A 115343-nucleotide genomic window follows, 5' to 3' on the forward strand; every position below is an offset into this window, starting at 1 on the left:
AGCTCACCCAGCGCAGGCTCGACAGCTACAACAAGCTGGCGCGCGAGAACGAGTGGATGCGGGCGCGCACCGACAAGCGGCTGCGAGCCGAACGTGAAAGGGCCTGGCGAGACGTCACCAAGCAGCACCGCAAGATGTTCCGGGAGCGGAACTCGCGACGCTGACCGAGCGGGGGGCACGGTAGGGTGCCCCTCGCATCGTTCGCTATCTGGGAGGGATAGATGAGTCATCCCGGCGGGTATCCGCCACACGGCCAGCAGCCCGGTTCATGGCCCGGGCAGCCGGCGTTCGGTCAGCAACCGCCCGTCGGTCAGTACCCGCCGCAGGCGCCCGCGCAGTACGCGCCGCCTCCGGGGCAGCATCCGAGCCAACCGCATCTCGCCCAGCCGCAGGCGGGGCAGCCGCAGGGTGGTCAGCCGCCGTACGGGCAGCCGCAATTCGGCCAGCCCGCACCGCAATACGGGCAGCCACAGCCATATGGGCAGCCGCAGCAGTTCGGGCAGCCGCAACCGTACGGGCAGCCGCAGCAGTTCGCCCCGCAGCAGGGTTACGGCCAACCCGCCGACCCGCCGGGCATCACCATCGATGCCTCGTACTCGATCTGGACGTTCCTGCTCGCGCTGACCAAGCCGAAGATCCTGGTCAACGGCCAGCGGGTGCCCAACACCCGATGGGGCGCGAACCACATCCCGGTCGGGCCGGGCCAGTACCACGTCCGGGTCACCACCCCGTGGTTGTTCGACATGGGTCCGGCGAATGTCACCGTGCCGATCGCCGAGGGACAGGCCGCGCGGTTCTACTACAAGCCGCCGGTTGTGATCTTCCTCAACGGCGCGATCGGACCGGTTCCGCAGAAGGCGCCGGGCATGCTGTTCCTCTACATCGTCTGGGCCCTGGTCGGACTGATGTTCCTGCTGAACATCGTGCTCATCGCCACGATCTGAGCCGCGGCCGGAGGGCGCCGGCACGCCGGCGCCCTCTCTTCGCACACCCTATGCAACTGGTTGCATAAGGCCGAGGTTTACGCTTAGTCTGCAAGCGCGTACAGCCGCGGGCCGGTGCTCGCGGCGGAAACGAAGGAGCAGGTCAGATGACGGAATCGGGATCAAAGCCGCTAGCGGGCCGCACGATGATCATGTCCGGCGGCAGCCGCGGCATCGGGCTCGAGATCGCCAAGCGGGCCGCGGCGGACGGCGCCAACATCACCCTGATCGCGAAGACCGATCAGCCGCATCCGAAACTGCCCGGCACGATCCACACCGCCGCCGCGGAACTCGAGGCGGCGGGCGGGCAGGTACTGCCGTTCGTGGGCGACGTCCGCATCGACGAGTCGGTGGCCGAGGCGGTGCGCCGGACGGTCGAGCGCTTCGGCGGCATCGACATCGTGGTGAACAACGCCTCGGCGATCGACCTGTCCCCCACGGACGCGCTGCCGATGAAGAAGTACGACCTGATGCAGGACATCAACTGCCGGGGCAGCTTCCTGCTGTCCAAGCTGAGCATCCCGCATCTGCGCGAATCGGCGAAGGCCGGGCGCAACCCGCACATCCTCACCCTGTCGCCGCCGCTGAACCTCGACCCGAAATGGGCGGGCGCGTCGCTGGGCTACACCATCGCCAAGTACGGCATGTCGCTGACCACGCTGGGCCTGGCCGAGGAACTCAAGGGCGACGGCATCGGCGTCAACTCGCTGTGGCCGCGCACCACCATCGCGACGGCCGCGGTGAAGAACCTGCTCGGCGGCGAGGAGATGGTCTCCACCTCGCGCACCCCCGACATCTACGCCGACGCCGCCTACCTGGTGCTCACCTCGCCCGGCAAGGAGACCAGCGGCAACTTCTTCATCGATGACGAAGTCCTGGCCGCGCACGGCATCACCGATCTGGACAAGTATCGCGTCACCCCGGGCGACGGCGAACTCACCACAGATCTCTTTCTCTGACTCGCCGACTGCCGCGACGAGAACGCTCGCGCGGCAACCGGTTTCGTAAAGATCGCCGGGCACCCCCGAGGCCGTTCGCGGCTTCGGGGGCGCCCGATCCCGGCCTACGTGCGAGGAGTGGCGGGCCCCTCGATCCCGTACAGCCGCTCCCAATTCTCCCGGCTGGTCAGTTCCGGCATGGCGGCGCGGTACTGCGCCTGCAACGCGGGCAGCTCCCGGCGCAGGCGACGCAGCACACGCACCATGCGGCGCAGCAACTGAAGCGCGCGGGCCTTGTCGCGCCTGCGCACCCGGACGCCGGACTGCGAGGCGTCGGTGACCACTACGTGGTCGAACAGCGAGACATGCCACCAGTAGGCGTCTTCCCTGGTGACGCCGATGATGCCGTGCTGGGTACGGCCGAGCCACTGATTGATCGCGCGCTTGATCAGCACCAGCAGCACTCGACTGGGTTCGCCACCCGCACGGCGCAATTGGATGTCGGCCGAGCGGACCGGCGGCGTCGCGGCCGGGTGCTTGATCGTCTCGGCGTAATCCGCCCGGCTCGTGCGCGCGGCGGCCAGCGCTTCGATACCGCCGTCCCGCAGCACCTTCGGGCCCTTCAGGAAGTCCTCGATGCCCTGCAAGGTGGTGTGCACCAGGCCGTACTGCATCGCGACCAGCTGCTCGGACATCTCCCGGAACAGCTTGCGGCTGATCTCCTTACCGTCCAGCTCCGTGTGCATCGAGCCGACGATCAGCGAGTTGCGGGTACTGAAGTAGCGCGCCCAGTCGTCGTAGTCCTTCCAGTAGAAGTCCGCGTGCCAGACCGCGGCATTGGGCAGCGTGACGGTGACGAAACCGTGCTCGCGCGCCCGGACGCCGTATTCCACGTCGTCCCACTGGAAGAAGATCGGGATCGGCAGTCCGATCTTCGCGACCACCTCGGCCGGGATCAGGCAGGTCCACCAGGCGTTGTAGCCCGCGTCGACGCGGCGCTCCTGGTTCTTCTTCAACATGCTGGTGTTGCGCAGCGCCTTCGGCACCTTCTGGCCGTGCCGTAGCCGGTTCAGGTGCACCTCCTCCGCGCCGACGTTGAGGTAGTCGGGGTTGAGCAGGAACAGCATCTGCGCGCCGACCAGGGTCGGCTCGACCGTCAGGTTGGCGAACGCGTTCAGCCGCAGCACCGTCTCCGGCTCGCACAGGATGTCGTCGTCCATCAGGATGACGTCGGCGTGCTCGTTGACCGCCGACACCTCGTAGAGCCCGCGGGTGAAGCCGCCGGCGCCGCCGAGGTTCGGCTGGCGCAGGTAGCGCAGCTTCTCGCCGAGGACCGGTGCGACCTCCTGGTAGCGCGGCCGGTTCTCGACCAGATCGGTGCCCTGGTCGACCACGTACACCGCGTCGATCGCGGCGATCACGGTCGGGTCGGAGGCGAGCGCCGCGACCGTCTCGGCGCAGTCGGCCGCGCGGTTGAAGGTGCAGATCGCGATGGCGACCGGGCGGACACGCTCCGGCGCGACGGCGGTCCAGCTCAGCTCCGCGATGCCGAGCGCGCCGCCGATGGCGTCGAACTCCAGCCACAGCGCGCCGCCGTCGACGTACTGGTCGAGCGGGGCGGTCAGCGTGACCGAACCGCTCGCGTCGACCCGCGCGGTGTCGATGATCCGGCGATGCCCCGCGATGTCGGAGGCCACCAGCCGAATCCTCGCCTTCGCGACCACCTCGAGCACCATGGTCGCCCGCACTTCGGTGACCGTGGTCCAGCGCTGCCAGTAGCTGGCGGCGAACCGGCCGAAATAGGTGTTCGTGTGCGCGGTCGCGCCCTTGTCCAACCGCAGGGTCTGGCGTTCCCGGTGCGCGCCGCCTTTCACGACGGCATACAGCTCGTCGCTCACCTTCGCCGACGGACCGGTGAAGATGCCGCGCTGGAGCACTAGCCGGTCCGGCGCCCGATGGTCGGCGCGCAGCGCGGCAGGCGCCTCAGCGGCCGTCGAGCGATCGTTTGTTTCGGTAACGGCCTCGATAGCCGACTGATCCATGAAATCCTCGAAATTTCTCATTGTGCCGGACGGGACAGACACGCCCCTCGATGCCTCACGGCGGGGGTGAGGATATCAACCGCCCTGTGCGCTTGCCCGCCGTACAGCCATGCCGACGTGTGCTCGAACCATTGCTAAACGTTCGCCGATTCGTTGTCGGTAGCGCCGCTCGTGCCCGCCCGCGCCCCGGTGAAGACGAATTTGTCGTAAGCCCAGAACCGGAACACCACGGCCACGATCTGCCCGATCAACGTACCGGAGATGTTGTCCGACAGCGGGCTGGACAGGTCCAGCACGTAGCGGGAGAAGCCGAGACAGCCCAGTTGCAGGCCGATCGCGACGACGTTGAACACGGCGTACAGGAGGTACTCGCGTCCGGGGTTGTCGGTTTGCTTGTGCGCGAAAGTCCACCATTTGTTGCCGAAATAGGTCACCACCGTCGCCACCGCGATCGCGATGATCTTGGCCGGAAGCGGGTAGTGATACAGCACGCCCTCGCCACCCCAGAAGACCAGGAGGTTGTACGTGCCCGCGTCCACCAGGAAGCCGATCGCGCCGACCACGAGGAACGCCCCGCCTCTGCGCAGCGCGGTGAGCACCTTGCGCACGACCGATGCGGTCTCCGGCGTCACTGGCTGGCCCGCGGGTGCGGTGGACTCACTGGATGGCACGGCCCGACGGTACCGCAGCCTCGGGCAACCGCCCGCGAGGGGAAAATCGGCTCCCGCGCACGGTGAGGTCGGCCACGCACAAGCTGTGAGTTCCCTGTACCCTCCCCGTGTTCCCACATTCACCACCGATCGCGAGGATTGACCCGGGTGGACTCCACCGAGCTCCGTATTGCCGCCGTGGTTCCGTGTCACAACGAAGAGGCCTCGGTCGCCAAGGTCGTGGCCGATCTGCAGGCCGCCGTGCCGGGGATCGTCGTCTACGTCTACGACAATCTGAGTACGGACGCCACCGCCGAGCGCGCCCGGGAGGCCGGAGCGATCGTGCGGCACGAGCACACCAAGGGCAAGGGCAATGTGGTGCGCCGCGCCTTCGCCGATATCGAAGCCGACGTGTACCTGATGGTCGACGGCGACGACACCTACGAGGCGTCTGCCGCGCCGCTGATGATCAAGACGCTGCTGGACGGCCCCTACGATCACGTGCTCGGCGTGCGCAAGCAGGACGAGGGCGCCTCCGCCTACCGCGCGGGCCACGAGACCGGCAACCGGGTGCTCAACGGCGTGGTCGGGAAGGTGTTCGGGGAGAACGTCGAGGACATGCTCTCCGGCTTCCGGGTGTTCTCCCGCCGTTTCGTGAAGAGCTTCCCCGCGGTGTCCCGGGAGTTCGAGATCGAGACCGAACTCACCGTGCATTCGCTGCACCTGCGGGTGCCGCAGACAGCGGTGCCGGTCGGCTTCCGCGATCGTCCGGCGGGCAGCGAGAGCAAGCTGCGCACCTATCACGACGGGTTCAAGATCCTCGCCCTGATCATCGGGCTGGCCCGGCACGAGCGGCCGGTGGCGTTCTACGGCCTGTTCGGCACGTTGAGCTGGCTGGTCTCGATCATCCTGACCATTCCGATAATCGTCGAGTTCTACAACACCCACACGGTGCCCCGGTTCCCGACGCTGTTCCTCGCCTTCACCCTGCTGCTGCTGGGCAGCCTCGCCTGGACGGCGGGCCTCATCCTCGATGGCATCCGCCGCTCCCGCCACGAGGCCGCGCGCCTGGTCTACCTGCGCTACACCGCGGTGGGCGCGGACGACCCGCGGATCACCGGCGCAGGCGCTGCCGCCCGTGACGCCGGAGCCGAGCGTTGACAACCAAGGCGGATCCCACCGCGACGCCGGACAAGGATCTGGACGAGCCGACCGACACCGCACCACTACCCGCGACCGACACCGCACCGCTACCGGCCGTCGACGCCGAGGCGGAGACTGCTCCCGGCACGGACCGGGGCCCGCAAGGCTTCGCGCGCCGCATGGTGACCCGGCTGGGCGGAGCGACGATCGCCTTCACCCTGCTGGCGACGATCTTCGGCGCGCTGTTCACCGTCCTCACCCCGCCGTTCTGGGGTCATGACGAGATCACCCAGTTCGGCCGCGCCTACCAGGTCGCGCACGGCGGTTTCCTGCCTCAGCAGATCCACGACGATCGCGGCGTCGCCTACGGCGGCGACATCCCGTCCAGCATCACCGTGCTGATGGGCTACGCGTTGCAGGACTACACCACCAACCCGGACGAGCCGGATCCGATGGTGGGCGATCCGGCCCGCTATGACCGGTTGACGAGCGCCGCGGTGTCGGATGCCACCGAACCGGTCTGGTTCACCAACACCGCCGCATACTCGCCGGTCCCCTACATTCCCGCCGCCATCGGTATCCGCCTCGGCGAGCTCTTCGGGCTCGACGTGGGCGGCCTGCTGCTGCTCACCCGCCTGGCCGGGCTGGTGGCCTACCTCGCGGTGGTCGGGTTCGGCCTGTACGCCTTGCGCGCGCACCGGGTGCAGTGGCTGGCGTTCACCGTCGCCGTGCTGCCGATCGCGGTGTTCCAGGCGGGCACGGTCACCGCCGACACCATGACCAACGCGCTGGCCATCCTGGTCTCCGCGCTGCTGGTGAAGGCCCTTTTCCTCGGCGAGCGACTGGGCCGGGTGGAGATCGGCGCGCTGCTGGCCGCGACGGTCCTGCTGCCGGTGAGCAAGCCCACCTATGTGCTGCTGGCGTTGCTGGTCGCCTTGGTGCCCGCCGAGCGGTTCGGTTTCAGCGGCCCGCGGCGCGGGATCCCGTGGATCTTCGCCGCGCTCGGCGCGCTCGCCTTCGCGGTGTGGATGAAGATCGCGGCGCCGACCGGGGACGGGATGGGCCTGATGCGGCCGCCGCACCAGTGGCATTCGGTGCGTCCCGGCGATCAGCTCAGCGGCATCCTGCGCGACCCACCGGAATTCGCGCACGTGTTCGGCGAGAGCATCGCGCTGCGCGACCAGCGCTGGTTCAGCCAGTTCTTCGGCGAACTCGGCTTCGCCTACGTCGACGTGCCCGCCCTGTCGATGCTGGCCTGTCTGCTGGCGTTCGCGGTGAGTCTCGGCATCGCGGAACGGATGACCGCCCCGGCCTTCCGCCGCACCCTGATCGTCGCGCTCACCATGGCCGCCAGTGTCGCGATGATCTACGTGACGCTGTACATGTCGTTCACGCCGGTCGGCTACTACATCATCGATGGCGTGCAGGGCCGCTACTTCGTGCCGCTGGCGATCGTGACGCTCGCGGTGCTGCTGCGCTGGATGCCGCTGCGGCTCACCGATTCGACGGGCAAGACTCCGTCGGTGGGCCCGGCCGTCACCGTGCTGGTGGCGTCCAGTGTGGCGCTGATCGCCGCGGCGGCGAAGTACTACACCATCGTCTGGGGCTGAGCGTCGATCACGGCGCCTCGGGGCTGGTCCGCGGGGCGCCGTTGTCGTTTCAGTCGCCCGTCGCGCTGAGCGTCCGCTCCCCCGCCGCGGTGTAGGCCTGCTCGGTGGCCGCCTTGTATGGGCGCCACCAGGATTCGTTGTCCCGATACCACCGGATGGTCGCCGCGAGGCCGGCGCGGAAGTCCGCGTAGCGGGGGCGCCAACCGAGTTCGGAACGCAGCAACGTCGCGTCGATCGCGTAGCGCTGGTCGTGGCCGGGCCGGTCGGTGACGTGATCGAAATCGTCGGGATCGCGGTCGAACTCGGCGAGGATCATCCGCACCACGGACTTGTTGTCGAGTTGGCCGTCGGCGCCGATCAGGTAGGTCTGCCCGATCCGGCCGTGGCGCAGGATCTCCCACACGGCGCGGTTGTGGTCCTCGACGTGAATCCAGTCGCGCACCTGGTGCCCCGCTCCGTAGAGCCGGGGACGCACCCCATCGATCAAGTTGGTGATCTGGCGCGGGATGAATTTCTCCACGTGCTGGTAGGGCCCGTAGTTGTTACTGCAGTTGGAGATCGTGGCGCGCACACCGAACGAACGGGTCCACGCGCGAACCAGCAGATCGCTGGAGGCCTTGGTGGCGGAGTAGGGGCTCGACGGGTTGTACGGGGTGGTCTCGGTGAAGGCCGGGTCGTCGGGGGCCAGGTCGCCGTAGACCTCGTCGGTCGACACGTGGTGGTAGCGCACGTCGTGCCTGCGCACGGCCTGCAGCAGGGCATAGGTGCCGACGATATTCGTCTGCACGAACGGCCAAGGCTCGGCGAGAGAGTTGTCGTTGTGCGACTCCGCGGCGAAGTGCACCACCGCGTCGACGCCACCGACCAGTTCATCGACCAGGTCGAGGTCGGCGATGTCACCGTGCACGAAGCGGATGCGGTCGGCCACCGGGTCCAGCGAGGCCCGGTTCCCGGCGTAGGTCAAGGCGTCGAGGACGACGACGGTCGTATCCGGGTGGTCGGACACGGTCTGCTGGACGAAGTTCGCGCCGATGAACCCGGCGCCGCCGGTGACGAGCAATCGCACCCCATGACTCTACGTGGAGCCGCGCCGAACCGGCGAAGGACTCGAAACCCGGTGCGGCCGAGCGCCACTCCATTTCGAACTGTGACGTTCGTCTCATTGACTTCCCAGCGAATAGAATTCTCGGATTGTTTTGTTCTGGAAAACCCCGGTCAGCGCCCACATTTCCGAGACCCCACCGAGCCGTGGGTCTCGATGGTGAACAAAATTTGAATAAACAGTCACAAGCGGTTCACCACGCGTTAGCTGGTCTAGATTTTGCTCGTCTAGTCCCCTCCGAACGTTCCAATCGAGGTTCGAAACAAAATGCTGATGAGGAAATTCGCCGCGACGTCGGCACTGCTGATCGCCGCTCTCGGCGTCACCGCCGGCACCGTGAACGCGGCTCCGGCCCCCGAGGCCGATGGCGCGGTGAACTTCACCGCCCACGCGACCGACACCCAGTCCATCATCACGACCGATGCCGGTTCCATGGTCGTCGAGGATGGCACCTTCAAGGTCAAGGCCGCCAACGGCGACGTGCTGACCGGCATGCCGCTGACCTTCCGGGTCGACGACTTCGAGTTCCCGATCGCTGCCGAGATCGCGGACCACACCGCCACCCTTACCCCCCAGTTCGACATGGCGCACGCGACCTACAAGCCGGTCGCCCTCCCCTTCGAGGACAAGGCGCCGTGGAAGACCGAGTACGACCGTGAGACGGCCGCCTTCAACCGCATGAAGGACACCATCTCGACCGGCGCCACCATCGGCACCCTGGTCGGCGGCCTCAGCGGCGCCGCAGTCGGCTGTGTGCTCGGCGGCATCGCCGGCGCCACCGTCGCCACGGCGGCCATCGTCGGCCTGTTCGGCGCGTTCATCCCGGCCGCCGCCATCGGCTGCCTCGGCGGCATCATCGCCGTCGGCGCCCTCGGCACCCTCGCTGGCCAGCTGCTGGTCACCGCCCCGGTCGCAATCGGTGCTGCGATCCAGTACTTCAGCACCATCAACCAGCCGTTCAACGCGCCGAAGTAACTCGCGAACGAACGTACAACTGAAAATCAGCGAAGCCCCGCCCGCGTGATCGCGTGGACGGGGCTTCGCTTTTTCCGAGGGAGCGCCCGGCGCCGCGCAGGACTCCGGACAGGACGCGAGCCCCGTCCCGCCTGAAACGCGGGGCGAGGCTCGCCTCGAAAGGCCGGGCGGTCAAGCCGTCCGTGCCTGCTGGTCGTCCTCGATGCGGGCCCGTACGAACCGGGAGACCCGCGCCAGCGCCGCCCTGCTCTCCGGCAGGCCCGGCGCGATGCTCATGAAGGCGTGGACCTGGCCACGCCACAGTTCCAGCGCGTTCGGCACACCCGCCGCGGTGAGCCGCTGTGCCATCAATTCGGAGTCGAAGCGCAGCACCTCGTCCTCGGCGGCGATCAGCAGCACGGGTGGCAGCGCGGACAGCACCGCGTTGACTGGCGACAGACTCGGATCGAGCGCCCCGTCGATCTCGGCGCCGATGCGCACCACCGCTTCCAGCGCCGACAGCGGGATATACGGATCACGCGTGACATTCACATAGTCGCGCTTCGCCCCGTAGTCCAAGTCGAGCAGCGGGCTCAAGCCGACCAACCCGGCGGGCGCGGGCAGACCCGACTCCAGGGCCAGCAGCGCGGTCGCGAAGGTGAGGTATCCGCCCGCCGAGTCGCCCGCGAAGATGATCCGCCCCGGATCGGCGCCGTGCCGCAGCAGCCAGCGATACGCGGCCAGGCAGTCGCGCACCGAGTCGGTGATCCGCGTGCCGGGCAGTTGGCGGTAATCGACGTTGATCACGGGCAGACCGGTACGGCGGGCCAGGCTGGCCGCGACCGGGCGGTGGCTGCGGGTACTGCAGATCGCGAAGCCGCCGCCGTGCATATAGAGCACCGCGCCGTGGCGCAGCGCACGCGACGCACCGGCCGGGCGGATGATCTCCAGGCGGATACCGTGCAGCGACACCTGCTCCCGATCGATGCCGTGCGGCCGAGGACGCAACCGCGCCAGTCCATCCACCGTGGCGGCGCCGAGAGGAATGGTCGTCCTGGTGACCGGGAAGGTTCGCAGCACCGGCCGGACCACGCCCATACAGGTGGCCAGCAGCAGCCGCGATTGCGCGCTGGGGCCCTTCGGGTTCATCACCACGCCGGGCTCGCCGTCTCTGGTCGCCATCGCGCACCTACCTCACAACTGGTGCGCCGAATCACGACCGGACCGAGGTCGCCCAGGCGAGCTGTCGGCGCTGACATCTCACGCGGTGTCTTTTCAGAACACCATGCGCATCGTGACCTACGCAACAGAATCGCTCGATCCGCGCCGCGGCGAAACAACCGTGACCGAATCGAGGACTACTCGGAACCTCACCGAATCCCGGCGTCGTGAAACTGGCAGACTCCATGCATGCGCGGAATCATCTTGGCGGGCGGCACCGGCTCCCGGTTGCACCCGATCACGCGCGGGGTGAGCAAGCAGCTGGTCCCGGTCTACGACAAACCCATGGTCTACTACCCCCTTTCCACGCTCATGCTCGCGGGGATCAGGGACATCCTGGTGATCACGACACCCGATGACGCCGCGGCGTTCCGGCGGCTGCTCGGCGACGGCACGCAGTTCGGCCTGTCGCTCAGCTACGTGGTCCAGCCCGAGCCGGATGGCCTGGCCAGGGCCTTCGTCCTCGGCGCCGACCATATCGGCGCGGATTGCGCCGCACTGGTGCTCGGCGACAACATCTTTCACGGCCCCGGCCTCGGCACCAGCCTGAATCGCTTCCACGGGATCGATGGCGGCGCGGTGTTCGCCTACTGGGTCTCCGATCCCACCGCCTACGGCGTGGTGGAGTTCACCGAGGGGCGGGCGGTGTCCATCGAGGAGAAGCCCAAGACGCCGCGGTCGAACTACGCCATTCCTGGCCTGTACTTCTACGACAACGACGTGGTGGAGATCGCCCGGTCGCTGCGACCCTCCGCGCGCGGCGAATACGAGATCACCGACATCAATCGCGCCTACCTGGAACAGGATCGCCTGAGCGTGGACGTACTCGCCCGCGGCACCGCATGGCTGGACACCGGCACTTTCGACTCCCTGCTGGACGCGGCCAATTACGTGCGCACCATCGAAGAGCGGCAGGGCCTCAAGATCGGCGTCCCCGAAGAGGTGGCCTGGCGGATGGGTTTCATCGACGACGAGCAGCTGTGCGGACTGGCCGAACCGATGATCCGCTCCGGCTACGGCCGCTACCTGCTCGACCTGCTCGAACGCGGACGGGACTGGTGAGCATGGAGTTCCGGGAGCTCGCCGTGCCGGGCGCGTGGGTGGTCACCCCTCGCCAGCACGGCGACGATCGCGGCATGTTCCTCGAGGGCTTCAAGGCCTCGGAGTTCGAGAAGGCGACCGGTCGGCCGTTCGACCTGCGGCAGGTGAACTGCTCGGTGTCGGCGGCCGGGGTGCTGCGCGGCATCCACTACACCGAGGACCCGCCGGGCCAGGCCAAGTACGTGACCTGCGTGCGCGGCGCGTTCCTCGACGTGGTGGTCGATCTGCGCCCCGGCTCGCCGACCTACGGTCGCTGGGACAGCGTGCTGCTCGACGACGTCGACCGGCGCTCGGTGTTCCTGTCCGAAGGACTCGGCCACGCGATCCTGTCGCTGGAGGACGGATCGACCGTCACCTATCTGTGCTCACTGGAGTACCAGCCGGAGTTCGACCACGACATGGATGCGTTCGATCCGACGCTGGGCATCGAATGGCCGCGCGTGGGGCGGGACGGCAGCGAACTCACCTTCGTCCGTTCGGCGAAAGATACTGCGGCCCCGCCGTTCTCCTGATCCGCACGAAGGAGCAACGGGACCGAGCGGCGAGGGGCAGCCACACCGAACGCGGTCCGACGTAGTCCCCCGACCCGCGCGGCCGAGCCACGCTCAGCGGCCACGCCAAGTGCACAACCGGGGACGAACCGTCCTGCACCGATGCAGCCGAGCCAGGCGAGACAAGCTCGGCAAGGCGAGGCCTGCCATGACCACGCGCCGGACCGAGCGGGGCAGGAGAGCCGCACGACGAGCGCGGGGCGACGCGGGCTCCGAGGCTCGAGAGTCGGGCCCATGGAAAAGTCCACCCCCGCAACGCCGAGCGCCGCCACCCGGTGCGGGTGACGGCGCGATGCGGCCGGTAAAGCGGTCAGGCCACGAGTTCCAGTTCCTTCGACTCGTCCACCACCCGCTCGCGGCTCCGGAATCGCGGCGCGAAGGCGAGCAGGGCGACGAGCGCGCCGACGATGGACACGCCCGCGGCGAACTCCAGACCGGGACGGTAGGTGTCGAGCATCCCGGCGGCCGAGATGTCGGCGTGTGCGCCGGAGGAGATGATCGCGGTGGTCACCGCGAGCACGATGGCCGCGCCGACCTGCATGGAGGTTTGCAGCACGCCGGCCGCGAGACCCTGCTCCTCGTCCTCGATGCCGTTGGTGGCCTGGATGTTGATGGCGGGGAAGCCCACCCACCCGATGCCGATGAGCAGCACCGCGGGCAGCAGCATCGTCAGGTAGGAGGGGGCGGTGTCCAGCCGCAGGAACAGCAGGTAACCGACGGCCATCACGACCATGGTCACCGCGATCACCGGCCCGGTGCCGAAACGATCCACGAGCTTGTCGGAGAAGAACGCCGACAGCACCACCAGCAGACCGACCGGCAGCAGCGCCATCGCCAGCTTCAGCGGGGACCAGTCGAGGGTGTCCTGCATGTACAGGGTCACGATGAACTGCCAGCTGAAGTAGGAGCCCGCCACCGCGACGATCGCGAGACTGGCGCGGACCAGCGAGGACTTGCGCAGGATGCCGAGGCGGACCAGCGGGTAGCGCACTCGCTTCTCCACCGCGACGAACCCGGCGAACAGCGCGACGACCGCGAGGAACGAGCCGATGGTGCGCGCCGACGCCCAGCCGGCTTCCGGCGCGGCCACCACGGTGTAGACCAGCAACAGCATGGCGGTGGTGGACAGCAGCGCACCCAGCAGGTCGTGTCCGCCTTCCTCGGCGGGCTTGTCCTTGGGCACCAGCACGTACGCCGAGACCAGCGCGGCGAGCGCGATCGGCACCGGCAGCAGGAAGGTCCAGCGCCAGCCGACGCCGGTCATCAGGCCGCCGAACAGCAGGCCCATGGAGTAGCCGCCCGCGCCGAACACCGTGTAGATGGACAGCGCCTTGTTCCGGGCGGGACCCTCGGCGAAGTTCGTGGTGATGATGGACAAGCCGGTCGGCGCGGTGAACGCGGCGGCGAGGCCCTTGACGAAGCGGGTGAGGATCAGCAGCGGACCCGAACTGACCAGACCGCCGGCCAGCGACGCGACGGCGAAGACCGCGAGGGCGATCAGGAAGACCTTGCGGCGCCCGAGCAGGTCGGCGGTGCGGCCGCCGAGCAGCAGCAGCCCGCCGTAGCCGAGCACGTAGCCGCTGACCAGCCATTGCAGGGTCGAGGTGGACAGATCGAGTTCCGCGCCGATGGACGGCAGGGCGACACCGATCATCGAAACGTCGAGGCCGTCGAGGAACAACACGATGCACAGCGTGATCAGCATGCCCCAGAGCCGGGCTGACCATCTGGCCGGATCGGTCGCCTGAGCGGCCGAGAGCGTCGCTGGTGAAGTCATGCGGGGAACATTACATGCGTGTGCATTAAATGCCAACACATTTAATGTTGTTGCATACACTTGTCGCGCCCACTAAGATGGGGCCATGTCGAAGCCGACCACCGTGAGCACAGCCCGGCGCGCTCTCGCGCCGGCCGGGCTGGTTGCAGAGTGGCGCGAGCTGCTCGACCGGCACGCGGCAGTGAGTTGCGCACTCGAGAAGGCGCTGCAGAACGGGCATCACATCGGGCTCAGCGAATTCGAGACGCTGGACCGGCTGGTGGACGCGAACTGCGGCGACTACCGCATGAGCGACCTGGCCAACGACATCTACCTCAGTCAGAGCGCGCTCTCGCGGGCCGTGGCCCGGCTGGAGCGCGACGGTCTCGTCCAGCGCACCATGTGCGCGCAAGACCGCCGCGCCGTGTTCGTATGCCTCACCGAGAAGGGCCGCGAGGTCTACGAGCAGGCCCTGCCCACCCACCGGGAGGTTTTGAGCGACACCTGGGACCCGCCGGGGCCGCCGAAGTGCTGATCAGCGCCGGATAGGCCTGGTCAGAGCGATTTCCGGGCGTCTTCGATGCGTGCTCGCGCGTCGACCGCCGCCGCCTCGATGCTCGCGAAGGCCGCCCGGAAGCGCGCGATCTCGTGTTCCTTGTCCACGTAGACCGACCCGGTGAACGCCTCCAGGTAGACCACCGGCGGTTCGGACGGCTCGCCGGAGCGCACCTCGGGGAACTCCAGCACCACGAACCGGCCCGACGTCATGCCGTCGTGGTAACCGCACTCGGTGGGCACCACCCGGAGCCGGACGTTCGGCAGTTCGGTCACGCGCAGCAGGTGGTCGAGCTGCCCCGCGGTTACCTCCGGGTCGCCGATGCGCCGTCGCAGGACGGCCTCATCGATCAGCGCGTCCAGCCGCAGCGGCGCGTCGGCGCGGGTGACCAGCGCCTGCCTGGCCTGGCGCAACCGCACCCTGCGGTCGATCTGGCCGGCGGACAACTCCGGGCGCGCGGCCGTGAACACCGCGCGGGTGTAGCCCTCGGTCTGCAGCAGTCCGGGGACGAGCTCGTTCTCGTAGGTGAACAGCCGGGTGGCCGCCTCTTCCAGCCCGATGTAGACGTCGAAGCCATCCGGGATCACGTCGCCATAGGCGGTCCACCAGCCTTTGGCCTTCGTGTCGCGCGCCAGCGTGCGCAGCGGTTCGAGCAGGTCGGGCGGCGCGCCGTAGACCTTGCACATCGCCTCGACATCGAGACCACGCAGCGAGGTCTGGCCGGTCTCGATTCGCCAGATCTTCGCCTCCGACCACTCCAGCTGCTGCGCGGCCACCCGCGTGGTCATCCCGGCACGGGTGCGCAGATCGCGCAAGTGCCTGCCGAGCTGCCGTCGCGGCATCGTCGATCCGGTCGTTCCCTGTGGTAATGCCATGCTTCCCCCCTGTCCAGCCGCACACCGCCCGCACCGTGCGTTCGCGCGGTCCGCGGCGCGGCGCGCCCTCTCCGGAAACCCGTGGTGGATGTGCCGGGTATCCGAACAGCATTGTTCACAGTGAAACTCACAGCGGTCACGGCACGCGTCTCAGCCAGGCCGATGGCTTCCGCGGGTCAAACCACTTCCGCACGTCGCGCTTTCGTCCCTACCTGCGCGGGTTGCGCTTGCGGAAGCGCCAGAACTGCACTGCTCGAACGTCTTCGGACAACTGGTTGACCGGCTCGGCCACGTCCGACAACGCCTGGAACAGGTCGTCGGCCAGCTCGCTGATGTGCTCCACCCTCGTCGCCAGGCGCGCGGCGTTCACCAGGAACTCGAGCATCAGGCGGACGGCGGCCGCGATGGTCAGGCCGAGCGGGACACCCAGCAGCGCGGCGAGCACGCCGAGCGCCGCGGACACCCGCCACGCCGCCACCGTCAGCGTGATCGGCACGGCGAAGGCGAACACCAGCCCCAGGATGTAGGCCAGCGGCAAGAGCGTGCGGGTGGCCGGGCGGTGGAACTGCACATCGAGCAGGGCGCGCGCTGCGGCGGCGCTCCACTGCGCGAACGCGCGGGGGCTGCGGAACGGCTCGGCGGGTTCCTCTTCGTCGGCGGCGGCCCCGGTGAGCCGCTTGGCCGCCGACTCCTTCCAGGTGAGCCAGCGCGACTCGGCCTCGTACTCCTCGACGTCCGCGGTTTCGCGGTCCGCGGGCGCTGCGGCGCCGTGGGGTTCGTCACTCATGCCGAGAATCCTCCTTGCCCGGGGCGCTCCGATCCAGCCGGAAACGCACGCCACCGGTATGTTTTCGCACCCGCGACCCCCAGGGGGCCATCCACAGCGACCTCACAGCTCCGGCGCAGCGAGTGGCCAGGTCCGGGATCGAAAGTAGCTGCGTGGCAACCCTGGCGAGCCACCTCGGGATGCCCGGCGAGACACGTACGAACCTCTCGGAAATGAGACGTAGGCGACACTCCGGAAATTTTCTCGGAGAACGCGTAACGCCCGTGGCGGCCCCCGCCGATACGACCCATGAATGCAGGACCCAAAGATCTACCGGGGAATGGAGAAGACAGTGCGCACCACGTTTCCGACTTCCGTCACGGCGGCCGAACTGACCGCCGCTGCGCAGGACTACAACCAGCGCGGGTGGACGGTCGCCGAAACGGCCAACGGTCTGAGCCTGATCACCGACGACGACCTGTCCGGCATCGAGGTCACCGGCGAACTGGCCGGCGAGGTCCGCCGCTTCCTGCGCGCGAACAACCTGTCCGGCGCGGTGATCGAGATCCCGGGCCCGGAGCGTCGCGAGATCCACCTGGTCACCGGCGTCCGCAAGGCCGCGATGGCGTTGCAGGCGCTGCGCGAGGCCGGGGCCACCGTGTACACCGACGGCGCCGGCATCCCGCTGCCGCCCACCCAGCTCTCGGCCGGCTCGGCCTGCTGGGGCGTCGCGCCCGCCGAGGCGCGCTGGGTGCCGCCGGTCGTCGCCCTCGCCGCAGCCGTGCGCGCCGCCACCTCCGCGCGCCGCACCAAGCTGACCATCGCCTGCTGACCATCGCCTGCTGAGCAACGCCTCCCTGATCGGATGAACCTGCTGATCGCGGGCCGGGGCCGCGCTACCCGGCCTGTTTGCGACCGGTATCCGTCCTGACGCTCCGGATCCCCACCCCGGAGCGCCACCGGGTACCGGTCGTTTGGCGTTGCCGATATCGAGCGTTCTCTTTTCAGTTCCACCGCCGGACGACAAGATGGGGTATGGCCCCGATCACGCAAGCGCGCAATCTGCTGCGGACCTGCCCACTCTGTGAGGCGGTCTGCGGCTTGGACATCACCCTGGACGCCGACGACCACGTGACCTCGGTCCGCGGCGACCGCAGCGATCCCTTCAGCAAGGGCTTCATCTGCCCCAAGGGAGCCAGCTTCGGCCATCTCGACGAGGACCCGGACCGGGTGACCGAACCGCTGATCCGCGACCGCGCGACCGGCGCCTGGCGCGCCGCGACCTGGGACGAAGCTTTCGATTACATCGCCGCGCGGTTCCCCGCCGTCGTGGCCGAGCACGGGAACCAGTCGGCCGCGGCCTACTTGGGCAATCCGAACGCCCACACCGTGGCCGGCACGCTGTACGTGCCGATGCTGCTGCGCGCGCTGGGCACCAAGAACATCTACTCGGCCAGCACCGCCGACCAGATGCCCAAGCAGGTGGCCAGTGGGCTGATGTTCGGCGACCCGCTGACCGTGCCGGTGCCCGACCTGGACCGCACCGATTATCTGCTGATGCTGGGCGCCAATCCGCTGGAATCGAACGGTTCGCTGTGCACCGCACCGGATTTCCCGGGCAGGCTGAAGGCCCTGCGCGCCAGGGGCGGCCGCTTCGTGGTGGTCGACCCTCGGGTGACCCGCACCGCGAAACTCGCCGACGAGCACCTGTTCATCCGGCCGGGCAGCGATGCCTACCTGCTGTTCGGCATCGTGCACACGCTCTTCGCCGAGCAATTGACCGATCTGCGCGTGGACGTCACCGGGGTGGACGAATTGCGCGCGACCGCCGCGGCGTTCGACCCGGACACGGTCGCGGCCCGCACCGGCGTGCCCGCGTCCACGATCGTGCGGCTCGCCCGCGAGCTCGCGGCGGCGCCGACCGCCGCGGTGTACGCCCGCATCGGCACCTGCACCGCCGAATTCGGCACGATCACGCAATGGCTGGTCGACGCGATCAACGCGCTGACCGGCAACCTCGACTCCCCCGGCGGAGCGATGTTCGCCACCGCTGCCGCCGGCGGCATACCCCGGACCAAGCCGTTCCGTGCCGGGCGCTGGACCAGCCGGGTCCGCGAGCTACCCGAGGCGATGGGCGAGCTGCCCGTCGCGACGCTCGCCGACGAGATCACCACGCCCGGCGAGGGGCAGATCCGCGCCCTGGTGACGGTCGCGGGCAATCCCGTGCTGTCCGCGCCGAGCGGCGCCCGCCTGGACGAGGCATTCGCCCAGCTCGACTTCATGGTGAGCGTGGACCGCTACGTGAACGAGACCACCAGGCACGCCGATGTGATCCTGCCTCCCCCGCGACCCACCCAATCCCCGCACTACGATTTCGCGCTGCTGCAATTCGCCGTGCGCAATTACACCCGCTACTCGCGCCCGCTGGTGCCGCTGGGTGACCGGCCCTCCGAGCCCGCCGTCCTGGCACGTCTGGCCGCCGCGCTCACCGGCAGGCCGCACAACGGCTCCGACGGGATGGATCCGCTCACCGCCATGGACGAACTCGTCATCGCGGGCCTGCTGCACAAGGCCGGGCTTGCGGAGCGGCGCGGCGACCTGATCGGCGAGAACAGCACCGAGCAGCGTATCGACCTGATGCTGCGCCTCGGGCCGTACGGCGAATGGAACGGCGGCACGCTCAATCTGCAAGCGCTGCTGGACAACCCGCACGGCATCGACCTCGGCCCGTTGCGGCCGCGCCTGCCGGGCGTCCTGCGCACGGCGAGCGGCCGCGTGGACCTGGCCCCGCAGCCCCTGCTCGACGACGTGGCGCGGATGCGGGCGCGCCTGGCCGACGAGGCGCCGGAGATCGTGCTGATCGGGCGGCGGCAGCTGCGGTCCAACAACAGCTGGATGCACAACATCGCGCCGCTGGTGAGCGGGTCGAATCGCTGCACACTGCATATCAATCCGGCCGACGTGGCACGGCTCGGGCTCGGCGATCAAGCGGTGGTCAAGTCGGCCGCCGGGACCCTTACGGTTCCACTGGAGCCGACCGAGGCCATCATGCCCGGCGTGGTGAGCCTGCCGCACGGGTGGGGCCACGCCGACAGCGGCCAGACCGTGGCCCGCGCGCACGCGGGTGTCAACGCCAATGTGCTCACCGATGATTCGGTGGTCGACGTGCCCTCCGGCAATGCCGTGTTCAACGGGGTTCCGGTCACGCTGACCCCGGCCTGACACACCGCGAACCACTCCCGCAAATGCCGACCGGCCGGAAACAGTTCCGGCCGGTCGGCTTTTAGCTAATCGCCCGAAATGCTTGGGGCGTACGAAAATCGGCAGGATTTTCGATGCCGATTTCCGCGTTTTACCTAGCGATCCTCATCTAAAATCGACACGATCTCGGTACGACCGCGGTTCAATGTCGAGCCTGGTGGACCCCGGATTCCGGCGACCAGAGGGGGCGGCGATGCCCGGCATGCACGGTGGCAGCAGCGGCGAGCGTGAGCTGCAGGAACAGTACGGAACACAAGATCGAGCACAGCGGTTCTACGACGATCAGATGCTCGATCGGCTCAACCCGACGATGATCGATTTCATCGGCCGGATGGATATGGCGTTCATCGCCACGGCGGACAAAAGCGGCGAATGCGACTCGAGTTTCCGAGCCGGACCGCCCGGTTTTCTGCACGTCATCGATGAACATACGATCGCCTATCCGGAATACCGTGGCAACGGCGTCATGGCCAGCCTCGGCAATATCCTGGAGAACGCGCACGTCGGGATACTGCTTCTCGATTTCGTGCGCGACCTCATCGGACTGCACATCAACGGTTCGGCACACATCGTCTCCGACCACGCCCTGCGCAACGTCGTCTCCGACCTGCCGGTCAACCACAAGGGCCGCGTCGCCGAACACTGGGTCGTGGTCCGCGTGGAAGAGGCCTATATCCACTGCCGTAAGCACATCCCGCACCTGGTACCCGCCCCACGCGAACAGCGTGAGTGGGGCACCGACAACGTGCGGGCCAAGGGCGGCGACTACTTCGGAGCGAAGGCGGAGAAGAACGAACTGGCCGAGTCGCTCGTCAGCGGGCCCTGAGGGTAGGTACGCGGCCCAGCGCGCCCAGCATCAGTCGCTCCTCGACTGATCGCGGGCGCGGTGCGGGACCGTAAGGCCACCAGTCGCCGAGTTCGACCAGACCGGGGTCGACAAGCTCCAGCCCGCCGAAGTAGGTGGCGATCTGTTCGCGGGTGCGAAACCAGCCTGAACCCAAGCCGTGGACGAAGCGGTGCTCGAGTTCGCGGGCGAGCCGGTGGGCAGCGGGATCGTCCGCGGGATCGAGGTAGTGACTGATCGCGAGGTACGAACCCGGCGGCAGGAACTCGGTGTACGCGCGGACGATCGCCGCGGGGTCGAGTTCATCGGGCACGTGATGCAGGACGCCGGACAGAATGACTGTGAGCGGGCGACCGGGCACGATGTGGTCGGCGATTTCCGGCAGCAGGGTTCGCGGTTCCGTCAGATCACCCTGCACGTAACGGACGCCCGCATGCCGCTCGAGCAGGGCGCGGCCGTGAGTGCAGCAGAGCGGATCGTTGTCCACGTAGACCACCCGCGCTCCCCTGTTGTACTGGTGCGCGATCTCGTGAATGTTCGTAGCGGCGGGCAGCCCGGCCCCGAGGTCGAGGATCTGGTCGATACCGACCTCGCCTACGAGGTGGCGGACGACGCGATCCAGCCAAAGTCGCGTTATCGAAGCCACTTTTCGCATGTTCGGGGCGAGCTGGAGGATGTCATGGAAGAAGCGCCGGTCGACTTCGTAGTTGTCTTTGCCTCCGAGGCTGTAATCGTGTACCCGAGCGATGCTGGGGCGCGTCGGGTCCGGCCCGACCGGTGCACGCGCACCGGTTCCGTGCGGGGGTTCCCCCGGCATACGGGCGTTCACGCCGATGCCCGGTTCGCGGCGACCAGCGGGCGGGTGGTCGGCAGCGTTTGTGCCCGCATCCATGCCACGGTGCCTGTGACCGGCGCCGGAAGAGGTTCGTAGCGCGGAACTTCGCACCCGACGCGGCGTTCCAGAACCGCCATCGCGACCAGGAAGTTCGCCACGAACCACAGCACGACACCAGCGATGACTATCGCGACCATCACCCGTGTACCTCGGCGATATCGAATGGCCGATCACCATCGCGCGTCCGACGGCGGGGAATTTGATCGGCCCAAGCGCGGATCGCCTCTACCACGGCGACGCCGGACGGCCGAAAAGCATTGGCAGGCGGTTCGATCCACTGACGAATCGCCCCCGCCGACGCGGTGGGCGACGGCAGCGCGATCGCCGCCCCGGCACGAGCGACGGACACATCCAGCCGAAACAGCTCTGCGAACAGCCGCATGCCATCGACCTCCCCGAGATCGGGCCGAATCAAGAACGTCCACCTGCCGGAGCGTGGATGGCCGATGATCGGCCCGGCCGAATTCCCCTGTCCGTGCAGATGCGCCCGCACCGCCTGCCCCAACCGCGCGGGCATCGTGATCCCCCACACGCTGCCCGCATGCACGACGATCCGCCCCAATCCGGGCGGATCGATGACAGCGGGTAGACCGCATGCGCGGCGGTAGAACTGGCACCGCGAGACCGGTGTGTCCTCGAACGGCTCATGGTCCATCTCGAAAGCCCCCTACTCGGATCGAAGGTCGTGCGAAGGGCGCCCGGCTCTTGGCCCTTGCTGCGGAGTTGCGGAAGATCCTCAGGCCTCCCACCGAGCGCGTGCGCCAAGTTCAGCATCGGCAAACCGCCAGATCACCACTTACTCTGAATATCCATCGCAGATTTTCTGAAGTCCCAGCGGCCGATTCAGCCTGGATGCGAGGATTCTCCGAGGTGGAGGATGCGAGCTGAGAGGGGTGGACATGGAAGGCTCTACGGTTCCGCGCAGGCAGCTGGGTCGCCATCTGCGTGAGCTGCGAACGGCGATCGGACTTACGATCGCGAACGCGGCCGAACTCATGCAGTGGAGTCCCACGATGTTGCAGCGAGTTGAGAAGGGGCAGGTAGACAAGGTCCGTGACGCCGACGTCAAAGAGCTGTGCCGGATCTACGAGGCGGATGCGGAGCAAGTCGACGCACTAGTCGGCTTGGCCCGGCAAGCCAACGCGCCCGAGTGGTGGCATGCCTACGGTGACCTGATTCCGGAAAACTTCGATGTCTATGTAGGTTTGGAGAACTCCGCAAAGCGGCTGACGGTGTACCAGTCCGAACTCGTCCCGGGCCTACTTCAGGTGCCTCGATACATGCAGGCACTCATTACTGCCAGACGGCCCGACGAGCGTGCGACAGAGATCGAGCGACGCGTCCAGCTGCGAATCAAACGACAGTCTCTGATCACGCGGCCAGTTAGTCCGGTCGAGATGGACGCGGTTATCCACGAGTCGGTACTACGCCAGATAATCGGTTCGAAAAGGACAATGACAGAGCAGACGCGCGCCTTGATCGACTCCAGTCGTCGCGCAAACATCACGCTCCGGGTTCTACCGTCCAACGCGGGCTACCCCACCGGTGATCAGATCAGCCCATTCACGATCCTGGAGTTCGGCACGGACACCAAGAACCGTCCGATCGAGCCGCCTGTCGTGTACATGGAAGGCTTCACGGGCGCGCTCTATGTGGATAAACCCGGCACTGTGCAGCGGTATGGTGACGCGTACGAGGTGCTCCGGAGCGCGGCCATGGATGTCCAGGCGAGCCGCAGGCTTCTCCGGGAGCTAGAGAAGGAGTATGGGCGTGAGCAGTGACCTATCCGGAGCACGGTGGTTCAAGAGCAGCCGCAGCGGAGCTAGCCAAGACTGCGTCGAAGTCGCGTTCCTCGCCGAAGGACACATCGGCGTACGCGACTCGAAGAACCCGACCGGCCCCGCGCTGGTATTCACCCCCGGCGAATGGGACGCCTTCACCGCAGGCGTGACGGATGGCGAATTCCACCGCCACTGACCATATCGACCGACACGGCCCGGCCCACTGACTCGAAACGTCAGGAGCCGGGCCGATTCCGTATCAGTCGGCGCAGGGGTGGGCGGATGCGGACCGGCAGCGGCCAGTAGCCGGGGGCGAGTTCGGCCGCGCACGCGAACACCCGCGCCACACCGCCGGAGTCCGTCGGCCTCGAGTTCCTCGACCGGTGAGGTTGTGCTCGCGGCATCGATTCCCGACATCCGCCGTGCTTTATCTTGTCTCGCCGCCCGCGACCTCAGTCGATGGCGAAGACGAACGAATACCAGTGTCCGGACAGCTTTTCGAACCGACGGGCGCCGCTCCCCACCGGCTCGGTGCTCGGCGAGTAGACCCAGCCGTGGACGGTCGAGCCGACGAACCCATCGGCGTCGTAGAAGTAGACCGAACCATCGGACCGGCGCTGCGCCGAACTGATCTCGAGCGCACCGAAGTTCAGATCTCGGCGGGTACTCGGCCCGGTCTCGCGCAGCATCTCGACCGCGACTTCTTCCATCTCCGGACGCGCGGCGTCGAAGCCATCGGGCCGAAAGACCAACCCCGCGACCAGCCCTGCGAGCACAACCACCGGCGCCGCGGCGACCTTCCAGGACCACCGATGCTCTCTGCCGACCAGATACAGCGTCTTGATCGCCCACACCAGCAGGGAAAGCCCCAGCAGCATCCCGCCGACCACCGAACCGACGAGCCCATCCGGTCCGGTCGGGTCACCGATAAACGGCGCCCAGTCGAGATGGACGCACAAGAGAACCGCGACACCGAAGACTGTTCCCGCCAAGACCGCGCCCCCCGGCGCGGTGGCGGCGCCCTGCCCACCCTCGGTATGCCCATCAAGCGCACGGGATGTCTCGATCGGAGCCTCCTCGTCTCGACGACCGTCCCAACGCCCGATCCGCGCTCGGCGATGCCTCATCCGAACTCTACCGGCGTCCGGCCCTCGGTACCGAGGGCCGGACGTGAGCGGCAATAACTCGGCGGCGACCGTCGTGGTCATCGGGCTGCAGATACGCGTTCAGTCGGCCGCATGACGTCCGCCGGCCGAGGGATCGCTCTGCCGTTCCTGGAAGGTGAATCGTGGCGCTGTGTGCACGCGCCCTCGGAGCGGGCCGGCTGGTAGAACACCGTATCCGATGACGTTCGCTCAGCGCGGTCGTACTTCCTGCGGAGTCACCCCGAACCGCGCCTTGAACGCGGCGCCGAAGGCGCTGAGCGAGCGGAAACCGCTGGCGTACGCGATGTCGGCGACGGTGCGGTCGCGTGGGGCTTCGCGGAGCAGGCGGTGCGCGCGGTCCAGGCGTTCGGCCCGGATCAGGTCGCTCGGTGTCGTACCGGTGTGGTGCAAGGCCAGTTGGATCTGGCGCAGTGACCAGCCGAGGCTTCGCGCGATCGAGGTGGGCGTCAGGCTCGGGTCGTCGGCGTGGCGGCGGACGTGATCGCGGACCGCGGCGTCCACCGTGGCCAGCACGGTGGGTACCGCGTCGCGGCGGCGCAGGCAGAGGCCGAGTAGATCGACGATCGTGTCACAGGCGGAAGCGAACTCGGGACCGTCGACGGCCGCGCGCTGCTTGCCGAGTTCGGTGATCATGCCTGTGACCACCGATCCCAGTCCTTCCCGCAGGTCGATCAGTGCGGGTCCCGCGCCGAACTCGAGGGGCAGCGCGCCCGCCGGGACGTTCAACACCCAGCCGCGCGCGGCCATGGGCTGGCGGAATTCCACGGGACGCGTCTTGGTGACCACCGCGCCGTGCCCCGGGACTACCTGGGCGGCGATGTCGTCCTGCCGAAGATGCAATGCGCCCGCGACCGGGATCATCATCCGCAGGCTCTCATCGCCGTCGTGCCGGATGTCCGCACGGGTTCTGGCGTAGACGATGCTGTCGGACCGGAAATCGATCAGCTGATAGCCCGCGTATCGCTGCACGGCCGTCGCGCCACGGAACGACGCCGAACTGGCGAAGCGGCACTGCAACGTGCCCTGGTTACGGCAGACGTGCTCGGCCCAGAAGTCGGCCGACTCGCGGGGCGGGACCGCGCCGGTATCGACTCGTTCCACGCGATATGGCTCGGTGATCGACACGAGCATCCTCCAGACCGGCGTGCGCGCTTCCGTCGGACCCGTGCACGGATCAGGTCGAGCGCGCATGGGCCCACGCCTAACGTGAGAGTCCGATCGTACAGATCACAGCCCAGAACATCGGCGCGTCGCGACCGGCGGCGGGACCCGTTCGACGTAGCGGGAAGACGACCCGGCCGGGCACCGGCCCGCCGCGCGACGCGAGGAATGAGCACTGTCATGGACCGCAGGCATATCCACATACAGACTCGGCTCGGGTTGCTGCACGTCGTGCTGACCGGCAGCGGCCATCCGATCGTGATGTGGCCGAGCCTTTTGATGGACGCCGCCCTCTGGGACGCGCAGGTCGCTCACTTCGCACGGAATTTCCTGACCATCGCGGTGGACCCGCCCGGCCACGGCGGGTCCAGTCGTCTCGAGCGGCCCTTCACCTTCGACGAGTGCGCGGGCTGTGTGGTCGACATCCTCGATCAGCTCGGCTTGCCTCGGACGCATTTCATCGGGAACTCCTGGGGGGCGATGATCGGCGGCACCTTCGCCGCCGAATTCCCTGATCGCGTCGAGTCCGCGGTCCTGATGAACGGCACGGCGTCATCGGCACCGCTCGGTCAGCGGCTGCAGTACCGGACGCTGCTGATGGTGATCCGGATGCTCGGCGGGATTCGCCCACCGCTCACCAGATCGGTGGTTCGCGCGTTTCTCGGCCCGACAACCGAACGCACCCGCCCGCGGGTGGTCCGGCAGGTCGTCGACGTGGCGCGTCGCAATGATCCGGCATCGGTCGCTCACGCCGTGCGATCGGTGGTGATCGACCGCCCGGACCAACGAGGCCGCTTCGCCTCGATCGCCTGTCCGACACTGATCGTCGGAGGCCGCGAGGATCGCACGTTCCCCGTGCCCGAGCTCGAGATCATGGCGGAGTCCATCCCCGGCGCGGAACTCGTGGTCGTCGACGGCGCCGCACACCTCGCGGCAGCGGAGATCCCCGACGAAGTCAACCGATTGGTCGAGACCTTTCTGACCCACCGCGCCGCGACGAGCGAATAGTCAGCGGATCTTGAAGATCACCAAGCGCTGGACGACGAAGTTGATGACGGTGGCGGTGCCCTGGGCGATGACGAAGGCCAGCGGCTGGCGCCACCACTCGCCTGGGAGGGTGAAGTAGAACAGGTTGTTGATGCCGACCTGCACCGCGAAGGTCACCGCGTAGAGCGCGACCACCGCGAGGAAGCGGACGCGGCTGGGCGGGGCCTGGAAGGTCCAGCGGCGATTGATCAGGTAGGCGGTTGTGGTGCCCGCCACAAAACTGATCGACTTCGCGACGATGACCGGCAGGCCCACCAGGTTGAGCAGCAGGCTGTAGAGCCCGTAGTCGACGACGGCCGAGAACCCGCCGGTGAGGGTGAACCGGGTGATCTGCGTCTTGAGGTCGACATCGCTGCCGCCGGGCTCGTCGACCAGCGGCAACTCCGCCGGAAGCGGCAGGTGGGGTTCGGCTTGCACGCCGACGAGCGTAGCGTCGAACCGGCGATGACCGGGATTCGGCGTTGATCCGACGTGTACGCCACTACCCATGGGTAGAGCGACCCCGTTCCCATCTGGCGTCATACCTGTAGCCTCTATGCCGATGTCCACGAAAGCTCCGACCGCCACCAAGACAACCGGGAACGACAAGGGCGCCGGCGTCACGAACGACGGCCCGGCCGCGGGGAACGCGTTCGACCTTCCGACGCGCACCCGTACGTTGACCGGGTGGGGTCGCACCGCACCCACCTCTTCCGAAGTGCTCTCGACCAGCGATCCCGAACTGATCGCCAAGGCAGTCGCCATGGTCGCCGAGGACAACGACGGCAAGCCCGCCCACCTGCGGCGCGGCGTGATCGCCCGCGGCCTCGGCCGCTCCTACGGCGACCACGCGCAGAACGCGGGCGGCCTGGTCGTCGACATGACCGCGCTGAACAACATCCATCGGATCGACCGCGACACCCGCATCGTGGACGTGGACGGCGGCGTGAGCCTGGACCAGCTCATGAAGGCGGCGCTGCCGTTCGGCCTCTGGGTGCCGGTGCTGCCCGGCACCCGCCAGGTGACGATCGGAGGCGCGATCGCCTCCGACATCCACGGCAAGAACCACCACAGCGAGGGCAGCTTCGGCAATCACGTGCGCTCGATCGATCTGCTCACCGCCGACGGGCAGGTGCAGCACATCACGCCGAAGCGCAACGCCAAGCTGTTCTGGGCGACCGTCGGCGGCAACGGGCTCACCGGCATCATCCTGCGCGCGACCATCGAGATGGTGCCCACGGAGACCGCCTACTTCCTCAACGACGGCGTGAAGACCACGACCCTCGACGAGACCATCGCCGCGCACAGCGACGGCAGCGAGGCGAACTACACCTACTCGAGCGCCTGGTTCGACGTGATCAGCCCGCTGCCCAAGCTGGGCCGCGCCACGATCACCCGGGGCAGGCTGGCCAAGCTCGACGAGCTGCCCAAGCGGCTGCGCAGCAAGCCGCTGAAGTTCGACGCGCCGCAGCTGATGACCGTCCCGGACATCTTCCCGAACTGGACGATGAACAAGGTCACGCTGATGTCCATCGGCGAGGCGTACTACCGGATGGGCGGCAACTACACCGGCAAGGTGCAGAACCTGACGCAGTTCTATCACCCGCTGGACATGATCGCGGAGTGGAACCGCGGCTACGGCTCCAACGGCTTCCTCCAGTACCAGTTCGTGGTGCCCACCGAGGCGGTCGAGGAGTTCAAGCGGATCATCATCGACATCCAGGCGTCCGGGCACTACTCGGCGCTCAATGTGTTCAAGCTGTTCGGCCCGGGCAACCAGGCCCCGCTGAGCTTCCCGATGCCGGGCTGGAACATCTGCGTCGACTTCCCGATCAAGCCGGGCCTCAACGAGCTGGTCGGCGAACTGGACCGGCGGGTGCTCGAGTTCGGCGGGCGGCTGTACACCGCTAAGGACTCGCGGACCACCGCCGAGACCTTCCACAAGATGTATCCCCGGATCGACGAGTGGATCAAGATCCGCCGCAGCGTCGACCCCACAGGCGTGTTCATGTCCGATATGGCGAGAAGGCTGGAGCTGCAGTGATCAATGCCGTTGGCAACCCGCAGTCGATTCTGCTGCTGGGTGGCACCTCGGAGATCGGCTTGGCAATCTGCGCGGAGTACCTGAAGAAGGGGCCCGCGCGCATCACCCTCGCGGCGCTGCCCGGTGATCCGCTGCGGGAGGGCGCGGTCGCCCAGATGAAGGCCGCGGGCGCGAGCCAGGTCGACGTCATCGACTTCGACGCGCTCGACACCGAGAGCCACCCCAAGGTGATCGACGCCGCGTGGGACGCGGGTGACGTGGACGTCGCGATCGTCGCCTTCGCCCTCGACGGAGATCCCGAGGAGCTGTGGCAGAACCAGAGCAAGGCCGTGCGGGTCGCCCAGATCAACTACACCGCCTCGGTCTCCGTCGGCGTGCTGGTGGGCGAGAAGATGAAGGCGCAGGGCTTCGGCCGGATCATCGCGATGTCGTCGGTCGCCGGTGAGCGGGTGCGGCGCTCGAACTTCGTCTACGGGTCGACCAAAGCCGGCCTGGACGGCTTCTACCTCGGGCTCGGCGAAGCGCTGCGGCCGCACGGCCCGCGCGTGCTGGTGATCCGGCCCGGCATGGTGCGCACCAAGTTCTCGGCGCACGTCAAAGAGGCTCCGCTCACCGTCGACAAGGAAGATGTCGCGGCGCTGGCGGTCGCGGCCTCGCAGCGGGGGAAGGAACTGGTCTGGGCGCCGGGCGGCTTCCGCTACGTGATGATGGTGCTGCGGCACGTCCCGCGCGCGATCTTCCGCAGACTGCCGATCTGATCCTCGGCGAACGAACTCGGTGCCCGCGTGATCGGTGATCGCGCGGGCACCTATCGTCTGACGGAGTGGATCCTGTGAACCCGGAGGCGCCATGCGAGTAATCCAGTGCGACGAGTGCGGAGCGGTCCGTTGAGCACGGTGACCGCGACGGACGAAGCGCCGCCGCGGCCCGCCGATCCGGCCCCGGCGCCGGGGCGGAGGTCGCTCGCGACGCGGCAGATCGCCTCGGGCGTCGGTGAGGCCGCGCTCGCGGCGATCGTCGCCGCGGTGGTGGCCGCCGTCGGGCTCGTCGCGTTCTCGCTGGTGCAGTGGCCCGCGTTCAACGCCTCGAACGTGACGCGGGCGCTGACCACGGTCGGGCAGGTCGCCGCCGCGGTCATGCTCGCGGTCGCGATCGCGCTGCTGCGGCTGCGCAAGTGGCCCTGGGTAGCGAAACCGCTGTCCTGGATCGGTCTTTCGACTTTCGTCACGTTCACGCTCGGCATGCCGCTGGCGGCGACGAAGCTGTATCTGTTCGGCGTCTCGGTGGATCAGGAGTTCCGCACCGAGTTCCTCACGCGGCTCACCGATTCCGCCGCGCTGCGCGATATGACGTACGCGGATCTGCCGTCCTTCTACCCCGCGGGCTGGTTCTGGATCGGCGGGCGGGTCGCGAATCTGCTCGGGATGGACGGCTGGGAGGTGTTCAAGCCGTACGCGATCGGCTTCCTCGCGGTGGCCGCCGTCGTCGCGCTGGTGCTGTGGTCGAAGCTGATCCGCGCGGATTGGGCGGTGGGCGTCGCTGCGGCGAGCACTGCGGTCACCTTGGCCTACGCCGCGCCCGAGGCGTACAGCGCCGTCATCGTGCTGCTGCTTCCGCCCGCGCTCGTGCTCGCTTGGGGGGCGCTGTATCGCCCCTTCGAGGACGTGAAGGCGGACGACGCCGAGCAGCGCACCGCCGGCGGGTGGGGCGCGGTCGTCGGTACCGGATTGTTCCTGGGCTGGGCGGCCACGTTCTACACCCTCTATTTCCTCGTGGCCGCCTTCGCGGTCGCTCTGATGGGGCTGCTGGCGGCCTTTCTGGCGGTGCGCGCGCGGCGCGCCGCCGACCAGCCGCGTCGCGCGCGCGTGGCGACGGCCTCGGCGCGCCGCCCTTGGCGCGCGGCGGTGCCGCCGCTGACGCGGCTGGCGGTGATCGCGGCGATCGCCGGACTGATCGCGCTCGTCGTGTGGGCCCCGTACCTGGCGAAGGCGCTGCGCGGCACCACCGCGAGCTCCGGAACCGCCCTGCACTACCTGCCGGAGGCGGGCGCCGAGCTGCCCCTGCCGATGTTCCAGTTCTCGCTGCTCGGAGCGCTGTGCCTGATCGGCACCATCTGGCTCGTGCTGCGCGGGGCGTCGTCGCGCAGGGCGCAGGCGCTGGGTATCGGGGTGGCGGCGATCTACCTCTGGACGCTGCTGTCCATGGTGGCGACCGCCGCGGGCACCACGCTGCTGTCGTTCCGGCTGGAGCCGGTGCTGCTGGTGTTGCTGTCGGTCGCAGGCGCTTTCGGATTCGTGGAGGGCGCGCGGGCGATCTACCAGGCGTTGAACGAGCCCGCCCGGTTCCGGCTGGTGGCGATCGTCGTCGCGACGATCGCCGCACTGGCCTTCGCTCAGGACATCCCGCATGTGCTGACCGCCGAGATCACCACCGCCTACACCGACACCGACGGTGACGGAAACCGGGCCGACCAGCGCGCCGCCTCAGCGGTCGCGCACTACCGCAAGGTGGACCAGGCGCTCACCGCGCAGACCGGGCGACCCCGATCGGACACGGTGGTGCTCACCGCCGACACCAGCTTCCTTTCCTTCTACCCCTACTTCGGCTTCCAGGCGCTCACCTCGCACTACGCCAATCCGCTCGCCGATTTCGCCGAGCGCGCAGCCACCATCAAGCGCTGGAGTGAACTGAAGACGTCGCAGGAGTTGCTCGACGCGATGGCGGCGAGCCCGTGGCGTGCGCCGGACGCGTTCCTGTTCCGGCGCAGCGGCGACAGCTACACCTTGCGGCTGGCCGAGGACGTCTACCCGAACGACCCGAACGTCGCGCGCTACTCGGTGAGCTTCCCCAAGGAACTATTCGCCGACTCGCGTTTCACCAGCACGGACATCGGGCCGTTCACGCTGGTCACCGTTCACCGCTGACCGATGCGGCGAATTCGCCACGGTTGAACTCGCGCGAAGTGGATACCCCTCCCGTTTGTCGGTCCACGCTCAGCGTGGTTGGTACGGAGGGCGCTGTCGAGGAGTGATGCGCAGGTGACACGTGCACAAGACGTCGAGACCGGCGCGGAGACGGGATCGGCGGAGGTCGCGGTCGCGACGGAAGCGACAGCGGCCGGAGTGCTCACCCGTCCCGCGCGAACCCGGCTCCCCCGCCTCCGGGCCGGTTGCGCCGATCTGCTCGTCGGTCTCGGCTACCTGGCACTGGCCGCGGCGGTGCTGTCGGGTCAGTGGCGCGACACCGACAGCGGATACCTGATCAAGAGCGGTCAGGACCAGACGATGTGGGAGTGGTTCTTCGCCGTCACCGCGCACGCGGTTGCCGACTTGCAGAACCCGCTCGGCACCGACCTGCAGAACTTTCCGGCCGGGGTGAACATGATGGCCAACACGGCCATGTTCGGCGTCGGCGTGCCGCTGACGCCGGTCACCTTGCTCTTCGGACCTACCGTCACGTTCGTGCTCGTGCTCACCATCGGCCTGGCCGGTACGGCGTTCGCCTGGTATCATCTGTTCTCCCGCGAACTCGTCCGAGCCCGGGGCGCCGCGGTGATCGGCGGCCTGTTCTGCGGGTTCGCGCCCGGGATGATCTCGCACGCCAACGCGCACCCGAATTTCGTCGTGCTCCTGCTGCTTCCGACCATCGCGGGCCTGCTGATCCGGATGACGCGGCGAGCAGCGCAGCCGCGCCGGCGGGTGCGCGATGCCGTCATCCTCGGCCTTCTGGTCGCGATGCAGATCGCGCTCGGTGAGGAACCGCTGCTGATCTTCGCACTCGCGTTCGGCCTGTTCGCGCTCGTCTACTACCTGCATGCGCCACGCGCCGGGCTGCGCGTGGCGCGGACGATCGCCCCCACCCTCGTGCTGGGCGCGGTGATCACGCTGGCGCTCGCCGAGATCCCGCTGTGGTGGCAGTTCTTCGGCCCGCAGAGCTATCGCTCGATCGACCACGGCCCGATGGGCAACGATCTCGAAGCGCTGGTGCAGTTCCCGTCCGAGTCGCTGGGTGGCGTGTTCGCTCCCGGCCAGAACGTGGCGATCAACCCGACCGAGCAGAACGCGTACTTCGGCTGGCCGCTGCTGCTCCTCGTGGTGTCCACCGTGGGGCTGCTGTGGCGCGACCGGGTGGTGCGGGCCGCGGCCGTGGTGATCGCGGTGTTCGGAGTGCTGTCGCTGGGCGCGGTCGCCACGATCGGCAAGCGGCCTACCGGCATCGCGCTGCCGTGGCGCTGGGCCGAACAGGTCCCGCTGCTGAACACGGTGCTGGAGAGCAGGCTCAGCATGGCCGCGATCCCGGCCATCGCGGTCGTGCTCGCGCTGGCCAGCGATCGGGCGGTGCGGACCTGGACGCTATCGGCGGTGGACTGGAAGCCGCTCGCGTGGTTCGGCGCTCTCGCCTGCGCGCTGCTGCCGTTGATCCCGACAATCCTGCCGGTAGTCGAACGGACGCCGACGCCGGATTTCTTCGCCGACGGCACCGTACGCCGCTACGTCGGCGACGGATCGGTGGTTCTGGTACCCCCGCCCCGGCCGCCCGACGCGCGGGGGCTGCGCTGGCAGGCCGACGCCGAGTTCAGCTTCCCGCTCGCTGGGGGTTACTTCGTCGGCCCGACCGGTACGACCAAGAAAGGGATCTACGGCCCCGAGGCCCGTCCGACCACCGCTCTGCTGGTGCAGGCGCAGGACACCGGGGTGGTGCCGCGGATCGACGCCGAGGTGCGCGCCCGCGCGCTGGATGATCTGCGGTTCTGGCGCGCCGACGTCCTGGTGCTGCCCGCGACGAGGAACGGCGAGGTACTGCGCGAGACGGTCACGCAGCTGCTCGGATTCACGCCGACGCGGGTCGAGGACGTCTGGCTGTGGGACGTTCATACGCTGCGTGCGTCGGGGGCAGTCGGAATCACACCGGACGGTAGCTAGCATCAACCACCGTGCGACCGGACCGATCTTCTCGAGCGTTCACCCGTATCCGCTTGATCGCCCTCCTCTCCGGGCTTCTCGGATTCCTGCTGGCGTTGCTGACCCCGATCCTGCCGGTGCGGCAGGATCGGGCGAGCGTGGACTGGCCCGAGCCGGGCGCCGCGAGCGTGGCGGCGCCGCTGGTGTCCTACGAACCGCTGCGGTTGCGCGCGACGCTGCCCTGCTCGCTGGTGAGCGAGCTCGGAGCGGGCGGCACCGTGCTGTCCACCGTCCCGGTGGCCTCCGGCCAGGCGGCGACCAAAGGTCTGGTGGTCTCGGTCGCCGACGGCGTCCTCTCGGCGGTGCTGCGGGACATCCCGCTGCTGTCCGCGCCGCTGGCGGAGGTGGGGTCCTGTGCGACGATCGGCATCGAGTCGAACGCCGCCGCGACGACCCTCGAACTCAGCGGCGTCACCCGCCAGGACGGCACGCCGTTCCGGACCACGATCGGCCGGGACGTGCGGCCGCAGCTGGTCGGCATGTTCACCGACCTGGATGCCGGTCGGCTCGCCGGAGCGCAGGTGCACGCGGACATCGACTCGCGTTTCTCCTCCACACCGACGCCGCTGAAGCTGGCCGCCATGCTCGCCGCCGCTGTGTTCACGCTGATCGCACTCGTCGCACTGCATCTGCTGGACACCACCGACGGGCGCAAAGCGCGGCGGTTCCTGCCCGCCCACTGGTGGCGCGTCACCCCGGCGGACGGCGTCGTGCTGGGCATCCTGGCGCTGTGGCACGTCATCGGGGCGAACACCTCCGACGACGGCTACATCCTGAACATGGCGCGAGCCTCCGAGCACGCGGGCTACATGGCGAACTACTACCGCTGGTTCGCGGTCCCCGAGGCTCCGTTCGGCTGGTCCTACGAGGTGCTGGCCTGGATGGCCCGGATCTCCGACGCGAGCCTGTGGATGCGACTGCCCACCTTGCTCGCGGGGGTCGTCTGCTGGCTGGTGATCAGCCGTGAGGTGCTGCCCCGCCTGGGCGCCCGGGCGCGCCGCAACAAGGTGGCGCTGTGGACGGCCGGGTTGGTGTTCCTCGCGTTCTGGCTGCCCTACGACAACGGGCTGCGCCCCGAGCCGCTGATCGCGGCGGGGGCGCTGCTCACTTGGTGCTCGATCGAACGCGCCATCGCGACCGGCCGGTTGCTGCCCGCGGCGGTGGCCGTGCTGATCGCCGCGTTCTCCCTTGCGGCGGGCCCGACCGGTCTGATCTGCATCGCGGCGCTGATCGCCGGGTCGCGACCGGTGCTGCTGATCATCATCAAGCGTGCGCGCGGTGTGATCCCGACCCGCACCGGACCCGACGCGGACGCGGCCGCCGCGGGTTCCGCCGAGGCCGCCGCAGCGGTGAACGCTCCCGGGACCGTGCGCAAGACCTCCCCGGCGGCGGCGGTCTTCCGGTTCGCCGCGCTGCTCGCCCCCGGCCTGGCCGCGGGCACGCTGGTGCTGGTGGTGATCTTCGCCGACCAGACGCTGTCGACGGTGCTGGAAGCCACCCGGGTCCGCACGATCGTCGGCCCGAACGTGGCGTGGTTCGACGAGCGCACCCGCTGGGATTCGCTGCTCATGCTCTCGCCGGACGGTTCACTGGCGCGACGGTTCGGCGTACTGGTGATGCTGCTGTGCCTGCTGGTGTGTGTGCTGCAAGTGCTGCGCAAGGGTCGGATTCCGGGCACCTCACGCGGTCCTTCGGTGCGCATTCTCGGCATCGTGTTCGCGTCGCTGTTCCTGATGATGTTCACCCCCACCAAGTGGACGCACCACTTCGGCGTATACGCCGGACTGGCCGGATCGCTGGCCGCGCTCGCGGCGGTCGCGGTGGGCACCACCGGCATTCGCTCCCCGCGAAACCGCGCGCTGTTCGCCGCCGCCGTGCTGTTCCTGCTCGCCGTGACCTTCACCGGCTCCAACGGGTGGTGGTATGTGTCCAGCTACGGTGTCCCGTGGTGGGACAAGGCGCCGCTGATCGCGGGCAAGGGACTGTCCACGTTGTTCCTCGGACTCAGCGGCGTCGCGTTGCTGATCGCCATCTGGCTGCACTACCGGGAACCGTATCGGCGCGAGCGGGCGATGGCGCCACGGCGTTTCGACCGGTGGGCGTCTGCGCCGCTGACCGTAGCCGCCGCGCTGCTGGTGGTGTTCGAGGTCGCCTCACTCGCCAAGGCCGCGGCCACGCAGTACCCCGCGTACTCGATCACCAAGTCGAACGTGGAATCGGTCGGCGGGGATTCGTGCGCGCTGGCCAACGAGGTGCTGGTGGAAACCGACACCGCCGATTCGCTGCTGCAACCCTTCACCGGATCACCCGCGGACGGACTAGCCGCGCAGAACAAGGGTTTCACTCCGAACGGGGTGGCGAGCGACCTCACCGCCGACGCCGAGGAGACGGTCTCCGGCGGTGCGAACTCGGTGGACAAAGATTCCGAGAACAAGACCAGCAAGACCACCGGCGCGGGCACCGGAGGCGGCACCACCGCGCAGGCTGGCATCAACGGCAGTACCGTCGCGCTGCCGTTCGGCCTGGACGCGGCGAAGACCCCGGTGCTGGGCAGCTACCAGGAGGGCGAGCAGCAGCAGGCGAAGCTGACCACCCAGTGGTACCGGCTCGACCTGACCGACAGCATGCGCCACGACCCGGCCTACCAGGTGCTGGCGATCACCGCGGCGGGCCGGATCCGGTCGGTGGACGCCGACGGCGTGCTCACCTACGGACAGGAACTGCACCTGGAGTACGGCGTCCGCGGCGCGGACGGCGAGGTGCGCACGCTCGGCTCGATCGATCCGCTGGACATCGGCCCCGCGCCGTCCTGGCGCAACCTGCGGGTGCCGCTGGATCGACTGCCGGGGGAAGTGAACGCGGTGCGGCTGGTCGCGATCGACAACGACATCACGCCCAAGCAGTGGCTGGCCGTCACCCCGCCCCGGCTGCCCAAGCTGGCCACGCTGAACTCCGTGGTCGGCTCGCAGGATCCGGTGCTGCTCGACTGGCACGTCGGCCTGGCCTTCCCGTGCCAGCGGCCGTTCGACCACAAGGACGGCGTCGGAGAGATCCCGCGGTGGCGCATCCTGCCCGACCGGGTCGGCTCCGACGCCTCCAACGCCTGGCAGGACGACATCGGCGGCGGCCCGCTCGGCTGGACCGGCCTGCTGCTGAAGTCCCAAACCGTCCCCGCCTACCTCGACCACGACTGGGCCCGCGACTGGGGCTCCCTCGAGAAATTCACCCTCTACGCCCCCGACGCCACCCCCGCCACCATCCACATCTCTCCCCGAACCCGCACCGGCCTCGACACCGACGACCCCATCCGCATCCGCTGACCGGCATCGGACTCCGCTGACCCCGGGCGGCACGGGACATCTGCCACCCGGGGTCGAGGTCACGGGATGAGGACGAGGCGGCCGCGTAGGCCGCCGGAGGCGAGGCGCTTGTGGGCGGCTTCGACGGAGGTGAGGGGAAGGGTTTCGGCTACGCGGAGGGTGAGTTCGCCCGCGTCGACGTGGGCGACCAGTTGATCGAGTTGTGCGCGATCGGCGCGAACCAGCACCGTGCGGACCACGGTTGCGCGCAACGGGATCGGGGTGTTCGGGACGCTGATGGACACGAACCGTCCGCCGCCGCGCACCGCCGCGAGCGTCGTGGGGCCGAGTGCGGCGGCGTCGAGGGCGGTGTCCACTCCGCCGGGGACGAGGGCGCGGACGGCATCCGGCAGGGACGCCTGGCGCGGCACGAAATCGGTGGCGCCCAACGCGCGGACCGTGTCCTCGTCGGCGGGCGAGGCCGAAGCGATCACCCGCACGCCTCGCGCGGCGGCGAGTTCGACGGCGAAGCCGCCGACCGCGCCCGCCGCGCCGGTCACCAGCAGCGTTTCGGCGGAGGTGAGATCCAGCGCGTCGAGTGCCTGGATCGCGGTGAGGCCGTTGAGCGGGATGGTGGCCGCTTGCACCGGAGGCACGGAAACCGGAGCGGGCGCGACGTTTCCGGCCTCCAGGACCACATAGTCGGCCTGCGCGCCGAGCGAGACGTCGAGCCGGTCGCTGATGCCGATCACCGCCTGCCCCACCGTGAACCCCGTGACGCCCGCGCCGAGCGCGTCCACCGTGCCCGCGACGTCCCAGCCGACGCCCCATTGGTCGCGCGGCGCGGCGAACGGCGTGCCGCCCACGCCCGCACGCACCATCAGGTCGACCGGATTCACCGTCGCCGCCGCGACCGCGATCCGGATCGCGCCCGGACCCGGTTGCGGCCTCGGCACTTCCACGACCTCCACCTCGGCTTCCGGTCCCGGCCGGTGAACCACTACTGCCCGCATGACGTTCCTTCCTCTCGGCTGTCGACCAACTTACGAGGCGTTACTATCTTCTGGGTAGTAGTTACCCGAGAGTGCGTTAGAGGTGGCGAGGTATCCCCGATGGCGACGAAGACCGCGGCGCAGCGCCGCGAACTGGCCAAACAGCATTACGACGCGTATATCGCCGAGTGCCCGACCCGGCAGCTGCTGGACCGGATCAGCGACAAATGGGTTAGCCTCGTGCTCGCCGCGCTCGCCGAGGGCCCTTTGCGCTACGCCGAACTGAACCGGATCATCGCGGGCGTGAGCCCCAAGATGCTCACCCAGACGCTGCGAGGACTGGAGCGCGACGGCTTGGTGGAGCGGCGGATCACCGCCGAAGTGCCGGTCCGCGTCGACTACGAACTCACCCCGCTCGGGCACAGCCTCCAGCCGGTCATGAGCTCCGTCAAAGCCTGGGCGGAGGCGCGCATGGACGACGTCATCGCGGCGCGCGCACGCTACGACGGAATCGGTAAGTAAACCGGTTGTCCGGTCTGAAAATGTGCTCCCACCTGTGGCTAAACATCGCAGGACGAATCGGGTCGATGGCCTTAATCTGATTGCCATGACAACGGCATTCGATGAAATGGATCTGCGCGATCTTGTCGGACTGCTCAGCGAAGAGGAACAACGGGAGCTGCGGCCTGCGGTGCTGCGCGTGCTCGGCCGCCTCCCTTCGCAAGAGGTGCTCCGGCGCGAGCTCGGTCTTCGATTGAAGGTCTGAGCGCCCGGTTCGCACCGGCGAAATACGGCAGGGCCGCCGCGCAGGGTTCACCTGCGCGGCGGCCCTGTGTTCGGGTATCTATCCCGTAGCCAGCTCGCCGAACGCGACATCGACGGGTATCGGCACGTCACAGCGATGCCAATACTCTCGACCTTGCCTATTCGCGCTGCTCGGCCACAGCGCGGATCTCCTCGGCACAGGACGCCGCTCGAGCCAGACGTCCGTCCGTGGTGATCAGCGGCATGTCCAGCTGTTCGGCGAGTTCGACATAGAGAGCATCGGTCAGCCTGATAGCGGCACGCCGAGCCCAAGCCCCCTTGGTGAGGTTCATCAGTGGATGGCGGGTCAGCGGGGCGCGAGCGAGACGGCTCAGCGCGGTCTCGACTTCGGCATCGGTCAGATCGCCGGCACGGTTCAGTCGCCCCAGCGCGGACAGCACTTCAGCGTCGAAGTGCGCCGGGACGTGCATGACCGTCGTCGTAATCCGCGCGGTCACAGCGGTCGTGCGATCGTTGCGCATGAGTATGTCGACCATCGCGCTGGCGTCCAGCACAATCTGTTCGGTTTCGGTCACTGGCCGAACTCATCCCGCGCCGAATCAACAGCTGCGATGACGACCTCGTGCGAGACCTCAGGCCGGTCGTCGAATTCGGCCAACCATGCCGAGGTGGCGGTCTTTTCGAGTTCCGCGAGGATCGCGGCCTGAGTGAGTGCGGACACATTCAGCCCACGTTCCCGGGCGCGTTCAGCCAGTTCGTCGGGCACATAGACGTTGAGCCGAGTCATACGCCCAAATATACACACTTGTGTGTGTATAGATCGCTGAGGATGTCGCCGGGTTGTCCATGACACCAGAAGGCCGTCGCACAGGGGTTCTGCGCGACGGCCCGCTGTCCGGGATAACCCGAGACGGATCAGAACACCCGCAAACTACCCGGCGACCAGAGCCCGGAACGAGTGGTCGTCCCGGTCTCCAGCTTCGCGGGGACGGCGTTGCGGTCGTACTGGTCGTAGCGCTCCAGCGAGCCCCAGTCGCGCGCCCAGTCGTCCTTCAGGTAGGTGGGCACGGTGACCGACTTGGCCAGCATCTGAGAGAAGCCGAGCGGGCCGCCGAATTCCTCGGCCTGCCAGGTGTTCGTCGAGCTGATGGCCAGCGGGCGGTCCGGCAGGATGCGGTAGCCGGGCACCTCGGCCACGCCGTTCTCGTGGTCGAACGGACGCTGGCACGGGAACTGCAGGCCCACCGCCCAGTCCAGCAGGATCGGCTGCTGGGAGCCCAGCAGGCTGTTGAGCGTCTGCAACTTCGGCATCCGCGGCGGCGTGAACGCCAGCCACTGGTCCCCGATCAGGATCGGGTCGTTGGCGACGATGCGCACCGCGTCGGCGTCGGGCGCGATCTCGTCCAACGGCACCCGCAGGTTGCGCCAGGACGGGAACGGGCCGATGTCGCGCGGCAGGTAGGTGCCGAGCTTCTGCACGCTGCCGTCGGGCAGGTGCTTGCCGTAGTCGACGGTCAGCGATTGGCCGTACTTCATCGCGCCGGTGTCGTCGAAGGAGAGGATGCGACCGGCGGCCGAGATCACCACCAGCGGCTTGTCCGCCGAACGAGCGGGCAACTCATACCAGCTCGAGGTGACGTTCGCAGGCTGCTGCACACCGTTCTGGTAGCTGCCGAGGATCGGCGTGGTGGCCGGGTCCAGACCGAACGGGAGGGCGACGGTGGAGCCGTTGACGCCGAGCGCGCCCTGACCGCCGCCGGTGCCCGCGCTCTGTCCCTCCGCGAACGCCGCGCCGACCGACTGGGTGGAGGTGTTGCCGGTGCCCGGCTTCACCTCGACACTGTCGGCGGACAGATCGTTGGGCACGCCGTTCGGAGCGAAGCCGACCGGATCGACGCCGGCCAGCGGGTCGGCCGGATCGGTCGGCGGATGCGCCGGATCGATGATCGGCGCGAGCCTGCCGCCGTTCGGGTCCGGCTCGACCAGCACGTCGTTGGCCAGACCGCAGGTGCTGCCGCCGAGCGCGTCGAAGTTCGACCGCGCCAGCGAATACGCCGGATACTGCGAGACCGCGCCCTTGACCAGCGAGAGCACCTCGAGCGCGACCATCAGCGCGGCGACCACGGTCAGCGGGATCGCGGCGAACCGGCGGATCCGCCTGCCGCGCGCCGTCTTCGCCGACGGCTGCGGCGCGGTGTAGTCCTCCCGCAGCGCGTACCAGCCGACCAGCGCCAGTGCCAGGCCGAACAGCATGAGCATGACCGTGTTCGACTGGTAACCGTGCAGCGAGATGCGCTTGTCGAACCAGGGCACGCCGAAGCTGGACACGTACCAGTAGCCGTTGATGCCGGAGAACGCGATCGCGAGCACGAACAGCAATCCGGCCAGGAAGATCGCCCGGTTCTTGCGGGCCCGCAGGGCGCTCGCCGACACCGCGACGGCGGTGACCGCAGCCAGCGAGCCCGCGATGCCCGCGTACGCGCCGAAGTGGTGGGTCCACTTGGTCGGGTTGAACATCATGAAGAAGATGGTTCCGAACACCACGCCCATCAACCGCCAGGTCGGCCCGCTCGCGATACCCGGCACCTGCCTGCGCCGCAGCAGCACCAGCATCGTGGTGAACAGGCACAGCAGCATCACCAGGAAGGCGAAACGGCGCGACAGCGAACCGTCGACGGTCTCCACGAACAAGTAGTAGTAGCGCAGGTAGTCCTCGTACCAGGCCAGGTTCGGCCCGGTCACCTGACGCACCCGGTTGGCCTCCTGGATGCCCGCGAAGGTCTGGTCGCTGTAGACCACGGTGAGCACGAGAACGCCCGCCGCGGCGATCGGCGCGAGCAACGGGAGCGTCGAGCCCCACCGCCCGGCGCCCAGCGCGGCGAAGTGCCGGTGCTTGCGCACCACGATGCGCACCATCGGGCGGATACCGGCCAGCAGCGCCGCCACGCACATCAATCCCGTCGGCGCGGCCGCAAGGGTGAACGCGGCCACCAGGATGGCCACCGCGGCGGGCAGCAACCGTCCGGTCGCGATGGCCCGCTCGATCGACACCCAGGTCAGCAGCGCGCCGAGCGCGACGACCGGCTCGGAGCGCAATCCGTTGTCGAACGGCAGCCAGAACGCCAGGAACACCAGTCCGCCGGTCCAGAGCGCCACCTTGCTGGTGCGCACACCACGGCCCAGGCGGGGGACCACCTCGCGGCTGATCACCAGCCAGCAGAGGATCGCGCAGGCCAGGGCGGGCAACCGCACCCAGGGGCTGGCCGTGGAGATCTCCGAGAAGACCTGGATCACGTAGTAGTACCAGCCGAATGGCGCCTCCGGCACGCCGTACCAGCGGAAGTAGTTGGCCATATAGCCCGCGTGCGGCGCCACCCGCACCATGCTGAGGATGTAGCCGTCGTCGGAAGTGTTGGCGCCCGCGAAATGCCACAGCAGCAGCGTGCCGATCACCGCGCCGTCCGCCCAGGTCGGCTTCAGCCAGTTCGCCGGAAGGAACCGGCGGTGCCCGCGCCCGTCACTGCTGTCCAGCCGGGCCAGCGCCGCCAGGGCGATCAGCGTGCACAACACCGCCGCGATCATCGCGATCAGCTTGATCGCGGTCGGGCTGGACGAGAAACGAGTGTCCACCGTCATGTCGAACGACAACCCCGCGGGCGCCGCGCCCTTGAGGTCGGAGAACACACCCACCACCTGGGGCCGCAGATCGCCGCCGAGCTGCCCCTCCACCGGCACGGTGACCAGCTCGGTCGTGCCGGGCGCCACACCCTCGACCGGCCGCTCCACCTGCTTGGTGAGCCCGGCGAACGCGGCGTAGGTGCGCTCGCTGTCCGAGCTGATGGTCAGCGACGTGCACTCGCCCATGCGGCTGCGGTCGGCCGACACCACCACAGCGTTGCGATCGATCACGTCGACCGAGGTCTCCGAGACCCGCACGAACATCGCCTCCAGCGCGGCCCGGTCGCCCTGCGGCGGCGCGGTCGCCAGCAGCATGCCGCCCCGTTCGGGCAGCTGGGCGATGGTCTCGCACGGGATCGTCGCCTTCAGGTCGATCGGGACCTGCGACATCAGCGGCGCCTGCACGTTGCCGAGCGTTCCGCTCTGCGGCCACTTCAGCACCGCGGTCGTCTGCGTGACCGGCAGGAATGGAGTCGCCAGCGCGAACAGCGCGCCGAGCAGACCGGCGAGCAATGCGATGAGCCGAGCGGTCCGGAAATCGTTCGGGGTCACCGGCGGGGCGGCGGGGGGTTTCGTGAGAACAGCGGTTGCGGCGTCGGGCACGGTTGGCAATGCTATCTGCCCGTCTGTCCGCGCGGGCGTCGCGCCGCCGGGAGAAATCGCGGGTCCTCAGTATGTTCGGAGCCGACTGCCAGAATGTTGTGCCGACGGGCCGGAGAAATGGCACCCGCCGACCAATCGACCCCGTCCTGCTGACCGCTACCGACCACAATGGAAAGGTGGGCCTATGACCAAGGTGAATCTCTCGACGAACTACGGACCGATCGTCCTCGAACTGGACGACCAGAAAGCGCCGAACACGGTGCGCAATTTCGTGGACTACGTGAACGCGGGCCACTACAACGGCACGATCTTCCACCGCGTCATTCCCGGCTTCATGATCCAGGGCGGCGGCTTCGAGCCCGGCCTGCGCCAGAAGGGCACGCAAGCGCCCATCCAGAACGAGGCGAACAACGGCCTGAAGAACAACAAGTACACCGTCGCGATGGCCCGCACCAACGACCCGCACTCGGCCACCGCGCAGTTCTTCATCAACGTCTCCGACAACGACTTCCTCAACCACTCCGCGCCCACCGCGGCGGGCTGGGGCTACACCGTCTTCGGCGCGGTCACCGAAGGCACCGACGTGGTCGACAAGATCGCGGGCGTCGCCACGTCCTCGGCCGGCGGGCACCAGGACGTCCCGGTGAGCGACGTCGTCATCGAATCCGCCACCGTCAGCTGATCATTCGGCGCCCATGACGCGAATCGGGCCGCGCCCCAGAGGGGTGCGGCCCGATCGTGTTCCGCGGCCTACAGCGGCAGCAGGTGATGCTTGCGCGGGTTGCGGGCAATAGCCTTGTCCCGCAACAACTGGAGCGCACGACGGATTTCCAGCCGGGTCGTCGCGGGCTCGATGACCGCGTCGACGTATCCGCGCTCGGCGGCCACCCACGGGGTCGCCACGGTGGCGTTGTAGAAGTCGATCATCTGCTGGCGGATCGCGGCGCGCTGGTCCTCGGGCGCGGCCTCGATCTGCTTGGCTCCGATCAGGCTGACCGCGCTCTCCGCGCCCATGACGGCGATCCGCGCGGTGGGCCAGGCCAGGTTCACATCGGCGCCCAACTGCTTGGAGCCCATTACGGCGTAGCCGCCCCCGTAGGACTTGCGGATCACCACGGTGACCTTCGGGACCGACGCCTCCACGTAGGAGAACAGGAACCGTCCGCCACGCTTGATGACGCCGATCTTCTCCTGTTCCACACCGGGCAGGAACCCAGGCGTGTCGACGACGAACACCAGCGGGATCTCGAACGCGTCGCACAGCCGGACGAAATGCGCGGCCTTGTCCGAGGCGCGGGCGTCCAGCGCTCCCGCGTACACCATCGGCTGGTTGGCCACCACGCCGACGCTGCGCCCGTCCACCCGGGCGAATCCGGTGATGACGTTGCGGCCCGCCGACGCGCCGACCTCGTGGAAGGCGCCGTCGTCGAAGATGCGCAACAGGATCTCGTGCATGTCGTACCCGGAGTTGTCGGAGTCCGGGACGATCGAGTTCAGTTCCAGGTCGCTGTCGGTGGTCTCCGGCTCCAGGCCGGGATTCACGACCGGCGCCAGCTCCTGGCAGCTGGTCGGCAGGTAGCCCAGGTAATCGCGCACCCACTCGAAGGCGGCCGCCTCGTCCTTGGCCACGTGGTGGATGTTGCCGTACTCCGCCTGGCTGCGCGCCCCGCCGAGTTCCTCGAGGCTGACGTCCTCGCCGGTGACCTCCCGGATCACCTTCGGGCCGGTGACGAACATGTACGCCTCTTCGGTCGCCACCACCACGTCGGTGTTGATCGGGGCGTAGACGGCGCCGCCCGCGCACTTGCCGAGGATCATCGAGATCTGCGGAACCAGGCCGGACAGCGGCTCCTGGCGGCGGCCCAGCTCGGCGTACCACGCCAGCGAGGTCACCGCTTCCTGCACGCGGGCGCCGCCGGAGTCGTTGATACCGACCACCGGGCAGCCGACCTTGGCCGCGTACTCCAGGATCCCGGCGACCTTGCGGCCGAACATCTCGCCGACCGAACCGCCGTACACGGTCTGGTCGTGCGAGAACACCGCCACGGGCCTGCCTTCGACCAGGCCGTGCCCGGTGACGACGCCGTCGCCGTAGAGCGCGGCGGGATCGCCCGGTTTGCGTACCAGCGCGCCGATCTCCACGAAGGTTCCCGGATCGAGCAGCATGTTGATCCGGTCGCGGGCGCTGGGAATTCCTTTCTTCGCCCGCTTGGCGATCCCCGCTTCACCCGCGGGCTCCTGCGCCAAATCCAGGCGCTTGCGCAGGTCGGCGAGTTTTTCGGCAGTCGTGCTCACTTGGCCCCTTTCGCCTCGATCGCGGCGAGCTTCGCGGTCAGGTCGGCCCCGATCTTCCCGATCCGCGGTTCGTCGATGATCTGCAGGTGGTCGCCGGCGATGTGGACGACCTCCAAATTCGGGATGTACTCGTCCCAGCCACCGTTGGGCAGCCGATCGGCGAATCGCGGCTCCAGCTCGATCATCCCGTCGTGATAGCGATCGGCGAGGTACAGCACCACATTGCCGTCGTAGTGCGACGGTTGCGTTTTGGCGAGCTGACGGCTCTCGATCCACGAGGTGCGCTGGTGTTCGAGCACGCCTCCGGGAATCTTCGTGCCGCTGATCTTGATCAGATCACTGATCATCTTGAACTGCTCATCGTCGGATGCCGCGGCCAGTGTCTCCAGCTGTTCGCGATCCAATTCACCGTCGACGCCATAGGTCTTCTTGGCGAACACCTGGTAGCGCTCGATCCGCCGCACGCGCTCCTCGGGACTGTTGTCCTCACCCTGAGTCGGAATGGCCAGATCGATCAGGCCGACCACGCGAACGTCCGCGCCCTCGGCTCGGAGCAACTGGGCGGTCTGCATGGCCAGCACCGCACCCAGCGACCAGCCGTACAGCACGAACGGGCCGTCGCCCTGGATCTTGCGCAGCTCGGGCAGGTACTGGCGCGCCCGCTCCTCGATCGAACCGTCGACCCGCTCGAGGCCGTACATCGGCGTCTCGGCGGGCAGCCGCTTCAACAGGGGCTCGTACACCAGTGTGTTGCCGCCGGAGGGGTGGAACACGAAGACGGGCACGGCGTTCGAGCCCTCCGCACGCGGCCGCAGCGGACGGACGAAACCGTCCACATCCGCGCCGCTGTCCTGCAGGTCGCGGACGATGTCGGAGAGCTGCTCGATGGTCTCGCAGTCGAGCACGTCGTCGACGGTGACCTCGGCCTTGACCCGTTCGGTCAGGCGCGCGGCCAGTTTCTCCGCGGTGTCCTCGTCCAGGATCGGCAGCGTGTTGAAGATGCCTCCGGCCGACTTCCCGGTGACCACCGCCCAGGTGGCGAAGGTCAGGCGCTCGGCGGCGTCGCGCGGCGGAACGTCGTCCTCGTCGGTGGGCTGCTGCGCGCCGCCGAAGACGGCCGCGGGCGCGGCCGGAGCCGCGGCGACCGGAGCGGCCTGGGCCGCCGGCTGCGCGGCGGGAGCCGCGGCGGCTTCGGCGGCCTTTTCCGGGCTCGCGGCAGTCGCTGCCGCGGGAGCCGAATCGACCTCGGTCGCAGCGGGTTCCGCTATGGCGTCCGGTGAAACGGTCGCGGCGCCCGCCACCGCGGCGACCGGGTCAGCGCCGGTGGCCAGGGCCGCCCTGGCCGCGGACATGAAGTCCGCGTCGACAGTCAGCTCGCCGCTACCGCCCGCCGCCTTGTCGGCAGCCTGCTGATCGGCCATCGCCTGCACCTCGTCGCGGTGCTCGATCGCGTACCGCAGCACCTTGCCGACCTCGTGCAGGCTCGCGTCCCGCACCGCCTGCACCTGCAGCTGCGGGATGTCGAACTCGTACTCGACCCGGTTCTTGATGCGCATCGCCATCAGCGAGTCCAAGCCGAGTTCCATCAGCGGGATCTCCATCGGAAGATCCTCGACCGCGTAACCCATGGACTCCGCGACGATCAGCGCGAGCCGCTCTTCGACGGTCTGCGTGCCGTTCGGATCCCACCGGTCACCGAAGGTCTCCACGACCTCGAGCTCGGCGTCGCTGCGCGTCTGCGCGGCGATCGCCGGGACCGGCTCGGCCACAACGGGTTCCGGCAGCGCAGCGCCGGAGGTCACCACGGCGTCGAACACCAGGCGGAAGGCGTTGCCCTCCTTGGCGTGGACCTGCACCGAGGCGCCGCCGGGATGCGGGGTGAGCGTGGTGGTGAGCGTGCCCGCCTCCGGGATCGGCGCGTGCGGAATCGATGCGCCCAGTGAGACGTCGCTGAGCACCTGCGCCGAGGCGGCACGCACAAGTCCGGCGAGATCGGTCACCGAGGACGCCTGGACCTCCCAGACGTGCCTGCCATCCGGCAGCGCGACGTGCGCGCCGGGCAACCGGCCGTTGCCGCCCGTGGCCAGCCGGACGTTCGGCCAGTACTCCTTGCGCACGAACGTGGTGCGCGGGATGTCGGCGTAATCGCCGGGGCCGAGCAGCGAGAACAGATCGACCTTGTGCCCGTGCACGTAGAGCTGGGCGAGCGCGGCGATCACGCCCGCGGACTCGTCCTCCTTGCGCTTGAGTGTGGGGATGAGCTGCGCGTCGTGCACGCCCGCGGCGAAGGTGGTGCCCAGCACCTGCATCAACGCGACGGAATTCGGCGCCAGCTCCAGGAACGTGGTGTGGCCCGCGTCCACCGCGAGCTTCACCGCGTTGGTGAAGTACACGCTGTGACGCATGTTCTTGACCCAGTAGTCCTCGTCGTGGATCGGGTCGTTGCCCGCCCGGAAGAACTCTTCCTTGTGCACCGTCGAATACAAGCCGGTCTTCAGCTTGGTGGGCTCGATGCCGGCCAGTTCCGCGGCCAGCTCGCCGAGCAGCGGGTCCATCTGCGAGGTGTGGCCCGCACCGCGGGTCTGTAGCACCCGGGCGAACTTGCCCGCCGCCTCCACCTGCGCCACGATCGCCGCCACCTGGTCCTGCGGGCCGCCGATCACCGTGTTGGTGGGCGCCGCGTACACCGCGACCTCGACGTCCGGGTAGTCCGGCAGCAGGCTCGCGACGTCCTCGGCGCTGTACTCGATGAGCGCCATGTTGCGCACGTCGTCGTCGCTGATCATCTGCTCGCCCTCGCCCATCAGGCGGGAACGAGCACAGATCACGCGCACCGCGTCCTCGAGCGAGAGACCACCGGCGATGTACGCGCCCGCGACCTCGCCCATGGAATGGCCCACCACGGCGTCGGGTTCGGCGCCGTGGGCGCGCAGCAGCGCGGCCAAGCCGATCTGGATGGTGAAGATGCCGACCTGCGAGGTGCCGACGTTGTAGTCCTGGCTGTCGTCCAGGAACAGCTCGCGCACCGAGTATCCGGCCTCGTCCTGCACCAGCTCGTCGACCTCGTCGACGGTCTTCGCGAAGATCGAGTTCTCCAGGTAGAGCTGCTTGCCCATCTTGCGGTGCTGCGCGCCGAAACCGGCGAGCACCCACATCGGACCCATAGCCGCGGGCGCGTCGGCGGTGAAGACGCCCGTGCCCGGCTTGCCCGCCGCGATGGCGCGCAGTCCGGCGACCGCCTCCTCGTGCGTCTTGGCCAGCACCACGCCGCGCGAACGCCAGTGGCTGCGCTTGGCCAGCGACCGCGCAACGTCGGCGAGCGGAGTCTTCGCGCCGGCCTCGGACTCCAGCCAGTCGGCCAGCTCGGCCGCGGCGCGGCGGCGGCGCGAGGGCAGGTAGCCCGACACCGGCAGGATCTGCGGCAGCGGCTCGGTGCGCTCGGTGGTCCACTCGGAGACCGGCGTGGCGGCTTCGGCGGCCAAGGAAGCTTCGGCGACGGCCGCGACCGCGGCCTCCGCGACCACGGCATCGGCTTCCGCGACCACGCCCGTGGTCTCCTCGTCCAGCACGTCCTCGTTCAGCTGCGACTCGAGTTCGGCGAACGGCGCCTGCGCCCCGTGTGCGGCGGCAGGTACGTATTCCTGGACGACGACGTGCGCGTTGGTGCCGCCGAAACCGAAGCCGGAGACGCCGATGGTCGCCGTGCCGCTGTAGCGCGGGAACTCGGTGGGCTCGTCGACGACCTTAAGGTGCGCCTGGTCCCACGGAATGTACGGGTTCGGACCGGCATAGCCGATGTTCGGCGGAATGACGTTGTGCTGCAACGACATGACCACCTTCGCCAGGCTCGCCGCACCGGCGCCCGACTCCAGGTGACCGAAGTTGGTCTTGGCCGAACCGAGCAGCGCGGGCTTGTCGGCGTCGCGGCCGCGGCCGACCACCCGGCCGAGCGCGTCCGCCTCGATCGGGTCGCCGAGCAGGGTGCCGGTGCCGTGCGCCTCGACGTAGTCGACCGAGGACGGCGCGATGCCCGCGTCGCGGTAGGCGCGGCGCAGTACCTCGGCCTGAGCGTCGGGGTTCGGGGCGAGCAGGCCGTTGGACCGCCCGTCGTTGTTGACCGCCGAGCCCTTGATCACGGCGTAGATCGTGTCGCCGTCACGCTCGGCGTCGGCGAGGCGCTTCAGCACCACCAGACCGCCGCCCTCGGAGCGGACCATGCCGTCGGCGTCCTTGGAGAACGCCTTGATGTGCCCGTCCTTGGCGACACCGCCGTTGGCGTCGAAACCGAGCGTGGCCATCGGCGCGAGCAACATGTTCACGCCACCGGCCAGCGCCAGGTCGGCCTCGCCGCCGCGCAGCGCCTGCACCGCCTCGTGCACCGCCACCAGCGTCGAGGAGCACGCGGTGTCGATGGACACCGACGGGCCGCGGAAGTCGAAGAAGTAGGAGACCCGGTTCGGGATGATCGAGCTGACACTGCCCATGATCGCGTACGCCTCGGCCGACACCGGCACGTTCGGATCGCGCTCGCTGCCCAACCCGAGCGCCGCGAGCAGCATGAAGTCGTTGCCCGAGGAACCGATGAACACGCCGACCGGCTCGCCCTTGAGGTCGCTGGCCGGAATCCGCGCGTGCTCCAGCGCCTCCCAGGTCAGCTCCATCGCCAGGCGCTGCTGCGGATCCACCCGCTCGACCTCGACCGGCGACATGGCGAAGAACTCGGCGTCGAAGCCCTTGACGACCTCCTGATCGAGGTAGCCGCCCTTGGTGTTGGCCTGCGCGATCGCCTCGGCCAGCTGCGGCTCGGCCAGGAACTCCGACCAGCGTCCCTCGGGCAGCTCCCGGATGCCGTCACCACGGCCGATGAGGAAATCCCAGGTCGTCTCCGGGGTGTCACCCGCGCCGGGCAGCCGGGTCGACAAACCCACGATGGCGATGTCGTGCGCCTCGCCGGGACGGTAGCCCGCGGTGTAGAAGGCGTCGTCCGCGGCTTCCTCCGGCGCGTCCGGCTCGCCGTTGACGATCCGCTCGGCCAGCGAGGCGATGGTCGGGTGCTGATACACGACCGTCGCGTTCAGCATCACGCCGGTCAGTTCCTCGATGTCCCCACCGAGGGCGAGGGCATCGCGCGAGGCGAGCCCGAACTCCTCCATCGGCCGGTCCACAGTGATCTGCTCGATCGGTTGCCCGGTCGCCTCGGAGACCCAGCGCCGCAGCCACTCACGCAGCTCCGCCACCGACATGTCGGTCTGCGCGCCACCCTTCGCGGACTCGGCCGGGGCCGCCGCGTCGGCGCCGGTCTCGACGGGCGGGGTGTCGGTCGTCTGGGTGGGCGTGCCCTCGTTGTCAGCCATCAATTCCTCAAGCTACCTGTGTCCGTACCGGGCGTACCGTGAATTGACGCCCGGCGCGTGGGAAGGTCGGCGCCGAGCGTCGATGGTCGGTCCGAGGCCGCCCCTGGCAATTACTCTTCCGGTGCATCGGGGAAAGCCTGCTGGGTGTAACCACCCCGCAGCGTTCCCTCCAGATAGGCCGCCCGGCACGCGCGGCGGGCGATCTTGCCACTGGACGTGCGCGGGATCGACCCCGCGGGCACCAGCAGCACATCTCGAACGGTCACGCCGTGGCGCTGGGAGATCGCCGCGCGAACCGCGTCGGCGATGGGCAGCGGATCGGCCTTGCCCGCACCCGGGCCACGCTCGCCGACGACCACCAGTTGCTCGGAGGCGTCGTCGGCGTCGAACTGCAGGCCGGAGTGGCTGCCCTGCTCGAAAACCTCCGCCGGGAGCTGGTTGGCCGGCACCGAGAACGCCGCGACGAAGCCGGGCCGCAGCGCGGTGCTGGCTTCCTGCGCGGAGAACTCCAGGTCCTGCGGGTAGTGGTTGCGGCCGTCCACGATCACCAGGTCCTTCACCCGGCCGGTGATGTAGAGCTCGCCTTCGAAGTACACGCCGTAGTCGCCGGTGCGCATCCAGTTCGCGTCCGGCTCGGTGCCCTCGGCGTGGCTGCCCTGCGACAGACGCTCGGTGACCTTGTTCTGGAACGTCGCCGCGGTCTCGTCGGGACGACCCCAGTAGCCGATGCCCATGTTGTTGCCGTGCAACCAGATCTCGCCGACGTGCCCGTCGGGCACCTCACGACCGCCACCGGACTCAACGGACTCCGGATCGATGATCGTCGCCCACTGCGACAGCGCGACATAACCGCAGGACACCTGCGCGATCGCGTCCTCGTGGCTCGGGTCGACCTTCACCATGCGTCCCGCGTTGAGTTCCTTGCGGTCGACGTAGGTGACCTTGGCCTCGTCCTCGGCCTTGGTGGCGGAGACGAACAGCGTCGCCTCGGCCATGCCGTAGCAGGGCTTGATCGCCGTCTTCGGCAGACCGTAGGGGGCGAACGCCTCGTTGAACTTCTTCATCGACGAGGTGGTCACCGGCTCGCTGCCGTTGATCAGGCCGATGACGTTCGACAGGTCCAGCGACTCGCCGTTCTTCGGCAGACCACGCGCCGCGGCGTGCTCGAACGCGAAGTTCGGTGCCGCGGCGAAGGTTCCGGCGCCGTCGGAGATCGCCGCCAGTTCCTTGATCCAGCGGTAGGGACGGCGCACGAACGCGCTCGGCGACATGATGGTGATGTACTTGCCGCCCACCGCGGGCAGGATCACCGTCAGCAGACCCATGTCGTGGAACAGCGGCAGCCAGGTGACGCCGCGTGAGTTCCAGTCCAGGTTGATCGCGTCGACCATCTGCAGCAGGTTGGTGCCCACCGCGCGGTGGGTGATCTCCACACCGGCGGGCACCCGGGTGGAACCCGAGGTGTACTGCAGGTAGGCGATGTCGTCGATCGCGATGTCCGGGCGCACCCAGCTTTCGCCGACGCTGTCGGGGATCGCGTCCACCGCGATGATGCGCGGGCGCTGGGCTGCGGGCAGCGAGCGGAAGAACTGCCGGACCCCGGCAGCGGAGGAGCTCGCGGTCAGGATCGCCGAGGGCTCACAGTCGCCGAGCACGGCGTGCAGGCGATCGGTGTGACCGGGCTCGTCCGGGTCGAACAGCGGGACCGAGATGGTGCCCGCGTAGATCGCGGCGAAGAAGGAGATCACGTAGTCCAAGCCCTGCGGCGCGAGGATCGCGACCCGGTCGCCCGGGTTGGTCACCTGCTGCAGTCGAGCGGCCACCGCGCGCAGCCGAATACCGAACTCACGCCACGTCAGCTCCTGCGCCTCGCCGTCGCGCTCGCGCGAGTAGTCGATGTAGCGATACGCCAGGGTGTTCGCGTCGTTCCGGGTGTGCTTCTCGACGTGATCAACCAGGGTGTGATCCTCGGGAATACGGATGTTCCCGGTTTCGTCCAGGTAGTCGTCGAAAGTCTCTTCCATTCCTTCTTCTCCTCCGAGGCACACGCAGCAAGACGGCGAATCGCCGCTATTACCTGTGAGGCCCCGACTCGCTTTCGCCCGCGGGTGCTCCAAGTGCAGAGCCAGCCTGCAGATTTTGTGCGGTCTGCGCGGTGACCGCTTATCGGCTAGATGTACTCAAACCAGAGTCATGTTACAGAGAAGACCGGCTCACTCGTCCCGCAGCAGGGGAATAACGGGGGCGAACGCGTCCATCTGGGTGGGGAATACACCGACGTAGGACATCGAGGTGAGCTGCCGCACACGGCGGATCTGCTCGGCGATCTCCTCGAATGTGCCGATCGCCACGTAGGGCGAGTTCAGGATGTCCTCGACGGACAGCTGAACATCGACTTCCAGGTTCGGGTGCAGTCCCCGGTCCAACGCCGACAGCGCCATCTCCGCGGTCTTCTCGCGATCGTCGGTGATCACGACCGCGGTGACGGCCCAGTTCAGTTCGATGTCGGCGAACCGGTCACCGGCGGCCTCCTTGATCAGATTCACCTTTTCCACGGCCTTCTCGATGGTGATGCCGGAGAGCAGGCCCTTGCCGTTCTTGGTGGTCACCGGAACGACGGAGATGATGTCGGCGTGCTTGGCGGCCAGGCGCAGCATCTTCGGACCGCCACCGCCGGTGCAGATCGGCGGGCGCGGGCCCTGCCGCGGCCTCGGGGTGCCTTTGATGCCCCGGACCTGGTAGTGCTTGCCCTCGAAGGTGCACTCCTGGCCGCGCAGCAGCACGTCGAGAATGGTCAGCGCCTCGTCCAGCTTCTCCAGCCGGACACCGGGCGATTCGTAGGCGATGCCCGCGTTGTCGAACTCCTCCTTGATCCAACCCGCGCCGAGGCCGACCTCGAGTCGGCCCTTGGACAGCACGTCGATGGTCGCCAGGTCCTTGGCCAGCACGACGGGGTGGCGGAAACCGTTCGCCAGCACCGAGGTGCCGAGCCGGATCTTCTCGGTGGCCTGGGTCAGCGCGCCGAGCGCGGCGATCGGCCCGATCTGCTCACCGAGGTGATCGGGCACCACGAAGGTGTCGAAGCCGTATTCCTCGGCCTGCTGAGCGGTCTGCACGAACTTGCGCGCTCCGCCCTCCTGCTTGTTTCCCTCGCCGGCCGCCGCGAAGCGGAACGGACGCAACGGAGTGCCCAGCGCGGACAACGCAGCATCCGCGTCACGGCTCGCCGTGGTGGCCGGTGCGGCGGCTTCTGTCATGAACTCATGCTCCTGGCTGTAAGGAAAATACGGGCGCGACGCCCGCCCGGGTCTGCGCTGCGGTGGTGCCCGGCGTCGCGATCACCAGCGCACTTTACAGCGTGCTACCCAACTCGAGTTGCGCTTGTCACGCCAAGCGGGTGCGGGGTATCTCACGGTCTGTGAATTCTCACGAATGGGCCGGATGCGGCGCTGCCTCGATGAGGCCCGCCGCCCAGTTGGTGGTCCACTGCGTCGCGGTGGTGCCGTCGCCGTCGACGACGTAGGTGTTGTACAGGGCGTGCACCGGGTTCCCCGCCGCCCGGACCAGCGAATTCACGCTGCCCACGATGTTCCACGGACTCAGTGCCTCCCGTGGGGCATCGCAGATCAGATCCCCGGGCGCGCACATGGTGTAGGTGCGGTCGGCCAGCGCGCCGAAGCCCCCTTGACGCGGACCGGTCATCGTGATGCCGGGCACGTTCAACCCCTTCAGCGCGACTTCGGCACCTACACCGGGCACCGGAGTACCGATCTGGATCGCCTGACCCGGGCCGCTCTCGCCGGTGCGGCGTCCGTCGGCGATCAACGTCACGCCGAGCACCAGATCGGCGGGCACGGGGCCGTCGCCCGCGCCGATCTGCGCGGCGACGTCACCCGCGATCACCGCACCTTGGGAGAACCCGGCGAGCACGTAGGTGGTCAACGGGCACTCCTGATGCCGTGCTGCCATGGCGTCGACCATCCGCGCCGTGCCCTCGGACCGGCTGTTGTTGTAGGACTGCTGGCCGTCCGGCGGGATCGCGATCGGATTGGAGAACTGCGCGACGTAGGGAACGGTGTACACGTCCACCCGCTCGCCGGGGAACCGCTGAGTGATCGGACCGGAGACGTTGAGCATCAGCGACACCGGGTTCGCGGTGGGATTGTGCGGATCGTCGAAGCTGTTCGACTCCCAGGTGCCGGGCACCGAGATCATCTGCACGTCGGGACAACTGGCCGGCTGCGAAGTCGGCCGCTCCGGCGGCTTCGGGCCGGGGCCGGGCGGGCGCAGACGCCCCGCCAGCAGATACCACAGCAGCAGGACCACCAGGACGATCAGCAGCACGACGCCGATCACGACCAGACATCCCGCCGGCCTGAACCGGCGGGAGGTCGAACGGGAACGCGAACTCACTGGCAGTACGTGGCGCGAGCGGTGGTGATGTAGATCTGCCCGGCCTTCTCCACCGGCATCTTGGCCGGGTCGAAGGACGGATCGGAACCTGCCATGGCGTTGACGAAGGTCATCAGATCCTGATCGGACGCACCGGCGGCGGTGCCCTGGCAGACGTACGCGCCGATGCTCAATGCGATGTCCGGGGTGGACGGGGTGACACCCTGCTTGGCCAGCTCGTCCAGGAACCGCTTGTCCTTGTCGGTGAGCTTCGAGGTGTCCGCGGGCGGGACGGCTTCGGTCGGCACCGGCTGCGGACGCTCGGGGGCCACCGTCGTCGTGGGCTGCTCCGGAGCGGGAGCGGGCTGACCGGTGTCGGCGGGCGTCGATGCGGCCGGCGACGTCGTCGTCGCCGTCGTGGTGCGGGCAGGCGTCGACGGAGTACTCGTCGCGGTCGAATCATTGTCGCCGCACGCGGCGAGCAGGCCGGTCGCGGCGAGCGCCACGACTACGCCGAATACCTTTCCACGGGTCCGATGCATGAATTCTTGTCCTCGATCTGTCGCTGAGCGGGGGTCGGGTCGCCCACCAGGCTAGCTGGGTCGGCTTTGCCGCGCCTTCGGCCGGTGCCGGCGGGAGTCGGACGATCCGAGCGTCTCAGAGGCTGTGGACTTCCGGTTTGCCGTCGCGCACCGTGATGAAGCCGCCTTGGAAGTTCTGCTGCATGCCGTCCGAGATGGAGAACTCGTCGCCGGTGGGGTAGCCGAGTTTGCCGTTCTCGTAGCCGGTCTCGCGCCAGGCGTCCAGCACCGGGCCGTTGCGCACCGCCCAAGCGCCGGAGACGGGGCTCCAGTAGATGTTGCCGCCTTCGAATCGGCTGAACCGGCCCAGTTCCTTCAGCGCCTGTTCCTCCTCGACCGGGAAGCCGAGCGGACTGTTCTCGAAGCCGAGCTGTGCGTACTTGCCGAGGATCAGACCCTGGACACGATGCACGCCGGTGGCTGCGCTGTAGTAGAACGGGCCGTTCTCGAAGGCTTGCACGACGCCGTCGCGGCTCGGGGTCTTGATCTCCGGCGCGACCGGATAACCGGCGGGGCCGCGTTCGAACCCCTGCTTGCCCCATTCCGCCAGGATCGCGCCGCGGACCACCTGAGCACCGGTCTGCGGCGTCCAGTACAGCGAGCCGTTCTGGAAGGACTGGTACCTGCCGCGACCATCCTCCAGCGCGCGCTCCTCGCCGATCGGCAGGCCGAGCGGTCCGGTGGGCCCCCCTGCCGCCTGGTAACCCGCACCGAACAGACCGCCGACCGGATACGCGCCGCTGTCCGGCGTGTGGAACACCCGGCCACCCGCGAAGTCCTGAGCGGTGCCGCCCGCCACCGCGTACTCCCCGGTGAGGCATTGGCGGAGCCAGCCCGCCGCGGCAGCCACCGGGCCGATCGCACCGCCCGGCTGGCAGTCGGGCTTGCCTTGGTCGACGCCCAGCGCGGAGGCGGCCTGGGCCCAGGACTGGCGCATCTCGAAATCCCAGTACGGCCACGAGTGGGTGCCGGACGGGCGATAGTTCACCTGCGCCGGGATGGCCAGCTTGGACAGCTTGGTCACGAAGTTCTGCGAGGTGAGCCGCGCGAGGATCTCCAAACCCATGCCCGCGATATTCGTACTCACCCCGGGTATGCCGAGGGCCTGGTCGTAGGGTCCGATCGCGCCACTGCCGCTGGAGATGTACAGGCTGACGCCCCGCAGCTTGTCGGCCAGCATGTACGGGTCGTGCGCCTCCCACTCCGGTCCGGTCTGCGGACCCCACATGGCGGCGGAGTCGAACCCGCCCGCGTCGCGCATCGCGAACTCGATGGCCTGGGGCATGCCCAGCGTCGTGGTGGTCAAGAAGCCGGAGTACGCGGCGGCGTGCCGCACGAAGCCGGGGTTGCGGGCGGCCAGGAGCATCGCGGCCGTGCCGCCCATCGACAGCCCTTCCATGCCCCGTACGCTCGTCGCCCGCCAATGGCTCTCCAGCAGCGGCGGAAGCTCCTTGGTCAGGAAGGTTTCCCACTTGTAGGTGCGGCCGTTGTCCGGCTCCAGCCAATCGGTGTAGAAGCTGGACTGCCCGCCGATGGGCAGCACGACGGTGACGTTCTTGTCGGCGAAGAAATCGACCGCCCCCGCCTCCTTCGTCCAGCCGTTCTCGTCGTCGGTCGCGCGCAGGCCGTCGAGCAGGAACAGCACGGGGAACCGGGCCTCAGGGCGGGCGTTCCAGTCCCTGGCCAGCAGCAACTGCACCTGGATCGGCGCACCCATGGACGGCGAGGTCACCCACAGCGCGACGCGACGGTCGCTCAGCCACTGGACCTTCTCCAGCACGGGCGCGGCCACGGCCACCGTGGGTTCCGCGGCCGCGGGTGCCTCCACGGACGTGCCCGCGGCTAGGGGGACCACCAGTGCGGTGGCGAGCAGCATCAGCCGCTCGCGTGCCGAACGAGCGACGAGACGCCAGCGTATGCCACAGCTACCGCACGTAATCCCTGCCACAGAAGCTTTGTACTCCCGTTATAGCAACGTTTACGGGAGACACGCGCTGCCTAGCAAACTATGTTCGCTGTTCCGCGATCAGCACTGGCCCCGAACGCAATTCAGGCCGCACCGAAACGGTGCGGCCTGAATGCGAGAAGGTGGATCAGATCACCAGGCGCCGGTGGCGTCCAGGATCATGTTGCGGGAGGCGAACAGCTGGCCCTCCCAGTACTTCCAGGAGTGGGTGCCCGCGGCCGGGAAGTCGAACCGGGCCGGGATACCCAGCGAGCTCAGGCGAGCCTGGAACGCGCGGGTGTTGACCAGCGAAAGGGCTTCCAGCGCCATCGCGTTACCGGTGTTGAACACGCCGACCGCCGAGTTCGGCTGGTCGAACTGACCCGGCAGACCGCTGGCGGCCGAGATGTACATCGGCAGCCCCTTCAGCTGCGGCGCGAACACGAACGGGTCCATCCGCAGCCACTGCGGGCTCCACGGCGCGGCCATCGAGTCGACGTTGAAGCGGCCCGCGTCCAGCATCGCGACGCGGATCGCCTCGCGCATGCCCGGCGCGGAGATGTTCAGGTAGCCCGAGTAGGAGGCGGCGAACTTGAACTGGTCGCGGTGGTAGGCCGCGAGAGCCAGCGCAGCGCTGCCGCCCATGGACAGGCCGACGACCGCGTTGTTGGTGCGCGAGACGCCGTAACCCTCCAGGAAGGCCGGGAGCTCCTTGGTGAGGAAGGTCTCCCACTTGTAGGTGGTCTTCTGGCCGTTCAGGTTCGACGGCGCGTACCAGTCGGTGTAGAAGCTGGACTGGCCGCCGACCGGCATCACCAGGGTGATGTTGTCGTTGCCGAACTGCTGCAGCGCGTTGGTCTCGAACGACCACGCGTTGCGGTCGTCGCGGGCACGCAGGCCGTCGAGCAGGTAGAGCGCCGCGTTACCGCCGCGCGCGGCCCACTGGACCTGGACCTTGATCGGGCCCATGCTGGAGGGGACCATCAGGTCCTCGAAGCCACCCGCGGGCGCTCGCAACACCGGCGCGTGCGCCGACGGCGCCGCGGTGGCGAGCGTCGGGGTCGCCAGGCCCGCGGCGATCGGTAGCGCCAATGCGGCGGCACCGACAGCCAGAATTCGATTACGCCAACCGCGAGGCGCGCCTCGTCGTCCCGACTCTGTTCTCTTCGGCGCGGCCGCCCTGCCGAAACGCATGAATCCTGCTCTCTTTCTGCTGTTGTGGTGCCACCTCGCCACCCGAAGGGCGAAGCGGCACCCGTGTTGCCAACGAGACGCGCGTCACGGACATGGTCCCGACAATCCGATCCCCGTGACGGCGCTACAACGATCTGGTCACACTTGCGCTCGCTGGACGATATTCGACGGTCCCTGCTTTAGCAAGATCCGAGGTCTTTCCACTGGCCGAAATCCGTCCGTTTGCGCAAGGTAATGATGCGGTGACCTTATCGCGTTCTCGCGGTGATGTCGTCTTGGATCGCAAGATATTCGCGCTCCTGGCGGGAACTGTCACCGACCCGAGATCTTCGCAATCCCGGCGTCGGGCTCGCCCCCCGACCGGCGCACCACGCATCCGGTCGACGACGCGAAGACTCGGCAGGACCGTTGACCGAGATGTGATCGGCCCCGAGATCTGCCGTGATAGCCGCGAGAATGATCCCGAGCAAACAGTTCTAGCTCCGAAGATCTTATCGCAGCGATTACACAGCAAACGAATCGGGGGCAGTCGCGCCCTCCCCACCCGCCCCTAGAACCCCCTACTCTGCACAACCCCCTACCCCCGAGTTCAGCTGCCCAGCGCCCCCATACCCCCTAGGGCCCACCCCCTACAGCACCCCAGGCACCGAGAAGCAACACAACTGCACAAACGCGAACAAATGTTCCCGAACCACGGGTGCATCACAAGCGCGAGATCCCCACTCACCCACCCTCCTCGGGGTGCGAGTCATACGAGCGCCGTTCGCGGCCCGGCTCGCGGCGGAGCGGACGAAGGCGTGCGCCGCAGGGCGAGTCTCGTCCGCTCTGACGCGAGCCATAAAGGTGGCCGCGAACACCCAGCGCCGCAGGCGCTGGAAATCCAACTCACCCGATGTTCGCCGACATATCCGGAATCATTCGCATGGCCTCGTCGGACCAGTTGTTCCAGGCGTGAATACCGAACGGCGGGAAGGAGTACACGGCGTTGCCGCCGCCGAGCGTCGCCATCCGCACCTGGAACGCGCGGGTGTTCGCCAGCGCCAGGGTCTCCAGACCCATGCCGTTGAGGGTGCTGAAGCTGGGCGGGTCGGTGGCCGAGGGCAGGCCGCTGGCCGCGGCGATCCACACGCGGGTGCCGTTGCGGACCAGGTTGGGGGCGAACACGAACGGGTCCATCCGCAGCCACTGCGGACTCCACGGCGGGGCCATCGAGTCGACGTTGTAGCCGCCCGCGTCCAGCATGGCGGCGCGGATCGCCTCGCGCATACCCGGCGCCGAGTTGTTCAGGTACCCGGAGAACGAGCCGGCGAAGCTGAACTGGTCCGGGTGATAGGCGGCCAGGGTCAGTGCCGCGCTGCCACCCATCGACAACCCGAAGGCGCCGTTGCGATTCGGGTTGAACCCGAGCCGATCGCGCAGCGCCCAGCGCAGGTTGTTGGTCAGGAAGGTCTCCCACTGGTAGCGGTAGCTCTTGCCCGGTCCGCCGGCGAACCCGTCCAGCCCGCCGGAACCGGTGCTCGAACCGCTACCCGCCGGAATACCCAGGAACTCGCTCGGCGCGATCCAGTCGGCGTAGAAGCTCGACATGCCGCCGACCGGCATGACCACATTGATGTTCTGGCTCGCCAGGACTTGCGGAATGTTCGTCTCGATCTCCCAGCCGTTCAGCGATTCCGGCGCCCGCATGCCGTCGAGCACGTAGACGACGCGATTGGTGTTGCCGTCCGCCGCCCGCAGGATCCGGGTCTTGATCGGGCCCATGCCGGAATCGACCCAGAAGTCCAAGGCCGCGGGGTCGAAGGCCGCCGATGCCGTGGCGCCGGTGCCCGCGATGGTCGTGCCGAGCGGTAACAGCAGCGCCACGGCGACGCCGAGGGCGGACCGTCGCAACCACGAACCGGATGTTCGAGACCCCTCGGGCCCGCGCTTCCCGCGCGCACTACGCATCACAGTCGACCTTTCCTCGAGCGGCCTCGTTCAGCAAACTTTCAGCGATCAATACCGAGCCCTCATCGGGCGCCGAGTCGCAACGTCCACCGAGAAATGGACGGATCGATCTCGGTGCATGTCGTTGGAGTATCAATCGGGAACGAATGCCTTCATGTTGCTGGATGGTGATCCAGACCACAACTACCGAAGCCCGTTTTCTTCGTATTCGTTGCCGAATTACCCCCGGACGACCCGGTAAACGCCGAAAGACCGCTCCGTGCCGTTGGCGCGGAGCGGTCTTTCGTCGCGATTGCCGAACTACCCGATGTTGGCGGACAGGTCGGGGATCATCCGGTAGACCTCGTCGGCCCAGTAGTTCCAGTTGTGCACACCGACGGCCGGGAAGTCGTAGGTGACGTTGTTCGCGCCCAGGGTGAGCATGCGGACCTGGAACGCGCGGGTGTTGGCCAAGGCCAGCGCTTCCAGCCCCATCGCGTTGACGGTGTTGAAGCTCAAACCGTCGGCCCCACTCGGCAGACCGCTACCGGCGGAGACCCACAGGCGGGTGTTGTTCGCCTTCAGCCGCGGCGCGAATACGAACGGGTCCATCCGCAGCCACTGCGGGCCCCACGGCGGCGCCATCGCGTCGATGTTGTAGCCGCCCGCGTCCAGCATCGCCACGCGCAGCGCCTCACGCATGCCCGGCGCGGAGATGTTCAGATAGCCGGAGTACGAACCGGCGTAACGGAACTGGTCGGGGTGGTAGGCCGCCAGGGTGAGCGCGGCGCTGCCGCCCATGGACAGGCCGAATACGCCGTTGCCGTTCGGGTTGAAGCCGAGCCGGTCGCGCAGCGCCCAGCGCAGGTTGTTGGTGAGGAAGGTTTCCCACTTGTAGGTGCTGGTCTTGCCCGGCCCGCCCGCGGAACCGGTCAGCAGGCCGGAGCCGGAGTTCGCCGAACCGGTGGACGACGAGCCCGCGCTGCCCAGGCCGAAGAAATCGCTCGGACCGTTCCAATCCGCGTAGAAGCTGGACGGTCCGCCGACCGGCATGACCACGTTGATGTTCCACTTGGTCAGCTCACGAACGACCTCGGTGTCGATCTCCCAGCCGCTCAGGTCCGTGCGCGCCCGCATACCGTCCAGCGCGTAGACCACGCGCCCGGTGTTGCCGTCGGCGGCGCGGAAGACGCGCGACTTGATCGGCCCCATCTCCGAATCGACCCAGAAGTCGAAACCGTCCGGGTTGAACGCGGCGGACGCCGGGGCGGCAGGGCCTGCCACCGACACCCCGAGCGGTAGCAGAACCGCCAGCGACACCAGCACGGACCGCTTGAGCCAGGAACCTGCTCTTCGAGTATTAAGACGACGCCCGATCACGCCTCGCATCAGTTTGAACCTTTCGTTTCACAGCGACAGCGGCAAGCCGTCCACACGGTAACCCGCCGATGCCCTCAACCGATGGACGCCACGGCCGGGCATACGGTCGTAGCGTATATCGGTATCGACACGGTGGCGTTACCAAAAAGAGATAAAGCGGCGTACGCCACTTTATCGGACTCGCACAAGGCCCTGGTCGGCGTGCATGACCGGGCCCGGTGCGTGCCACGGATTCAGCGCGGCGCGACCGGTTGCGGGAACGGATCGACCAGGCCGCACCGCTGGATCTCGTACTTCGGCACGCGGTCGATGCGGTACTTCGCGAAACGCAGCGAGTTGCGCAGGTTGTGCCGGAACCGCTCGAAGGTGAGCGGGTCGCGCGAGGAGATCAGCAGTGCCTGGGTGTCCGGGCAGGACATCGCGGTCCGTGCCTGGGTCACCCATTTCTCGTCCAGATACCAGGGCATCCACGGTTTCCTGTCCACCATGCCCGCGTCCACGATGACCCAGTCCGGGTACAGGCTCTTGTCGTGCCCGATCCGGCCGTCGGTGAGGCGGTCGGTGTGCGCCGCCAGCGGGTAGGCCAAGCCCATCGGATCGATCACCCGCACGTCCAATGGGACGTTCATGCTGGTCATCCCGAGGTTCAGGAAGTAGACCGTGTGCCCGGCGCCGCCGTCCGGAATGGGCTGCGGCGGCGGAGCGACGTACCAGAACATGAAGGAGGGCGAGTTCAGCAGCAGGCCGCCGTTCGGGCTCGCGGTGATGTCGTCGACCATGGCGCGGATACGCGGATAGTCCAGGTAGTCCTCGGCCAGTATCGGGTGGTCGTGCCCGGTGTTGAGCACGTAGTAGACGCGCTCGTCGACGATGCCGGTGGAGGTGATCTTGGTGCCGGTCTTGATCGCGGTGGTGCTGGCGGCGAACAGCGCCCAGCCCGCGACGCCGACGAATGCCACGGCGATCACCGCGAAGGACCAATCGGCGGCGGTCGCCGCGCGCGCCCCGCCCCGGGGCGCGCGGATCGGGATGACCGCGACCGGGAGCAGCAGCAGGAACAGCTGCGGCAGCAGCATCCGGCCGTGCATGAAGTCGCCGCCGACTCGCAGCGCGTACAGGGTCAGCAGGAAACCGCTGACGAGGACCGCGGTGACCACCGCTCCCGGGGAGCGCAGCCACTTCCGGACCCGCTGGATCGACCAGCCGCGCGCGTCCGACGAACCGGCGTCGGCGGTCCGGCCGGTCCGCGTGCGCGCCGCGAGCACACCGGCGAGCAGCAACACCAGCAGCGGCGCCCAGAGGAAGTACGGACCGACGAGGTCCCAGAGGTAGGTGAAGCCCTGCCCCCATTTGGCTCCGCCCGCGTCCTTGGCGACGGCGGTGTTGGGGTAGGGCAGACCGTAGTAGCCCATCCGCCAGATCTGGTAACCCAGCGGAACCAGCCCGGCCACCGCGACGATCACCGCGCGCAACACGATCGGCCGCAGCTTGCTCTCCGGCATGGGGGCGAAGAAGATCATCAGCAGCGCCAGCGCGCCGACCAGGGTCATCTCGGGACGGATCAGCGGGGCGAGCCCGGCGAGGAAGACCAGTCCGAGCAGGCCGGGCAGACGCACCGACTTCGCCTGGCTCCAGCGCATCAGCTGCCACCACAGCAGGCCGATCCAGCAGATCACCAAGCCGCTTTCCAGGCCGGAGGTGACGTAGTCGCGGGCCGGGGGCAGAGCGATGTAGACCAGCACGCCCGCGGGCAGCAACAGCCCGGTGCCCGCGCCGCCCCACAGCCGCGCCGATCCGAGCATGGCGAACACGACCGCGGCCAGCGACACGGTGAGCGCGACACCGAGCACCACGTACTCGAGCCGCGCCTGGGTCAGCCAGCTGAAGAACCAGACCAGGTAGGTCCACGCGGTGCTGGTGTTGGTTTCGACGCGTTCGCCCTCGTTGAAGACGGGGCCGTTGCCCGCCAGCAGGTTGCGGACGGTGCGCAACACGATGAGGCCGTCGTCGGCGATCCACCGTCGCTGCCAGCCTCCGACCGCGAAAAGAACAACGGTGAGCGCGATCCCACCGACGAACGTGGCTTCGGATAGGCGCGTGAACCGCGACGCGGAGCGGGTCTGCTCATCGGCTTGCCGCTCCGCCGCGTGTTCCGTTCGCTCCGCTACCAGCATCTCGTCAGGTGAGATAGACAGCGACACCTACCGCTCCGATCCAGGCGATTGCGAGGAACTGCAGGATGCGGTCCCCCAGCGCGATCTCTTCCGGTTCCCCGGCCTCGCCACCATCGACGTCGACCGCGTAACGCAGGATTGCGATGGTAAACGGGATCATCGAGATCGCGAACCAGTTGGTGTCTTTGATGCCGTCCTGCTGGAACGCCCACAGCCCGTAGAACACCACGACCGCCGTCGCGGCCAGCGTCCAGATGAAGCGCAGGTAGGTGGGCGTGTAGTACTCCAGCGACTTGCGGATCTTGGCGCCGGTGCCCAGCGCGATCTGCAGTTCCGCGTAGCGCTTGCCCGCGGCCATGAACAGCGAGCCGAAGGCCATGATCAACAGGAACCACTGCGACAGTGCGATGTCGGCCGCCGCGCCACCGGCCACCGCGCGCAGCAGGAACCCGGACGACACGATGCAGATGTCCAGCACGGCCTGATGCTTCAGGCCGAAGCAGTAGGCCAGCTGGATGCCGATGTAGACCGCCATCACGACGGCCAGATCCCACGAGGCGAGGAACGATCCCGCGATCGACCCGGCCAGCAGCGTGGCGGACAGCAGATAGGCCAGGTTCACCGGGACGATGCCCGCGGCGATCGGCCGGAACCGCTTGGTCGGGTGCGCCCGGTCGGCCTCCACGTCGAGCGCGTCGTTCACCAGGTAGATGCCCGAGGCCGCCATGCAGAACACCACGAACGCGATGCCGACATGCGCGAGCACGTCCACATCGGTGGCCGTCCCCGCGGCCAGCGGTGCGGCGAGCACCAGGACGTTCTTGACCCACTGCCGCGGACGGACTGCCTTGAACAGACCGCCGGCCAGCGTCTTGGGCGGGCCCTTGACCACCGCCTCGGCGAGGTCGGCGCCGGTCGGCTCTTCACTCATGTCAACCAAGGCTCTTTCTTGTGCGGTCACTGTCGAGTCTCTTTTCGGCGGCGAGCAGGGCGGCGGCGGACGCGGCGCCGAGCGCGGAACCGGCGAGCACGTCGGAGGGGTAGTGCACCCCGAGGACCACCCGGGAAAGCAGCATCGGGGGGACGAGCACCGCAGGCAAGGGTAGCCCGGTCAATCTGCCGAGCAACACGGCCGCCGCCGTCGTGGAGGTCGCGTGCGAGGACGGGAAGCTCAATTTGCTCGGCGTCCCCACGTTGACCTGCACCGACGGATCGTTCGGGCGCGGTCGGCGAACAACGCGCTTGATGACGATCGAGGCCGCGTGCGCGCCGACCGCGCCGACCGCGACCCCCGCCCACTGTCTGCGCCGCGGTTTGTCGACCAGCCATCCCGCGGCGGCGATGCCGACCCAGCCGAGCGCGTGCTCGCCGAAGTGCGACATGCTGCGGGCCGCGGACACCACGGCCGGTTTGCTGCCGAGGGTGGCCTGCACGGCGTTGATGATCGCGACTTCCGGCGGCGCCTGCTCGGCCATCGCCGGTCGCGCGGACACCGGGCCGCCGTGCCCGTTGGCGCTGTGCAACGGCGGCTGCACGGCCGCGTCGTCGGCGGCGCTCGCTCCGAGACTCACTGCTGTCCGTCCTTCGTGTCGATCCCGAAGACCTTCTCCCAGGCCGCGGTGCTGGTCAGCTGCGGGTGGGCGGCGCGGTAACGCTGCTGCATCTCCGGGAAGCGGGCGGCCAGCTCCTTGCGCAGGCGCATGGCCTCCTTGAACAGGCCGAGCGCCTGGCGCGGATCGCGCTTGCGGTAGACGACGCCGCGGCCGTCGGCCGTGGTGACGGTGACGCCGTCGACCTGCGAGAGCAGGAACCAGCGCGCGTCCAGCGTCGGCACGTTCAGCTGTGGGGTCTCATGGTGCTCGGAGTGCGCGGGACGGAAGTTGTGCACCAGGCCCTTGGCCAGGCGGACCACCTTCGCGATCGGGTTGGCGGGCTCGCCCACCGCCCCGACACCGATGTGGCTGGCCAGCGGCAGTTCGGTGGACGAGGGCAGGATCACCGCGTCCGGGTACTGCTTGCGCAGCTCGTGCACCGCGCCGAGCGCACTGGGCAGCAGCTGGAACAGCCGCTCGGGGCCGGCCAGGAAGTCGCGGATGGCGAGGTTCTGGATCGCGACCGTCGAGTACTCCAGGCACAGCAGGTGCTTCAAGGTGGCCTTGATCGTGTTGACGACCATGCCGCGCCCGTTGCCCGGCAGGTGCAGCGAGGCGACGACCAGGCGATTGCGCAGGTGGAAATACGCCTGCCAGTCGATGGCGTCGTCCTTGTCGCTCCAGGCCATGTGCCACACCGCCGCGCCGGGCAGGGTGACGGTCGGGTATCCGGCCGCACGGGCGCGCAGGCCGTACTCCGCGTCGTCCCACTTGAGGAACAGCGGAAGCGGCTGGCCGAGTTCCTCGGCGACGCGGCGCGGGATGACACAGGTCCACCAGCCGTTGAAGTCGACGTCGATGCGCCGGTGCAGCAGCTTCGAATTGTCCCGGTCCTTGAGCGGGTACTTCGAGAAATCGTGGTCGTACTCGACGTTCGGGGCCGCGGTCCACATGAAGATGCCGCGGTCGACCACCTCGCCCATGACGTGCAGGTGCGAGCGCTCCTGCAGGTTGAGCATCTGGCCACCGACGAGCACCGGCGACTTCGCGAAGCGGGCGAAGGCCAGCGCGCGCAGGATCGAGTCCGGCTCGATCTCGATGTCGTCGTCCATGTAGACGATGTACTCGGCGTCGGTGGTCTTCAGCGCCTCGTACATGACCCGGCTGTATCCGCCGGAGCCACCGAGGTTGGGCTGGTCGTGAATGGACAGGCGATTCCCGAGCGCCGCCGCGGATTCCGCGAAACCGGGCTCGTCGACGACCTTCCTGGTGCCCTGGTCCGGGATGATGACGGCCGCGATCTTCTCCAGCACCAGCGGATCCGAGCCGAGGGCCGCGAGGGTCTTCACCGCGTCGGTGGGCCGGTTGAAGGTGGGCATGCCGACCGCGATGCTGCCCTCGCCGGGTGCCTCGATCGGCGCGTACCAGCCGCCGGACAGCAGCGTGACCGCCGTGTCGGTGGTGATGTCGAACCAGATCCAGCCGCCGTCCTCGAACGGGGCCAGATCGGTCTCGAACTCGACGACCACCGAGTCGGCGCCGGTCGCCACCGCGAATTCCCTGCCCTGCACGTGGATTCGCGAGCCGTCGGCCTTGGACCGGTACACGTCCACCCGGCCGTGCCCGGCCAGTTCCAGCCGCAGCACCACCGACGACAGGACGCTCCAGCGCCGCCAGTAGCTCGCGGGCAGCGCGTTGAAGTAGGTGCAGAACGAGACTTCGGACTCCGCGCCGATCGACAGCGACGTGCGGGTGGTCGCGTGCGCGCGCCTGGCGTTGGTCTGCGACTCCTCGACATAGAGCGTGCGCACGTCCAGCGGCTCACCCGGCCTGGGCAGGATGATGCGTTGCAGCAGCGACTTCGCGCGGGTCTCGGTGGTCATGTCTTCCAAAATGGATTGGGAGGTCATCGGTCTCCTAAGCCTCCTGGTCCACCAGCGGCGCACCGTCCGCCAGGTGCGGGTGCAGCACGTTGTCGAACATGCTCAGTGCGCTGCCGATCGCCATGTGCATATCCAGGTACTGGTAGGTGCCGAGGCGGCCGCCGAAGACGACCTTCGCGGCGGCGGTCTCCTGCTTGGCCAGCTCCCGGTAGGCCAGCAGTTTGGACCGGTCCTCCGGGGTGTTGATCGGGTAGTACGGCTCGTCACCGGTCTGCGCGAACCGGGAGTACTCCCGCATAATCACCGTCTTGTCGGCGGGGTATTCGCGCTCGGGGTGGAAGTGGCGCGGCTCGATGATGCGGGTGTAGGGCACGTCCGCGTCGTTGTAGTTCATCACCGAAGTGCCTTGGAAGTCACCGACCGGCAGCACCTCGGTCTCGAAATCGATGGTGCGCCAGCCCAGTTCGCCTTCGCTGTAGTCGAAGTAGCGGTCCAGCGGACCGGTGTAGACGACCGGTGCGTCCGGGTTCTCGGCGCGCAGCTGCTCGCGCACCTCGAACCAGTCGGTGTTCAGCCGCACCTCGATCAGCTCGGAGGCGGCCATGTTCTCCAGCCACTTCGTGTAGCCCTCGCGGGGCAGGCCCTCGTAGGTGTCGTTGAAGTAGCGGTTGTCGAAGGTGTAGCGAACCGGGAGCCGGGTGATGTTGCCCGCGGGCAGCTCCTTCGGGTCGGTCTGCCATTGCTTGGCGGTGTAGTCGCGCACGAACGCCTCGTAGAGCGGTCGGCCGATCAGCGAGATGGCCTTCTCCTCGAGGTTCTGCGCGTCCTTGGTCTCGATCTCCGAGGCCTGCTCGGCGATCAGCTTGCGCGCCTCCTCCGGCGAGAAGTAGCGACCGAAGAACTGGGAGACCAGACCGAGGCCCATCGGGAACTGGTAGGCCTGCCCCTTGTGCATCGCGAAGACGCGGTGCTGGTAGCCGGTGAACTCGGTGAACTGGGTGACGTAGTCCCACACCCGCTTGTTCGACGTGTGGAACAGGTGCGCGCCGTACTTGTGGATCTCGATCCCGGTTTCCGGATCCGGCTCGGAGTACGCGTTACCACCGAGGTGGTGTCGCCGTTCGATCACCAGAACCCGTTTACCCAGCACGGTGGCGGCGCGTTCGGCAACGGTCAGCCCGAAGAATCCGGAGCCGACGACGATCAGATCGAACTGTGAGGCGGAATGGACGGAGTTACCCGGGGACGATGCGACGGTCACGGGAGCCCAGAGTATCGGAAGTCCCGGCCGCGTCCGGGCGGAGTAGGAAGTGCGCTGAGCGGCACCGTTCGCGGCACCCGATTTCACGCCCCCGACCTCCCGATTTCGCCAGATGTTTGCCGGAATGGACCGCACGGGCAACCGCCGGGCTGTTTACTACTCCGGCTGGCGATCGCGCTCGGTTCGCGATGCTCCGTGGCGGTGGGCCACCACGAACCGGTGCGCGACGAAGAGGACTCCTTCTGCGCGGCGAGTCACCGAGGGACCGCGTTCCTCGGTGACTCGCTGCCCGCGAGCACCTCGGATGGATCCGTGCGGAGGTGCCCGGGAGTCGCCCGCGTCCGGATGCATCCAACCGCGCTCAGGCCGGGAAACCGACGTCCTGCTCGACCTTGTCCCGCTCGGTGTACAGCCGCCAGTAGTGGTCACCGAGTTCTTCGCCGCTGATCCGCACGATTTCGAGCCCGTCGGGAATCAGCTCCGGGTGCTCGTCGACGATCTGCGCGGCTTTGCTGCCTTCGATCAGTGCGCCGATGTTGAGCAACCCCACGTAGACGCCGGTGCCGCGCAGTTCCACCTCGAGCTGGCGCAAGTAACCCCGCTGCGCGGCCAGCGCGATGCCGAAGTTGGCGAGGTAGGGCGCCACGAAATGCTCGGACGAGCCCGAGGAGAACAGCAGCGCTCCGTCGCCTCTTTCCACCATTTTCGGCGCGAGTGCCCGCGTCATCAGAATCGGTGAGTGCAGCTTGAGCGCGAGCGGCGCATCGAGGGAGGGGATGTCCACCTCCAGCGTCGAGGGCAGCCGGTCGCTCATGTTGCCCGCCGCGCCGTGCATCGCCACGTGGATCGGCCCGAAAGTCGCCTCGATCTTCTCGATCACGCCCGTGACCTGCGCGGCGACAGTCACGTCCGCGGGGAAGGCGGCGGCCTCGATGCCCTCGGCCCCCAGTTCCTCTGCATGTCGGCGCGCCTTCTCCGGATCGCGCCCGATGACGGCCACTCGGAACCCGTCGCGTCCGAATCGGCGGCCGGTGCCGACGCCCAGGCCGGGGCCGTACCCGAAGATCGCGATGGTCTTGGTCATTTCCACTCCAGAATTAAGTTGAGACATGGTTCAAGTTCGATGTCCACGGTAACCTAACTTGAACCCACGCTCAACATATCCGCCGCGGCCGATTTGTAGGATCGGCCCGTGGACAAGCCGTTACGAAGCGATGCCCAGCGCAACCGGGACGCGCTCGTGACCGCCGCCCGCGCCGTCTTCGAGGAACGCGGCCTCGACGCACCGCTGAAGGAGATCGCCGCCCGCGCCGGGGTCGCCATCGGCACCCTCTACAACCGCTTCCCCACCCGCGACGACCTCATCGCGGCGGCGGTGGAGGACCGCATCGAGGCGGGCGGCCGCATCGCCGAAGTCGCGCTGTCCATGGACGACCCTTGGGAGTCGTTCGTCTATCTGGTCGAGCAGGTCTGCGCTTTGCAAGCCGCCGATCGGCTGCTCAGCGAACTCGCCGTGCGGGCGGCCCCCAGCCGCGCCATCGCGCAGGCGCAGGAATACGGCCACGGCTTGATGCGCCGGATCATCACCCGCGCCCAGGAAGCCGGGGTCCTGCGGGACGACTGGGTACTGGAGGACATCGCCTTCATCACCTGGTCGCACACCAGAATCGTCGAGGCGACCAGCCACATCGCCCCCGAAGCCTGGCGCCGCCACCTCGGCCTGGTGCTCGACGGCTTGCGCGCGGAGGCCGCCCATCCCCTCCCGGTTCCCCCGATCACCGAAGACCAGCTGATGCACGCGCTCGGGCGCGACGACCTGGCCTAGTGGGCCTGTCGACGTGCTCCCGTGGGCGCAGCCGCGCGTCAGTAGGGCGGTCGCGACTGCGGTGCGGGTGAGTGTTGGCCGAATTGGGACGCCGGTGGCTGGGCACCGGGCTGTGGCACCGGCGGCTGGAGACCGGACTGCGGCACCGGCGGCTCGGGGCCGAACTGCGGCGCCGGTGACGGGTGACCGGGCCGCAGGAGCAGGGGTGCGGGTGAAGCAGCGCGGCGACCGAGCGGACTGGTCACGATCGCACCCGACGCGACTGTGCAGAGAGCTGCCCCGACGATCAGGTAGAAGGGCGAAGCAGCCGACCGCGCGGCCAAACCGTACTCACCGCCGTAGGTCGCCGTGATCAGGCCGCCGAAGAATCCCCATGCGGAGCCGATCAGCACCGCGGGCCGCCCAGCGGACTTGCCGAACAGCATGAGGATCGCACCGCCGACCAGGACCACCGTCAGCAGCGCGGATACCCCCAGCAAGATCTCCTGCACCGCACGAATACGGGAGGCAGCCCACCAAGCGTCGAAATCCTTGGAGGCATCCGGGATTCCGCCGGCCGGGCCGTTGAGTTCCCCGATGCCGAGCAGTGCACCGACACCGATCCCGCCGCCACCGAGACAGGCCGCGATCACCGCCGACGCGGTGTGCCAAGTCGACGGTGCTCCGCTGCCCTGTCCCCCGGGCGGAGCAAACGAATTGTTCATCGAACCCCCCTTCGATATCGAACCCTACCGCCCCCTCCCGACAGAAATCGACCGGAAAGCGGCTCTCGCACAGTGGAATGGGCCGCGTTCACAACCGGACGGACGACGGCCGGTACGCGTGCACGCGTACCGGCCGTCGGAGGGTTGTGCTCTACAGCCGCTGCTCGGCGTAGACCTTCATCGCGTCGCGCACGAACTCCGCGGTGCCCGCACCGTGGACGTCGTAGTTGACCGCGAAACGCGGATCGGCCACGTACATCTCGCCCAGGTTGACGAACGCCTCCTTCACCACCGGACGACCCTGCCAGCCGATGCCGATCCAGTCGTAGTGGCGCTGGACGATGGCCTGCACCTCATCGCTGTCGGGGGTGAGCCCGTCGGCGTGCGCGCGGCCGTAGTCGGCGGCGATGTCGAGATGGGTCTGCTGGAAGGTCTTCTTGTCCGCGTCGGACATCGAGCGCCACCAGCGGTCACCGCTCTCGTAGGCGTCCTTGCCCCAGCGTTCGATCACCTCGTCCTTGTACTTCGTGTGGTCGAACCCGTCGAAAACTTCTGCTGCCACGAGTTGTTCACCTCTTTCCGTCTTGTGCAGCGTGGTGTGCACCGACTCGATCAGCCGCCGGATCCGATCCTGTTCCTGCCGAAGCAGGTCCAGGTGCGTGCGCAGCGCGGCGGCGGTGTCCTGCTCTCCGGCAAGGACTTCGGCGATGACCGGAAGCCCGAGGCCGAGTTCGCGCAGCAGCAGGATGCGTTGCAACCGCACGAGGGAGGCCTGGTCGTAGAACCGGTATCCGTTGGCGCCGATCCGGCTGGGCGGCAGCAGCCCCAACTGCCCGTAGTGGCGCAGCGTGCGGCTGGTGGTACCGGCCGCCTTCGCCAGATCTTGGATGGACCATTCCTTGGTGACCACGTCTTGTCCTCCCTCCTTCTCTCATCGGTGTAACCAGCTTGCAAGTTGACGTTACGTCAAGGTCAACCCCGATGTTCCGGCGGATTTTCCGGCTTGTCGCAGGCATCGGCAGGCGCGACCTGCACTGGCGACGGCACAAAACGAGCCGGGACCTCGAGGGCACCGACCGAGCAGGGTTCCGCTTAGCGCGATCGCCATGCTGGACACTGGAGCGGGTGCGCCTGCGCCCGATCACCACCCGCCCCACCGGCGGCAGCCGCCAACCGGTCGGCCGCCAACCGGTCACCGCCCACTGAATCCGTAGGTTGGAGACCGATGCACTGGCCGTGCGCAAACCGTGCGGCCTGCGCGTCGAGCACGGCGACGTCCGCGCACAGCCGCAGGATGATCGACCCAAGGCGCTGCGGGCGGCACTCGACGTCACCTTCCGCCAGCAGCTGGCCGGACTACTGCCAAGTCGACCGAGCCGCTGGGCGACACCCCTGGATAGTGATCATCGCGAGGGGTTGTGGGCTAAGCCCCACCGTCCTGCGCGGAGGCAGCACCGAGCGATGTCCCACGACCGGGTGCGATAGCACCGGATTGGGCAACGCCACCACCACCACGCGAAGTAATCCCGGGGTGAGCCGCACTGCCCGGCAAGGCATCGTCTGCCTGAGCCGCACCGTCAGGCGCGGTGGCTGTAGGCGGGATTTCATCACCGGGTGCGGTGGCATCGGACCGAGCCGGATCACGGGGTGCGATTGCAGAAGAGATAGACCCATCACCGGGTGGGATAGCACCGTGCGGCGAGACAGCGCCGGGCTGAGCGCCACGAGACGCCGTGGCGGGCTGATCCACACCAGCAGGGGCGATAGCGCCGGCCTGAGCCGCGCCAGGCGACATGCCACCAGCCCCACCGGATGCGGGAGCGCCGGGAGAAGGCGACGCCCCGGGCGGGATTCGTGACGGCGCACCCGCTTCCGGAACCGCCTGCAACATGCGTGAGTAGTCCACGACCTGCGCTCCCAGTGTGGGCGTCACGATGATGACGCCGTTGGTGTAGAGCCGGTAGGTGCCCGCGCGACGCGGCAGGATCATCTCCGGCCCGAGCGGCGTACCGATCGTGCTGGTCGCGCCACCGATACGGCGATACTCGGCATCGATCGCCGACTCGGTGACCGCCGCCTGTTTCCGCGGATCCTCGGGCGGCGCGGTGGTGGTCGACCCGCCGGGCGCGGGGCCGACCTCGAGGGTCCGGATGTCCGCGGGTTCCCCGCCATCGGGCGCGGCCGAGTACTCCGTGCGCAGGATCCGGCCGTCGCGCAGCAGGACCGCTCCGGCCGTTGCCGAGACGGCGGCTGCCGTCCTCGGATCCTCCTGCGCAGTGCCGGGATACCGCTGGCAAGCAGTGGTGTCGCAGGTCTGCGCGTACGGATAGCGCTGTTCGGCAAGGGCATAGGAGCGCGCCGCGATCGCCTGGGCGCGTAAGGCCTCCGCCGCGCCCTTGTCCGCCCAGTTGGGCTGCACCTCCGCCGGGACCACGCCGAGTAGATAGTCCTCGACGTCCACCTGGTTGATCGTGCGAGCCGCGCCGTCCTCGAGGGCGACGCCGAGCGCACCGCGATACGCCGAACCCCCGCACAGCGTGAGATGTTCCGCCGCAGGGCGGTTCGGCCGGGAGTCGACGGGATGGATCCAGGGGTCGTCGGTCGCCGCCTGCCACAGCACGTCACCGTCGCAGCCCGCCGTAACGACCACGCTCGCTCGGCCACCCGGCTGCGGCGTCAGGTGCGCGACCTGACCGGGCGCCACCTCCCTGCCCGCCACGCGCAGGCCGGCGTCCGCGAAGGCGTCGAGAGCCGAGTCGTCCCGCGTCATGAGACGAACCCGGACGGCGGTGGGCGCGACGGTGGTGAGCGTCGCGCCTGGGTAGTAGTGCTCGAGGATGCGTTCGGCTGTCCACCCCGCTCGCGCGTTCTCGAACGCGCCCACCTGGCTCATGCCGCGCCCGTGCCCCGGTCCCGCCAGGGGGCGATATGGAGCGTCCAGCGGATCGCCGGAGCCCGCGAAGAGTGTTCCAGCGACCATTCCGAAGCCGATTAGCAACACAATCGATGTCGAGTGGGGGCGCAGCTGTCGCCGATGCAGGCGCACGACGCGCGATCGCTCCAGAAAAATGCCGTTTACCAGCATTGTTTCGCTCTTGGTGTGCTCAAATTATGAGGCATCCGTTCACTCCCGTGGTTTCCCCAGACGGTCGATCTCGATCTTTTCGGCACGTTCTGTAGATGCGATAGCAATCTAAGAGCTACATTCAGGCAACCACATAATCCTCAACCAGAGGTTTAGTTATGTGGCAAATGTGGCTATTGTGATCATTGCTACATCAGGAAGCAACCCTGAATCACTCATGATCCCTGGTTCGACCTGATTGGAGACGCTCGTGCGGTACCGCAAACCGAAACGTTCCTACGTGCTCCCAGTTGTCACCACCCTCGCGGTAGCTGCCCCACTTGGCACGCTGACGTTCGGCGATTGGACCGACTACCGCACCACCACCAACAGCGAACCGGCCGCCGTAACGACCGAACTCGCCGAGATCGCGCTCACCCAGGCGCCCGATATCGTGCTGCCGCTGCGCGAACTCACCGGGTTGAGCCTGCCTGATCTGCATCTTTCCGATCTGCGCATGCTTCCGATCGCCGAGTCCATTCCGATTCCGGATGGCCCGCCACCACCGGACGCGCGGCTAACGGAAGGAGTACGACTACCCAGCTCGAATTCCGGCCAAACCTCCGGCCCGGAATTCACTCCGAATCCTTCGCCGGAGAGCTCTAATTCCCCAGCCCAGCCCATTTCCCAAGGCAGTGTGCGCTTCATCGCGGAGCCCGACCGGCTCCAGCCGGGCACCACTCCCGACACCCCCGCGCTGTCTCCCGGCGCCGTGACCCCCGAACTGATGAGCCAAGTGGGGGCACAGGTGAAAGAACTCTCCAGCGACACGCCGTTCAGCATGGTCGCGCTCACCGCCCGGCAGTTGGCCGACACCGCGGCCACGATCCGGGCTCGGCAGCCCGACGGCACGTGGGGGCCCTGGTACGACACCGAACCGGTCGACACACACCGCACCGACCGCTCCGGCCCGGGTGCGACCGACGGCACCGAGCCGATCTACGTCGGCGATACGAACGCGGTGCAGGTCCTGGTCACTCGAAAGCAGGCTGCGGCGGGCTCGATTCAGCCGGTGGCGCAGCCCGCACCCAGCGCGGACGACGCGGCGCAGCAACCCGCCCCGCGGTCCGACGACCCGGCCCCCCAGGCCGCGGACCTGACCGCCGTGCTCATCGATCCCGGTCGGGGCGCTGCCGACGGCTCGCTGCACAACGTCGCCGCGGCGCTGCCCGGCGGCGGGCCGAGCGTGATCACCCGCGCCCAGTGGGGCGCCGACGAATCGATCCGCTGCGACGAGCCGACCTACGACGACGGCCTCGGCGGCGTCACCGTGCACCACACAGCGGGCCGCAACGACTACAGCAAGTCCGAGTCGGCCGGAATCGTCCGCGCGATCTACACCTATCACGCGAAAACGTTGGGCTGGTGCGACATCGGCTACAACGCGTTGGTCGACAAGTACGGCCAGGTCTTCGAGGGGCGCTTCGGCGGCCTGGACCGCCCGGTGCAGGGCGCGCACGCGGGTGGGTTCAACGAGAACACCTCCGGCGTCGCACTGATGGGCAACTACGAATCCGAGCAACCGACCGAGGCGGCGATCGAGGCGATCGGCGCCTTCGTGGGCTGGCGCACCAAGATCGCCGGACTCGATCCGAAGGGCAACACCACGATGGTCTCCGAGGGCACCTCCTACACCCCGTATGCCCAGGGCGAGGCGGTCCAGTTGCCGGTCGTCTTCGCGCACCGCGACGTCGGCAACACCACCTGCCCCGGCTACGCCGCGTACGCGCTGATGGATCGGATCCGCGACATCGCCGCCGGTACGCCGGGTGCGTCCGGCGGGCAGGACAGTCGACCCCCGGCGTCCGGCGAATCCGATGTGGCGAACCTCGCCGCGCTGACCACGAAGCTGCTGAACATGGTGCAGGAGAACATCATCGCCAGGCACTGGTCTCGGTCCGGCGGACCGAACGGCCCGCTCGGCGCCGTCCGCTCGGACGTGCTGCCCGCCGCGGAAGGCCGGCAGTACGCGAAATTCTCCAACGGTTACGTCTACACCGCGGCCGACGGACAGGTCGTCGAGGTGCTCGGCACCATCCTGGATCGCTTCCTGCAACTCGGCGCCGACACGGGTGTCCTCGGACTCCCGCTGCGGAACGCCTACCCGGTGCCGGACGGCCTGCGCGCCGACTTCGAACGCGGCTCGCTGATCCTCAACCAGCTCACCGGCATCGTCACGACCGTGTGGAAGACCTACAACGACACCTACCGGGAGGAAACCCACCGGAACCCGATCGCGGGCCAGGTGAGCGCGCCGATTCCGCCCAACGCGCCTGCTCCGGCCGCATCGGTTCCGGGCGGCGCTCCGGATCAGGGTGTTGCCCAGGCTCCGGCCGCTCGGACTCCGGGCAAAGCCCCGGCCCAAGGCGGTGCCCAGGCTCCGGCCGCTCAGACTCCGGGCAGCGTCCCGCCCCAAGCTCCGGCCGCCCAAGCTCCAGGCAATACTTCGCCCCAAGGCGGTGCCCAGGCTTCGGCCGCCCAAGCTCCAGGCAATACTCCGCCCCAAGGCGGTGCCCAGGCTCCGGCCGCCCAAGCTCCAGGCAATGCCCCGCTCCGAGCTGACGCCCCGGCCGCTGTGCCCGCTCCGCCGATCGCTCCCGAAGCAGGAACCCCGCTCATCACCCGGGCTCCGACAGAGTCAGGCGCTCGCGCCCCGATCGGTCCGTCCCCGGCGGAACTTCAGCAGGTGGACGCCATCCGGCCGTCACACGGTCCGGGGCCCACGGTTGCCGACCCAGCCCAAGCCGCATCCTCGCAACCCTCACCCGAGGACTGATCGCGAACCACTCAGCAGGTCACACTGATTCGGAGCCCGCGCCACGGCGCGGGCTCCGCCTGTGTACCACCGCTACATCCACCAGCGTTCGAGAATTCGCGCGACTCCGTCGTCGGAGTTCGATTCGGCGATCTCGTCGGCGGCGGCGATGGCCTCGGGGTGGGCGTTGCGCATCGCGACGCCGTGGCCCGCCATGGTGAGCATGGGGACGTCGTTGGGCATGTCGCCGAACGCGACGATGGTGGACTCGTCCACGCCGAGCCGCTGCGCGACCACCGCAAGCCCGGCGGCCTTGGTGATGCCCGGCGCGGACAGTTCGATGAGCCCGTGCTCGGTCGAGTAGGTGATGTCGGCTCGCTCACCGATCAGCGGGGCGAGCACGGTGCGCATGTCCGAGCTGCGCGCGCCGGGTAGCCGGATCAGCATCTTGATGGCGGGCGCGTCGATGACCTCCTCGCGGGCGACCGAGGTGTCGTCCGGGTTGAGCCAGGCGTGCTCGTACTGCGGCGAGCTGACGAACTGCGGGGTCACCGCGTCGTGCGCGCGCTCGCCGACACGTTCGGCCGCCAGACCGCAGCCCGGCAACGCCCGCTCGGCGACATCGGCGAGCCAGGCGAGCGTCGGCACGTCCAATGTCATGCTGGCCAGCACCCGGTCGGCGGCGCTGTCATAGATCACCGCACCGTTGCCGCACACGCACAGCGGGGCGTAACCCAGGCCCTGCACCACGGGATCGATCCAGCGTGGCGGACGCCCCGTGGCCAGGACGAACGGCACACCGTCGGCGATCAGAGCGCCTACCGCTGCCTTGGTCCGCGCGGTGACCCGCTCGTCGTGATCGATGAGCGTGCCGTCCACATCGGTGGCGACCATCTTCGGCTTGGGCAGGTGCAGGGGCATCACCCATTCCATCCTGCCGGACGACGCCCGTCCGGTCCTGCGGGCCGGCGTCCGGCCGAACCTCGGACATGCCCGGATGTCGTGTGGCACGCGCGCCGCCGACCACGTCCTTATGATCGGGGACTAATACCGACGCTGGCCCGTCCAGCCGAAAGACCAGAGGACTGATGACCGGCTTCCTGCTACGACGCGCGCTCAACTATGTCGTGCTGTTGCTGCTGGCTTCGTTCCTGACGTTCAGCCTGGCGTCACTGACGTTCCGGCCGCTGGACAGTCTCGAACAACGCAACCCGCGTCCGCCACAGGCAGTGATCGACGCCAAGGCCGAGGAGTTGCATCTCAACGACCCGATTCCGCAGCGCTATATCACCTGGCTCGCTGGCATTCCGCACGGCGACTTCGGCACCACGCTGGCCGGTCAGCCGGTCAGCCGGGAACTGCCGCGGCGGGTCGCGGTGAGTCTGCGCCTGCTGATCGTCGGATCCCTGGTCGGCACGGTGCTGGGCGTACTGATCGGCGCCGCGGGCGCGATCCGGCAGTACAAGTTCAGCGACTACTTCACCACGGTGGTGTCGCTCCTGGTCTTGAGCACCCCGGTGTTCCTGCTCGCGACGCTGCTGAAATACGGTGCGCTGGAGATCAACTCCCTCACCGGGTCGCAGATCTTCCTCTATACCGGCGAGACGTCGGCGAACAAGATCGAAGGGTTCGGGCCGCAGCTGCTCGACCGCGTCCAGCACCTGATCCTGCCCACCACCGCGCTGGCCCTCGGCGCCATGGCGGGCTACAGCCGCTATCAGCGCAACGCCATGCTCGACGTGCTGCAGAGCGATTTCATCCGCACCGCTCGCGCCAAGGGCCTCACCCGAAGCAAGGCGCTGTACAAGCACGGCCTGCGCACGGCGCTGATCCCGATGGCCACACTGTTCGCCTACAGTCTCGGCGCCCTGATCACCGGCGCGACGTTCACCGAGAAGATCTTCGGCTGGCACGGTGTCGGGGAGTGGCTGGTCGACTCGATCAACGCGCAGGATCTGTACGTCGTGGTGACGGTGACCGCGTTCGCCGGCCTGGTCGTGCTGGTGTCGGGTCTGCTCTCCGACATCGTGTACGCGATTCTCGACCCCAGGGTGCGTGTGGGATGACCGAAGCCGAAATCATCGTCCAGGGCGCCCCGGAAGTCACCGCGACCGGACGGCGCAAGCTGGTTTTGCGGCGCTTCCTGCGTAACAAGCCCGCCGTCGCCGGTGGATTGATCCTCATCGCGCTGTTCGTCGCGAGCTTCGCGCTGCCGCCCTTGCTGGCCTACGACTACCAGGAACTGGACTACACCGCCCTGCTCAAACCGCCGAGCGCGAAACATCCGTTCGGCACCACCCAGATCGGTCAGGACGTGCTCGCGCAGACTCTGCGTGGATTGCAGAAATCGCTGGTCATCGGCTTGTGCGTCGCGCTGTTGTCCACCACGATCGCGGCCACCGCCGGTTCGCTGGCCGGATTGCTCGGCGGCTGGACCGATCGCGCGATCATGTGGCTGGTCGATCTGCTGCTTGTGGTCCCGAGTTTCATCATCATCGCGCTGTTCGCGCCGCGCACCAAAGGCAGCGGTTCCATCCTGCTGCTGATCCTCCTGCTGTCCTGCTTCGGCTGGATGATCTCGGCGCGAATCGTGCGCGGGCTGACATTGAGCCTGCGTGATCGCGAATTCGTCCGGGCCGCGCGGTACATGGGAGCGCCCACCCACACGGTGATCTTCAGTCACGTCCTCCCGAATATCGCCTCGATCCTGATCATCGACACCACCCTCACCGTCGGCTCGGCGATCATGGCCGAAACGGGGTTGAGCTTCCTCGGTTTCGGCGTGCAGCCGCCGGACGTGTCGCTCGGTTCGCTGATCGCCGCGGGCACGAAATCAGCGTTGACCTATCCCTGGCTGTTCCTGTTCGCGGGTGGTCTGCTGATCATCACCGTGCTGTGCGCCAACCTCGTCGGTGACGGGCTGCGCGACGCGTTCGATCCCGGCGCGAAGCGGGCTCGGTCGAAGAAGAAGGCGAAAGCATGACAAGCGCAGTAGAAACCGAGAAGACGGCCTCGACCGCGCCGCTGCTGGAGATCACCGATCTGCGGGTGAGCTTCCCCAGCGAGGAGGGCCGGATCGACGCGGTCCGCGGCGTCACTTACACGGTGTCCGACGGCGAGGTGCTCGGCATCGTCGGTGAATCCGGCTCGGGGAAGTCGGTGTCTTCGCTGGCGGTGATGGGATTGCTGCCGGAGCAGGCGCGGATCACCGGTTCCATCCGGTTCCGCGGACGCGAACTGCTCGGGCTCGGTGATCGCGAATTGTCCAGGCTGCGCGGCAGTTCCATCAGCATGGTGTTCCAGGACCCGTTGTCGGCGCTCACGCCGGTGTACCGGGTGGGCGATCAGATCGCCGAAGCCCTGCTGGCGCACGGCAAGATGGGCAGGCGCGAAGCCGCGAAGCGGGCGGTGGAGCTGCTCGACCTGGTCGGCATCCCGGACCCGGAGGTGCGGGCCAAGGCGTTTCCGCACGAGTTCTCCGGCGGCCAGCGCCAGCGCGTGGTCATCGCGATGGCGATCGCGAACGATCCGGCGCTGATCATCTGCGACGAGCCCACCACCGCGCTGGACGTGACGGTGCAGAAGCAGATCTTGAATCTGCTGCGCAAGGCGCGCGACATCACCGGCGCGGGCGTCATCATGATCACCCACGACATGGGCATCGCCGCGACCCTGGCCGACCGCGTCGCCGTCATGTACGCGGGCAGGATCGTCGAGACCGCCACCGCGGCGGACCTGTTCAGCGCGCCGCGAATGCCGTACACCGTCGGTCTGCTCGGTTCGATTCCGCGCATGGACGGTCCGCCGCGGCAGCCGCTGATCCCGATCGTCGGCGCGCCGCCCGCTATGCACGCCCTGCCGCCTGGCTGCTCGTTCGCACCGCGCTGCCCGGTGGCGATCGACGAATGCAGAGCCGCCGAACCCCCGCTGGAGGCCGTCGAACCCGGGCATACCGCCGCATGCATTCGCACCGCAGAGGTCGGCGCCGACGACTTGTTCGAGGCCTACCGCCGCGAGATCGCCGAGCCGGACGCCGTGGCGGAGGTGGAATCCGATGTGGTCTTGCGCGTCAAGGATCTGGTGAAGATCTTCCCGATCACCTCGGGTGTAGTACTGCGCCGCCGCACGGGGGAGGTCAGGGCAGTCGACGGTATCAGCTTCGAGGTCCGCGGCGGGCGCACCTTGGCGCTGGTCGGGGAGTCCGGCTCCGGCAAATCCACCACGCTCACACAGATTCTCGATCTGATACCGCCGCAGTCGGGCGCCATCGAGATCATGGGCAACGATGTCGCGTCGCTGAGCAAGGCGCGCAAGCGGGAGATCCGCCGGAAGATGCAGATCGTCTTCCAGGACCCCACCGCCTCGCTGGACCCGCGCCTGCCGATCTTCGACGCGATCGCCGAGCCGTTGCGCATCGACGGGCGACCGCGGTCCGAAATCGTCCGCCGGGTCCCGCAGCTGCTCGAGCAGGTCGGGCTGCGCCCTGACCATGCCGACCGCTATCCCGCGGACTTCTCCGGCGGCCAGAAACAGCGCATCAGCGTCGCCCGCGCACTCGCGCTGGACCCGGAGCTGTTGGTGCTGGACGAGCCGGTCTCCTCGCTGGACGTCTCGATCCAGGCGGGCGTGCTCAACCTGCTGCGCGATCTGCAGACCGAGCGCGGGCTGTCCTACCTGTTCGTCTCGCACGACCTGTCGGTGGTGCGGAATCTGGCCCACGACGTCGCCGTCATGTATCGCGGCAAGATCGTGGAATACGGCCCGGCGGAGCAGATATTCGCTGATCCTCGGCACGAGTACACCAGGGCGCTGATCGACGCGGTGCCGGTTCCAGCAGTCAGCCGATAGTCAGGAGGGTGCGATGCGTATCCGTTTCGACCGAATGCGGTGGACTGCGGGCTTGGCGGCGTTCGCGCTGATCGCCGCGGGCTGCGCGACCGGCGCCGACGATTCGGCGGCGGGACTGTCCGACGCACTCGGCACCACCAGCGACATCAACCCCAAGAACCGCGACGAGGTGCGCGAGGGCGGCAATCTGCGCCTGGCGGTGACCAGCTTCCCGGCGAACTGGAACACCCTGTCCAATGACGGGAACGACGGCGAGATCGCCGACATCGAGCGCCCGCTCATGCCGCGCGCGTTCGACGTCGACGCGGCGGGCAATCTCACCGTGAACAGGAACTACTTCACCGATGTCGCGCTGACCGGCGCCGATCCGCAACAGGTCACCTACACCATCAATCCCGCGGCGGTCTGGTCCGACGGCACGCCGATCACCTGGGCGGACATCGCCGCGCAAGCACACGCGCTCAGCGGGCGGGACAAGCGCTTCCTGATCGCGATCACCAACGGCTTCGAGTTCGTCGACAAGGTCGAGCGCGGTGTGGACGACCGGCAGGCGGTCCTCACCTTCAACCATCCCTATGGCGAATGGCGCGGACAGTTCGCGGGCAACTCCTCGCTTTTCCCGAAATCCGTGACGGCGGACCCGGAATCGTTCAACAAGGGACTCGTGGACCGTCTCGGCCCCAGCGCGGGCCCGTTCGTCGTCCAATCCACCGACCGCGTCCAGGGCCGGATCGCGCTCGGCCGTAATCCCAAGTGGTGGGGTGAGACGCCGAAACTGGACACCATCACCTACAGCGTGCTGGATCAGGCGGCCTGGGCGAGCGCCCTGCAGAACAACGAACTCGACCTCGTCCGGCTCGGCTCGATCGATGAGGTCAAGACGGTCCGCAACACCAGCGGGCTGGTCATTCGCCGCGCCCCGGGTAACCGCTGGCGCCACATCACCTTCAACGGCGCACCCGGCTCCATTCTCGCGGACGCGCGCCTGCGCGTGGCGATCGCGAAGGCCATCGACCGGCAGGGCATCGCGACCGCGACCCAGAACGGGCTGGTCGAGAATCCGAAGCCGTTGAACAACCACATCTTCCTCCAGGGACAAGACGGGTATCAGGACAATTCGGCGCCGGTGGCGTACGACCCGGACCAGGCGGCACAGGAACTCGACGCGCTCGGCTGGAAGCTCAACGGCGACGTCCGTGAGAAGGACGGCCGCAAACTGGAAATTCGCGACGTGATGTACAACGACCCGCTGTGGGTCCAGATCGCGCAGATCATCCAGCAGAATCTGGCCCGCATCGGCGTGCGGCTGACCATCGACACCAAGCCCGGCGCCGGTTATTTCACCGACGTCATCATTCCCGGTGATTTCGACGCCGCACAGTTCATCTTCTCCGGGGACGCCTTCGCGATGAGTTCCATCCGGCAGATCTACTACTACGACCCGAACGATCTGCAGGGCAACTACGGTCGCATCGGTTCGCCCGAACTCAACGCCCTGATCGAGCGAACGCTGACCGAACTCGATCCGAAGAAGGCGATCGAACTGGCCAACGAGGTCGACCGGAAAGTGTTCGAGGAAGGACATTCCCTGCCGCTGACCCAGTCCGACGGCAGTTTCGGCGCCCGCGCGGATCTGGCCAATATCGGCTCTCCCGGCCTGGCGTCCTACGACTACACCAAGATCGGATTCGTGCAATGAGACCAGTACAGCCAATACGGAACCGCCGGTGGCGGACACGCGATGTGATGGTCGGGGCTCTCACCGTGGGCACGGCGCTCGCGCTACTGGTCGGCTGCGGCTCGGGCGACAGCGAGGTGAAGTCGGGTTCCAACGCGCTGGGTTCGACCAACGACATCAATCCCCAGGAGCCGAGCGCACTGCGCGACGGCGGCAACCTGCGTCTGGCCATCACGAATTTCCCCGCGACGTTCAATCCGCACCACGTCGACAGCGACTATGACCTCTCCGAAGTCGTCGACTGGACGTTGCCGGGGCCGATCACCTCCAACGCCGCGGGCGAATTGTCGATCGACCACAATTTCTTCACCGACATCGCGCTGACCGAGACCAACCCGCAGCGAGTTGTCTACACCATCAACCCCAAGGCGGTCTGGTCCGACGGCAGCCCGATCACCTGGGAGGACCTGCGGTCCCAGGCGGAGGCGCTGAGCGGCCGCAACACGGAGTACCGGGTCTCCGCGACTCAGGGCTACAGCCGGCTGGCCGGCGTCGAGCGCGGCGTCGACGACCGCCAGGCAATCGCCACCTTCGGACAGCACTACGCGGAGTGGCGGGGCCTGTTCAGCCAGCTGATGCCGAAGGAATCGACCGAGACGCCGCAGGCGTTCAACGAGCGTGACCGCAACGGGCTCGCCAAGTCGGCGGGACCGTTCGTGATCACCTCCGTCGACCGGGCGCAGCAACGCATCGTGCTCAGCCGCAACCCGAAATGGTGGGGCGAGACGCCGAAACTCGACACCGTCACCTACAGTGTGCTCGACTATTCGGCCCGTCTCAACGCCTTGCAGAACAATGAACTCGACGCCATCGATATCTCGGGCATCGAGGAGGTCAAGTCCGCGACCAACTCACCGGGCATCATCGTGCGTCGTGCTTCGCGTCCGTACAATTCGCACATCACGTTCAACGGAGCGCAAGGGTCGATTCTCGCAGATCCCCGCCTGCGCGTCGCAATCGCGAAGGCGATCGACCGGCAGGGCGTCGTCACGGCGCTGCAGAACGGGATCGTGGAGAATCCCAAGCCGCTGAACAACCACATCTACCTCGACGGGCAGAAGGGCTACCAGGACAACTCCGCGGTGATCGCCTACAACCCCGACGAGGCGGCCCGCATGCTGGACGAACTCGGTTGGAAGCTCAACGGCGACGTCCGCGAGAAGGACGGGCGCAAGCTGGTGATCCGGGATGTGATGTTCCAGCAGGACACCTGGGTGCAGATGGCGCAGATCATGCAGCAGAATCTGGCTCGGGTCGGGGTGAAACTCGAAATCCAGACCTTCCCCGGCAACGGCTTGTTCACCGATGTCATCGACCCGGGCAACTTCGACATCGCTCAGTTCAGCTGGCAACGAAGCATTTTCCCGCTCGGCGCGCTGCCCCAGATCTACGCCTACGACCCAGCGAATACGCTCAGCAACAAGGGACGGATCGGGTCACCCGAACTGAACGCGCTGATCGACCAGACCATCTCCGAACTCGACCCCGAGAAGGCGATCGAGCTTGCGAACAAGGCCGACCGGATGATCTTCGAGCTTGGTCATTCGGTGCCCGTCGCGCAATCGGCCGGCAACGTAGCGGTCCGTGCGGGCCTGGCCAACTTCGGCGCCTTCGGGCTGGCTTCCACGGACTACCTCCGGGTGGGCTTCGAGAAGTGAGGTCGTTTCCGTAGGACGCAACGAGCAGGAAGGATCACCATGCGGATTACCTCTGCGTGTGCCCGGCTGGCCTTATCGCTGGTCGTCGTAGGGCTGGCAGTCACCGGCTGTGGCGATGACAACGGAGTGACCCCGGGCTCCAGCACGGTCGGCAGCACCAACGACATCAACCCGAGGAACCCGAGCGAACTGCGCGACGGCGGCAACCTGCGGCTGGCACTCTCCAATTTTCCGGAGACTTTCAACTATCTGCACGTAGACGGCGGAACGGAAACTGTCTTCTACATCGCCGAAGCGACGATGCCCGCCGCCTTCGTCAGCGACGCGGCGGGGCAGCTGAGCGTCGACCACAACTTCTTCACCGATATCAAGCTGACCGGCACCAGCCCGCAGCAGGTGGAGTACACCATCAATCCGAAGGCCGTCTGGTCCGATGGCTCGCCGATCACCTGGGAGGATCTCCGGTCTCAGGCGAATGCGCTCAGCGGTAAGGACAACGCGTTCCTCGTCTCGGCCACCGGTGGTTTCGAACGGGTCGGCAAGGTCGAGCGCGGCGCCGATGACCGGCAAGCCGTGGTGACCTTCGATCAACCCTATGGCGAATGGCAAGGGCTGTTCAGCCCGCTGTACCCGAAGTCGGTCACCGCGACCCCCGACGCCTTCACCAACGCGGCCAGGAACGGGCTGCCGCAAAGTGCGGGCCCCTTCGTGGTCACCTCCATCGACCGCAGCCAGAATCGCATCGTGCTCGGGCGCAATCCCAAGTGGTGGGGCGATACGCCGAAGCTCGATTCCGTCACCTTCAGCGTGCTCGACCATTCGGCCTGGCTGCCCGCGATCCAGAACAACGAACTCGATATCGCGTACATGTCCGGCATCGAGAACGTCAGCGCGGCGCGCAATGCCGCGAACGTGGTCATCCGGCGCACGCCCGAGCCGACCTGGTCGCACATCACGTTCAACGGAGCACCCGGTTCCCTGCTCGCCGATCCGCAGCTGCGAATCGCCATCTCCAAGGCGATCGACCGGCAGGGAGTGGTCACCGCCTCGCAGCACGGCGTCGTCGACGATCCCAAGCCGCTGAACAACCACGTCTTCGTGTCGGGGCAGAAGGGCTACCAGGACAACGCGGCGCCCATCGCCTACGACCCGGACGAGGCGGCCCGCATGTTGGACGCCCTCGGGTGGAAACTCAACGGCGACGTCCGCGAGAAGGACGGTCGCAAGCTCGAACTCCGCGACGTGATGTACCAGCAGGATCAGTGGGTGCAGACCGCGCAGATCGTGCAGCAGAACCTCGCGAGGGTCGGAGTGAAGCTGAGCATCCAGACCGTGCCGGGCACCGGTCTGTTCACCAACGTCATCGACCCCGGTAACTTCGATCTGGCCCAATTCAGCTGGAACGGCAGCGTTCTCCCACTGAGCGGACTGCGGCAGATCTACTACTACGATCCGAACAACCTGCAGGGCAACAAGGCGCGGATCGGTACCCCGGAACTCAACGCGCTGATCGACCGGACACTCTCCGAGCTCGACCCGGACAAGGCCATTCAGCTGGCCAACGAGTGCGATCGGATGATCTTCGAAGAGGGCTACTCCATCCCGCTGCACCAGGCGGCGGGCACCTACGCGGCCCGGACCGACCTGGCGAACTACGGTGCGTTCGGCCTCGCCTCGCGCGACTACACCAAGGTCGGCTTCCTGAAGTGAGTTCTGGATCGGGCCACCCGCTGGCCTATCCGGTCACGGTGACGTTCGGCGCCCTCGCGGTCTGTGCCGCTTGGGCGCCGTTCGGCACGTTGGATCAGGTGGCGGGCATAGTGGCCGTCGCGTTCGGCGTGGCCGGGTACACCGCGTATCGGCTGTCGGTCGCCTTCGGCGTACTTCCGTCGTGGCGTTCGGGCCCCGCGCAGACCGTGCGGGTCACCCGCGTTCGCCAGCAGCACCAGCTGGTCAGCCGATCATGGTTGCAAATCGACGGCACGGGTCGTTCACGCTGGCTTCCGGTGTACTTCGACCCGGCGCTGCTCACCCTCACCGAAACCGAAGGAGAACTCACCGACCGCACAATGCACGTCGGCGGGCGACGCTGCTACCCGTCCGGCCGCATCAGCGCCGTCGAACCGCCCGGCCGTCTCCTCGACAACCCCAGCCGCCCCGATCCCGACGCGGTCACAATCGTCGGGAAGGTCACCCGGCGGAGCCGCCGTCTGCTGCTCGACGCGCAATCCGCCGTCGCCGCCCCCATCGCGGCACTCCTGTGGGTCTACATCGATGGAGGAGGCCTCGCCGCCTTCATCGCCGCCCTCACCATCGCGGCCGCGTGCTCGATCTGGCTCTCCGCCATTCGAGGATCCGACCCCAGCTGACTCCGCACCCGGCGGTATCTCGGCGACTATGCGAGCGTCAGCGCCATCAACGCTTCATCCGGCACTTCGATACTCAGGGATCTGCACTTCGAATACGAACGAGCGATGCTAGCTCGCCCGGTGGCAAACCTCGTAAGAGTACTTCCGCGAGACTATCCCCTCTTCGAAGCCGCAGGCGCGGTAGACGCGCCGTGCGCTGTCGTTGGCCGGATCGACACTGAGATAGATGCGCTCGATCGCACGGGTTCGTGCCGCTTCGGTCAGAACGTGCTGGGTGAGGGTGGTGCCATACCCTCTGCCTCGAAACTGCTCCGCCCCGGACTTCGCCGCCACTGGTCTGACCACTTGACCTCCTGACCATCAGCGCCCATAGTGGACCCATGGCGTTGCAACCTGTGGTCAAACGGTCGGTGTCGGCGGATGTGTTCGAGCAGATCGCCGCGGATGTGCTCAGTGGCGAGCTGGCGCCGGGGGCGACCTTGCCCAGTGAGCGGCAGTTGGCGGAGGCGCTGGGGGTGTCCCGGCCCGCGGTTCGGGAGGCCCTACAGCGGCTGGCGGCGGCCGGGCTGGTGGCCGTGCGGCAAGGAGACGCGACGACCGTGCTGGACTATCGGCGCGGTGCGGGGCTCGAGGTGCTGCCCAGGTTGCTGGTGCAGGCCGGGGAACTCGATCCCGCTGTCGCGCGCAGCATTCTGGAGGCTCGCCTGCACAACGGTCCGAAGGTGGCGGAGTTGGCCGCGCGCCGCGTCGGCGCAGTCGGCGCGGAAGAGATTCGCCCTCTGCTGGAGAGCTCGGTCGAGGCGCTCGCCGCCGAACCGGACCTGATCGCCCAGCAGCGGCACGCGATGGAGTTCTGGGATCACGTCGTGGACGCGGCCGACTCGATCGTCTTCCGGCTGATGTTCAACATGTTGCGCGCCGCCTATGAACCAGCGCTCGCGGCGCTGGCCCCGATCATGTCCGCCGAGGTGGGCAACGTCGAGGCGTACCGCGAACTGGCCGCCGCCATCGCGGCGGGCCGGCCGCAGAAGGCCGCCACCACCGCTCGGGCGCTGCTCGAGCCGGCGACCACCGCTCTGATCGAGGTCCTCGGTGGACCGGCGGTCACGCACAGCTAGGAACCATCATGACCAAATCCAAGACATCCGACCGGGAATCGGCCGACGCGCGGGCGCGGGTGCGCAGGGACGAGCGGGCGCTGCGCCGCGGACTCACCCTGGGTCAGGCATTCGAGGAATTCCTCCGGCACCCTTCCCCGTGGATGATCGGAACCCCGCTGGTCGGCGCACTGATCGCCCGGATCGTCGTCGGCGACTGGCAGCCCACCGATCTGCTGGTGCCCGCCGTGATGCTGGCGTTCTTCCCGATCTTCGAATGGATCGTGCACGTCACCGTGCTGCATTGGCGGCCACGGCGGCTCGGCTCGATCGCGCTCGACAGCGAACTGGCTCGCAAGCACCGCGAGCATCACGTGGATCCGCGCGACATCCCGCTGGTCTTCATCCCGACCAAGACGCTGGCGGTGCTGGTCGTCGTGTTGATCGCGCTGGCGGCGTTCGCCTTCCCCCGCGCGGGCCTGGGACTGACCTTCCTGATCACCATCACCCTGCTCGGCCTCGGCTACGAGTGGACGCACTACCTGATCCACACCGACTACAAGCCGAAACGCTCGCTCTACCGGGCGGTGTGGCGCAACCATCGCCACCACCACTACAAGAACGAGCACTACTGGTTCACGGTTACCAGCTCCGGCACCGCCGACCGCCTCTTCGGCACCTATCCCGACCCGGCCACGACCGAAACCTCACCCACCGCGCGGAATCTCCACTCGGCCTGACGGGAGCCCCTGGGATCACTTGGTGGTCGGAAAGTGTGTCATCGATGCGAGATGAATCGTGCCGACGAGCACCGACCCCGCCACCTGCCCGGGGATCCGCCGCCACAGACCTATCACCGCATCTCCGACCCGACACACCCCGGCGACGGCGGCGATTGTCGACGAACTGGACCGCGACCTGCGGAATTCACTCGATCAGCAGGACGCGGCGGCGGTGCACACCGCGCTGACGCACTTCATGACCAAGCTCCAGCGCTGACCGAGTGCCGCCCGAGTCGCCGCATCGCACCGGCGGCGATCGGAAGTTCTACCGCGCGGCGAGCAAACGCTCCGCGATCGCACCCGCCCGGGAGGCCGCATCCGGATTCCCCTCGCGAACAGCGGTGACGATCGCTCCGTCCACCAGCAACGCGAGTTCTGCGGCCATTCCCGAAGCATCGGAGCAACCCGCCTCGGCGAGAAGTTCGGACAGGTAATCGATCACCCGCCGCTTGTGCCGATCGGCGACCTGATGCGCGGCGCTCTCGCGATCGGCGACCTCGACCATGGTGTTGATGAACGCGCAGCCGCGAAAGTCCTTGCGGGCGAATCGGTCGGCCAGGGCGTCGAAGACCGCCAGCGGGCGGGCGGCAGGATCGCCGGTCTTCGCCTCGACCGATTCCCGCAGCCAGCTCAGCCACCGGCGATCACGATCTTCCAGCACCGCGACGACAAGTTCGTCCTTGCTCGCGAAGTGGCGATAGAAGGACGCGCGGCCCACGCCCGACTCCTGGAGCAGGCGGTCTATGCCGACAGCTCGAATGCCTTCGGCGTAGAAGAGCTCTTCCGCCGTGGTGAGCAAACGCTGCTTGGCCTGAGTTGCCATGACGTCACGGTAGCAGTACGGAACCGATCAGTACCATCCGACTTGACCAATACGGAACCGATCAGTACCGTCCAGTTTCGGCACCGATCGGTACCATCTTGTTCGAGCTGGAGGCTTCGATGTCCCGCCTGCCCCTTGTATCCCCCGACTCCGCCGATGCCGAGCAAGCCGACCTGCTCACCGAGGTACAGCGCCAGCTGGGCCGCGTCCCGAATCTCTACGCCGCTATGGCGAACAGTCCCGCCACACTGCGCGGATACCTGAATCTGCGCGACGCACTGACCAGGGGAAAGCTCTCCGCCCGAGTGCGCGAGCAACTCGCACTGCTGGTCGCGGACGAGAACGGCTGCGACTACTGCACCGCCGCGCACACCATGCGTGCCGAGCGGATGGGCTTCACCGAGCAGGCGATCGCCGACACCCGCGCGGCGCGCGCCGAGGACCCGCACGCCGACGCGATCCTGCGCCTCGCTCGCGACGTGCTGCGTTCCCGCGGCCGGATCGACGACGCCGCGCTCGCCGCGGCGCGCTCACGCGGCGTCAGCGATGCCGAACTGAGCGAGATCGTCGGCCATGTCGCGCTGAACGTCTTGTCCAACTACTTCAACCACGTCGCCGAGCCGGAACTCGACTTCCCGCCCGCGGCGCCGACGAAAGGCACCGTGGTCGAGGCGAAATGGCGGTCCGCGGGCAAGGTCGTGCTGGTCGAGGGTTACTCCCTGCTGGACCTGGAGGGGCGGAGCGTGCGCAGCGTCGATGACGTCCGAATCGCCATCGAGGGCGGGTTTCTGCACGTCAAGGTCTCCGATGCGGCCGAAGTACAGGTGGTTTCGGCTCCGGCGGTCGCCCTGGTGACCTACCCCGCCTCCTGATACTCGACCAGCGAGCCCGGTCCGCGATCCATCGCGGACCGGGCTTTCTTCTGCGCCAGGCTTGACAACCAGATACCCTAGGGGGGTATGGTAAAAGAATCAGCAGCACCGCACGAGGAGAACACGATGAGCACCAGCACCGTGACCGTCACCGGTATGACCTGCGGCGGTTGCGCCGCCTCGGTCCGCACCGAGATCGGCCGCATCTCCGGCGTCGATTCCGTCGCCGTCGACCTCGCAGACGGCCTGGTGACCGTCGAGAGCGCGACTCCGATCGATCACGCCGAACTCACCGCGGCCGTGGCCCGCGCCGGCTACCCGGTCACCGACTGACGGACGGAGCACTCCGATGAACGCATCCACCAAGTTCGGCGGTTTCGCCCTCGGCCTCGCCGCGGTCTTCGGGATCGCTCTCGCGGCCGGTTCGCTCATCGGGCCGGAACCCGCAGCCCGTGACTCGACCGCACACGCCGCCGACCAGGGCGAACTCAACTCATCACCCGGAGGAATGATGGCAACCGACCGCGGCTACACCCTGCGGCTGGACACCGCCCAGACCAGCGCCGCGGCGAACGTACCGCTGCGCTTCACGATCCTCGACCGCGACGGAAAACCCGTAACCCGGTATGTGCGCAGCCACGACAAGGATCTTCACTTGATCGTCGTGCGCCGCGATATGGCCGCCTTCCAGCATGTGCACCCGGTGCTCGACGGCAACGGAACGTGGAGCGTCCCGCTCGACCTCACTCGCGCCGGTGATTACCGGGTGTTCGCCGACTTCACCCCCGAGGGCGGCGACAACCTGACACTCGGCGCGGACCTGCGGGTGGCGGGCGTCTACGACCCACAGAAGCTGCCCGCGACGGCTTCCACCACCACCGTGGGCGACTACACCGTCACACTGGAGGGCGCTGTCGTCCCGGGCCGGGCTTCACAGGTGACGCTGTCGGTGAGCCGGGCGGGCAAACCGGTGACCGATTTGCAGCCCTACCTCGGCGCTTACGGCCACCTGGTGGCCCTGCGCGCCGCTGACCTGGGTTATCTGCACGTCCATCCGGAAGGCCACCCCGGCGACGGCGTGACCGCGCCCGGCCCGGGCATCACCTTCGCGGTGACGGCGCCGAGCGCGGGCGACTACCGCTTGTTCCTCGACTTCCAGCACGAGGGTGTGGTCCGCACCGCCGAATTCACCCTGACCGTCACGCCGGGCACCCCCGCCGTAGACGCCTCCACTCACAACGAACACACTGGTCAGCAGCAGGCGCCGGACGGCCACGCGCACTGACCGACGACCGTCCGCGCACAGAACGGAGCACCCACGATGACCACCGCGACACAACCGCCCCCCGCCGGGCAGGTCGAACTCGTGATCGGTGGAATGACCTGCGCGTCCTGCGCCGCCCGGATCGAGAAGAAGCTCAACAAGCTCGACGGCGTCACCGCGACGGTCAACTACGCGACCGAGAAGGCCCGGGTCGAGGTCACCGGCAGCGTCTCGCCGGACGAGCTGATCGCCACCGTCGAACAGGCCGGTTACACCGCTGTCCTGCCCGCCCAGCCGGAGCGCTCGGAGGAGACCGAGACCGAGGACGATCCCGCCGCCGCCCTGCGCACCCGCCTGCTGGTGTCGCTGGCGCTGTCGGTGCCGGTGATCGCCATGGCGATGATCCCGGCGTTGCAGTTCACCAACTGGCAGTGGCTGTCGCTGACCCTGGCCGCCCCGGTGGTGGTGTGGGGCGCGCTGCCGTTCCACCGTGCGGCATGGACCAACCTGCGCCACGGCACCGCGACCATGGACACCCTGGTCTCGATGGGGACGCTGGCCGCACTGGGCTGGTCGCTGTACGCCCTGTTCTGGGGCACCGCGGGCACGCCGGGCATGACGCATCCGTTCGAGTTCACCATCTCGCGGATGGACGGCACCGGCAGCATCTATCTCGAGGCCGCGGCGGGCGTCACCACGTTCATCCTGGCCGGACGCTTCTTCGAGGCGCGCGCCAAGCGGCGTGCGGGCGCGGCGCTGCGGGCTCTGCTCGAACTGGGCGCCAAAGAGGTCTCGGTGCTGCGCGACGGAACCGAGCAGCGTATTCCGGTGGAGCAGCTGACCGTCGGCGACCGGTTCGTGGTGCGTCCCGGCGAGAAGATCGCCACCGACGGCATCGTGACGGAAGGTTCCTCGGCCGTCGACGCCTCGATGCTCACCGGTGAGTCGGTGCCGGTGGAGGTCGGCAGAGACGACGTCGTGGTCGGCGCGACCGTCAACGTCGGCGGACGGATCGTGGTGCGTGCCACCAGGATCGGTTCGGACACCCAGCTGGCGCAGATGGCGAAGCTGGTCGAGGACGCGCAGACCGGCAAGGCGCAGGCCCAGCGGCTGGCCGACCGGATCTCCGGGATCTTCGTGCCGATCGTGATCGCCCTGTCGGTCGCGACGCTGGGCTTCTGGCTCGGCACCGGCGGATCGGTTGCCGCGGCCTTCACCGCGGCGGTGGCCGTGCTGATCATCGCCTGCCCGTGCGCGCTCGGGCTGGCCACGCCGACCGCGCTGATGGTCGGCACGGGTCGCGGCGCGCAGTTGGGCATCCTGATCAAGGGCCCGGAGGTGCTGGAATCGACCCGGCGGGTGGACACGATCGTGCTGGACAAGACCGGCACCGTCACCGCGGGCAAGATGACGCTGCTCGATGTCGTCCCCGCCGAAGGCGAGCAGGTCCCCAGGATTCTGGAACTGGCCGGAGCGCTGGAGGATTCCTCGGAACACCCGATCGCCCAAGCCGTCGCCAAGGGCGCCCGCGAGCGGGTGGGCGAGCTGAAGCCGGTCGAGGATTTCGCCAACGTCGAGGGCCTGGGTGTGCAAGGCATGGTGGACGGCCACGCGGTGCTCGTCGGCCGCGCCCGGCTGCTCGCCGACTGGTCACAGCATCTCGACGACGATCTGACACAGGCGATGCGCGCGGCCGAAGCCGAAGGCAAGACCGCCGTCGCGGTCGGCTGGGACGGCAAGGCGCGCGGTGTGCTCGTGGTGGCCGACGCGGTGAAACCGACCTCCGCCGAGGCGATTTCCCAGCTGCGCGCCCTCGGTCTCACCCCGATCATGCTGACCGGCGACAATCGGGCCGCCGCCGACGCGATCGCCGCGCAGGTCGGCATCTATGAGGTGATCGCGGAAGTGCTGCCGCAGGACAAGGTCGACACCGTCAAGCGGTTGCAAGCCGAGGGCAAAGTGGTGGCGATGGTGGGCGACGGCGTGAACGACGCCGCGGCGCTGGCCCAGGCCGACTTGGGCCTGGCCATGGGCACCGGCACCGACGTGGCCATCGAGGCGGGCGATCTGACCTTGGTGCGCGGCGACCTGCGGGCGGCGGCGGACGCGATCCGGCTGTCGCGCCGCACCCTCGCGACCATCAAGGGAAATCTCTTCTGGGCCTTCGCCTACAACGTGGCCGCGATCCCGCTGGCCATGGCGGGCCTGCTGAATCCGATGCTCGCGGGCGCCGCGATGGCGTTCTCCTCGGTCTTCGTGGTCAGCAACAGTCTGCGGCTGCGCGGCTTCCGCTCCACCGCGAACTGACGAAAACACCGGACGGGACGGCACACGTAGTGTCGTCCCGTCCGGGCATCCGCCAGGAGGTCTCCATGTCGGCAATCACCGAAGGCGCGGCGCGAGCCGCGCGGCATCCGGCGGCACGAGCGGCGGCCAGATGTCTCGCCGCATGCCTGCTCACGACCGCTGCTCGAGTTCTACGCTCGAGCGCCGCGGATTCCGGCAAAGCATGCGCATAACGCCATGGGCGAGCGTACCCCTGGCACACCGAAATCCGAAATGAAATCTCGCTCAGCCGCGAAGGGTGGTGACCGTGACCAGCGATGGCTGGACGGGCGACCCGTACACCTCGATCGACACCCCGCCGGTCGGGGTTTCGCTGGCCCACCGGGCGTGCTCGGTGATCCCCTCGCCGAGCAGAGCTTTCGCTCCGGGAGACCAAGCGACGGCAACCTGGCTCAGCGCCGGTCCGAGGTTCAGGTTCGCGATCGCCGCGGACTCACCGTTGTCGAAGTAGACCTCCGTGCCGCCGGGGAAGGGGTTCACCGCGACCGCGGACGCACTCGCGCCGCCGAACGCGGCGGCCGATCCGCCCGCTACGACCGCTACCAAGACCGTCATGACCCGTTGACGCATCCGAATTTCCTTTTCGTGTAAGCACACCGGCCGACCGGCCGGTCTTGTCACCCTTGCCGAGCAGGCACCGTTCGGCAATTCGATGTGGCGCTGATCACAGGTACCCTACGACGTGCGCTCGTCGGCCACGAAGTTACCGGCGTAATCGGTGGCCCATTCGGCAAAACTTCGGGCACGCCCGAGAATTCGGGCCACATCGTCGGTGACGATCGCATTGTGGCCCGCGCGCACATATGCCTGCCCGGCCAGCGCACCGTCGGCGAATTCGGCGGACATTCCGGACGCGAGCATATGTGCCCTCGCTTCGGTTTCGGGAATATCGGTCACGTCGACGGGGCGGCCGGTGACAGTAGCCAGAATGGCGGCCAGGTCGTGCGTGGTCAGCAATTCCGGCCCGGTGAGGGTGTAGATCCGTCCGGCGTGATCGGCGGAGGTCAGCGCCTCGACCGCCACCCCGGCGACGTCGCGTGGATCGATGACGCCTTGCGCCGCGGCACCGGTCATGTTCGGCACCGGCTGCCCGGCACGGATCGCGGCGGCCCAGCTCAGCGTGTTGGAGGCAAACGAGCTGGGGCGCAGGATGGTCCAGTCGACGCCGCTCTCGCGCGCGGCCTGCTCACCCGGCAGATGCCAGGTTCCGACCCGGCCGAGGCCGGTATCGCCGGTACCGATCGCGGAGAGTTTGACGATCCTGCCGACTCCCGCGTCCCGCGCTGTCGCGATCAGCGCACGGTCGGTCTCCGCGTACTCCGGACCCAGCACGCCGACGATGAACGCGGCCTCCGCACCGAGCATCGCCTTCGCCATGGACGCGGGGTCGGTGTAGTCGCCGCGCACCACATCGACGCCTGCGGGCACCTCGGCCCGGTCCGGGTCACGAGTGACAGCGCGGATCGCGGTTCCGCGCATGCTGAGCTGCCGGACGATTTCACTGCCGATGGTGCCGGTCGCACCGGTGATCACGATCATGGGAACCACCGTGCCGGGCATTCGCGCAGGTCTCTAGGAAATTCCGGCACACCTGCGGGAGGCGCGACTGCTTACAGTGGATGCCGTGACCACCCTGCCGCGCCCGCCCGTCGTGACCGCCGAACGGGTCGAGACGTCCGAGCCGGCGCCGGAGTCGCTGCGCCCGTGGCTGGCCGAACTCGGCCGCATCCCGACCGTGCTCGACCTGTCCGAGCCGTTCGCGCATGTGCCGCAGACCGCCACCACGATCGTGCTGCGCACCGAGCACGCCGATATCGGTGACCGCCGTGTCGCGCTCGTCGTCGGGCCGCAGACCAAGGCGAGCTACTCGCGCGCGAGCAAACCCGCGGGCTGTGTCCGCTTGCGGCTCGCCCCGGGCGCGGTCCCGGCGCTGCTCGGCGTTCCGGCGGCCGACCTCACCGATCGCGTGCTCCGGCTGGACGATCTGCCCGGCCCGGTCGGGCAGCTGGCCGCCGCGCTGATCGAACTCGACCACGACGAGGTCGTGCCGTACCTGGAGAACGAGCTGCCGCGCCGCATCCCCGACGATCCGCCCCAGCGTGCCCGCCGGGGACTGCTCGCCACCGCCGTAGCCGCCATCGCCGCCGACCACCCACTCTCGGTCACCGAGCTGGCCGTGCGCCTCTCCGTCAGCGAACGCCAACTCCGCAATCTGTTCACCAACGGAATAGGCGTTTCCCCCAAACACTTCGCGCGCATCGACCGACTCCGCCGGGTCCTGTCCCGGACCGACGACGCATCGTTGGCCGATATCGCCACCGGCACGGGCTATTACGACCAGTCCCACATGACAGCCGACTTCCACAGCCTGATGGGCGTCCCACCCACCTCCTACCTCCGAGGTGAGGTCCCGGCCCCCTCGCCGTGCCGCGCACTCACCCGTCTCCGCTGATCGGGGCGACATCGCGTTCGTTCCCGTCGAAACGATGCACAACGCGAGCTGACCGACCGCTCTTTCCCGGGCAGTGCACTTACCTGCCTCCACCGACCTGGCGTGCCGCACGCTCGCAATACAGACGTTCGCAAGGCAGGCGGGGTAAGCCTTCTGCGCCGTCGGGAAGGATTTCGACCGCGTCGGGGTAATGGGCGTGCCGCCATTCGCGCGCGAAGGTCATCGCCGCCGTGACGCATGCGGCGAAATCCATTCGCAGACCGTGCAGGAACACACTCACGTGGACGTCGTCCGATGGATTCGTGCAGGGATCACCGCACATCACGCACCTGAGCCCAGTGTGTGGGTCGCGGGATCGCGCACGGACGCGGCGGCATTCGTTTCGGTGCGGCGGAAGTACCGGTTGTCCTCGCGGCTGACGATCACCGCCGCGACGAGCGTCGCGCACGATGAATAGTCGCAGTTGTAGTGCAGCTCGAGCGCCTTCCTGGCAGTCGCGGGACTGGATACCGCCCACTTCGGGTTGTCATGCGCCAGCCGGGACCGCAACTCCTCCGCGCGGAGGAACCGCCGAGCGCGAGAGACGTCATCCGACATGGGATGTCCCCGGCCCGCGCCGAGTACGCGGCATTTGATCCGCCCACGCCCGAACGGCCTCGACCACCAACCGGCCGGACGGGCGGAAGGCATTGCGTGGCGGCACGATCCAATGCCGAATCGCTCCCACGGAGGGGGTGGGCGAAGGCAGCGCGATCGTCGCTCCGGACCGCGCGACCGCCACGTCCAGCCGGAACAACTCCGCGAACAGCCGCACGTCATCGGGCAGGTCGGGCTGGATGAGGAAGGTCCAGCGCCCCGAACGCGGATGCGCCAGAATCGGTCCCAAGGGGACACATCGTCCCTGCATATGCGCCTTGACCGCCTGCCCAAGGCGGTCTGGCATCGTCATTGCCCACACCGACCCGGCCCGCAACACGATCCGCCCGAGTTCCGGCGGGTCGACCACAGCGGGAAGATCGCACTCCCGCCGGTAGAACAGGCACCGCAATCGTGGTGTATCTCCGAGCGTTTCCATCCATACCCCCTTCTCGCACATCGAAAGTCGGTTGACGAGTGCCCGACTCCGCCGACGAGGGAAAGCCGCCATCGCTTCGAGCACACGCGCAGAACAGCAGTCCCACCCCCTATTTGGGTGATCCAGCGGACGATTCGCGGAAACCGCTTCGTTTTCCCAGGTGACCACCCATACTTGCTGTTCGGTGGCACCCGTGGCGCGGAAGAAGCGTCATCCACAGCTCGGGGGTGGGGCCACCCACGAATGCAGTGCTTGCCATCTATGAGAAGGGGAAAGTAACAGTGGCCAAGCCGCTCACCAGGGGGAATTCGCAGCGCAACACCATTTCGTCGTCATCCATGGCACGAACTCCGGGGGTACCGCATCGGCAGCTGGGCCGCGTCCTACGTGCGATGCGCCTCGAATCCGGCCTGTCGATCTTGATGGCTGCGAAGGCAATCGGTCGGGGCTCCGGGACGGTGCAACGGCTCGAGACAGGCCACGCTAACAAAATCTCCGACTCCGACATCGACAACTTGTGTCGGCTCTATCGACAGCCTGGGCGAGCGAACGAGCTGAAAGCTCTTGCTGCTCAGCGCATGGAGCAGAGTTGGTGGGATGAGTACACCGACCAAGTCGCACCCAGTTTCGGGGTTTATCTCGGGCTGGAGTCCGCAGCGCAAACGGTGACCGTCTACCGACCGGACATCGTGTCCGGCTTGTTCCAGACGCGCGAATATGCCGAGGCATTGGACAGGTTGTACTTCGTAGAGGATCTGCCCGAGGAACGTGAGCGGCGTCTGCGCGTCCGACGGGAACGCCAAAACCTCATACTGCGCACAGTCTCGCCTCTCCAGGTCGACCTAGTGATCGATGAAGGAGTGCTGAGACGAGTGGTCCACGGACCGCGGGTGATGGCGAGACAGTGCCGCCACCTTGCCGACTTGCCGCCGAACGTGTCGGTCAGAGTGCTGCCCGACGCCGCCGGTTACCCAGTGGGTACGACGGCTGGACCATTCACAATCCTTGATTTCGGCACCGACAGCGCGGGCAACGCCCTGGAGCCACCTGTCGTATATATCGAGAGTTATGCGGGCAGCGTTCACCTCGAACGACCAGACAGCGTGCGGCGTTATCGCAATGCGTTCCACAAGATTCAGCGAGTAGCGTTGGATCGCACCGAGAGCAAGCACCTGCTGCGGCGGGTGGCGAAGGAGTATGCGCCATGAGCATGGACCTATCCGGGGCACGCTGGTTCAAGAGCAGCCACAGCGGCGGTAAGGACGATTGTCTAGAAGTCGCGCACCTGGAAGGCGGCATGATCGGCGTGCGGGACTCTAAAAACCCCGCTGGGCCCGCGCTGGTGTTCACACCTGGTGCATGGGACACATTCACCGTAGACGTGCTCAACGGCAAGTACGACCAGCCCTGATTCCGAAGCCCGGTGCGGCGGGAGTGATCCGTCGCCGCATCGGAATTCGGTGACCCACCCGTCACACATCGACGCATGCGGCCATTCGTGCCCGGAATGCGGGTGGTGCGAACGTTTCCGCATGGGCGCGGATGACGCGGGGATCGTAGTGGGCGTTGTCGAAGTCCGCCATCGCCGCGGCCAGGCGGGTGACGACGTCCGTATCGGTGCCCGGAGCGAGGTGTTCGCCTGTCGTGCCAGGTCGTACCGTGTCGAGTGCGCCGCCGGCGCCGAGGGCGATCACCGGGGTACCGCAGGCCATGGCTTCGACCGGGACGATGCCGAAGTCTTCCACGCCGGGCATGAGCAGGGCTCGGCAGCGTTGGTACATCTCCCGCAGCGTGTCGGTAGAGGTGGCGCCCAGAAAAGTCGTCTCGGGTCCGGCGAGAGCTTCGAGCTGAGACCGGAAGCGTCCGTCGCCCAGCACGACCAGCCGTTCCCCGGCGAGTTGAGCGGCTCGGATGGCGAGATCGGCGCGCTTGTAGGGAACGAGGCGACCGGCGTAGAGAAAGAAGTCCTCCCGGGCACGTGCGGGATCGGGGGTGAAACGGTCGACATCGACGGGAGGATTGATCACGGTGGCGGTCAAGCCCCACCAGTCGCGGATCCGGTCGGCGACGGCGGTCGAGTTGGCAATCACCCGGGCCAGGCGCGGCGCGGCGCGCAGCTCGGCATGGCGGGCCAGTGCGCCCACGGCGCCGAGGGCGAACTGGCCGGCCCGTCCACCGGCTTCGCGGATGCGGAACTCTCGATCCCAGGCCCATCGGGCAGGGCTGTGCACATAGGCGATCACGGGTGCGTCGGTGGCCAGTGCGGCTTGGGTGGCGAATGAGTGGTGGCTGACGACGACGGCGTCATAGCCCCGCAACGGCATCCGTCGCAGGGACCGGGGAACGAGCGGCAGCAGAGGGGCGTGCCGGCCGCGGGTCAGCGCGTGGGCGCGGGAGAGCCAGGTGTCGTGGACGTGCTGGACGGGCGAGCGGATTCCGCTCGGCATGACGATCGGCGCGTAGATGTCCGCGCCGGGCCAGGTGCGGGCGAACTCCCCCACCACGGCTTCGGAGCCGCCGAATTCGGTGAACCGTTCGTGGACGATGGCGATCCGGGGTGCGGTCATCGAGATGTGCTCGCTTCGATCTGTCGGGGTGCGGCGGTGCGGCGAAGCGCGGGAGCGACCGATCGTCCGCGCAGGAGTCCGTCGACGGTGCCGCGTTCGAGGGCGGTCCGGTACACCTGGGCCGCGTCCGCGCAAGCCGACAAGGTGGCGGCGATCGCGTCATGGTCGTGTGCCGCCGAGGTGACGAAGGATTGCCCGAGCACTCCGCGTTGAAGCAGTTCTTGCAGGAACAAGGTGCGGAATGCCTGGCAGGGTTTTCCGTCGGAATCGAGGGTTTCGAAGATCAGGCACGAGGAGCGACCGCGGACCCGGAGGTGATCGCCGATGCCGAGTTCGTCTGCTGATGCCGCGAATCCGGTCGCCAGCGCGGCGCCTGCCGCTTCCATGCGGGAGATCGGATCGCCGGTCCGGTAGGCCGCGGCCACCGCGCGGAAGGCCGCGAGCCCGCTGGTTTCCGGTCCGTGCGTGGTGGACAGCAGGAATACGCGGTCGTCGCCGGTGCGCAGGCCACCCCGCTCGAGGTATTCCCGTCGTCCGGCGAGCGCCGAGATGGGAAATCCGTTACCCATGGCCTTGCCCCAGCAAGACAGGTCGGGAGTCACGCCGTAGACGGACTGCGCCCCGCCGGCCGCCCAGCGGAACCCGGTGATCATCTCATCGAACACCAGCAAGGTGCCGTGCCGATCGCACAGGGCGCGTACCGCTTGGAGGTAGCCGGGCTCGGGTTCCGCCGTTGCGGTGGCCGCTTCCATGACGACCGCGGCCACGGTCTCGCCCGCCAGGAGCGCGGCGAGAGAGTCGACGTCGTTGTAGGGAAAACGGACCGTTTCGGCGCCGACATGATCGGGGATGCCTGCCGACATCGGTGTCGTCGCGATGAACCAGTCGTCGACCGAGAAGAACGGCTGCTCGCAGACGGCGATCCGCTGGCGGCCGGACACGGCCCGGGCCAGCCGGACGGCGGCGGTGGTGGCATCGGAGCCGTTCTTGGCGAACTTGACCATGTCCGCACCGGGAACGAGGTCCAAGAAGTCTTCGGCGGCGAGCAATTCCAGCTCGGTCGGCCTGCTGAAGTTCACTCCGTCGGCGATCGTGGTCGTCACGGCGTCGAGAACCGGTGCGTAGGCATGGCCGAGGGTGACCGACCGTAAGCCCATTCCGTATTCGACGTACTGGTTGCCATCGGCGTCCCACACGCGGCATCCGTTGCCGCGCACCAGTATCGGCGCCATCTGCTCGGGATACTGGTCGGCTCCGCGGGCGTAGGTGTGAGCGCCGCCGGGCACCAGCTCGTGCAACCGACGCTGCAGCGCATTGCTGCGGGCGAACCCGTGGTGGGGTGGGACGTCGGGGTGCGGGTTCATCTGGTGCTCCGTATGCGGTGCGGGCGGGATACCGGCGGGCAGCCGGGATAGCAGAGCCGTGCCGGCGAAGTGCCGGACGGGGATACGCTCCGGCGTCGAGAGGGTCGCGGGGCCGGCCGGAGGCGTTGTGGTCGTGCGTCGGTGGGTCGGCCGGCCACGGGTCGGCGCGTCATCCGGGGGCGGCCGGGCCGGGCGGATGACTGTACGCCCAGAGGTCGTGATCGCCGCGGGGTCCGAAGACATCGAGATGCTCGCGCATCCGCCCCTCCTCGGTGAACCCGGCCGCGGCGACCGCAGCCGCGGCGGCGAGGTCGGATACCGGGATCGCGGTGGCGATGCGGAGGATTCCGAGCCGTTCGGTCGCATGGCGCACCAGCAGGCGGAGCACGCCGACGCGGAGTTCCGGGCGGGCCGAGGCATCGGTCCAGATGCTGAGCCGGATGTTGTGATCGAACATGTCCAGCCCGTGCAGCCGGGCTTCCCCGACGAAGCGGCCGTCGTCGAGGATCGTCAGCGTCAGTCCTGGCCGGGAACGCAGGCCGGTCCTGGCTTCGGCGAGTTCGGCCAGCCAGTGGCGCAGGGAATGTCGGCGCAGCCAGGCGGCGGGTGACATATGCGGGTCACGTGCCAGCGGCGCGCGGTTGCGGATGCGAGCCGCGCGGCGGTGCCGGTAGTCGGATACCCGGCGGGATCTCACCAGCACCCGGCCGTGGGCGTCGGAGCCGGTGAGGGCGATGACGGCGCTGCCACGCAGCCACCTGACCACCCGGCGCGATCGGGACAACTGGAACCGCAGATGCGCGGCTGCGACGCTCGCGGGGGGCGGCCTGCGCGGGACGGCAGGGGCGGCGGGCAGTTGCGTCATCGGGCGGAAGCGTTGCCGGGCCGGATACGCGGCGGCGAACCCGCGGTCGGGCCGATCGGCGCGGATCACCGCCCACAACTCGTGGTCGCGGCGTGCGCCACCGGCATCGAAATAGGTGCTCATCCGGGCTTCGTACCGCAGGCCCGCCGCGGTCGCGATCTTGGCGGCGGCGATGTTGCCGGGTGCGATCGGTGCGGTGATCCGCATGAGACCGAGACTGTCGAATCCGAAGTCCACCATCATGGCCAGCACAAGGCCACCGATGCCGCCGCCGGCGACGGCGGAGCCTATCCAGATCCCGAGCTCGGCGCTGCGGGCCGTCGCATCGATCGAGGCCAGTTCGACCTGCCCGGCGAATCGACCGGCTACCTCGACGACCAGGCTCACCGACCGCCCAGCGCGTGCCCCGGCCCGGTTGTCGAGGCATTCCCGCGCCCAGTGGCGGGCGGTGTGGCGGTCGTGCCAGTCCTGCGCCGAACTAACCCAGTAGGGCTCGATGATCGCGCGATCGCGGAGCCGGATCCGCCGCCACTCAGCGAAGTCGTCGAAACGCGGCGGCCGCAACCGGACCGCCGTTCCGATGGGACCGGTGATGGTGGGCAGCGCTCCGGTGCGGCGGTGCAGGCGTCGGGTCATCCGCCGGGACGCTTCCTGCCGAGCGCTACGGTGCCGAGCTTCCCGTCGTCGGAGACGGTGAGCCGCCAGTAACCGCCGTCCGGCGCCTTGAGCACGGGACCGTTGTCAGCGTGCTCGCAGACCCAACTTCCGTCGGCGGTCACCGCGGCGCGGACAGCGCCGTCGCTGTTCTGTGCCTGGAACACGTCAGCGCCGTGCGGCCCCGCTTGGGACACCACGGTGCCGGTGAAGCGCGGAGTACGCATGCCCTTGCGGCCGACGACGGTCCACCCGGCCGGAAAGACCCCGTCGGGAATGTCGTCGGTGATGCCGGAGATCAATCCGACCGCGGCGCCTTCCGGACAGCCGGCCGGATTTACGCGCACCGGGATGCCTGGCGGCCGCGACTCCGCGTCGAAGATCACGTTCGCCAGATACGGCTGTCGGCAGTAGTTCAGTTCGAGTCCGACCGAGCGGGCCGCGACCTTCGCGTTGACCATGCCGAATTGCGCGGGTCCACCGCGCCCGTTCTCGCCGACCGACAGGGCGACCTCGGCTCCTTCGAACCACACGTTGGTCAGCCACCAGTCGTTGGCGGCCCCGTCGATCCGCAGGTGGCGGTCGGTGGTGAGCGGGTTCTGGTCGGAGACGAATTCGACGTTGGTGAGTGCCAGTCCGGCGTTGTGGTCGTTGCCGGTGCCGAGGACGCCGGTGTGATTGCTGGTGAACTTCGAGGAGGTGACGTAGTTCTGGATACAGGATGTGGTCAGCCCGATTCCGAAGTTGTTGATATCGCAGTTGATGAAAGCGGTGCCGCCGGTGTTGTCGCGCAACACGACGCCGCGCTGGGTCAGGTACTGCGGATGGTTGTCACTGAGGTGGTTGCCGCGCAGTACCACCGCGTCGAAGGAGCAGCGGAAGCATTCCGACAGGTCGACCGCGGTCGAGCCGGGACCTGTGGTGAAGATCCCCAGCCTGGTGAAACGGACCCGGCTGCGCTTGCGCAACCGCACCAGAGTGTCGTTGCCCGCGTAGACGATCGTGGTGACGTCGGCGCCGTCGCCGAGAATCGTGGCGTAGTCCGGCAGATCGGGCAGCGACTCGACCCGGTAGTGCCCAGCGGGCAGGTAGAGCACCAGCGGCCCGTCCGGGTCCGCGGCCACGGCTGCGGCCAGGGCCTTGGTGTCGTCGGCGATACCGTCCCCGACGGCTCCGAAGTCCCGGACGTTGCGTGCCGCGGGCGCATCGGTGGTGGGCGATCGGAACTGCGGGTCGTCCGGCTCGGCTGTGGCGCAGGCGGCGGTGAGCGGAATCGCAGCCGCCGCACCCAGAGTCGCGGCGAGCAAGCGGCGCCGCCGGAGAAAGTCGTCGCTCATATCTTCATCCTTCCCACCAGCCGGTCCACCGCCGAACCGGGTGTGCGGTGGCTGACCACACCGGTCGGCCCGGCCGTGCCGAACGCGGTCAGGGCGGCACGCAACTGCGGTCCGGTGAGTCTGCCGAGATCGGCGACGCCGAGGACGGCATCGGACAGGGGCGCCACGGCGACCGCGTCGGCGGCGGAGCTGACCGGCGCGGTCTCGATGACCACGCGGTAGTAACGCTCGCGCAGATCGGCGATGAGATGAGCGAAGTGCTCCGAGGCGATCAGGTCGGACGTGTCCGGCTCGATGTGCCCGATCGGCAGCACCGCGACCCCGGTCCCGCCCCAGTCGTCGGTGATCGCCCGGTCCAGTGGTACGCCGCCGCGCAACAGTGTCGTCAGGCCTGGGCCTGGCATCGCACCGGAGCTTCCGCCGCCGGAGGTGTCGGCGTCGAGGAGGACCACCGGATGCCCGGCATCCGCGAAGGCCAGCGCCAGAGTATGCGCCACCTCGGACCGCGATCGGTCGGTGAGGCTGGTGCATTCGATGGTCTGAGCGCCCCGCAGGTGATTGCGCAGTCGCCGGGCCGTCTCGGCGGCGGATTCACCGTCGTCGAAGGCGGCGAACACCGGAACCGGCGCGACATCGGCGAGGTCGCCGCTGGTGCGAATGCGCTTGTCGGTGCGTTCACGCAGGAATGCGGCGGCGAAGCCGAATAACAGTCCGCCGAACAGGCCGAGAGCGACGAACCGGCTCGCCCCGGGGCCGACCGGAGCGGCCGGTAGTCGGGCACGGTCGACGACCGAGACGCGGGCGGCGGGAGCAGCACCGGTTTCGATGGACTCGAGACTGTCGACCAAGGCGCGGAACTGGGCGACCGTGGCGTCGGTGAGATCAAGCGCCCGCTGTGCGGTGGGCGCGGAGACCGCGATCTCCAGGATCGTGCTGGCGGGCGGCGACGAGGCGGTGATCCGGCCGCGGAACTCATCCGGGGATTCCGTCAGTCCTTGATCGTGGACGACCCGCTCCGCGACCGCGGCGCTGGTGGCCAGTTCGAGATAGGACCGCACGCGCTGCTGGGCCGCCAGGCCGCCCTGGTAGGAGTCGTTGACCGAGGTACCGGTGGCCATCGAGACATACATGGTGCTGCTGGCCACGTACGTCACCGCCCGCGACGAGGCGTACCAGGCGGCGGCCGCCGTGACGGTCAGCGCGAGCGCGGCGATCAGCACCCACCGCCGCCGAACGATGTGCCAGATGTCGATCAAACCCATGGACTGCGACCTCATGTTTTCGTAATTGCTGAAGCGTGCGCCGGTGACGGGAGCGGCGTCGGGCGGCGGCGGAATTCCGTGACCACTAGATGAAGCAACCAGGCGAACACGGCCGACTGGGCGAACTTGCCGAGATTCTCGAAGCTGCCGAGGATGCCGCGCTCGAACAGGGTGGAGGCGCCGGTGACCGCGAGCCCCAGCACCAGGACCGGGAAGAACCGGGAATACAGCGATCGCTCCCAGGCGAGCAGCAGTACGAAGGTGAACACGACGGCGACGAACACGCCCGCCTCGCCGCCGAGCAGATAGCCTTCGTTCACGTTGCCCTCCGCGAGGGACACCGACACGGTGCTCATATCCACTGACGCGCCACGCACATCGGTCGCCCATGCCGTGCCGGATTGGAGCTTCTCGGCGCCGAGCACCTGCGCCGGGATCAGGCTGAGGCTCGCGTGGTGCAGTACCTCACCGGGTGACAGCCAGCCGCCGGGACCGACGAAGTAGGCGTCGGTGGCGGCTTCGAGCAGGTCGAAGCGCCGCAGGATACTCAGGAACGGCCGGACGTTCTCCGGGTAGCGGGAGTCGACGACCGTAGCGTCCAGCGCCGCCGTACCGGAATTCTTGAACGACTGCAGCCAGCCGAATCCGGCGACGCCGAGCACGCCGATCAGCGCCACACCGATCGTGGTGCGCCGGTTCCAGCCGAGCATCGAAAACCGGACGGCCAGAGCGAGAGCGGCGGCGAGGATCGGTGTCTTGGACTGCACGGCCGACGACCAGTACAGTTCGCCCGCGAGCAGCGCGCCGAGCACCAGCGCCGTGGTCTGCGGCCGGGCCGGTCGAAGGAAGACGATCATCCCGAGCGCCGCGATCCCGGCGAAGGTGCCGACGAAACTCAGCAGGGGGTTGCCGCTGCTGACCTCACCGGCCGCGCCCAGCGATCCGGTGGCCACCGAGGCCGCCCGGCCCAACAGTCCGAGTGCGTAGAGCACCGACAGCGTCGGCATCACGTCGGGGTCCGCGACCGCGGCCGGGATGGGACGAGGCGGGTGCCGCCGCCGCCAGAGCGCGTAACCGAGCACCAGCAGCGCATAACACCACAAGCCGAACACGACGTGGTCGAGCACCAGACCGATCCCGCGGTCGTATCCCAGACCGGCCAACCGAGGGTCGGAGATGTTGTCGCCGTAGTGCGGGTCCGGCCGCACCGCGAGCAGCACCAGCGGCCGCGCAACGTAGGACAGCGACCAGAACAGGGCCTGCGCGATGAAGAACACACGGGCGATGCCGGGAATCCACAGTGCCGCCACGACAACCGTGAGCAGCGCGGCCGCGACGGCGGCGATATCGGTGTAAGCGTTCAGCGCCGTACCTCCGCGGCGAGGCCGACGATCTGCCGGGCGCGATCCACGTAACGGTGCCCCTCATCGGTGATTCGCCGGTGCCCGGCCGCCGCGACCGAGGCCGCCCGCTCGGGGTGGGCGGCGACCCAGTCGAGAATCGAGATCAGTTCGTCGGTCTCGTCGAACAGGAAGCACTCGACGGTGTCGCGCAGCAGTTCGGTGTGTTCGCCGGTGCGTTCACCGACGAACAATCCTCCGGCCGCGGGCACCTCGAAGGTACGGCAGGTGTGGGTGTCGCGATTGCCGGAGTTGAGCAGCACCAGATTGGCTGTCACCGCGGCGACCGCGGCCGAGTAACCGGGGCCGTACACTGCGCCGCCGACGACCGCGCGGGTGGCGCGCAACTCCGGAACGCGGCGCCAGCCGGGGCCGCGAACCAGCAGACGCGGTCCGTAGCGGCGTGCCAGGGACACCAGTTCGGTGCGGCGGTCGGGCCGGCACACTCCGATGAAGCCGACCAGATAGTCACCCGCGCCGCGGCGCGCCGCCGGATGATGCCAGGCCGGGTCGTAAGCGCTGAGCACGAACCCGGCCGCGCGGGCGCCACGCGCCCGCAGCTCCGGCACGTTGTGCTGTTTGGTGGTGACGATCAGGTCCCAGCCGGCTTCCGCGGCCAGGTAGGCCTCGGTGAGGTTCTCGGGGTTGGACACGTCGTCGGGGCTGTAGTGCACGTGCAGTGCGGCGGGCACGTCGAGCAGTCGCTGCTGATCCAGATGGATTCCCTTGAACACGAACAGCATGTCGGGCCGGAACGTGGCGGCGTCGCGTTCGATCTGGGTGTGTACTCGTTCGACCGTGCGCCGGTCGCGTCGACCGGTCGCCTTCGCGTACACCCACGGGGGCGAGAGCCTGGCCGGAAGCGTCACCTGTGTGGAGTCGACCACAAGCACGTCGTGGCCTGCCTGACGGAAACCGTCGGCCAGCGAACGTGCGTTGCTGCCGAGCCAGTCGTCGCCGACGAACAGAATTCTCATGGTCAGTTCTCCCTCCGGGGCATGACAGGCAGCGGCACGGTGTCGGCTTCGGCGCGGTCGCGGCGGGCCAGGAACCGCACTCGCAGCAGATGCCAGGTGGCGACGGTGATTTCGGCCAGCAGCAGGCCGTAGACCAAGGTGTGCACCGAGCGGGTCCAGACGGTCAGCAGCAGTGCGCCGATGGCGACGAGAGTCCCGAGCAGCGCGCCGATCAGGACCCCGGTGGTGTCCTGGCGCACCGGCAGAATGGCCGTGGTGATGAACGAGGTGACCGTCGTGGCGGGCAGAATCAGCACCTCGATCCGCAACAGACCGGTGGACGCGGCGAATTCGGTACCGAAGACCAGCCGGATCAGCAGGGGCGCGGCCAGCCAGATGCCCGCCGCGGCGAGTGCGGCGACAGCGACGGTCACGGCCAGCGCCTGCATGCTGTGCCGCCAGAACCCGAGATGGTCGCCACGCCTGGCCATTCGTGGCAGCAGCGCGAAACCGACGGCGTCGAGCAGTGATTGGACCGCGCGCACCAGGCGGTCGCCGGCCGAGTACAGGCCCAGCGAGACGGCGTCGAGCACGGCCGCGTACAGCGTCGCCGCGCCCTGCCCGTAGCCGGTGACCAGCAACCGGGAGACGAACACCGGCACGCTGCGGCGCAGCACGACGCCGTAGTAGCGGGGACGGGCCGGCGACCCGTACCGGCGCCAGGCATCCCACCAGGTCAGTGCCACCGTCGGCACGGAGGACAGCAAGAGGCACAGCAGGGCGATGTGCGGGTTCGGCAGCTGAGGAAGCAGGCCCACCAGCAGCCCGAGATAGCACAGCCGGCCGATGGTCTGATACGCGGTGGAGGTGCCGAACCGCCCCTCACCGATCAGCAGCCAGTCCTCCGACAGGGACCAGAAGCCACCGGCGAACAGGCCGAGCAGCACCATCTGCGCGGCTTCGGGCGCGCGTAGGGCCGAGGTTACGGCGAGCGCGACACCGAACAGCGTCGCCGTGGCGAGACGGACGGCCAGATAGTCGCCGCGCAGCTGGTTGATCTCCCGCAACCGGGTGTCCTTGCGGGCGTTGATCTCCGGCACGCGAGCGGACAGGAACTGCGTGACTCCCAGATCCACGACGAGCGACCCGATGAAGTAGGCCGACATGCCGATGGCGAGCAGGCCGAGGCCGTGGGCGCCGAGTACCCGGGCGATCAGCGGCACGGTGACGACCGTGACGATGTACTGGCCGTACCTGCCGAAACTCACCAGCGCGATATCGCCGAGTACCTCGAACCGGCTCGGCTTGCTGTGCGCGCCACCGCCTCCCGGCCCGCGAGCCCCGTCGGCGCGACGGTGCACCCCGCCAGGACGGCGGGGCAGTTCGACCCGGGGGAAGACGTCTGTGGTCAGCGTGGCGAGGTAATCGGGTTCGGTCACGGCGGCGCCACCTCGTCGAGGAAGCGGGTGACCACCCGTGCCGTGGTGCCGATGTCGAAGTCGCGGGCGCGGTCGGCGCCTGCGGCGGCGATCCGGGCGCGCGCGGCCGGATCGCCGAGTAGTTCGGTGAGAGCCGCGGTGAGAGCGGCTTCGTCGCCGGCGGGCACCAGTCGGCCGGTACGCCCGTCGGCGATGATCTCGGCCGGGCCGCCGGGCGCCGTCGCGATCACCGCGCAGCCTGCGGCCATGCCTTCCACCACCACCTGCCCGAACGGCTCGGGCAGCACCGAGCAGTGCACGAGCACGTCGGCCTCGGCGAGATACCGGTCGGGGTCGTCGACGTGACCGGTGAATGTCACGGCCAGACCGAGTTCGGCAGTGAGTTGTTCCAAGTACTGCCGGAACGGTTGTTCATCGAAGAACGTCCCGCCGACGAGATACACCGCCGCGGGCCGGGTCGGCACCGCCGCCAGGGCACGCAAAAACACGTCCTGGCCTTTCCAAGGGCTCAGCCGTCCCACGACGACCACGACCGCCTCGGCGGCCGCGCGAGTTCGGGGCGGCGGCGGTGTGGCGGGCAGGGCGACACCCGGGTAGGCGACGACCGCCGGGATGCGCACCGGCAGTGTGGCACGGGTGCCGTGACTGTTGGCGAGCAGTCCCCGGCAGAACAAAGCGGCCAGCAGCCGAATAGTGGTGGCAGGGAGCAGGCCGAAGTAGTCCCGGGACACTCGGTCGTGGACCTGCCAGACGAGCGGCACCCGGGCGCGGCGGGCCGCGACCGCTCCCAGCACCAGCGCCTTGGTGCTCTCGGCGACCAGCACCCGAGCGCCCAAGTCGCGGACCGTGGCCCCGACCGTCCAGCCCAGCCGCAGTAGCGCGAGAAACCCGGTGATCAGCCGCAGCGGGCCGGACCGGGTGGTCATCGCCCGGCTGTCGAACCGCCCTGTCACGACACGGGTGTCGATCCCCGCGTCGCGGGCACGTGCCATCACCGGGCCGTCCTCGGTGCACACCAGCGCCACTTCGGTGCCATGCGCGCGTAGCGTGCGCAGCAGCCGCAGGGTGGCCAATTCGGCTCCGGACGGCGCGGCGGTGTGGCCGAGGAAGACGGCGGGCCCAGTCATGCGAGTTCCCGATACAGTGCGGCGTGCCGCTGTGCGGCGGCATGCCAGCTGAAGGTCTCCGCGTGCGCGCGGCACTGCTCCGGCGTCGGCCGACGGCCGGAGATCGCCGCGCTGATCCGAGCCGCGAGCGCGGTGTGGTCGCCGGGCGGCACGATCAGCGAGGGGTCCAGGCCCCGCACGGCGTCGGGCAGACCACCGCACCGGGTGACCACCGGCGCCCGGCCCGCGGCGAGCGACTCGAGGGCGATCAGGCCGAATCCCTCCAGGGCCACCGTCGGCACCACGGTGAGCGCGGCGGAGGTGTAGCGGGCGGCGAGCTCGTGGTCGGGAATTCGTCCGGTGAACTCGACACTGCGGTCGAGTCCGCCCTCGGTGGCGCGCCGGAGATCCGCCTCCGCGCTGCCGGTTCCGACGATGACCAGACGAGCCTCCGGGTGCTCGGCGAGCACCCCGGGCCACGCGCGCAGCAACACATCGATCCCCATCCGGCGCTCCAGCCGCCGCACACATAGGACGACCGGCCCGGACGCGGGGACCGGGGCAGCTCGGAACCGGGTGAGATCGACTCCGGGCGCGATCACCTCGATGCGATCGGATGCGATGCGGTAGTCGTCGGACAACAAAGCGCGGAAGTGTTCGGAAAGCACGACGAAACGATCCGCGCGAACGTATCGCAAACATTCGATGAGGTATTTGGCGAAGGCCGCGGCGGGATGTTGTCCGTGCATTCGGCTTTCCGCTGCCCACGGACCGTGGAAATGCACGACCAGTGGTAGCCGACGACCACGCCGGTCCCTGGGGGCCGGGCCGTAGAGGCAGAAGTGGCGATCCACGACGGTGCCGGGGTCCAACGCTTCGCGAGCGCTGAACGCGGTGCGGGCGCGGCGCAGTGTCGACCCACCGACCGGCCCCCATGACCGGGCACCGGCAACCGTCCGGTCGGGTCGGCCGAATGCGGCGGCGGACAACGAAATCCCGGGAACGTCCAGCAATGCGCCGTGCAAGTCCGTGAAGTATCGGCCCAGGCCGCCGGGCGCGGCGCCGAACCATTCCGATCCGGTCATGTGCACCTTCACCGCGCCGGAAGCGCTGTTCATGACCCGATCCCCGCATCCCGCATGCCGCACCGTGGAGTCGTCTGCCGAACTCGTTCGCAGCCGGGATGTATCGGGGTGACCACCGGATTCGACCTTCTCACGCAGGTGCGCGGTCTCCGATATCCAGCACCGGACATTACGAGTCCGGATGCCGGCTCGGAGCGAAATATGGCATAGTCTGGGCAATTACGAGGCAATGTCCGATTGCGATTCTGACAAAGGGGCGGCTGGCGATGCGGAAACTGTCGGTGTGCGTGCCGGCCTACAATGCGGAACGAACGCTGTCCGCGACCCTGGATTCGGTACTGGCCCAAGATCTCGATTTCGAAGTCGTGATCCTCGACAACGCGAGCACCGACCGCACCGGTGACATCGCCCGGGCGCGGCGCGATCCGCGGGTGCGTGTCCTGCGCAATGATCGCGTACTGCCGATCGGCGCGAATTGGGACCGGGCGATCCGGGAATCCACCGGGGACCTCGTGAAGGTGGTCTGTGCCGACGACATTCTGCGTCCCGGCGCCCTCGCCGCGCAGTCGGCGGTGTTCGACGACAACGCGATCGCGTTGTGCGCGGGCAAGTTCGACGTGATCGACGAGTCCGGCGACATCCTGGAGACCGGGCTGGGGCTGCCGCAGCTGATCGGCCGGCACGGCAGCCGCCATCTGGCCCGGGTGATCGTGCGTCGCGGGGCGGCCGAATTCGGCCCCACCGCGGCCGCCATGTTCCGGCGTACCGACTACGACGCCGTCGGGGGACTGCGCGGCGACCTCGTATTTCCGATGGATGTGGACCTGTTCGCCCGCGTCGGCAGCCGCGGCGGTTTCGTCGGGCTCGGCGACATCGTGGCCGCCTGGCGGAACTCCACGTTCAACCTGTGCAGTCGCACATCGACCCGCAGCAAGCTCACCGAGCAGCTGCGATTCCACCATCGGCTGGGCGCGGATCACCCGGAGCTCGTCGGTCGGTCCGACATGCTGGCCGGTGACCTGCGTCTGGTCCGCGCGTTGGGGACGCGGCTGCGGGTGCGCGCGCGGGCCGCGGTCGGCCGCTGAACAAGACCGCGGTTGCTGCTGTCGGGAAGTGGCCACCGCCGATCACACCGTCGAGGCCGTGGCCGGTGCGACCGAGTGGGCCGGCGAATGCGCCTGAAGTCGGCGCATCCGAGGGGTGGTGTTCATCGGTACGGCTGTCCTCGCTCGGGATCTGCTGGCCGGGTGCGGCCCGGGGATTGTGGCTGTAGGGATGGAGTCACAGGGTCGGGAGTCGGTCACCCACACCCCCTTCTCTCGGTCCGCGGGGATCGTCGACGAACCAGCGACCGTCGAGTTCTGGAAGTCTGGTCGACACTTCATCCAGTAGGTCGGGCAGCGTCAACAGCACTCGGTCGGGTGCTGCCGCGATCAGCTCCTGCGGGCTGATGATCGGGATGTCGGTGCCGGGCATCCGGCGTCCCCGTTTGGCGGGCGCGGCGTCGGCGACTCCGGCGACAAGTCCCTGGTGCGCACCGGCCAGAGACAGCAGGGCAACCGCCCGGGACGCGGCGCCGTAGGCGTAGACGCGATGCTCCGCCGCGGCCGCATCGATCAGCCAGTTCCGCAGCGCGCGCACGTGATCGTTCACGAATCGCTGGAGCCGATGCAGCGATTCCGGGGTGATGAGTTCGCGTTCGCGGGCCAGGATCTCGCGCACGGTGTGGTCGGGCTCGGTAGGGCCGCGGCGAGCTGCGACCAGCACCGTCCCGCCGTAGAGGTCGAACTCCCACGCGGTGGTCACGCCCATGCCCGCGGCGGCGAGCGCCGTGGTCAGCGCATGCAGGGAGTAGTACGCGAAATGCCCGTGCCGCAACGCGTTCCACTGTCGCTGTGCCACGATGGCGGCCAGCGAGTGGTACTGCAGCAGGAGCAGCCCGTCCGGTGCGGCGGCCGCGGCGCGTGCGGCGAACGCGGCCCGCTGGTCGGGTTCGTGCATGATGCCGAAACAGTCCACGACCAGGTCCGCGTGCGCCGCGTCCGCTTCGGTGCAGCCACGCTCGGCCAGCAACGGCAGCCAGGAACCACCGTGCGGACTGCCGAACTCGATGACCGTGCGGCCGCGCAGCAGGCCGGCCGCGTCGGCCCGGGCAATCGCATCGGCTGCTTGATCGCGCAGGGCTCGCGGCTCCACACCGCGGGGCTCGGCTGCCACGGTGTCGTCTTCGGCGAGCTGCGCCAGCTCGCAGTGGGGGCACCGCACCATCCGCAGCGGATGCGTGGTCTCCGCCGGTGTCACCGGCCGGGCCGCGGGCGGGAAATCATCGGCTGCGGGCACCGTCCCGAGATCGAGGACGGTGTGCAGACCGGCGCCGGAGCAGGCGCGGCAGCGGCCGGTCATGGCACGATGTCGGTGTGCGTATCGAGCAGACCGGCCTGGTCGGCGTGGTGGCGCTGGTCCCAGCGCCCGTCCGGGACGACCGTGGCCTGTTCACTCGGACCTTCGATGCCGCCGAATTCGACTCCCATCTGGGGATTCCGGGAATCTCGGCCGGTTTCGTGCAGGACTCGCAATCCCGGTCGCGCCGTGGGGTGGTGCGCGGCATGCACGGCCGGTCCGGGCGTGGGGAGGCCAAACTGGTCCGCTGCGCACACGGCGCGGTGTATGACGTGCTGGTCGACATCCGGCCGTCGTCGCCGACGTTCGGCCGGACGCAGGCGTTCCGGCTCGATGACGAGGAGTTCCGGCACCTGTACGTACCACCGGGCTTTCTGCACGGATTCCAAGCACTCACCGACACCGCCGATGTGTGCTACCGCATCGATCGGCCGCACGATCCCGCCGAGGATCTCAGCGTCGCCTTCGACGATCC

General features: G+C 68.2%; 99 protein-coding genes (2 of these 99 running past the window's edge). 44 read left to right on the plus strand and 55 right to left on the minus strand.

The window, feature by feature from the left end; genetic code table 11:
• The 3 genes from rsgA to ACZ6DL_RS07185 all read left to right on the plus strand — a co-directional run.
• Positions 1 to 164: the 3' end of a ribosome small subunit-dependent GTPase A gene (gene rsgA / locus ACZ6DL_RS07175; RefSeq protein WP_466049670.1), read on the plus strand. 883 nt of this gene lie to the left of the window's left edge; only the last 164 of its 1047 coding nucleotides appear in the window; the start codon falls outside the window, past its left edge; its stop codon occupies positions 162 to 164.
• A 57-nt stretch (positions 165 to 221) separates the two neighbouring features.
• On the plus strand, positions 222 to 944 hold the full coding sequence (locus ACZ6DL_RS07180; protein ID WP_466049672.1) for a hypothetical protein: 723 nt from the start codon (positions 222 to 224) through the stop codon (positions 942 to 944).
• A 146-nt stretch (positions 945 to 1090) separates the two neighbouring features.
• Positions 1091 to 1942, plus strand: coding sequence for an SDR family oxidoreductase (locus ACZ6DL_RS07185; protein WP_040864280.1), 852 nt, complete (start codon positions 1091 to 1093; stop codon positions 1940 to 1942).
• 104 nt (positions 1943 to 2046) lie between these two features.
• Here the strand turns inward: ACZ6DL_RS07185 and ACZ6DL_RS07190 are convergent, their stop codons facing one another.
• Positions 2047 to 3963, minus strand: coding sequence for a glycosyltransferase (locus ACZ6DL_RS07190; RefSeq protein WP_466049675.1), 1917 nt, complete (start codon positions 3961 to 3963; stop codon positions 2047 to 2049).
• Positions 3964 to 4097: 134 nt separating this feature from the next.
• The gene (locus tag ACZ6DL_RS07195; RefSeq protein ID WP_393231163.1) at positions 4098 to 4634 is read right to left on the minus strand and encodes a GtrA family protein; all 537 of its coding nucleotides are present in this window, start codon (positions 4632 to 4634) and stop codon (positions 4098 to 4100) included.
• A gap of 147 nt (positions 4635 to 4781) precedes the next feature.
• Between ACZ6DL_RS07195 and ACZ6DL_RS07200 the strand changes: the two genes are divergently transcribed.
• Together ACZ6DL_RS07200 and ACZ6DL_RS07205 are read left to right on the plus strand one after the other, a co-directional pair.
• The gene (locus ACZ6DL_RS07200; RefSeq protein ID WP_466049677.1) at positions 4782 to 5774 is read left to right on the plus strand and encodes a glycosyltransferase; all 993 of its coding nucleotides are present in this window, start codon (positions 4782 to 4784) and stop codon (positions 5772 to 5774) included.
• On the plus strand, positions 5771 to 7366 hold the full coding sequence (locus ACZ6DL_RS07205) for a DUF2142 domain-containing protein (protein WP_466049679.1): 1596 nt from the start codon (positions 5771 to 5773) through the stop codon (positions 7364 to 7366). The genes ACZ6DL_RS07200 and ACZ6DL_RS07205 overlap by 4 nt, the downstream gene beginning before the upstream one ends.
• Positions 7367 to 7415: 49 nt before the next feature.
• Here ACZ6DL_RS07205 and rfbB read toward each other — a convergent pair whose 3' ends face one another.
• Positions 7416 to 8432: a dTDP-glucose 4,6-dehydratase gene (gene rfbB / locus ACZ6DL_RS07210; protein WP_466049681.1), complete on the minus strand. Its 1017-nt coding sequence runs from the start codon at positions 8430 to 8432 to the stop codon at positions 7416 to 7418.
• A gap of 303 nt (positions 8433 to 8735) precedes the next feature.
• On the opposite strand from rfbB, the gene ACZ6DL_RS07215 reads away from it, so the two are divergent.
• Entirely contained in the window at positions 8736 to 9443 is a 708-nt protein-coding gene (locus ACZ6DL_RS07215; RefSeq protein ID WP_062974927.1) for a DUF8020 domain-containing protein, read from the plus strand.
• 171 nt (positions 9444 to 9614) lie between these two features.
• Here the strand turns inward: ACZ6DL_RS07215 and ACZ6DL_RS07220 are convergent, their stop codons facing one another.
• Positions 9615 to 10604 carry an alpha/beta hydrolase gene (locus ACZ6DL_RS07220; RefSeq protein WP_466049683.1) on the minus strand — a complete coding sequence of 330 codons (990 nt, stop codon included), beginning with the start codon at positions 10602 to 10604 and terminating at the stop codon, positions 9615 to 9617.
• A 228-nt stretch (positions 10605 to 10832) separates the two neighbouring features.
• Between ACZ6DL_RS07220 and rfbA the strand changes: the two genes are divergently transcribed.
• Entirely contained in the window at positions 10833 to 11705 is an 873-nt protein-coding gene (gene rfbA / locus ACZ6DL_RS07225; protein WP_466049685.1) for a glucose-1-phosphate thymidylyltransferase RfbA, read from the plus strand.
• Between the two features lie 2 nt (positions 11706 to 11707).
• Positions 11708 to 12256, plus strand: coding sequence for a dTDP-4-dehydrorhamnose 3,5-epimerase family protein (locus ACZ6DL_RS07230; RefSeq protein ID WP_040864275.1), 549 nt, complete (start codon positions 11708 to 11710; stop codon positions 12254 to 12256).
• A 349-nt stretch (positions 12257 to 12605) separates the two neighbouring features.
• Here the strand turns inward: ACZ6DL_RS07230 and ACZ6DL_RS07235 are convergent, their stop codons facing one another.
• Complete coding sequence (locus tag ACZ6DL_RS07235; RefSeq protein ID WP_466049687.1) at positions 12606 to 14072, minus strand: MFS transporter; 1467 nt, start codon at positions 14070 to 14072, stop codon at positions 12606 to 12608.
• Between the two features lie 85 nt (positions 14073 to 14157).
• Between ACZ6DL_RS07235 and ACZ6DL_RS07240 the strand changes: the two genes are divergently transcribed.
• Entirely contained in the window at positions 14158 to 14586 is a 429-nt protein-coding gene (locus ACZ6DL_RS07240) for a MarR family winged helix-turn-helix transcriptional regulator (protein ID WP_466049689.1), read from the plus strand.
• A 20-nt stretch (positions 14587 to 14606) separates the two neighbouring features.
• Here the strand turns inward: ACZ6DL_RS07240 and ACZ6DL_RS07245 are convergent, their stop codons facing one another.
• Positions 14607 to 15449 carry a helix-turn-helix domain-containing protein gene (locus ACZ6DL_RS07245; protein WP_466049691.1) on the minus strand — a complete coding sequence of 281 codons (843 nt, stop codon included), beginning with the start codon at positions 15447 to 15449 and terminating at the stop codon, positions 14607 to 14609.
• A 241-nt stretch (positions 15450 to 15690) separates the two neighbouring features.
• Positions 15691 to 16269, minus strand: coding sequence for a DUF4282 domain-containing protein (locus tag ACZ6DL_RS07250; RefSeq protein WP_466049693.1), 579 nt, complete (start codon positions 16267 to 16269; stop codon positions 15691 to 15693).
• A 292-nt stretch (positions 16270 to 16561) separates the two neighbouring features.
• Between ACZ6DL_RS07250 and ACZ6DL_RS07255 the strand changes: the two genes are divergently transcribed.
• From ACZ6DL_RS07255 to ACZ6DL_RS07265, 3 genes are all read left to right on the plus strand, one after another.
• Positions 16562 to 17080 carry a hypothetical protein gene (locus tag ACZ6DL_RS07255; protein WP_245548778.1) on the plus strand — a complete coding sequence of 173 codons (519 nt, stop codon included), beginning with the start codon at positions 16562 to 16564 and terminating at the stop codon, positions 17078 to 17080.
• Positions 17081 to 17283: 203 nt separating this feature from the next.
• On the plus strand, positions 17284 to 19470 hold the full coding sequence (locus ACZ6DL_RS07260) for a molybdopterin-dependent oxidoreductase (RefSeq protein ID WP_466049695.1): 2187 nt from the start codon (positions 17284 to 17286) through the stop codon (positions 19468 to 19470).
• Positions 19471 to 19702: 232 nt separating this feature from the next.
• On the plus strand, positions 19703 to 20335 hold the full coding sequence (locus ACZ6DL_RS07265) for a pyridoxamine 5'-phosphate oxidase family protein (RefSeq protein WP_393233061.1): 633 nt from the start codon (positions 19703 to 19705) through the stop codon (positions 20333 to 20335).
• Here the strand turns inward: ACZ6DL_RS07265 and ACZ6DL_RS07270 are convergent.
• The 3 genes from ACZ6DL_RS07270 to ACZ6DL_RS07280 are packed head-to-tail and all read right to left on the minus strand — an operon-like array spanning position 20322 to position 21810.
• Positions 20322 to 21245, minus strand: a complete 924-nt coding sequence (locus tag ACZ6DL_RS07270; RefSeq protein ID WP_466049697.1) for an SAM-dependent methyltransferase — start codon at positions 21243 to 21245, stop codon at positions 20322 to 20324. The two genes, ACZ6DL_RS07265 and ACZ6DL_RS07270, sit on opposite strands and share 14 nt — an antisense overlap.
• Complete coding sequence (locus ACZ6DL_RS07275; RefSeq protein ID WP_466050527.1) at positions 21179 to 21385, minus strand: hypothetical protein; 207 nt, start codon at positions 21383 to 21385, stop codon at positions 21179 to 21181. Before ACZ6DL_RS07275 ends, ACZ6DL_RS07270 begins: the two co-directional genes overlap by 67 nt.
• Complete coding sequence (locus ACZ6DL_RS07280) at positions 21385 to 21810, minus strand: DNA-directed RNA polymerase subunit beta (RefSeq protein ID WP_466049699.1); 426 nt, start codon at positions 21808 to 21810, stop codon at positions 21385 to 21387. Before ACZ6DL_RS07280 ends, ACZ6DL_RS07275 begins: the two co-directional genes overlap by 1 nt.
• A gap of 337 nt (positions 21811 to 22147) precedes the next feature.
• Between ACZ6DL_RS07280 and ACZ6DL_RS07285 the strand changes: the two genes are divergently transcribed.
• Positions 22148 to 23029, plus strand: a complete 882-nt coding sequence (locus tag ACZ6DL_RS07285; RefSeq protein ID WP_466049701.1) for a helix-turn-helix domain-containing protein — start codon at positions 22148 to 22150, stop codon at positions 23027 to 23029.
• Positions 23019 to 23225 (plus strand): DUF397 domain-containing protein, encoded by a 207-nt coding sequence (locus ACZ6DL_RS07290; protein WP_063048485.1) that lies wholly within the window; start codon positions 23019 to 23021, stop codon positions 23223 to 23225. Before ACZ6DL_RS07285 ends, ACZ6DL_RS07290 begins: the two co-directional genes overlap by 11 nt.
• Positions 23226 to 23481: 256 nt before the next feature.
• Here ACZ6DL_RS07290 and ACZ6DL_RS07295 read toward each other — a convergent pair whose 3' ends face one another.
• Positions 23482 to 24156: a hypothetical protein gene (locus tag ACZ6DL_RS07295; RefSeq protein WP_466049703.1), complete on the minus strand. Its 675-nt coding sequence runs from the start codon at positions 24154 to 24156 to the stop codon at positions 23482 to 23484.
• 228 nt (positions 24157 to 24384) lie between these two features.
• Positions 24385 to 25320, minus strand: coding sequence for an AraC family transcriptional regulator (locus ACZ6DL_RS07300; RefSeq protein WP_466049705.1), 936 nt, complete (start codon positions 25318 to 25320; stop codon positions 24385 to 24387).
• 216 nt (positions 25321 to 25536) lie between these two features.
• Here ACZ6DL_RS07300 and ACZ6DL_RS07305 point away from each other — a divergent pair, with 216 nt between their 5' ends.
• Positions 25537 to 26364 carry an alpha/beta fold hydrolase gene (locus ACZ6DL_RS07305; protein ID WP_466049707.1) on the plus strand — a complete coding sequence of 276 codons (828 nt, stop codon included), beginning with the start codon at positions 25537 to 25539 and terminating at the stop codon, positions 26362 to 26364.
• On the opposite strand, the gene ACZ6DL_RS07310 is transcribed toward ACZ6DL_RS07305, so the two are convergent.
• Entirely contained in the window at positions 26365 to 26820 is a 456-nt protein-coding gene (locus ACZ6DL_RS07310; protein WP_466049709.1) for a GtrA family protein, read from the minus strand.
• Positions 26821 to 26938: 118 nt separating this feature from the next.
• Between ACZ6DL_RS07310 and ACZ6DL_RS07315 the strand changes: the two genes are divergently transcribed.
• The 5 genes from ACZ6DL_RS07315 to ACZ6DL_RS07335 all read left to right on the plus strand — a co-directional run bounded on the left by ACZ6DL_RS07315 (position 26939) and on the right by ACZ6DL_RS07335 (position 36707).
• Positions 26939 to 28426 (plus strand): FAD-binding oxidoreductase, encoded by a 1488-nt coding sequence (locus ACZ6DL_RS07315; RefSeq protein WP_466049711.1) that lies wholly within the window; start codon positions 26939 to 26941, stop codon positions 28424 to 28426.
• A complete protein-coding gene (locus ACZ6DL_RS07320) occupies positions 28423 to 29184 on the plus strand; it encodes a decaprenylphospho-beta-D-erythro-pentofuranosid-2-ulose 2-reductase (RefSeq protein WP_040864261.1) in 762 nt (253 codons plus the stop codon). The genes ACZ6DL_RS07315 and ACZ6DL_RS07320 overlap by 4 nt, the downstream gene beginning before the upstream one ends.
• A gap of 138 nt (positions 29185 to 29322) precedes the next feature.
• Complete coding sequence (locus ACZ6DL_RS07325; protein WP_466050459.1) at positions 29323 to 31350, plus strand: galactan 5-O-arabinofuranosyltransferase; 2028 nt, start codon at positions 29323 to 29325, stop codon at positions 31348 to 31350.
• A gap of 198 nt (positions 31351 to 31548) precedes the next feature.
• A complete protein-coding gene (locus tag ACZ6DL_RS07330; RefSeq protein WP_466050460.1) occupies positions 31549 to 33348 on the plus strand; it encodes a DUF6541 family protein in 1800 nt (599 codons plus the stop codon).
• 11 nt (positions 33349 to 33359) lie between these two features.
• Positions 33360 to 36707, plus strand: coding sequence for an arabinosyltransferase domain-containing protein (locus tag ACZ6DL_RS07335; protein WP_466049713.1), 3348 nt, complete (start codon positions 33360 to 33362; stop codon positions 36705 to 36707).
• A gap of 59 nt (positions 36708 to 36766) precedes the next feature.
• On the opposite strand, the gene ACZ6DL_RS07340 is transcribed toward ACZ6DL_RS07335, so the two are convergent.
• On the minus strand, positions 36767 to 37699 hold the full coding sequence (locus tag ACZ6DL_RS07340; protein ID WP_466049715.1) for an NADP-dependent oxidoreductase: 933 nt from the start codon (positions 37697 to 37699) through the stop codon (positions 36767 to 36769).
• Positions 37700 to 37798: 99 nt separating this feature from the next.
• Here ACZ6DL_RS07340 and ACZ6DL_RS07345 point away from each other — a divergent pair, with 99 nt between their 5' ends.
• Both ACZ6DL_RS07345 and ACZ6DL_RS07350 read left to right on the plus strand, forming a co-directional pair.
• Positions 37799 to 38200, plus strand: coding sequence for a winged helix-turn-helix transcriptional regulator (locus ACZ6DL_RS07345; RefSeq protein ID WP_466049717.1), 402 nt, complete (start codon positions 37799 to 37801; stop codon positions 38198 to 38200).
• 85 nt (positions 38201 to 38285) lie between these two features.
• On the plus strand, positions 38286 to 38444 hold the full coding sequence (locus ACZ6DL_RS07350; protein WP_168434190.1) for a hypothetical protein: 159 nt from the start codon (positions 38286 to 38288) through the stop codon (positions 38442 to 38444).
• A 157-nt stretch (positions 38445 to 38601) separates the two neighbouring features.
• Here the strand turns inward: ACZ6DL_RS07350 and ACZ6DL_RS07355 are convergent, their stop codons facing one another.
• From ACZ6DL_RS07355 to ACZ6DL_RS07365, 3 genes are all read right to left on the minus strand, one after another.
• Positions 38602 to 39018 carry a type II toxin-antitoxin system VapC family toxin gene (locus tag ACZ6DL_RS07355; protein WP_396985870.1) on the minus strand — a complete coding sequence of 139 codons (417 nt, stop codon included), beginning with the start codon at positions 39016 to 39018 and terminating at the stop codon, positions 38602 to 38604.
• Complete coding sequence (locus tag ACZ6DL_RS07360; RefSeq protein ID WP_396985868.1) at positions 39015 to 39230, minus strand: type II toxin-antitoxin system CcdA family antitoxin; 216 nt, start codon at positions 39228 to 39230, stop codon at positions 39015 to 39017. The genes ACZ6DL_RS07355 and ACZ6DL_RS07360 overlap by 4 nt, the downstream gene beginning before the upstream one ends.
• A 128-nt stretch (positions 39231 to 39358) precedes the next feature.
• Positions 39359 to 42724: an arabinosyltransferase domain-containing protein gene (locus ACZ6DL_RS07365; RefSeq protein ID WP_466049720.1), complete on the minus strand. Its 3366-nt coding sequence runs from the start codon at positions 42722 to 42724 to the stop codon at positions 39359 to 39361.
• Positions 42725 to 42908: 184 nt separating this feature from the next.
• On the opposite strand from ACZ6DL_RS07365, the gene ACZ6DL_RS07370 reads away from it, so the two are divergent.
• Positions 42909 to 43406, plus strand: coding sequence for a peptidylprolyl isomerase (locus ACZ6DL_RS07370; protein ID WP_393231214.1), 498 nt, complete (start codon positions 42909 to 42911; stop codon positions 43404 to 43406).
• 68 nt (positions 43407 to 43474) lie between these two features.
• Here the strand turns inward: ACZ6DL_RS07370 and ACZ6DL_RS07375 are convergent, their stop codons facing one another.
• The 16 genes from ACZ6DL_RS07375 to ACZ6DL_RS07450 form a co-directional block, all read right to left on the minus strand.
• Entirely contained in the window at positions 43475 to 45019 is a 1545-nt protein-coding gene (locus ACZ6DL_RS07375) for an acyl-CoA carboxylase subunit beta (protein WP_040864253.1), read from the minus strand.
• Complete coding sequence (gene pks13, locus ACZ6DL_RS07380; protein ID WP_466049723.1) at positions 45016 to 50373, minus strand: polyketide synthase Pks13; 5358 nt, start codon at positions 50371 to 50373, stop codon at positions 45016 to 45018. Before pks13 ends, ACZ6DL_RS07375 begins: the two co-directional genes overlap by 4 nt.
• Before the next feature lie 110 nt (positions 50374 to 50483).
• On the minus strand, positions 50484 to 52397 hold the full coding sequence (fadD32, locus tag ACZ6DL_RS07385; protein ID WP_466049725.1) for a long-chain-fatty-acid--AMP ligase FadD32: 1914 nt from the start codon (positions 52395 to 52397) through the stop codon (positions 50484 to 50486).
• 189 nt (positions 52398 to 52586) lie between these two features.
• On the minus strand, positions 52587 to 53630 hold the full coding sequence (locus tag ACZ6DL_RS07390; protein ID WP_083863172.1) for an LLM class F420-dependent oxidoreductase: 1044 nt from the start codon (positions 53628 to 53630) through the stop codon (positions 52587 to 52589).
• 169 nt (positions 53631 to 53799) lie between these two features.
• Positions 53800 to 54735: a cutinase family protein gene (locus ACZ6DL_RS07395; protein WP_466050461.1), complete on the minus strand. Its 936-nt coding sequence runs from the start codon at positions 54733 to 54735 to the stop codon at positions 53800 to 53802.
• 47 nt (positions 54736 to 54782) lie between these two features.
• On the minus strand, positions 54783 to 55307 hold the full coding sequence (locus ACZ6DL_RS07400) for a DUF732 domain-containing protein (RefSeq protein ID WP_063048344.1): 525 nt from the start codon (positions 55305 to 55307) through the stop codon (positions 54783 to 54785).
• 115 nt (positions 55308 to 55422) lie between these two features.
• A complete protein-coding gene (locus ACZ6DL_RS07405) occupies positions 55423 to 57222 on the minus strand; it encodes an alpha/beta hydrolase-fold protein (RefSeq protein WP_466050462.1) in 1800 nt (599 codons plus the stop codon).
• A 222-nt stretch (positions 57223 to 57444) separates the two neighbouring features.
• Positions 57445 to 58485 carry an alpha/beta hydrolase gene (locus tag ACZ6DL_RS07410; protein ID WP_245548770.1) on the minus strand — a complete coding sequence of 347 codons (1041 nt, stop codon included), beginning with the start codon at positions 58483 to 58485 and terminating at the stop codon, positions 57445 to 57447.
• An 885-nt stretch (positions 58486 to 59370) separates the two neighbouring features.
• Complete coding sequence (locus ACZ6DL_RS07415) at positions 59371 to 60432, minus strand: alpha/beta hydrolase (protein ID WP_466049728.1); 1062 nt, start codon at positions 60430 to 60432, stop codon at positions 59371 to 59373.
• A gap of 300 nt (positions 60433 to 60732) precedes the next feature.
• Positions 60733 to 61800 carry an alpha/beta hydrolase gene (locus ACZ6DL_RS07420; protein ID WP_051174760.1) on the minus strand — a complete coding sequence of 356 codons (1068 nt, stop codon included), beginning with the start codon at positions 61798 to 61800 and terminating at the stop codon, positions 60733 to 60735.
• 224 nt (positions 61801 to 62024) lie between these two features.
• Positions 62025 to 63965, minus strand: coding sequence for an arabinofuranosyltransferase AftB family protein (locus ACZ6DL_RS07425; protein WP_466049730.1), 1941 nt, complete (start codon positions 63963 to 63965; stop codon positions 62025 to 62027).
• 4 nt (positions 63966 to 63969) lie between these two features.
• Complete coding sequence (locus tag ACZ6DL_RS07430) at positions 63970 to 64896, minus strand: decaprenyl-phosphate phosphoribosyltransferase (RefSeq protein WP_466049732.1); 927 nt, start codon at positions 64894 to 64896, stop codon at positions 63970 to 63972.
• Position 64897: 1 nt separating this feature from the next.
• A complete protein-coding gene (locus tag ACZ6DL_RS07435; protein WP_357959030.1) occupies positions 64898 to 65440 on the minus strand; it encodes a phosphatase PAP2 family protein in 543 nt (180 codons plus the stop codon).
• Between the two features lie 92 nt (positions 65441 to 65532).
• Entirely contained in the window at positions 65533 to 67467 is a 1935-nt protein-coding gene (locus tag ACZ6DL_RS07440; RefSeq protein WP_466049734.1) for a glycosyltransferase, read from the minus strand.
• A 7-nt stretch (positions 67468 to 67474) separates the two neighbouring features.
• Entirely contained in the window at positions 67475 to 68701 is a 1227-nt protein-coding gene (gene glf, locus ACZ6DL_RS07445; protein ID WP_062967159.1) for a UDP-galactopyranose mutase, read from the minus strand.
• Positions 68702 to 69062: 361 nt separating this feature from the next.
• Positions 69063 to 69785: an SDR family NAD(P)-dependent oxidoreductase gene (locus ACZ6DL_RS07450; protein ID WP_393231232.1), complete on the minus strand. Its 723-nt coding sequence runs from the start codon at positions 69783 to 69785 to the stop codon at positions 69063 to 69065.
• 108 nt (positions 69786 to 69893) lie between these two features.
• Here ACZ6DL_RS07450 and ACZ6DL_RS07455 point away from each other — a divergent pair, with 108 nt between their 5' ends.
• Positions 69894 to 70526: a TetR/AcrR family transcriptional regulator gene (locus tag ACZ6DL_RS07455; protein WP_466049737.1), complete on the plus strand. Its 633-nt coding sequence runs from the start codon at positions 69894 to 69896 to the stop codon at positions 70524 to 70526.
• A gap of 38 nt (positions 70527 to 70564) precedes the next feature.
• Here ACZ6DL_RS07455 and ACZ6DL_RS07460 read toward each other — a convergent pair whose 3' ends face one another.
• The 3 genes from ACZ6DL_RS07460 to ACZ6DL_RS07470 all read right to left on the minus strand — a co-directional run bounded on the left by ACZ6DL_RS07460 (position 70565) and on the right by ACZ6DL_RS07470 (position 74210).
• Entirely contained in the window at positions 70565 to 71230 is a 666-nt protein-coding gene (locus ACZ6DL_RS07460) for a hypothetical protein (protein WP_466049739.1), read from the minus strand.
• 151 nt (positions 71231 to 71381) lie between these two features.
• Complete coding sequence (locus tag ACZ6DL_RS07465) at positions 71382 to 72140, minus strand: MerR family transcriptional regulator (protein ID WP_466049741.1); 759 nt, start codon at positions 72138 to 72140, stop codon at positions 71382 to 71384.
• 513 nt (positions 72141 to 72653) lie between these two features.
• Positions 72654 to 74210 carry an LGFP repeat-containing protein gene (locus ACZ6DL_RS07470; protein ID WP_466049743.1) on the minus strand — a complete coding sequence of 519 codons (1557 nt, stop codon included), beginning with the start codon at positions 74208 to 74210 and terminating at the stop codon, positions 72654 to 72656.
• Between the two features lie 355 nt (positions 74211 to 74565).
• On the opposite strand from ACZ6DL_RS07470, the gene ACZ6DL_RS07475 reads away from it, so the two are divergent.
• Positions 74566 to 77130, plus strand: coding sequence for an N-acetylmuramoyl-L-alanine amidase (locus ACZ6DL_RS07475; RefSeq protein ID WP_466049745.1), 2565 nt, complete (start codon positions 74566 to 74568; stop codon positions 77128 to 77130).
• Between the two features lie 72 nt (positions 77131 to 77202).
• Here ACZ6DL_RS07475 and ACZ6DL_RS07480 read toward each other — a convergent pair whose 3' ends face one another.
• A complete protein-coding gene (locus ACZ6DL_RS07480) occupies positions 77203 to 78042 on the minus strand; it encodes an HAD family hydrolase (RefSeq protein ID WP_466049747.1) in 840 nt (279 codons plus the stop codon).
• Positions 78043 to 78197: 155 nt separating this feature from the next.
• Here ACZ6DL_RS07480 and ACZ6DL_RS07485 point away from each other — a divergent pair, with 155 nt between their 5' ends.
• From ACZ6DL_RS07485 to ACZ6DL_RS07515, 7 genes are read left to right on the plus strand one after another with little or no spacing between them, the layout of a single operon-like run.
• Complete coding sequence (locus tag ACZ6DL_RS07485; protein ID WP_040864240.1) at positions 78198 to 79175, plus strand: ABC transporter permease; 978 nt, start codon at positions 78198 to 78200, stop codon at positions 79173 to 79175.
• Positions 79172 to 80092 (plus strand): ABC transporter permease, encoded by a 921-nt coding sequence (locus tag ACZ6DL_RS07490; protein WP_466049749.1) that lies wholly within the window; start codon positions 79172 to 79174, stop codon positions 80090 to 80092. The genes ACZ6DL_RS07485 and ACZ6DL_RS07490 overlap by 4 nt, the downstream gene beginning before the upstream one ends.
• Entirely contained in the window at positions 80089 to 81957 is a 1869-nt protein-coding gene (locus ACZ6DL_RS07495; protein ID WP_466049751.1) for an ABC transporter ATP-binding protein, read from the plus strand. The genes ACZ6DL_RS07490 and ACZ6DL_RS07495 overlap by 4 nt, the downstream gene beginning before the upstream one ends.
• A 13-nt stretch (positions 81958 to 81970) precedes the next feature.
• Complete coding sequence (locus ACZ6DL_RS07500) at positions 81971 to 83656, plus strand: ABC transporter family substrate-binding protein (RefSeq protein ID WP_466049753.1); 1686 nt, start codon at positions 81971 to 81973, stop codon at positions 83654 to 83656.
• A gap of 47 nt (positions 83657 to 83703) precedes the next feature.
• The gene (locus ACZ6DL_RS07505) at positions 83704 to 85353 is read left to right on the plus strand and encodes an ABC transporter family substrate-binding protein (RefSeq protein ID WP_466050463.1); all 1650 of its coding nucleotides are present in this window, start codon (positions 83704 to 83706) and stop codon (positions 85351 to 85353) included.
• 39 nt (positions 85354 to 85392) lie between these two features.
• Positions 85393 to 87063 carry an ABC transporter family substrate-binding protein gene (locus tag ACZ6DL_RS07510; RefSeq protein ID WP_466049755.1) on the plus strand — a complete coding sequence of 557 codons (1671 nt, stop codon included), beginning with the start codon at positions 85393 to 85395 and terminating at the stop codon, positions 87061 to 87063.
• Positions 87060 to 87722 (plus strand): hypothetical protein, encoded by a 663-nt coding sequence (locus ACZ6DL_RS07515; protein ID WP_466049757.1) that lies wholly within the window; start codon positions 87060 to 87062, stop codon positions 87720 to 87722. The genes ACZ6DL_RS07510 and ACZ6DL_RS07515 overlap by 4 nt, the downstream gene beginning before the upstream one ends.
• 108 nt (positions 87723 to 87830) lie before the next feature.
• Here ACZ6DL_RS07515 and ACZ6DL_RS07520 read toward each other — a convergent pair whose 3' ends face one another.
• Positions 87831 to 88067 carry a GNAT family N-acetyltransferase gene (locus tag ACZ6DL_RS07520; RefSeq protein WP_466049759.1) on the minus strand — a complete coding sequence of 79 codons (237 nt, stop codon included), beginning with the start codon at positions 88065 to 88067 and terminating at the stop codon, positions 87831 to 87833.
• Positions 88068 to 88102: 35 nt separating this feature from the next.
• Between ACZ6DL_RS07520 and ACZ6DL_RS07525 the strand changes: the two genes are divergently transcribed.
• Genes ACZ6DL_RS07525 through ACZ6DL_RS07535 form a run of 3 tightly spaced genes read left to right on the plus strand, consistent with a single transcriptional unit; the run spans position 88103 to position 89818 of the window.
• Entirely contained in the window at positions 88103 to 88840 is a 738-nt protein-coding gene (locus ACZ6DL_RS07525; protein ID WP_466049761.1) for a FadR/GntR family transcriptional regulator, read from the plus strand.
• Positions 88841 to 88848: 8 nt separating this feature from the next.
• On the plus strand, positions 88849 to 89559 hold the full coding sequence (locus tag ACZ6DL_RS07530; RefSeq protein WP_466049763.1) for a sterol desaturase family protein: 711 nt from the start codon (positions 88849 to 88851) through the stop codon (positions 89557 to 89559).
• 58 nt (positions 89560 to 89617) lie between these two features.
• A complete protein-coding gene (locus ACZ6DL_RS07535; RefSeq protein ID WP_466049765.1) occupies positions 89618 to 89818 on the plus strand; it encodes a hypothetical protein in 201 nt (66 codons plus the stop codon).
• 48 nt (positions 89819 to 89866) lie between these two features.
• On the opposite strand, the gene ACZ6DL_RS07540 is transcribed toward ACZ6DL_RS07535, so the two are convergent.
• On the minus strand, positions 89867 to 90424 hold the full coding sequence (locus ACZ6DL_RS07540; RefSeq protein WP_466049767.1) for a TetR/AcrR family transcriptional regulator: 558 nt from the start codon (positions 90422 to 90424) through the stop codon (positions 89867 to 89869).
• A 119-nt stretch (positions 90425 to 90543) separates the two neighbouring features.
• Here ACZ6DL_RS07540 and ACZ6DL_RS07545 point away from each other — a divergent pair, with 119 nt between their 5' ends.
• The 4 genes from ACZ6DL_RS07545 (at position 90544) to ACZ6DL_RS07560 (ending at position 94867) form a co-directional block, all read left to right on the plus strand.
• Positions 90544 to 91296 (plus strand): carboxymuconolactone decarboxylase family protein, encoded by a 753-nt coding sequence (locus ACZ6DL_RS07545; protein WP_466049769.1) that lies wholly within the window; start codon positions 90544 to 90546, stop codon positions 91294 to 91296.
• Positions 91297 to 91422: 126 nt separating this feature from the next.
• Positions 91423 to 91629 carry a heavy-metal-associated domain-containing protein gene (locus ACZ6DL_RS07550; RefSeq protein WP_466049771.1) on the plus strand — a complete coding sequence of 69 codons (207 nt, stop codon included), beginning with the start codon at positions 91423 to 91425 and terminating at the stop codon, positions 91627 to 91629.
• Positions 91630 to 91645: 16 nt separating this feature from the next.
• Entirely contained in the window at positions 91646 to 92581 is a 936-nt protein-coding gene (locus ACZ6DL_RS07555; protein WP_466049773.1) for a hypothetical protein, read from the plus strand.
• Between the two features lie 36 nt (positions 92582 to 92617).
• Positions 92618 to 94867 carry a heavy metal translocating P-type ATPase gene (locus ACZ6DL_RS07560; RefSeq protein WP_466049775.1) on the plus strand — a complete coding sequence of 750 codons (2250 nt, stop codon included), beginning with the start codon at positions 92618 to 92620 and terminating at the stop codon, positions 94865 to 94867.
• Positions 94868 to 95131: 264 nt separating this feature from the next.
• On the opposite strand, the gene ACZ6DL_RS07565 is transcribed toward ACZ6DL_RS07560, so the two are convergent.
• Positions 95132 to 95476 (minus strand): hypothetical protein, encoded by a 345-nt coding sequence (locus ACZ6DL_RS07565; RefSeq protein ID WP_466049777.1) that lies wholly within the window; start codon positions 95474 to 95476, stop codon positions 95132 to 95134.
• A 105-nt stretch (positions 95477 to 95581) separates the two neighbouring features.
• A complete protein-coding gene (locus tag ACZ6DL_RS07570; protein WP_466049779.1) occupies positions 95582 to 96445 on the minus strand; it encodes an SDR family oxidoreductase in 864 nt (287 codons plus the stop codon).
• Between the two features lie 85 nt (positions 96446 to 96530).
• On the opposite strand from ACZ6DL_RS07570, the gene ACZ6DL_RS07575 reads away from it, so the two are divergent.
• Positions 96531 to 97358 carry a helix-turn-helix domain-containing protein gene (locus tag ACZ6DL_RS07575; protein WP_466049781.1) on the plus strand — a complete coding sequence of 276 codons (828 nt, stop codon included), beginning with the start codon at positions 96531 to 96533 and terminating at the stop codon, positions 97356 to 97358.
• Between the two features lie 79 nt (positions 97359 to 97437).
• Here ACZ6DL_RS07575 and ACZ6DL_RS07580 read toward each other — a convergent pair whose 3' ends face one another.
• The 3 genes from ACZ6DL_RS07580 to ACZ6DL_RS07590 are packed head-to-tail and all read right to left on the minus strand — an operon-like array spanning position 97438 to position 98433.
• Complete coding sequence (locus tag ACZ6DL_RS07580) at positions 97438 to 97638, minus strand: hypothetical protein (protein ID WP_466049783.1); 201 nt, start codon at positions 97636 to 97638, stop codon at positions 97438 to 97440.
• 41 nt (positions 97639 to 97679) lie between these two features.
• Complete coding sequence (locus ACZ6DL_RS07585; RefSeq protein WP_466049785.1) at positions 97680 to 97955, minus strand: hypothetical protein; 276 nt, start codon at positions 97953 to 97955, stop codon at positions 97680 to 97682.
• Complete coding sequence (locus ACZ6DL_RS07590; protein ID WP_466049787.1) at positions 97945 to 98433, minus strand: DNA-directed RNA polymerase subunit beta; 489 nt, start codon at positions 98431 to 98433, stop codon at positions 97945 to 97947. The genes ACZ6DL_RS07585 and ACZ6DL_RS07590 overlap by 11 nt, the downstream gene beginning before the upstream one ends.
• A 281-nt stretch (positions 98434 to 98714) precedes the next feature.
• Between ACZ6DL_RS07590 and ACZ6DL_RS07595 the strand changes: the two genes are divergently transcribed.
• Positions 98715 to 99641, plus strand: coding sequence for a helix-turn-helix domain-containing protein (locus tag ACZ6DL_RS07595; RefSeq protein ID WP_466049789.1), 927 nt, complete (start codon positions 98715 to 98717; stop codon positions 99639 to 99641).
• A complete protein-coding gene (locus tag ACZ6DL_RS07600; protein ID WP_466049791.1) occupies positions 99638 to 99844 on the plus strand; it encodes a DUF397 domain-containing protein in 207 nt (68 codons plus the stop codon). Before ACZ6DL_RS07595 ends, ACZ6DL_RS07600 begins: the two co-directional genes overlap by 4 nt.
• A 61-nt stretch (positions 99845 to 99905) precedes the next feature.
• Here the strand turns inward: ACZ6DL_RS07600 and ACZ6DL_RS07605 are convergent, their stop codons facing one another.
• The 10 genes from ACZ6DL_RS07605 to ACZ6DL_RS07650 all read right to left on the minus strand — a co-directional run bounded on the left by ACZ6DL_RS07605 (position 99906) and on the right by ACZ6DL_RS07650 (position 112474).
• Positions 99906 to 101000, minus strand: a complete 1095-nt coding sequence (locus ACZ6DL_RS07605) for a glycosyltransferase (RefSeq protein WP_466049793.1) — start codon at positions 100998 to 101000, stop codon at positions 99906 to 99908.
• On the minus strand, positions 100997 to 102364 hold the full coding sequence (locus ACZ6DL_RS07610; protein WP_466049794.1) for a glutamate-1-semialdehyde 2,1-aminomutase: 1368 nt from the start codon (positions 102362 to 102364) through the stop codon (positions 100997 to 100999). The genes ACZ6DL_RS07605 and ACZ6DL_RS07610 overlap by 4 nt, the downstream gene beginning before the upstream one ends.
• A 169-nt stretch (positions 102365 to 102533) precedes the next feature.
• The gene (locus ACZ6DL_RS07615; RefSeq protein WP_466049796.1) at positions 102534 to 103865 is read right to left on the minus strand and encodes a GNAT family N-acetyltransferase; all 1332 of its coding nucleotides are present in this window, start codon (positions 103863 to 103865) and stop codon (positions 102534 to 102536) included.
• A complete protein-coding gene (locus tag ACZ6DL_RS07620; RefSeq protein ID WP_466049798.1) occupies positions 103862 to 105220 on the minus strand; it encodes a glycosyl hydrolase family 28-related protein in 1359 nt (452 codons plus the stop codon). The genes ACZ6DL_RS07615 and ACZ6DL_RS07620 overlap by 4 nt, the downstream gene beginning before the upstream one ends.
• On the minus strand, positions 105217 to 106482 hold the full coding sequence (locus ACZ6DL_RS07625) for a Wzz/FepE/Etk N-terminal domain-containing protein (protein WP_466049800.1): 1266 nt from the start codon (positions 106480 to 106482) through the stop codon (positions 105217 to 105219). Before ACZ6DL_RS07625 ends, ACZ6DL_RS07620 begins: the two co-directional genes overlap by 4 nt.
• Before the next feature lie 11 nt (positions 106483 to 106493).
• Entirely contained in the window at positions 106494 to 107792 is a 1299-nt protein-coding gene (locus ACZ6DL_RS07630) for a hypothetical protein (RefSeq protein ID WP_466049801.1), read from the minus strand.
• A 50-nt stretch (positions 107793 to 107842) separates the two neighbouring features.
• Complete coding sequence (locus tag ACZ6DL_RS07635) at positions 107843 to 108859, minus strand: CgeB family protein (RefSeq protein ID WP_466049803.1); 1017 nt, start codon at positions 108857 to 108859, stop codon at positions 107843 to 107845.
• A 2-nt stretch (positions 108860 to 108861) separates the two neighbouring features.
• Entirely contained in the window at positions 108862 to 110115 is a 1254-nt protein-coding gene (locus tag ACZ6DL_RS07640; protein WP_466050464.1) for a lipopolysaccharide biosynthesis protein, read from the minus strand.
• 158 nt (positions 110116 to 110273) lie between these two features.
• Positions 110274 to 111404 (minus strand): glycosyltransferase family 4 protein, encoded by a 1131-nt coding sequence (locus ACZ6DL_RS07645; RefSeq protein WP_466049804.1) that lies wholly within the window; start codon positions 111402 to 111404, stop codon positions 110274 to 110276.
• Positions 111401 to 112474 carry a glycosyltransferase family 4 protein gene (locus ACZ6DL_RS07650; protein ID WP_466050465.1) on the minus strand — a complete coding sequence of 358 codons (1074 nt, stop codon included), beginning with the start codon at positions 112472 to 112474 and terminating at the stop codon, positions 111401 to 111403. The genes ACZ6DL_RS07645 and ACZ6DL_RS07650 overlap by 4 nt, the downstream gene beginning before the upstream one ends.
• Before the next feature lie 260 nt (positions 112475 to 112734).
• On the opposite strand from ACZ6DL_RS07650, the gene ACZ6DL_RS07655 reads away from it, so the two are divergent.
• Positions 112735 to 113553 (plus strand): glycosyltransferase family 2 protein, encoded by an 819-nt coding sequence (locus ACZ6DL_RS07655; protein WP_466049806.1) that lies wholly within the window; start codon positions 112735 to 112737, stop codon positions 113551 to 113553.
• Positions 113554 to 113749: 196 nt separating this feature from the next.
• Here the strand turns inward: ACZ6DL_RS07655 and ACZ6DL_RS07660 are convergent, their stop codons facing one another.
• Positions 113750 to 114871, minus strand: a complete 1122-nt coding sequence (locus tag ACZ6DL_RS07660; protein WP_466049808.1) for a class I SAM-dependent methyltransferase — start codon at positions 114869 to 114871, stop codon at positions 113750 to 113752.
• Positions 114872 to 114885: 14 nt separating this feature from the next.
• Between ACZ6DL_RS07660 and ACZ6DL_RS07665 the strand changes: the two genes are divergently transcribed.
• Positions 114886 to 115343 carry the 5' portion of a dTDP-4-dehydrorhamnose 3,5-epimerase family protein gene (locus ACZ6DL_RS07665; protein ID WP_466049810.1) on the plus strand. It continues 106 nt past the right edge of the window, so only the first 458 of its 564 coding nucleotides appear in the window; its start codon is at positions 114886 to 114888; the stop codon falls past the right edge of the window.

This window comes from Nocardia sp. NPDC041819 (assembly GCF_055590505.1).

Excerpts from the sequence above, each read along its gene's own strand:
- ACZ6DL_RS07180 (WP_466049672.1), top strand. The coding sequence starts at position 222 with ATGAGTCATCCCGGCGGGTATCCGCCACACGGCCAGCAGCCCGGTTCA.
- ACZ6DL_RS07185 (WP_040864280.1), top strand. The coding sequence starts at position 1,091 with ATGACGGAATCGGGATCAAAGCCGCTAGCGGGCCGCACGATGATCATG.
- ACZ6DL_RS07190 (WP_466049675.1), bottom strand. The coding sequence starts at position 3,963 with ATGGATCAGTCGGCTATCGAGGCCGTTACCGAAACAAACGATCGCTCG.
- ACZ6DL_RS07215 (WP_062974927.1), top strand. The coding sequence starts at position 8,736 with ATGCTGATGAGGAAATTCGCCGCGACGTCGGCACTGCTGATCGCCGCT.
- ACZ6DL_RS07220 (WP_466049683.1), bottom strand. The coding sequence starts at position 10,604 with ATGGCGACCAGAGACGGCGAGCCCGGCGTGGTGATGAACCCGAAGGGC.
- rfbA (WP_466049685.1), top strand. The coding sequence starts at position 10,833 with ATGCGCGGAATCATCTTGGCGGGCGGCACCGGCTCCCGGTTGCACCCG.
- ACZ6DL_RS07230 (WP_040864275.1), top strand. The coding sequence starts at position 11,708 with ATGGAGTTCCGGGAGCTCGCCGTGCCGGGCGCGTGGGTGGTCACCCCT.
- ACZ6DL_RS07235 (WP_466049687.1), bottom strand. The coding sequence starts at position 14,072 with ATGACTTCACCAGCGACGCTCTCGGCCGCTCAGGCGACCGATCCGGCC.
- ACZ6DL_RS07240 (WP_466049689.1), top strand. The coding sequence starts at position 14,158 with ATGTCGAAGCCGACCACCGTGAGCACAGCCCGGCGCGCTCTCGCGCCG.
- ACZ6DL_RS07245 (WP_466049691.1), bottom strand. The coding sequence starts at position 15,449 with ATGCCGCGACGGCAGCTCGGCAGGCACTTGCGCGATCTGCGCACCCGT.
- ACZ6DL_RS07250 (WP_466049693.1), bottom strand. The coding sequence starts at position 16,269 with ATGAGTGACGAACCCCACGGCGCCGCAGCGCCCGCGGACCGCGAAACC.
- ACZ6DL_RS07255 (WP_245548778.1), top strand. The coding sequence starts at position 16,562 with ATGCAGGACCCAAAGATCTACCGGGGAATGGAGAAGACAGTGCGCACC.
- ACZ6DL_RS07260 (WP_466049695.1), top strand. The coding sequence starts at position 17,284 with ATGGCCCCGATCACGCAAGCGCGCAATCTGCTGCGGACCTGCCCACTC.
- ACZ6DL_RS07265 (WP_393233061.1), top strand. The coding sequence starts at position 19,703 with ATGCCCGGCATGCACGGTGGCAGCAGCGGCGAGCGTGAGCTGCAGGAA.
- ACZ6DL_RS07270 (WP_466049697.1), bottom strand. The coding sequence starts at position 21,245 with ATGGATGCGGGCACAAACGCTGCCGACCACCCGCCCGCTGGTCGCCGC.
- ACZ6DL_RS07275 (WP_466050527.1), bottom strand. The coding sequence starts at position 21,385 with ATGGTCGCGATAGTCATCGCTGGTGTCGTGCTGTGGTTCGTGGCGAAC.
- ACZ6DL_RS07285 (WP_466049701.1), top strand. The coding sequence starts at position 22,148 with ATGGAAGGCTCTACGGTTCCGCGCAGGCAGCTGGGTCGCCATCTGCGT.
- ACZ6DL_RS07295 (WP_466049703.1), bottom strand. The coding sequence starts at position 24,156 with ATGAGGCATCGCCGAGCGCGGATCGGGCGTTGGGACGGTCGTCGAGAC.
- ACZ6DL_RS07305 (WP_466049707.1), top strand. The coding sequence starts at position 25,537 with ATGGACCGCAGGCATATCCACATACAGACTCGGCTCGGGTTGCTGCAC.
- ACZ6DL_RS07315 (WP_466049711.1), top strand. The coding sequence starts at position 26,939 with ATGCCGATGTCCACGAAAGCTCCGACCGCCACCAAGACAACCGGGAAC.
- ACZ6DL_RS07340 (WP_466049715.1), bottom strand. The coding sequence starts at position 37,699 with ATGCGGGCAGTAGTGGTTCACCGGCCGGGACCGGAAGCCGAGGTGGAG.
- ACZ6DL_RS07345 (WP_466049717.1), top strand. The coding sequence starts at position 37,799 with ATGGCGACGAAGACCGCGGCGCAGCGCCGCGAACTGGCCAAACAGCAT.
- ACZ6DL_RS07350 (WP_168434190.1), top strand. The coding sequence starts at position 38,286 with ATGACAACGGCATTCGATGAAATGGATCTGCGCGATCTTGTCGGACTG.
- ACZ6DL_RS07360 (WP_396985868.1), bottom strand. The coding sequence starts at position 39,230 with ATGACTCGGCTCAACGTCTATGTGCCCGACGAACTGGCTGAACGCGCC.
- ACZ6DL_RS07370 (WP_393231214.1), top strand. The coding sequence starts at position 42,909 with ATGACCAAGGTGAATCTCTCGACGAACTACGGACCGATCGTCCTCGAA.
- pks13 (WP_466049723.1), bottom strand. The coding sequence starts at position 50,373 with ATGGCTGACAACGAGGGCACGCCCACCCAGACGACCGACACCCCGCCC.
- fadD32 (WP_466049725.1), bottom strand. The coding sequence starts at position 52,397 with ATGGAAGAGACTTTCGACGACTACCTGGACGAAACCGGGAACATCCGT.
- ACZ6DL_RS07390 (WP_083863172.1), bottom strand. The coding sequence starts at position 53,630 with ATGACAGAAGCCGCCGCACCGGCCACCACGGCGAGCCGTGACGCGGAT.
- ACZ6DL_RS07400 (WP_063048344.1), bottom strand. The coding sequence starts at position 55,307 with ATGCATCGGACCCGTGGAAAGGTATTCGGCGTAGTCGTGGCGCTCGCC.
- ACZ6DL_RS07405 (WP_466050462.1), bottom strand. The coding sequence starts at position 57,222 with ATGCTGCTCGCCACCGCACTGGTGGTCCCCCTAGCCGCGGGCACGTCC.
- ACZ6DL_RS07410 (WP_245548770.1), bottom strand. The coding sequence starts at position 58,485 with ATGCGTTTCGGCAGGGCGGCCGCGCCGAAGAGAACAGAGTCGGGACGA.
- ACZ6DL_RS07415 (WP_466049728.1), bottom strand. The coding sequence starts at position 60,432 with ATGCGTAGTGCGCGCGGGAAGCGCGGGCCCGAGGGGTCTCGAACATCC.
- ACZ6DL_RS07420 (WP_051174760.1), bottom strand. The coding sequence starts at position 61,800 with ATGCGAGGCGTGATCGGGCGTCGTCTTAATACTCGAAGAGCAGGTTCC.
- ACZ6DL_RS07425 (WP_466049730.1), bottom strand. The coding sequence starts at position 63,965 with ATGCTGGTAGCGGAGCGAACGGAACACGCGGCGGAGCGGCAAGCCGAT.
- ACZ6DL_RS07430 (WP_466049732.1), bottom strand. The coding sequence starts at position 64,896 with ATGAGTGAAGAGCCGACCGGCGCCGACCTCGCCGAGGCGGTGGTCAAG.
- ACZ6DL_RS07435 (WP_357959030.1), bottom strand. The coding sequence starts at position 65,440 with ATGGCCGAGCAGGCGCCGCCGGAAGTCGCGATCATCAACGCCGTGCAG.
- ACZ6DL_RS07440 (WP_466049734.1), bottom strand. The coding sequence starts at position 67,467 with ATGACCTCCCAATCCATTTTGGAAGACATGACCACCGAGACCCGCGCG.
- ACZ6DL_RS07450 (WP_393231232.1), bottom strand. The coding sequence starts at position 69,785 with ATGACCAAGACCATCGCGATCTTCGGGTACGGCCCCGGCCTGGGCGTC.
- ACZ6DL_RS07460 (WP_466049739.1), bottom strand. The coding sequence starts at position 71,230 with ATGAACAATTCGTTTGCTCCGCCCGGGGGACAGGGCAGCGGAGCACCG.
- ACZ6DL_RS07470 (WP_466049743.1), bottom strand. The coding sequence starts at position 74,210 with ATGGTCGCTGGAACACTCTTCGCGGGCTCCGGCGATCCGCTGGACGCT.
- ACZ6DL_RS07480 (WP_466049747.1), bottom strand. The coding sequence starts at position 78,042 with ATGGAATGGGTGATGCCCCTGCACCTGCCCAAGCCGAAGATGGTCGCC.
- ACZ6DL_RS07485 (WP_040864240.1), top strand. The coding sequence starts at position 78,198 with ATGACCGGCTTCCTGCTACGACGCGCGCTCAACTATGTCGTGCTGTTG.
- ACZ6DL_RS07490 (WP_466049749.1), top strand. The coding sequence starts at position 79,172 with ATGACCGAAGCCGAAATCATCGTCCAGGGCGCCCCGGAAGTCACCGCG.
- ACZ6DL_RS07495 (WP_466049751.1), top strand. The coding sequence starts at position 80,089 with ATGACAAGCGCAGTAGAAACCGAGAAGACGGCCTCGACCGCGCCGCTG.
- ACZ6DL_RS07500 (WP_466049753.1), top strand. The coding sequence starts at position 81,971 with ATGCGTATCCGTTTCGACCGAATGCGGTGGACTGCGGGCTTGGCGGCG.
- ACZ6DL_RS07505 (WP_466050463.1), top strand. The coding sequence starts at position 83,704 with ATGGTCGGGGCTCTCACCGTGGGCACGGCGCTCGCGCTACTGGTCGGC.
- ACZ6DL_RS07510 (WP_466049755.1), top strand. The coding sequence starts at position 85,393 with ATGCGGATTACCTCTGCGTGTGCCCGGCTGGCCTTATCGCTGGTCGTC.
- ACZ6DL_RS07525 (WP_466049761.1), top strand. The coding sequence starts at position 88,103 with ATGGCGTTGCAACCTGTGGTCAAACGGTCGGTGTCGGCGGATGTGTTC.
- ACZ6DL_RS07530 (WP_466049763.1), top strand. The coding sequence starts at position 88,849 with ATGACCAAATCCAAGACATCCGACCGGGAATCGGCCGACGCGCGGGCG.
- ACZ6DL_RS07540 (WP_466049767.1), bottom strand. The coding sequence starts at position 90,424 with ATGGCAACTCAGGCCAAGCAGCGTTTGCTCACCACGGCGGAAGAGCTC.
- ACZ6DL_RS07545 (WP_466049769.1), top strand. The coding sequence starts at position 90,544 with ATGTCCCGCCTGCCCCTTGTATCCCCCGACTCCGCCGATGCCGAGCAA.
- ACZ6DL_RS07550 (WP_466049771.1), top strand. The coding sequence starts at position 91,423 with ATGAGCACCAGCACCGTGACCGTCACCGGTATGACCTGCGGCGGTTGC.
- ACZ6DL_RS07555 (WP_466049773.1), top strand. The coding sequence starts at position 91,646 with ATGAACGCATCCACCAAGTTCGGCGGTTTCGCCCTCGGCCTCGCCGCG.
- ACZ6DL_RS07560 (WP_466049775.1), top strand. The coding sequence starts at position 92,618 with ATGACCACCGCGACACAACCGCCCCCCGCCGGGCAGGTCGAACTCGTG.
- ACZ6DL_RS07565 (WP_466049777.1), bottom strand. The coding sequence starts at position 95,476 with ATGCGTCAACGGGTCATGACGGTCTTGGTAGCGGTCGTAGCGGGCGGA.
- ACZ6DL_RS07570 (WP_466049779.1), bottom strand. The coding sequence starts at position 96,445 with ATGATCGTGATCACCGGTGCGACCGGCACCATCGGCAGTGAAATCGTC.
- ACZ6DL_RS07585 (WP_466049785.1), bottom strand. The coding sequence starts at position 97,955 with ATGTCGGATGACGTCTCTCGCGCTCGGCGGTTCCTCCGCGCGGAGGAG.
- ACZ6DL_RS07590 (WP_466049787.1), bottom strand. The coding sequence starts at position 98,433 with ATGGAAACGCTCGGAGATACACCACGATTGCGGTGCCTGTTCTACCGG.
- ACZ6DL_RS07600 (WP_466049791.1), top strand. The coding sequence starts at position 99,638 with ATGAGCATGGACCTATCCGGGGCACGCTGGTTCAAGAGCAGCCACAGC.
- ACZ6DL_RS07605 (WP_466049793.1), bottom strand. The coding sequence starts at position 101,000 with ATGACCGCACCCCGGATCGCCATCGTCCACGAACGGTTCACCGAATTC.
- ACZ6DL_RS07610 (WP_466049794.1), bottom strand. The coding sequence starts at position 102,364 with ATGAACCCGCACCCCGACGTCCCACCCCACCACGGGTTCGCCCGCAGC.
- ACZ6DL_RS07615 (WP_466049796.1), bottom strand. The coding sequence starts at position 103,865 with ATGACCCGACGCCTGCACCGCCGCACCGGAGCGCTGCCCACCATCACC.
- ACZ6DL_RS07620 (WP_466049798.1), bottom strand. The coding sequence starts at position 105,220 with ATGAGCGACGACTTTCTCCGGCGGCGCCGCTTGCTCGCCGCGACTCTG.
- ACZ6DL_RS07625 (WP_466049800.1), bottom strand. The coding sequence starts at position 106,482 with ATGGGTTTGATCGACATCTGGCACATCGTTCGGCGGCGGTGGGTGCTG.
- ACZ6DL_RS07635 (WP_466049803.1), bottom strand. The coding sequence starts at position 108,859 with ATGAGAATTCTGTTCGTCGGCGACGACTGGCTCGGCAGCAACGCACGT.
- ACZ6DL_RS07645 (WP_466049804.1), bottom strand. The coding sequence starts at position 111,404 with ATGACTGGGCCCGCCGTCTTCCTCGGCCACACCGCCGCGCCGTCCGGA.
- ACZ6DL_RS07655 (WP_466049806.1), top strand. The coding sequence starts at position 112,735 with ATGCGGAAACTGTCGGTGTGCGTGCCGGCCTACAATGCGGAACGAACG.
- ACZ6DL_RS07660 (WP_466049808.1), bottom strand. The coding sequence starts at position 114,871 with ATGACCGGCCGCTGCCGCGCCTGCTCCGGCGCCGGTCTGCACACCGTC.